The sequence below is a fragment of the Paenibacillus sp. JJ1722 genome, from assembly GCF_048282685.1.
GTDB classification, from domain to species: Bacteria; Bacillota; Bacilli; order Paenibacillales; family Paenibacillaceae; genus Paenibacillus; species Paenibacillus polymyxa_B.
The window spans coordinates 1,089,557-1,204,899 of record NZ_CP182500.1 but is presented as its reverse complement, the minus strand read 5'-3'; the positions used below and the strand labels follow the sequence as shown (position 1 = coordinate 1,204,899).

Annotated in this window: 91 protein-coding genes, 7 tRNA genes, 3 rRNA genes and 2 pseudogenes (2 of these 103 running past the window's edge); 15 read left to right on the top strand and 88 right to left on the bottom strand. The window is 47.6% G+C overall.

Annotated features, from left to right (window positions below; all coding sequences use genetic code 11):
* The 8 genes from nifN to ACM1ND_RS05440 all read right to left on the bottom strand — a co-directional run.
* Positions 1 to 695 carry the 5' portion of a nitrogenase iron-molybdenum cofactor biosynthesis protein NifN gene (gene nifN, locus ACM1ND_RS05475; RefSeq protein WP_053324762.1) on the bottom strand. 613 nt of this gene lie to the left of the window's left edge, so the window shows 695 of its 1,308 coding nt (coding positions 1-695); its start codon is at positions 693 to 695; its stop codon lies off the left edge, out of view.
* The gene (gene nifE / locus ACM1ND_RS05470) at positions 685 to 2,046 is read right to left on the bottom strand and encodes a nitrogenase iron-molybdenum cofactor biosynthesis protein NifE (RefSeq protein ID WP_028543222.1); all 1,362 of its coding nucleotides are present in this window, start codon (positions 2,044 to 2,046) and stop codon (positions 685 to 687) included. The genes nifN and nifE overlap by 11 nt, the downstream gene beginning before the upstream one ends.
* Positions 2,047 to 2,117: 71 nt before the next feature.
* Positions 2,118 to 3,647 (bottom strand): nitrogenase molybdenum-iron protein subunit beta, encoded by a 1,530-nt coding sequence (nifK, locus tag ACM1ND_RS05465; protein WP_028543223.1) that lies wholly within the window; start codon positions 3,645 to 3,647, stop codon positions 2,118 to 2,120.
* Positions 3,644 to 5,092 carry a nitrogenase molybdenum-iron protein alpha chain gene (gene nifD, locus ACM1ND_RS05460; protein WP_025720286.1) on the bottom strand — a complete coding sequence of 483 codons (1,449 nt, stop codon included), beginning with the start codon at positions 5,090 to 5,092 and terminating at the stop codon, positions 3,644 to 3,646. The genes nifK and nifD overlap by 4 nt, the downstream gene beginning before the upstream one ends.
* An 88-nt stretch (positions 5,093 to 5,180) precedes the next feature.
* Positions 5,181 to 6,047, bottom strand: a complete 867-nt coding sequence (nifH, locus tag ACM1ND_RS05455; RefSeq protein ID WP_053324760.1) for a nitrogenase iron protein — start codon at positions 6,045 to 6,047, stop codon at positions 5,181 to 5,183.
* 6 nt (positions 6,048 to 6,053) lie between these two features.
* Positions 6,054 to 7,553, bottom strand: a complete 1,500-nt coding sequence (gene nifB, locus ACM1ND_RS05450; RefSeq protein ID WP_418027204.1) for a nitrogenase cofactor biosynthesis protein NifB — start codon at positions 7,551 to 7,553, stop codon at positions 6,054 to 6,056.
* Positions 7,554 to 7,824: 271 nt separating this feature from the next.
* Positions 7,825 to 11,082 carry a GH32 C-terminal domain-containing protein gene (locus tag ACM1ND_RS05445; RefSeq protein ID WP_418027202.1) on the bottom strand — a complete coding sequence of 1,086 codons (3,258 nt, stop codon included), beginning with the start codon at positions 11,080 to 11,082 and terminating at the stop codon, positions 7,825 to 7,827.
* A gap of 87 nt (positions 11,083 to 11,169) precedes the next feature.
* Entirely contained in the window at positions 11,170 to 11,421 is a 252-nt protein-coding gene (locus tag ACM1ND_RS05440; RefSeq protein WP_028543225.1) for a GH32 C-terminal domain-containing protein, read from the bottom strand.
* A 448-nt stretch (positions 11,422 to 11,869) separates the two neighbouring features.
* Here ACM1ND_RS05440 and ACM1ND_RS05435 point away from each other — a divergent pair, with 448 nt between their 5' ends.
* Positions 11,870 to 12,910, top strand: coding sequence for a substrate-binding domain-containing protein (locus ACM1ND_RS05435; protein WP_418027200.1), 1,041 nt, complete (start codon positions 11,870 to 11,872; stop codon positions 12,908 to 12,910).
* A gap of 347 nt (positions 12,911 to 13,257) precedes the next feature.
* Here the strand turns inward: ACM1ND_RS05435 and ACM1ND_RS05430 are convergent, their stop codons facing one another.
* The 25 genes from ACM1ND_RS05430 to ACM1ND_RS05310 form a co-directional block, all read right to left on the bottom strand.
* Positions 13,258 to 15,741, bottom strand: a complete 2,484-nt coding sequence (locus ACM1ND_RS05430) for a rhamnogalacturonan lyase (RefSeq protein ID WP_418027198.1) — start codon at positions 15,739 to 15,741, stop codon at positions 13,258 to 13,260.
* Positions 15,742 to 15,977: 236 nt separating this feature from the next.
* Positions 15,978 to 17,396, bottom strand: coding sequence for a YfcC family protein (locus ACM1ND_RS05425; RefSeq protein WP_023987264.1), 1,419 nt, complete (start codon positions 17,394 to 17,396; stop codon positions 15,978 to 15,980).
* Positions 17,393 to 18,613, bottom strand: a complete 1,221-nt coding sequence (locus ACM1ND_RS05420; protein ID WP_418027196.1) for a M20 family metallopeptidase — start codon at positions 18,611 to 18,613, stop codon at positions 17,393 to 17,395. The genes ACM1ND_RS05425 and ACM1ND_RS05420 overlap by 4 nt, the downstream gene beginning before the upstream one ends.
* A gap of 195 nt (positions 18,614 to 18,808) precedes the next feature.
* Positions 18,809 to 19,696, bottom strand: a complete 888-nt coding sequence (locus ACM1ND_RS05415) for a LysR family transcriptional regulator (protein WP_418027194.1) — start codon at positions 19,694 to 19,696, stop codon at positions 18,809 to 18,811.
* Positions 19,697 to 19,889: 193 nt separating this feature from the next.
* On the bottom strand, positions 19,890 to 23,183 hold the full coding sequence (locus tag ACM1ND_RS05410) for a DUF5704 domain-containing protein (RefSeq protein ID WP_418027192.1): 3,294 nt from the start codon (positions 23,181 to 23,183) through the stop codon (positions 19,890 to 19,892).
* Positions 23,184 to 23,186: 3 nt separating this feature from the next.
* Positions 23,187 to 24,131 (bottom strand): copper amine oxidase N-terminal domain-containing protein, encoded by a 945-nt coding sequence (locus ACM1ND_RS05405; RefSeq protein WP_076264460.1) that lies wholly within the window; start codon positions 24,129 to 24,131, stop codon positions 23,187 to 23,189.
* A gap of 438 nt (positions 24,132 to 24,569) precedes the next feature.
* Complete coding sequence (locus ACM1ND_RS05400; RefSeq protein WP_418028003.1) at positions 24,570 to 26,870, bottom strand: beta-L-arabinofuranosidase domain-containing protein; 2,301 nt, start codon at positions 26,868 to 26,870, stop codon at positions 24,570 to 24,572.
* Positions 26,871 to 26,956: 86 nt separating this feature from the next.
* Positions 26,957 to 28,180, bottom strand: coding sequence for an NAD(P)/FAD-dependent oxidoreductase (locus ACM1ND_RS05395; RefSeq protein WP_418027190.1), 1,224 nt, complete (start codon positions 28,178 to 28,180; stop codon positions 26,957 to 26,959).
* Positions 28,177 to 28,512, bottom strand: coding sequence for a (2Fe-2S)-binding protein (locus ACM1ND_RS05390; RefSeq protein ID WP_023987257.1), 336 nt, complete (start codon positions 28,510 to 28,512; stop codon positions 28,177 to 28,179). Before ACM1ND_RS05390 ends, ACM1ND_RS05395 begins: the two co-directional genes overlap by 4 nt.
* Positions 28,509 to 28,823: a (2Fe-2S)-binding protein gene (locus tag ACM1ND_RS05385; RefSeq protein ID WP_068938458.1), complete on the bottom strand. Its 315-nt coding sequence runs from the start codon at positions 28,821 to 28,823 to the stop codon at positions 28,509 to 28,511. Before ACM1ND_RS05385 ends, ACM1ND_RS05390 begins: the two co-directional genes overlap by 4 nt.
* Positions 28,816 to 30,252: an aldehyde dehydrogenase family protein gene (locus tag ACM1ND_RS05380; protein ID WP_418027188.1), complete on the bottom strand. Its 1,437-nt coding sequence runs from the start codon at positions 30,250 to 30,252 to the stop codon at positions 28,816 to 28,818. Before ACM1ND_RS05380 ends, ACM1ND_RS05385 begins: the two co-directional genes overlap by 8 nt.
* Positions 30,253 to 30,267: 15 nt before the next feature.
* Entirely contained in the window at positions 30,268 to 31,155 is an 888-nt protein-coding gene (locus ACM1ND_RS05375) for a dihydrodipicolinate synthase family protein (RefSeq protein WP_418027186.1), read from the bottom strand.
* Between the two features lie 64 nt (positions 31,156 to 31,219).
* On the bottom strand, positions 31,220 to 32,221 hold the full coding sequence (locus ACM1ND_RS05370; RefSeq protein ID WP_418027184.1) for a proline racemase family protein: 1,002 nt from the start codon (positions 32,219 to 32,221) through the stop codon (positions 31,220 to 31,222).
* Positions 32,218 to 33,426, bottom strand: coding sequence for an NAD(P)/FAD-dependent oxidoreductase (locus ACM1ND_RS05365; RefSeq protein WP_418027182.1), 1,209 nt, complete (start codon positions 33,424 to 33,426; stop codon positions 32,218 to 32,220). Before ACM1ND_RS05365 ends, ACM1ND_RS05370 begins: the two co-directional genes overlap by 4 nt.
* A gap of 46 nt (positions 33,427 to 33,472) precedes the next feature.
* Positions 33,473 to 34,996: an Ig domain-containing protein gene (locus ACM1ND_RS05360; RefSeq protein WP_068938456.1), complete on the bottom strand. Its 1,524-nt coding sequence runs from the start codon at positions 34,994 to 34,996 to the stop codon at positions 33,473 to 33,475.
* 69 nt (positions 34,997 to 35,065) lie between these two features.
* Positions 35,066 to 36,175 (bottom strand): M24 family metallopeptidase, encoded by a 1,110-nt coding sequence (locus ACM1ND_RS05355; RefSeq protein WP_418027180.1) that lies wholly within the window; start codon positions 36,173 to 36,175, stop codon positions 35,066 to 35,068.
* Between the two features lie 166 nt (positions 36,176 to 36,341).
* On the bottom strand, positions 36,342 to 37,268 hold the full coding sequence (locus ACM1ND_RS05350; RefSeq protein WP_023987249.1) for a carbohydrate ABC transporter permease: 927 nt from the start codon (positions 37,266 to 37,268) through the stop codon (positions 36,342 to 36,344).
* Positions 37,265 to 38,170 carry a carbohydrate ABC transporter permease gene (locus tag ACM1ND_RS05345; RefSeq protein WP_023987248.1) on the bottom strand — a complete coding sequence of 302 codons (906 nt, stop codon included), beginning with the start codon at positions 38,168 to 38,170 and terminating at the stop codon, positions 37,265 to 37,267. Before ACM1ND_RS05345 ends, ACM1ND_RS05350 begins: the two co-directional genes overlap by 4 nt.
* 33 nt (positions 38,171 to 38,203) lie before the next feature.
* Positions 38,204 to 39,559: an ABC transporter substrate-binding protein gene (locus tag ACM1ND_RS05340; RefSeq protein WP_250267563.1), complete on the bottom strand. Its 1,356-nt coding sequence runs from the start codon at positions 39,557 to 39,559 to the stop codon at positions 38,204 to 38,206.
* A gap of 123 nt (positions 39,560 to 39,682) precedes the next feature.
* A complete protein-coding gene (locus tag ACM1ND_RS05335; protein ID WP_418027177.1) occupies positions 39,683 to 41,275 on the bottom strand; it encodes a response regulator in 1,593 nt (530 codons plus the stop codon).
* 16 nt (positions 41,276 to 41,291) lie between these two features.
* Complete coding sequence (locus ACM1ND_RS05330; protein ID WP_076157694.1) at positions 41,292 to 43,118, bottom strand: cache domain-containing sensor histidine kinase; 1,827 nt, start codon at positions 43,116 to 43,118, stop codon at positions 41,292 to 41,294.
* Positions 43,119 to 43,131: 13 nt separating this feature from the next.
* Positions 43,132 to 44,430, bottom strand: a complete 1,299-nt coding sequence (locus ACM1ND_RS05325; protein ID WP_069079686.1) for an alpha-glucosidase/alpha-galactosidase — start codon at positions 44,428 to 44,430, stop codon at positions 43,132 to 43,134.
* 136 nt (positions 44,431 to 44,566) lie between these two features.
* Complete coding sequence (locus ACM1ND_RS05320) at positions 44,567 to 48,592, bottom strand: DUF5695 domain-containing protein (protein WP_418027175.1); 4,026 nt, start codon at positions 48,590 to 48,592, stop codon at positions 44,567 to 44,569.
* Positions 48,593 to 49,257: 665 nt separating this feature from the next.
* Complete coding sequence (locus ACM1ND_RS05315; RefSeq protein WP_341058545.1) at positions 49,258 to 49,989, bottom strand: SDR family oxidoreductase; 732 nt, start codon at positions 49,987 to 49,989, stop codon at positions 49,258 to 49,260.
* 55 nt (positions 49,990 to 50,044) lie between these two features.
* Positions 50,045 to 51,178 carry an NADH-dependent flavin oxidoreductase gene (locus ACM1ND_RS05310; RefSeq protein ID WP_418027173.1) on the bottom strand — a complete coding sequence of 378 codons (1,134 nt, stop codon included), beginning with the start codon at positions 51,176 to 51,178 and terminating at the stop codon, positions 50,045 to 50,047.
* A gap of 176 nt (positions 51,179 to 51,354) precedes the next feature.
* Between ACM1ND_RS05310 and ACM1ND_RS05305 the strand changes: the two genes are divergently transcribed.
* Both ACM1ND_RS05305 and ACM1ND_RS05300 read left to right on the top strand, forming a co-directional pair.
* Positions 51,355 to 51,837: a MerR family transcriptional regulator gene (locus ACM1ND_RS05305; RefSeq protein WP_023987240.1), complete on the top strand. Its 483-nt coding sequence runs from the start codon at positions 51,355 to 51,357 to the stop codon at positions 51,835 to 51,837.
* 346 nt (positions 51,838 to 52,183) lie between these two features.
* On the top strand, positions 52,184 to 53,035 hold the full coding sequence (locus ACM1ND_RS05300) for an aldo/keto reductase (protein WP_023987239.1): 852 nt from the start codon (positions 52,184 to 52,186) through the stop codon (positions 53,033 to 53,035).
* A 363-nt stretch (positions 53,036 to 53,398) separates the two neighbouring features.
* Here the strand turns inward: ACM1ND_RS05300 and ACM1ND_RS05295 are convergent, their stop codons facing one another.
* Both ACM1ND_RS05295 and ACM1ND_RS05290 read right to left on the bottom strand, forming a co-directional pair.
* On the bottom strand, positions 53,399 to 54,688 hold the full coding sequence (locus tag ACM1ND_RS05295) for a collagen-like protein (protein ID WP_418027171.1): 1,290 nt from the start codon (positions 54,686 to 54,688) through the stop codon (positions 53,399 to 53,401).
* Between the two features lie 333 nt (positions 54,689 to 55,021).
* Positions 55,022 to 55,699, bottom strand: coding sequence for a TetR/AcrR family transcriptional regulator (locus tag ACM1ND_RS05290; protein WP_418027169.1), 678 nt, complete (start codon positions 55,697 to 55,699; stop codon positions 55,022 to 55,024).
* Positions 55,700 to 55,845: 146 nt separating this feature from the next.
* Here ACM1ND_RS05290 and ACM1ND_RS05285 point away from each other — a divergent pair, with 146 nt between their 5' ends.
* Entirely contained in the window at positions 55,846 to 56,598 is a 753-nt protein-coding gene (locus ACM1ND_RS05285; RefSeq protein WP_418027167.1) for an SDR family oxidoreductase, read from the top strand.
* Between the two features lie 784 nt (positions 56,599 to 57,382).
* Here the strand turns inward: ACM1ND_RS05285 and ACM1ND_RS05280 are convergent.
* From ACM1ND_RS05280 to ACM1ND_RS05215, 14 genes and pseudogenes are all read right to left on the bottom strand, one after another.
* A pseudogene (locus ACM1ND_RS05280) lies at positions 57,383 to 57,845 on the bottom strand (phage tail protein).
* 898 nt (positions 57,846 to 58,743) lie between these two features.
* A tRNA-Gly gene (locus ACM1ND_RS05275) sits at positions 58,744 to 58,813 on the bottom strand.
* Between the two features lie 10 nt (positions 58,814 to 58,823).
* Positions 58,824 to 58,897: transfer RNA gene (locus ACM1ND_RS05270), tRNA-Pro, on the bottom strand.
* Between the two features lie 7 nt (positions 58,898 to 58,904).
* Positions 58,905 to 58,984: transfer RNA gene (locus ACM1ND_RS05265), tRNA-Leu, on the bottom strand.
* A gap of 12 nt (positions 58,985 to 58,996) precedes the next feature.
* Positions 58,997 to 59,073, bottom strand: a tRNA-Arg gene (locus ACM1ND_RS05260).
* A gap of 7 nt (positions 59,074 to 59,080) precedes the next feature.
* Positions 59,081 to 59,155: transfer RNA gene (locus ACM1ND_RS05255), tRNA-Gly, on the bottom strand.
* A gap of 10 nt (positions 59,156 to 59,165) precedes the next feature.
* A tRNA-Leu gene (locus ACM1ND_RS05250) sits at positions 59,166 to 59,246 on the bottom strand.
* Between the two features lie 11 nt (positions 59,247 to 59,257).
* A tRNA-Lys gene (locus ACM1ND_RS05245) sits at positions 59,258 to 59,331 on the bottom strand.
* A 70-nt stretch (positions 59,332 to 59,401) separates the two neighbouring features.
* A 5S ribosomal RNA gene (gene rrf, locus ACM1ND_RS05240) occupies positions 59,402 to 59,518 on the bottom strand.
* Between the two features lie 152 nt (positions 59,519 to 59,670).
* A 23S ribosomal RNA gene (locus tag ACM1ND_RS05235) occupies positions 59,671 to 62,596 on the bottom strand.
* Positions 62,597 to 62,999: 403 nt separating this feature from the next.
* Positions 63,000 to 64,555 (bottom strand): 16S ribosomal RNA (locus ACM1ND_RS05230).
* Together the 16S, 23S and 5S rRNA genes with 7 tRNA genes alongside form the textbook arrangement of a ribosomal RNA operon.
* Positions 64,556 to 65,189: 634 nt before the next feature.
* Positions 65,190 to 66,026, bottom strand: a complete 837-nt coding sequence (gene panB, locus ACM1ND_RS05225; RefSeq protein ID WP_023987235.1) for a 3-methyl-2-oxobutanoate hydroxymethyltransferase — start codon at positions 66,024 to 66,026, stop codon at positions 65,190 to 65,192.
* Between the two features lie 30 nt (positions 66,027 to 66,056).
* Entirely contained in the window at positions 66,057 to 67,274 is a 1,218-nt protein-coding gene (locus ACM1ND_RS05220; RefSeq protein ID WP_254349106.1) for an MFS transporter, read from the bottom strand.
* A 75-nt stretch (positions 67,275 to 67,349) separates the two neighbouring features.
* The gene (locus tag ACM1ND_RS05215; RefSeq protein WP_339201515.1) at positions 67,350 to 68,135 is read right to left on the bottom strand and encodes a PhzF family phenazine biosynthesis protein; all 786 of its coding nucleotides are present in this window, start codon (positions 68,133 to 68,135) and stop codon (positions 67,350 to 67,352) included.
* Positions 68,136 to 68,260: 125 nt separating this feature from the next.
* Here ACM1ND_RS05215 and ACM1ND_RS05210 point away from each other — a divergent pair, with 125 nt between their 5' ends.
* Complete coding sequence (locus ACM1ND_RS05210) at positions 68,261 to 69,742, top strand: PLP-dependent aminotransferase family protein (RefSeq protein ID WP_339201514.1); 1,482 nt, start codon at positions 68,261 to 68,263, stop codon at positions 69,740 to 69,742.
* A gap of 93 nt (positions 69,743 to 69,835) precedes the next feature.
* On the opposite strand, the gene ACM1ND_RS05205 is transcribed toward ACM1ND_RS05210, so the two are convergent.
* Together ACM1ND_RS05205 and ACM1ND_RS05200 are read right to left on the bottom strand one after the other, a co-directional pair.
* Entirely contained in the window at positions 69,836 to 70,414 is a 579-nt protein-coding gene (locus ACM1ND_RS05205; RefSeq protein ID WP_023987231.1) for a sugar O-acetyltransferase, read from the bottom strand.
* Between the two features lie 1,387 nt (positions 70,415 to 71,801).
* Positions 71,802 to 72,488 (bottom strand): TetR/AcrR family transcriptional regulator, encoded by a 687-nt coding sequence (locus ACM1ND_RS05200; RefSeq protein WP_023987230.1) that lies wholly within the window; start codon positions 72,486 to 72,488, stop codon positions 71,802 to 71,804.
* Between the two features lie 137 nt (positions 72,489 to 72,625).
* On the opposite strand from ACM1ND_RS05200, the gene ACM1ND_RS05195 reads away from it, so the two are divergent.
* Positions 72,626 to 73,978 carry an MATE family efflux transporter gene (locus tag ACM1ND_RS05195; protein WP_023987228.1) on the top strand — a complete coding sequence of 451 codons (1,353 nt, stop codon included), beginning with the start codon at positions 72,626 to 72,628 and terminating at the stop codon, positions 73,976 to 73,978.
* A 344-nt stretch (positions 73,979 to 74,322) separates the two neighbouring features.
* Here ACM1ND_RS05195 and ACM1ND_RS05190 read toward each other — a convergent pair whose 3' ends face one another.
* From ACM1ND_RS05190 to ACM1ND_RS05165, 6 genes are all read right to left on the bottom strand, one after another.
* On the bottom strand, positions 74,323 to 74,841 hold the full coding sequence (locus tag ACM1ND_RS05190) for a TetR/AcrR family transcriptional regulator (protein ID WP_418027164.1): 519 nt from the start codon (positions 74,839 to 74,841) through the stop codon (positions 74,323 to 74,325).
* Entirely contained in the window at positions 74,838 to 75,299 is a 462-nt protein-coding gene (locus tag ACM1ND_RS05185) for an L-serine ammonia-lyase, iron-sulfur-dependent, subunit beta (RefSeq protein ID WP_231118758.1), read from the bottom strand. Before ACM1ND_RS05185 ends, ACM1ND_RS05190 begins: the two co-directional genes overlap by 4 nt.
* Before the next feature lie 287 nt (positions 75,300 to 75,586).
* A complete protein-coding gene (locus tag ACM1ND_RS05180) occupies positions 75,587 to 75,982 on the bottom strand; it encodes a serine dehydratase beta chain (protein WP_023987224.1) in 396 nt (131 codons plus the stop codon).
* Between the two features lie 91 nt (positions 75,983 to 76,073).
* A complete protein-coding gene (locus ACM1ND_RS05175) occupies positions 76,074 to 76,838 on the bottom strand; it encodes an enoyl-CoA hydratase/isomerase family protein (protein ID WP_226887840.1) in 765 nt (254 codons plus the stop codon).
* A 61-nt stretch (positions 76,839 to 76,899) separates the two neighbouring features.
* On the bottom strand, positions 76,900 to 77,739 hold the full coding sequence (locus ACM1ND_RS05170) for an enoyl-CoA hydratase/isomerase family protein (RefSeq protein ID WP_023987222.1): 840 nt from the start codon (positions 77,737 to 77,739) through the stop codon (positions 76,900 to 76,902).
* A 28-nt stretch (positions 77,740 to 77,767) separates the two neighbouring features.
* On the bottom strand, positions 77,768 to 78,994 hold the full coding sequence (locus tag ACM1ND_RS05165; protein ID WP_034095150.1) for a M20 metallopeptidase family protein: 1,227 nt from the start codon (positions 78,992 to 78,994) through the stop codon (positions 77,768 to 77,770).
* A gap of 226 nt (positions 78,995 to 79,220) precedes the next feature.
* On the opposite strand from ACM1ND_RS05165, the gene ACM1ND_RS05160 reads away from it, so the two are divergent.
* Positions 79,221 to 80,534, top strand: a complete 1,314-nt coding sequence (locus ACM1ND_RS05160) for a transcriptional regulator (protein ID WP_338533287.1) — start codon at positions 79,221 to 79,223, stop codon at positions 80,532 to 80,534.
* 217 nt (positions 80,535 to 80,751) lie between these two features.
* Here ACM1ND_RS05160 and ACM1ND_RS05155 read toward each other — a convergent pair whose 3' ends face one another.
* A complete protein-coding gene (locus ACM1ND_RS05155) occupies positions 80,752 to 81,390 on the bottom strand; it encodes a glycoside hydrolase family 11 protein (RefSeq protein ID WP_023987219.1) in 639 nt (212 codons plus the stop codon).
* A 471-nt stretch (positions 81,391 to 81,861) separates the two neighbouring features.
* Here ACM1ND_RS05155 and ACM1ND_RS05150 point away from each other — a divergent pair.
* Positions 81,862 to 81,963, top strand: a pseudogene (locus ACM1ND_RS05150) (GNAT family N-acetyltransferase); the annotation flags it as partial.
* A 64-nt stretch (positions 81,964 to 82,027) separates the two neighbouring features.
* Here the strand turns inward: ACM1ND_RS05150 and ACM1ND_RS05145 are convergent.
* Together ACM1ND_RS05145 and ACM1ND_RS05140 are read right to left on the bottom strand one after the other, a co-directional pair.
* Positions 82,028 to 82,240, bottom strand: a complete 213-nt coding sequence (locus ACM1ND_RS05145; protein WP_023987218.1) for a helix-turn-helix domain-containing protein — start codon at positions 82,238 to 82,240, stop codon at positions 82,028 to 82,030.
* 230 nt (positions 82,241 to 82,470) lie between these two features.
* Entirely contained in the window at positions 82,471 to 82,716 is a 246-nt protein-coding gene (locus ACM1ND_RS05140) for a helix-turn-helix domain-containing protein (protein WP_023987217.1), read from the bottom strand.
* A 297-nt stretch (positions 82,717 to 83,013) separates the two neighbouring features.
* Here ACM1ND_RS05140 and ACM1ND_RS05135 point away from each other — a divergent pair, with 297 nt between their 5' ends.
* Entirely contained in the window at positions 83,014 to 83,301 is a 288-nt protein-coding gene (locus tag ACM1ND_RS05135) for a DUF6809 family protein (RefSeq protein WP_023987216.1), read from the top strand.
* 138 nt (positions 83,302 to 83,439) lie between these two features.
* Here the strand turns inward: ACM1ND_RS05135 and ACM1ND_RS05130 are convergent, their stop codons facing one another.
* The 5 genes from ACM1ND_RS05130 to ACM1ND_RS05110 form a co-directional block, all read right to left on the bottom strand.
* Positions 83,440 to 84,048: a TetR/AcrR family transcriptional regulator gene (locus tag ACM1ND_RS05130; RefSeq protein WP_023987215.1), complete on the bottom strand. Its 609-nt coding sequence runs from the start codon at positions 84,046 to 84,048 to the stop codon at positions 83,440 to 83,442.
* A 6-nt stretch (positions 84,049 to 84,054) separates the two neighbouring features.
* Positions 84,055 to 84,660, bottom strand: coding sequence for a VC0807 family protein (locus ACM1ND_RS05125; protein WP_053324732.1), 606 nt, complete (start codon positions 84,658 to 84,660; stop codon positions 84,055 to 84,057).
* Positions 84,661 to 85,078: 418 nt separating this feature from the next.
* On the bottom strand, positions 85,079 to 85,831 hold the full coding sequence (locus ACM1ND_RS05120) for an amino acid ABC transporter ATP-binding protein (protein WP_076161254.1): 753 nt from the start codon (positions 85,829 to 85,831) through the stop codon (positions 85,079 to 85,081).
* Positions 85,832 to 85,846: 15 nt separating this feature from the next.
* Positions 85,847 to 86,506: an amino acid ABC transporter permease gene (locus ACM1ND_RS05115; protein ID WP_013308988.1), complete on the bottom strand. Its 660-nt coding sequence runs from the start codon at positions 86,504 to 86,506 to the stop codon at positions 85,847 to 85,849.
* Between the two features lie 40 nt (positions 86,507 to 86,546).
* Positions 86,547 to 87,314, bottom strand: a complete 768-nt coding sequence (locus tag ACM1ND_RS05110; protein WP_068938752.1) for an amino acid ABC transporter substrate-binding protein — start codon at positions 87,312 to 87,314, stop codon at positions 86,547 to 86,549.
* A 318-nt stretch (positions 87,315 to 87,632) separates the two neighbouring features.
* On the opposite strand from ACM1ND_RS05110, the gene ACM1ND_RS05105 reads away from it, so the two are divergent.
* The 4 genes from ACM1ND_RS05105 (at position 87,633) to ACM1ND_RS05090 (ending at position 91,731) form a co-directional block, all read left to right on the top strand.
* Positions 87,633 to 88,559 (top strand): ABC transporter permease, encoded by a 927-nt coding sequence (locus ACM1ND_RS05105; RefSeq protein ID WP_068938753.1) that lies wholly within the window; start codon positions 87,633 to 87,635, stop codon positions 88,557 to 88,559.
* A gap of 1 nt (position 88,560) precedes the next feature.
* Complete coding sequence (locus ACM1ND_RS05100) at positions 88,561 to 89,511, top strand: ABC transporter permease (RefSeq protein ID WP_053324730.1); 951 nt, start codon at positions 88,561 to 88,563, stop codon at positions 89,509 to 89,511.
* Positions 89,512 to 89,707: 196 nt separating this feature from the next.
* A complete protein-coding gene (locus tag ACM1ND_RS05095; protein WP_418027159.1) occupies positions 89,708 to 91,351 on the top strand; it encodes a peptide ABC transporter substrate-binding protein in 1,644 nt (547 codons plus the stop codon).
* Positions 91,351 to 91,731 carry a DUF3899 domain-containing protein gene (locus ACM1ND_RS05090; RefSeq protein ID WP_071559137.1) on the top strand — a complete coding sequence of 127 codons (381 nt, stop codon included), beginning with the start codon at positions 91,351 to 91,353 and terminating at the stop codon, positions 91,729 to 91,731. The genes ACM1ND_RS05095 and ACM1ND_RS05090 overlap by 1 nt, the downstream gene beginning before the upstream one ends.
* Positions 91,732 to 92,042: 311 nt before the next feature.
* On the opposite strand, the gene ACM1ND_RS05085 is transcribed toward ACM1ND_RS05090, so the two are convergent.
* The 16 genes from ACM1ND_RS05085 to ACM1ND_RS05010 all read right to left on the bottom strand — a co-directional run bounded on the left by ACM1ND_RS05085 (position 92,043) and on the right by ACM1ND_RS05010 (position 107,353).
* Positions 92,043 to 92,720: a vWA domain-containing protein gene (locus ACM1ND_RS05085; RefSeq protein WP_071559138.1), complete on the bottom strand. Its 678-nt coding sequence runs from the start codon at positions 92,718 to 92,720 to the stop codon at positions 92,043 to 92,045.
* A gap of 43 nt (positions 92,721 to 92,763) precedes the next feature.
* Positions 92,764 to 93,309: a hypothetical protein gene (locus ACM1ND_RS05080; protein WP_023987205.1), complete on the bottom strand. Its 546-nt coding sequence runs from the start codon at positions 93,307 to 93,309 to the stop codon at positions 92,764 to 92,766.
* 335 nt (positions 93,310 to 93,644) lie between these two features.
* Entirely contained in the window at positions 93,645 to 94,745 is a 1,101-nt protein-coding gene (locus ACM1ND_RS05075; protein ID WP_023987203.1) for a toxic anion resistance protein, read from the bottom strand.
* Between the two features lie 98 nt (positions 94,746 to 94,843).
* Entirely contained in the window at positions 94,844 to 95,524 is a 681-nt protein-coding gene (locus ACM1ND_RS05070) for a hypothetical protein (RefSeq protein ID WP_028542074.1), read from the bottom strand.
* A 58-nt stretch (positions 95,525 to 95,582) separates the two neighbouring features.
* Positions 95,583 to 96,614 carry an ATP-grasp domain-containing protein gene (locus ACM1ND_RS05065; RefSeq protein WP_023987201.1) on the bottom strand — a complete coding sequence of 344 codons (1,032 nt, stop codon included), beginning with the start codon at positions 96,612 to 96,614 and terminating at the stop codon, positions 95,583 to 95,585.
* Between the two features lie 17 nt (positions 96,615 to 96,631).
* Positions 96,632 to 97,468, bottom strand: coding sequence for an HAD family hydrolase (locus ACM1ND_RS05060; RefSeq protein WP_053324725.1), 837 nt, complete (start codon positions 97,466 to 97,468; stop codon positions 96,632 to 96,634).
* Positions 97,465 to 98,616 (bottom strand): cysteine protease StiP family protein, encoded by a 1,152-nt coding sequence (locus ACM1ND_RS05055; protein ID WP_023987199.1) that lies wholly within the window; start codon positions 98,614 to 98,616, stop codon positions 97,465 to 97,467. Before ACM1ND_RS05055 ends, ACM1ND_RS05060 begins: the two co-directional genes overlap by 4 nt.
* A complete protein-coding gene (locus tag ACM1ND_RS05050; protein WP_418028000.1) occupies positions 98,613 to 99,959 on the bottom strand; it encodes a phosphoribosyltransferase family protein in 1,347 nt (448 codons plus the stop codon). Before ACM1ND_RS05050 ends, ACM1ND_RS05055 begins: the two co-directional genes overlap by 4 nt.
* 52 nt (positions 99,960 to 100,011) lie before the next feature.
* A complete protein-coding gene (locus ACM1ND_RS05045; RefSeq protein ID WP_418027156.1) occupies positions 100,012 to 101,199 on the bottom strand; it encodes an HpcH/HpaI aldolase/citrate lyase family protein in 1,188 nt (395 codons plus the stop codon).
* A gap of 167 nt (positions 101,200 to 101,366) precedes the next feature.
* Positions 101,367 to 102,101 carry a TerC family protein gene (locus ACM1ND_RS05040; protein ID WP_023987196.1) on the bottom strand — a complete coding sequence of 245 codons (735 nt, stop codon included), beginning with the start codon at positions 102,099 to 102,101 and terminating at the stop codon, positions 101,367 to 101,369.
* Between the two features lie 26 nt (positions 102,102 to 102,127).
* The gene (locus ACM1ND_RS05035; protein ID WP_341057995.1) at positions 102,128 to 103,396 is read right to left on the bottom strand and encodes a TerD family protein; all 1,269 of its coding nucleotides are present in this window, start codon (positions 103,394 to 103,396) and stop codon (positions 102,128 to 102,130) included.
* A 102-nt stretch (positions 103,397 to 103,498) separates the two neighbouring features.
* On the bottom strand, positions 103,499 to 104,080 hold the full coding sequence (locus tag ACM1ND_RS05030) for a TerD family protein (RefSeq protein ID WP_023987194.1): 582 nt from the start codon (positions 104,078 to 104,080) through the stop codon (positions 103,499 to 103,501).
* A gap of 31 nt (positions 104,081 to 104,111) precedes the next feature.
* Complete coding sequence (locus ACM1ND_RS05025; RefSeq protein WP_023987193.1) at positions 104,112 to 104,687, bottom strand: TerD family protein; 576 nt, start codon at positions 104,685 to 104,687, stop codon at positions 104,112 to 104,114.
* 47 nt (positions 104,688 to 104,734) lie between these two features.
* Entirely contained in the window at positions 104,735 to 105,328 is a 594-nt protein-coding gene (locus tag ACM1ND_RS05020; protein WP_013308969.1) for a TerD family protein, read from the bottom strand.
* A 28-nt stretch (positions 105,329 to 105,356) separates the two neighbouring features.
* Positions 105,357 to 105,803 (bottom strand): tellurite resistance TerB family protein, encoded by a 447-nt coding sequence (locus ACM1ND_RS05015; RefSeq protein ID WP_013369616.1) that lies wholly within the window; start codon positions 105,801 to 105,803, stop codon positions 105,357 to 105,359.
* Positions 105,804 to 106,321: 518 nt separating this feature from the next.
* Positions 106,322 to 107,353, bottom strand: coding sequence for a WXG100 family type VII secretion target (locus tag ACM1ND_RS05010; protein WP_053324723.1), 1,032 nt, complete (start codon positions 107,351 to 107,353; stop codon positions 106,322 to 106,324).
* A gap of 198 nt (positions 107,354 to 107,551) precedes the next feature.
* Between ACM1ND_RS05010 and ACM1ND_RS05005 the strand changes: the two genes are divergently transcribed.
* Both ACM1ND_RS05005 and ACM1ND_RS05000 read left to right on the top strand, forming a co-directional pair.
* Positions 107,552 to 108,334: a Cof-type HAD-IIB family hydrolase gene (locus ACM1ND_RS05005; protein WP_023987190.1), complete on the top strand. Its 783-nt coding sequence runs from the start codon at positions 107,552 to 107,554 to the stop codon at positions 108,332 to 108,334.
* Positions 108,335 to 108,423: 89 nt separating this feature from the next.
* Positions 108,424 to 109,212, top strand: coding sequence for a formate/nitrite transporter family protein (locus tag ACM1ND_RS05000; RefSeq protein WP_013308962.1), 789 nt, complete (start codon positions 108,424 to 108,426; stop codon positions 109,210 to 109,212).
* A 77-nt stretch (positions 109,213 to 109,289) separates the two neighbouring features.
* Here ACM1ND_RS05000 and ACM1ND_RS04995 read toward each other — a convergent pair whose 3' ends face one another.
* The 7 genes from ACM1ND_RS04995 to ACM1ND_RS04965 form a co-directional block, all read right to left on the bottom strand.
* Positions 109,290 to 109,535, bottom strand: coding sequence for an HPr family phosphocarrier protein (locus ACM1ND_RS04995; RefSeq protein ID WP_023987189.1), 246 nt, complete (start codon positions 109,533 to 109,535; stop codon positions 109,290 to 109,292).
* Between the two features lie 90 nt (positions 109,536 to 109,625).
* Positions 109,626 to 110,495 (bottom strand): DL-endopeptidase inhibitor IseA family protein, encoded by an 870-nt coding sequence (locus ACM1ND_RS04990; protein ID WP_069081273.1) that lies wholly within the window; start codon positions 110,493 to 110,495, stop codon positions 109,626 to 109,628.
* Between the two features lie 111 nt (positions 110,496 to 110,606).
* Positions 110,607 to 110,840: a hypothetical protein gene (locus tag ACM1ND_RS04985; RefSeq protein WP_023987187.1), complete on the bottom strand. Its 234-nt coding sequence runs from the start codon at positions 110,838 to 110,840 to the stop codon at positions 110,607 to 110,609.
* Positions 110,841 to 111,015: 175 nt separating this feature from the next.
* A complete protein-coding gene (locus ACM1ND_RS04980) occupies positions 111,016 to 112,881 on the bottom strand; it encodes a rhamnogalacturonan lyase (protein ID WP_023987186.1) in 1,866 nt (621 codons plus the stop codon).
* 157 nt (positions 112,882 to 113,038) lie between these two features.
* Positions 113,039 to 113,596 carry an SLOG family protein gene (locus ACM1ND_RS04975; protein ID WP_023987185.1) on the bottom strand — a complete coding sequence of 186 codons (558 nt, stop codon included), beginning with the start codon at positions 113,594 to 113,596 and terminating at the stop codon, positions 113,039 to 113,041.
* 412 nt (positions 113,597 to 114,008) lie between these two features.
* Complete coding sequence (locus tag ACM1ND_RS04970; RefSeq protein WP_418027151.1) at positions 114,009 to 114,350, bottom strand: iron-sulfur cluster biosynthesis family protein; 342 nt, start codon at positions 114,348 to 114,350, stop codon at positions 114,009 to 114,011.
* 218 nt (positions 114,351 to 114,568) lie between these two features.
* Positions 114,569 to 115,343, bottom strand: the final stretch of a protein-coding gene (locus tag ACM1ND_RS04965) for an IucA/IucC family protein (RefSeq protein ID WP_418027149.1). The gene runs 1,148 nt beyond the window's last position; only the last 775 of its 1,923 coding nucleotides appear in the window; its start codon lies off the right edge, out of view; its stop codon occupies positions 114,569 to 114,571.

Sequence of the window (115,343 nt, the reverse complement as noted above, 5' to 3'; positions counted from 1 at the left end):
TGGCAGGCTGAATCCAGCGGAGTCCCCCCTCTCGTCAAAGGGGAAAAACCTGTCAGCAGGTGACCGGACAAGGAAGTGGAGATATCGGGAAGTGTGATAACCTCCAGGCCGAAGGAAGCGATAATATCCTTGATTTCCATGACATCTCCGGCAGTCAGATAAGAAGCCGGCAGCAGATTGACCTGCGTCCGGCGCTGTTTTTTGGGGGACTTGCCTCCGGCTAACCCGAGTACGGCATCCATTAGCGACTCTACTGTACTGCTGTAGCCCGTCTCCAGAGAGCCGTGAAAATCAGGCAGCGATACAGAAAACAGCAGACTTTCCTTCAAGGCCCGTTCTCGCTTGAACGCTTTTACCCTGGACTGAAAATCAACACCTGCCACCTCAGTGAGGGCCGTGCTGATAACGCCGATGACATCTGGATGATGCTTAGACCAGATATGATCCAGCGCCTCCTCCAGATTCCGGTCTGCATCAAATATAACGTCCATCTCTTGCAGCGCAGAGGTCTGAACGGCAATCGGCTCTCGAAAATGGCGAGTCAGCAGCGCCTTGGAGAAGGCCGAGCAGCCCTGAGCGCCGTGCAGCAAAGGCATTGAGCGATACATCCCTTGCAGAGCCAACACGCCGCCCAGAGGCTGTCCTACCTTGAGCGGGTTGACACTGACAGGCTTCGTGGCGGATTTAATCGGCAAATTCCGTCTCCTCCTCCCATGGAGCCAATTTGGCGGTCAGCTCCCATACCGGATGCTGCAGCGTATGCACAAGCTGTTTCGCTAGAGACAACAGCCCGTCATAGCCCGCATAGGCTTTGTGCCGTTCTTGATTGATGTCCACAAAAGGAATCTGTTCCTTAAGCGCCATATACATGTTCCGGCCCCCGGCAATGACCATGTCTGCCTTGCGGCTCCGTACGGTCTTGAGAATCTGCCGGGCGCCGCCTTCCGGGATGTATTCCGCATCATCTCCGATACGGTCAGCAATCCGGGATACATCCTCGGCAGTACTCTTGTTCGTGCCTACACCAACTACCTTAATGCCCAGCTCTTGCAAAGCCGTAATGACAGACCAGCTCTTTACCCCTCCGGTATAGAGCACTGCCCGCTTTCCTTTCAGTTGCTTGCGGTAGGGTTCCAGCTCCAGCGATAGCCTCATTTCCTCCCGTGCGGCCAGCTTATCCACCCGTCGCTCTACATCACGATCTCCAGTCAGGTAAGCCATCTGCCGCAAGGAATAACTCGTCTCCTTTGCTCCATAAAATGAACCTTCAAAATAAGGAATGCCGTATTTACGCTCCATTTGGACTGCCAGGCCCAGCAAAGCCCGGCTGCATACGACCATATTGGCCTTGGCACGATGCGCCCATCCCACCTCACGGAACCGACCGTCCCCGGTAATTCGGGACAGGATACTCATTCCCGCCTGCTGCATCAGCCGCTCGATATGCCACATCTCGCCCGCAATATTGTATTCCCCAATGAGATTGATATCATGGGAGGTTGTCTGTTCCGGCTCGGTGCTGCCGATAATATGCTGGAACAGCACGTCTCCGGCCAGCCGGGTCCCGAGATTCTTGCTGCCCACAAATCCCGGACTGTTCACCGGAATGATCGGCGTCCCCATCCGCTCCGATTCAGCCTTGCAGACCCCCTCGATATCTTCACCGGTGAGGGCTGTGACACATGTTGTATAGACAAACACAGCGGGAGGAGCAAAGCGGCTGACAATGTAGCGAATCGATTCATGCAGCTTCTGTTCACTACCAAAAATGATGTCCTGTTCTCCAAGATCAGTAGTGAAGCCATACGCCGACAGCTCTGGGCCGCTGGACAGGCTGCCTCTGCTCTCCCAGCTATTGCCGAGACAGGCAATCGGCCCGTGCACCAGATGAGCCGCATCTGCAATGGGGATCAGTGTAATCTGGGCCCCGTCAAAGGAGCAGCCACCCGAAGCCTCCCCCGGCACAGGCCGGGGACAGGGCGTGCTTTTGGGAATTTTGTTGCCGCAGGATACCTCCAGCCTTCCGTTAGACACAGCCGGCTCCATCCGCACACCCCCCTTATTTCAGATAGAATCCATTGAAATAGCTGCCAACTTCCATCTACGCGGTACAGCAATTAGCGCACCAGATCAAAGCTATGATCCGGAGCCTGCTCTTCCATGACATCCAGTACGGTATTCACGAATTGGGTAAGCAGATTCAGCGCACCCTGGTAGCCGATAATCGGATAACGATGCAGATGATGCCTGTCGAAGATCGGAAAGCCCACACGGAGCAAAGGAATTTTCGCCTCTTTGGCCGCGAACTTCAGGTGGGAGCTGCCAATAGCCAGGTCCACCGGGTCCTGGAACAGCAGCGAACGCATATGCCACAAATCCTGACCGGAATGAACTGTGGCTTCTGCACCGTAAGGGCTGGACTTCAGCAGAAGCTCTGCTTCCTTCTCAAATTTCCGGTCCCCATTGGAGCAAACAATATGCACCGGCTCCATGCCCAACTCCAGACAAAAGCCAATCAGGCCGATGAGCATATCCGGGTCTCCCGCCATAGCCACTCGTTTGCCGTGCAGATAAGCATGCGAATCCATCATGGCATCCACAATTCGGGCGCGCTCCTGCTTCAATGCCTCGGGAATTTCCTTTCCGGACAGACGGCTGATCTCTTCAAGCAAGCAATCAGTAGCGCGGATGCCCAGCGGCGTGGAGATGGAAGACACCTGCTGCCCCCAGGTTCGCTTCATATAGCCTAATGTTTTACGAAGAGAGTACTGCTGGATCGCCAACGTGCCGGCAGCATCTGCGGCCTCGGGCACATCCTTAAGCGGCGTTCCCCCGTAATAGTAGCTGTACTCTCCAGTGGCCCCTGAATCAAAATTACTGCTGTGGTCACCCAGAATGGTATACGTAGCGCCGAACATCCCCAGTATGCGCCGCATTTCCGCAAAATTGCCCGTATACCCGTCAAACCCGAGCAGTACATTCAGCTTCAATTCATGACCAGGCTGCGGCGTCCGGCCTGACTTGTTATACAGCGTCTCCAGTACAGAGCGCAGCATGGCGTCATAGCCTGTAATATGTGAACCGGAGAAGCTGGGGGTATTGGCAAAAGGAACCGGCATATCCTCGGGAAGGGCTCCCTCCTGACGGGCATTAGCCAAGAAGGCAGACAGATCATCTCCGATCACCTCTGCCATACAGGTCGTGCATACCGCAATCATCTCCGGCTGATACAAGGCAATACAGTTCTCTATACCGTCAATGAGGTTGCGCATGCCGCCGAATACGGCGGCATCCTCGGTCATCGAGGTGGAGACGGCAGGAACAGGCTCTTTGAAGTGGCGGGCAAGATGGCTACGGAAATAAGCCGTACAGCCCTGTGAGCCATGAATGAACGGGAGCGTTTTTTCAAAGCCCAGCGCAGCCATAACTGCTCCCAGCGGCTGACAAGCCTTGGCCGGGTTCACGACTACAGCTGTACGAGCGAAATTCTTATCCTTGTATTCCTTGGTCTTGGTGTACTCTAGGGTGGCGGTAACCTCCTCTGGCGAGCAAGGGGCCTCGAAGGCCCGTTTCTCCTCACGCTGGCGCACATATTTATCCTGCCGAAACAGCTGATTGTGATCGACAATGTTCAGACGCTCGTTCATACCGGCACCTCCGCAGTCTGCCGGGACGGCAGCAGGCTCCATACTGGACTGTTTATGGTCATATCCATATCACGTGCAAAAATCTTGAAGCCGTCAAAACCATGATAAGGCCCGCTGTAATCCCAGGAGTGCATTTGACGGAAGGGAATGCCCATTTTGTGATACACATATTTCTCCTTGACTCCGGCACCCATTAAGTCAATATTCAGCCGCTGGGCCAATTCCTCCAGCTCATAGGCAGTTGGATCATCGTACAGAATGGTGCCTTCCTTTACATCGGGAAATGTCTTTTCGTAATCATCCTTGTGGGCAAATTCATAGCCTGTAGCCACAATTTCCATCCCCAGGTCCTCATAGGCACCGATGGTATGCCTTGCCCGCAGTCCGCCAATCAGAAGCATCACCTTTTTGCCTTCCAGACGTGGGCGGTATTTACGGATGACCGCCTCCATCTGCGGCATATATTGGGCAATGACCTGCTCACATTTTTCCTGAATCGTCTCGTCAAAGCGGGCAGCAATCGCTCTTAGGCTCTCCATCGTCTTGGTCGGGCCGAAGAAGTTATATTCCATCCAGGGAATTCCGTATTCCTGCTCCATCGTTGTGCACATATAATTCATGGAACGATGACAATGGATTAGATTGAGCTTGGATTTATGCGCAATCCCCAGCTCATTGATCGTACCGTCACCCGACCACTGCGCTATAACCCGCAGTCCCATTTCCTCCAGCAAAATGCGCGAAGCCCAGGCATCACCGCCGATATTGTAGTCCCCGATAATGGAGACATCATAAGGCCCGGACTCCTTTAGCTCGCGGCGCCCCATCAGAAAATCGCGGATAGCATCATTGGCAATGTGATGGCCCAGAGACTGACTCACCCCGCGAAAGCCCTCACAGCGTACAGGAATGACCGGAATGCCCAGCTCCTCTGTCATCTTCTTAGCCACGGCCCCGATATCATCACCAATCAGTCCGACCGGACATTCAGATTGCACGGAGATGCCCTTAGCCAGCGGGAACATCTCCTTAATTTCCCTGCAGATCACCTCCAGCTTCTTATCTCCGCCGAACACGATATCCTTTTCCTGAAAATTGCTTGTAATCTGCATGGCGGTAAAATTATCGATTCCCAATACCCCATTCGCATAATTGCGTCGGGTACCCCAACTGTATTGCCCGCAGCCGATGGGACCATGGCTAATGTGCACCATGTCTTTAATCGGGCCCCATACCACACCCTTGGAGCCTGCATAAGCACAGCCCCTTGCTGTCATGACGCCGGGCCGTGATTTCATGTTGGACTTAATGGAACAGGTTCCGCAGTTCACAAGCTCCTCATCCGCGATCTCAAAATGCTTGGTCCGGTCCTTCTTGGCCTTCTTGGGATATACCTCCAGTATCTCCTCTACGATCTGCTTTCCCTTATCCACAATACTGCTCATTTGGCCTATTCCTCCCTCCTGCGAGCTACGCGTTCAGCTCCCTCCATCATCACACGTTGGTTCCGTCATTAAGCCTTCTAGCTGGAGCCTACTGCCCGGACGCCTCAGCTTTGTTAATTGCGGTTTCTTCATCCTCAATAATGCCGAATTCCATCAACAGATCCTCCAGATCTTCCATGGAAATGGGAGTGGGAACCGTTAGCATATCGTTATTCAAAATCTTACCTGCCAGCTCTTCATACTCCGCAGCCTGCTTATGTTCCGGGTTATATTGGGTAACGGTCATACGGCGCAGCTCAGCGTGCTGTACAACATTGTCACGCGGCAAAAAGTGGATCATCTGCGTGTTCAGTCTTCTCGCAAGCTCTGTAATCAATTCCGCTTCCAGGTCCGTATTCCGGCTGTTGCAGATTAAGCCGCCCAAACGTACCCCGCCGCTGTTGGCATACTTCAATATCCCGCGCGCAATATTGTTGGCAGCGTACATAGCCATCATCTCGCCTGAGCATACGATGTAGATTTCCTGCGCCTTCTTCTCCCGGATCGGCATGGCGAAGCCCCCGCACACAACGTCCCCAAGTACATCGTAGGATACGAAATCCAGCCCTTCGTAGGCGCCCTCTTCCTCCAGAAAATTAATGGCTGTGATGATGCCGCGTCCTGCACAGCCGACACCGGGCTCTGGCCCGCCGCATTCCACGTTCAGAATGTCACCGAAGCCCCTCTGGACAACATCCTCCAGCTCCAAATCCTCTACCGTGCCCCTTTCAGCAGCCAGATGTAGCACTGTCTGTTGGGCCTTCGTATTCAGAATAAGACGGGTGGAGTCTGCCTTGGGATCACAGCCTACGATCATAATTTTTTGTTTGAATTTGGTCGCGAGCTGAGCCAGTGTATTCTGCGAGGTTGTCGATTTGCCGATACCGCCCTTACCGTAAAACGCAATTTGTCTCATATTTTCTCAGCCTCCAAAATGTTTAATGGGTAAATCCGAACGATTGCCCTTAACTCCCTTATTGCGCTTACTTCCTTTATTGCTCTGCACAGGATACATATAACGCAGAAATTTCACATATTCCAGAACCGATTCCTCAATATCCTCGCCGCATACAATAGGCAGCACGCCAGCTTCCTGCAATGCTTCTTTGGGGGCTTCGCCTATGCCGGACGACAGCAGCAATGCACAGTCATGCACCATGGAAAGGATCTCCTTCATCGTCTCGACCTTGTCCCCATTGCAATCGGCTTTCCCGTGGCAGTAGGATTGCACCTTACGAATGCCTATGAAATTTACGATGGTCCCGTCGCTTTCATAGATCATAAATTCCTTGGCACGGCCGAAATGCTGATTCACCTTCCCTCCGCCACGACTGGCCACTGCGATTAGGACTGGCTTTGAGGTGAAGCTCGCTTCAGGCTTATCTCCCGATAACGGGCAGCTACAGCCAGCCCCGGTTGACGGTTGTTTGTGGTGTGATTGTCCCTCCTTGCGTTCCATTCTCACTCTCACCTTCTCATCCAGTTCTTTCTGAAATTGTGCCCTTGCCCCTTCATCCATGGGAGGAGCAGCCGCTATGTTCTCCCATGTAAAATCCTGATTGCGATCCTCGCCCAGCAGTCCAATCGCATCCGCCCTGCATTGACGGCAATGGCGCATAATGACAGCCCCCGCTTCAGCACATTGCTCCTGCAGCTGCCGGACCAGACGGGGACGGGGAGCCCGCATCCCTTCCTGCTCATACCGGCTACCAGGTGCGATGATGAGCGGCATAATGTTGTGCAGCACTGCGCCGTGCTCCTTGACTACCCTGGCTACCTCCGGCAGATGGGCATCATTGACTTCGGGAATCAGCACCGAGTTCACCTTGCACAATACGCCTCTCGAAGCCAGCATCTTCAAGCCTGCCAGCTGGCGGTCAATCAACAGCCGCGCGGCCTCCTCTCCTGCATAGCGTTTTCCTTCATCGTAGACCCATCCATAAATGCGGCTCCCCACCACTGGATCTACAGCATTGATCGTGATCGTGACATGCGAAATACCCAGCTCTACAATCCTGTCAATATGCCTGATCAAGGTAAGGCCATTTGTGCTGAGACAGAATATGACATCCTTAACTGTCTTACGGACCCGGCGGAAGGTATCGAAGGTTGCCTCCGCATTGGCCAGCGGATCTCCAGGTCCCGCAATGCCGACAACGGACAGCTGCATCAGCTGTGCCGCTACGCCATAGGTCTTGCTCGCCGCCTGCTCCGGCGTGAGCAGTTCACTAACAACGCCGGGACGGCTTTCATTGACGCAATCGAATTTGCGGTTGCAATAATGGCATTGAATATTGCATGCCGGGGCTACTGGAAGATGAATGCGCGCAAAATAGCGATGTGCCTCTTCGTTATAACAGGGATGTCGTCTGAGGGTTTCCAATGCTAAGGGGGTTTCCGAGAGATCAGCTAAAGAGTCCATTCATTCCCTCCTCTCCACGTTATATTCCCTTACACAAATCTCTGTTATTGTCTGGAATATAATTACATCTTAGAGACAGGGACAAATCCAGTCAATTCGCTTCTCCATGAAATCTCTGACATTTATCCTCATTTCACATATGTGTCAAATTTTACGTTAGGTAATATGTCATACCATTTACATGTGTGCGGTTACATTATATATTCTCAATAACATCAAGACGTAAAAAAAGAGAGTCCGTTAAGACGGCTCTCCTTTTGAAATAAGAAATTCAAATTGGCTCGATCCTTACATGTTGGTAAAACGCCTGCCCTCCAAATACATTCACACCCACATGCCCCTCGGCGAACGTACTATCTTCCAGGTCGATGACCTGCTCACCGTCTACGTCAATGCGAATGCGCAGGCCCTCTGCCACGATTTTAATATGATGAAACATTTCCGGCAGAACGAATCTTGGAACCTTGGCAAGCACCTGCTGCTCCTCAAATTGACCCTCTTTTTTAAAAAATAGGCGAATCGATTTCAGATTGGGGTCCAAATTCAGATAATAGCCACTCGATCCGTCAGCATTGGCGCGGAAAATCATGGATCCAGCACTTCCATTTCCATGCAGCTTCATATCAGCCTCATACGTAAAATCTTCCGCCTGCTCAGCAGCCATATAATTCGCATCGCTGATATAGCTTCCTCGTATCCCATCCGTTGTCACGATCCACCGCGATGCGGAAACATCCGGCTTCCAACCTGTAAGGTTGGTATGAAACACCCCACCGTGCACCTTAACCAAGGTACTACCGCGGACCTTATCCTCCGAATCGGAAGCCGTAACAACAGCTTCTCCCGGGGCAACTGCCTCCATTAACGCACTCCCGTCCTCGGACGCATTGATCTTTACAATCTCAGGATTGCTAGAAACCCAAATCAGCGAGATTTCTTTTTCTCCAGACTCATCCTCCACACTCGCGTACAGACGCTTCGTCTGCTCCCTCGCAAGCTCCACATAAGTGTGATCCATGATCACACTGGCAGACGAAGCATCTGGTAGCCTCCAGCTGTTCCGCAAGGCATAAACATGGAGGGAAACAACCTTCACCTCACCACCCTGGGTGTAAAAGCCCATCCCTCTTCGCGCCGAATCGGGCAAAATAATCTCCGAAAATACGACCTCTCCATCATTCCCAAACACCTCAACCGAGGATTCGTCCACAAATATACGCATTTGGATTCGATTTCCGATAGGTGCAAGTGATGCTTTATGAAGCGTTGAAAATAGAGTAGAGAAATCTGTAAGCCCTGAATCAGCACGGTTTACAAACATTTGTTGTATGTCTGTTGTATAGCCGACCGCCGTTCTTTGCTCACCGCCATCCCGCACGTAAAACCCGAATGCTGAAGCAGCCCCAACAGAAGGCAGTTCGAACACCGCTTCAATCTCATAGGCACCTGCATCCAAACCTTCCAGTATATTCGGATAAGATTCCGTGACACTTTGATTTTCTATCGCAAATAAACGGGAACGCAGCGAAGTCAGCTCGGATATCGGATGCTGTATCAAACGGATGCCTTCACGAGTTGTTTTTAGCGATAACTCTCTCGGGATGCTAAACTGTCCCTTCCAGGGAGAAGTCGGAAAGCTGAACGGATAGTCCCAATTCGTCATCCATGCCAGCATGATACGCCGCCCGTCGGGTACATCGGAGAAGGACATTGAGGCGTAGAATTCCTTGCCCCAATCGGTTTTCAACACCTTCCCCGGTGAATGATCGTTTTGAAATTTGCCATCAGACGTCAGTTCACCGATAAAATATTCCGTATCCGAGCCTTGAGTGTTTGTGCTGGCTCCAGTGCTAACCATCAGCACCCATTTAGAAGTATTACCATCGTCTACCGGAAGCTGAAATAGATCCGGGCATTCCCATACTCCACCACGTATATAATCACCATAACCAAAGTTATCCGTCCAGTGCCAATCTATTAGGTTGGTGGAGGTAAAAAAACGAATATGATCGCCTCCCGACACTACCATAATCCAGCGCTGATAGGCTTCATCCCACACTACTTTAGGATCACGGAAATCCCAATTGCCAGGATCGTTTTCACTTTGACCCGGGTTCTCTATTACAATTGGACGGTCTTTCGGGTATTGCCATGTACGTCCCCGGTCCGTGCTGTAAGCAAGGCCGATTCTCTGGTTTCCCTTGGGCTGATCGGGATTGAAGGAAGTGTAATAGGCAATCAGCCCTGCTCCTCCGTAGTCACCGAACAAGCTGGAAGTATTGGTTAGATCGGCTACAGCCGAGCCTGACCAGATATGACCAAGATCATTCCACTTCAATGCAAACGGAAGCCTTTTCCAATCCAGCAAATTCTGGCTGACCGCATGCGCCCATTGTCCACCATCCTGATGGAACAGGTGATACTCCCCCTCGAAATAAACCAATCCGTTCGGATCGCTCGCCGAGCCTCTGGCAGGAGAATAATGATACTGCGGGCGATATTTTTCTGTATAGTAATTCGAGACAGAGGTAAGGTAGATATCCTGAAAATAAGCAGTTCCCCCGGTCACTTTCAAGCCTGTAAAGACGTTGGTATTGCTGCTATCCATGATATCAATTGCCGCAGGAGTATATCCATCTATAAATATCTGAATCCGCTCTCCATGAGCGATGATTTCCAAGTGGTGTTTGCTGCTGAACCCACCCTGATATGTCTGCGCCGACTTTGTAATCAACGTTCCGTCCGCCTTCTTCAGTTGTACGCGAACCTGATTGCCTTCGCCTTGCACAGAAGCAACATATCCATTTTCCCCATCCTGACTCCCTCTGAAAAATAGTCCTGCTTCCATTCCCGGTTCAGAAGGATTCAGCGTCACACCGCCTTCCAGCACCAGGTCTGTAGCTGCGGAGCCATATATTTTCAACGCATCTACTGCACTTGTTCCCTCAGCCCTTTGCCCCTTCAGGTCAGGTTGCCATTTTCCACAGATCAGGAGCGGTCCGCTTAGATTCGTATCCATATCACTGACTTGAATGTTCTGAAATAACGCTGATCCATTCCAGACATTCAGCCCCAAATATCCTGATGTATAAGTCGTATCGACCACATCTATAATCGGCTTATATCCCTCATCCCAGAACACTTTAAGATGGGAGCCCTCTACGCTCACCTTAAGATGATAAATAGCTCCTTTTTTTAAATTGACCTGACGTTCCTCTTTCAGTCTTCCAATATCCCCGGCAGCATCCCGCAACCGCAACAATCCGGCAGCCGGCACGATTTGGAGCATATAGGAAGACCACCCGTCCTCACTGGAACGGAATACTAGCGTAGCATCCGCCTGTGTGTCTGTGACCATCACATCCGCCTCAAAAGTAAAATCCTGAGACGTTGTTCCGGACATAGCCATCACATTTTCCTGCGGCTCCGACCTCAGCAAAAGTCCCTGGATGTTATCTTCTTTGTGCCCCTGTCCCTTAATCTGCCAATTGGTCAGGTTCGTTCGCGTGTTAGTAAACTCCACCTTCATCCCCCTACCTTCTAGTACGGATCAACACCGCGCATCCACTACAAAATAATTGGAAAATCCGCTGTTTAGATCTTCATGGAGAACGTCTCATTTCAACGGCGAACGATCCACATAGATATGAATGTCCAATCGGTTTTCTACTGTTTCCAGTGAGGCTGCGTGTCTTCCCGCAAAGTCTTCATGGAAATCCGAACAGCCTGACCGTGTCCGGTCTACATATACTTCCTGCGTATCAGAAGCATAACCGACGAGCATCTCCTGTTTTTCTGATACTCGCAATTCCCCCAATCTGTAATAAATCGCCTGTACAACAAATTTGAAAAGGCTTACATTTTTCATCTTCAATTTACCAAATCGAAATGTCATTCGTCAATGTTTTTTGTAAAAAAATAATTGACATTTGACTAAATATAGCATTAATAAATTATGCTTCTGTAAGAAGAAATGATAACAGTCATAGTATATAATCCAACTTTAAAAGTTAACCATAAACAATGACCGCTTTACTTATACAGCATGGATCTGTCCTCTCTGTTTCCCATGCGCACTTTTTTGTCCAGCTTATATAAGATTGGATTTAAATTTATTTGTCGATCCGATGGAGATAAATATAAGTTATCAAATAAACTTTCCAAATGTAAATATTATTTGTTCATTTGTAACGCAAACATTGCTATTTTATGCGAACTATTATACATTTAAGATACATTTAAGGTCTAAACGGAGAGCTGTAAGAGGCAACTGTACCTCTCAGGCAATCCATTATTAGTGAAGGTGGAACCTGTCTATGAAGAAAGAAAAAGTCACCATTCAAGATATTGCTGACGCTTTGGGAATCTCTCGAAATACCGCGTCCAAAGCGATTAACGGTAATGATAGCATCCCGGTTGATACTCGGAACAAGGTCATTAAAAAAGCGATAGAACTTAAATATAAGCAATTTGCCTATGTGGAAACGGAGAGCATCATCCCGAAAAATCAAGGTAACATTGCCCTGGTCACATGCAATCTGCCGAACAGCTCACATTTTGGCTCCTTACTCATCAGTGGTTTGGAGAAAAGAATAAGCGCAGAAGGGTATAATCTGTCGATTCATATTGTGCGGGAAAATGAAATCCATGCAGGAACGCTTCCTAATAATTTTGAAGCCTCCAAGGTGGATGGAATTATTTGTATTGAAATGTTTGATCCACAATATAGTGAGCTTATTACGGATTTGGGACTGCCCACGATCTTTATTGATTGTTCTGTGGACATTTCTTATCCTGATTTGAAAGCGGATTTATTGCTGATGGAAAATGAACATAGCGTTTATTCTGTCACCAAAAGCCTGATTCATCGTGGATTTACGCGGATCGGGTTTGCTGGGGATTATAAGCATTGCAAAAGCTTCAACGAGCGGTGGTTTGGATATAACAGAGCTTTAATCGAAGCAGGTCTAAATGTGGATTTATCTTGCTGTATTGTCGATCAGGACCGGAATTTTTTCTCCGAGTCGGATTGGATGGATAAACAATTGGAAGGTATGAACGTGCTACCGTCTGCGTTCGTGTGCGCCAATGATTTTATTGCCGTCAGTGTCATGAAAGCGCTCAAAAATAAAAACTTGAAAATTCCTGACGATATTGCCGTGTTTGGGTTTGATAACGCTCCTGAATCCCGGATTGTGGAACCTCATTTATCCACCGTGCATATCTACAACAACGAAATGGGCATTACGGCGGCTGAGATGCTATTGGCGCGGGTCAAAAATCCTTCTAGACCTTATCAGATCACGCATATCAGAACAGAGCCGATATTTAGAGAATCCACTCCGACATTGCAATAGATGGTGAGAGTAAAAGAGATGTTCTGAAGACGCTCCGCGAACGGAACGTTGCTCCAATCGCTGTTGTATCCGGATTTTATTTAATGGCTTAGTGGTAAAAATCCGGATACAAAGGCGACCGCTGACGCTTTTTCTCAATCGTTCCGTCCTCTCCGCTGCTTTCAGCGTTTCCCTCACTATTAAGGCTTTTCTAACCATCAATACAGACCCTGAATAGAGCTACCTCTACTGTGAAAGCTCTAAGAAAGCAAAGAGGCAAACCCCTAAATCATCCAGAGGCTTGCCTTTTTCTAAATCCATTAACTAATTTATACGCCGAAATAGAATCTTAGTCTTCAACTATTGGTTTATAAATCCTTTGCTGGAACTACTGGCTCTCCCTCTATTTCCTTCGCATCTATTTCCGCCCCATCGATTTTCGTTTCATCGACTTCTTTTTCATCTACCTCCGCTGTCTTTGCCTCATCCACCTCATCACTGCTCTCTTCCTCCATCAAGGCTTTTGGCGTGTAGAGCTTGGGAATCGGTACATTCGCCCAATCCATATCGGACGCAAAGTAAAAGCTCGTATAGGAAGGTTGGTTATACCCGGTATTTTGACGCGCCACATCCGTGCGATATTGCGGATCATGCATCAACGTGTACAATTTATGCGTCGTAGGCTCTGTGCTCAGATAGATACGGATTGCTGAACTATCCGCTGTGCGGACCAGCATTTCCTCCCGCCAGTCTCCGAAAATGTCGGCTACCAGCGATGGAGTTCCTTTCGTATAGTTGTTCGTTTTGGTTCCAGTGGCGGTCAACAATGTACCTCGTTTCCAATCCTCAATGGTTGGGATTACATCAATTGCACCGTTTACGATTTGTGTGGTCATATCAGCTGCCCATTTGATACTCATATTGGTACCTGGCATCTTCGTATCCAGCTGTTTACCCGCTGCGGTCCACAGGCCTATGGCCCACGTCTCCAGACCTCGCTGATCCGGATCTATGTCACCGACCATTCCCCGACCTGTATCCTTGCCGGAATATGCGCCGTAAATGATTTCACCCGTTTTGGCATCCCGCAAAGAATAGCCATATGGAGCGTAGGTGCCACCTTCATGTACCATAAAGATTTCTTTGCCGGGGCGATCCGGGTCAATATCGGTCACATGCAGCGCATCGCCATGTCCCAATCTGGCGGTTTGACCTGGAGTTGCGCTTTCAGGAGGCATGACATCAAATGAGCTGTACAACAGGCTGCCATCATGGTCAATCGTGGCGGAACCGTATACGATTTCGTCCTTGCCGTCACCGTCCACATCCACCACGCTCAAAGAATGCGCTCCCTGTGTGGTCAAGGTGCCAAATTTCGGGTCCGTTCCATCACGCCCGTGCGGACTATCGTTAAATGGATTGGTCATCGGTGTCCAGCCACTGTCCACCATCCAATGTTTTTGGAGATGGCGACCATCCCATGTGTAGGTGGCCAAAGTGGAACGCGTATAATAGCCGCGTGCGAATACGGCGTACGGCTTGCGTCCGTCCAAGTAAGCCACACCTGCCAGGAAGCGGTCTACACGATTGGCGGGTTCAATTCGGGCCATGGCGTAGTCTCCCCACATGAGGCCATCGTCATGACGCTCCGGCTCATAGCGGATGGTATCCAGCTCAGCTCCCGTTTTCCCTTTGAAAATCGTCAAATACTCCGGTCCATCGACGATGAAGCCCTCGAACTCTCTAAGCTTGTTTTTGTCGCTCCGTGAAGGTGCGTATACGTCCATAAAGTAGTCTGTCAGGCTTTCCGCATCCTTTCGGGATAACGGATAATTGTACTTCGGAGCGATACCAAAGCATTCCTCCAGCGTAGCAGGCCATTGTCCCTTGACCACTTCTTCATGCTTCGTCCAGTTCATAAACATGTTCACCACATGCTCATAATAATCCGAGCGACTCAAACGGTAATCGTCCTCATGTGTAATCCCTGCTTTGCGATCCTCACGTGGCAGAGTAATATATTTTTCTTTTTTCGGCTTGCCCTTCTTATCAAAAGAAATCGTTTTGGTCCCTGGAGCCGTTTTGAACATCAGCTCGGCTTTACCATCGCCGTCAAAATCGTACACCATCATCTGTGTATAATGCGCACCTGATCGAATATTCACGCCCAGGTCAATCCGATACAACAGCTTGCCTTCGGCCGTATACGCATCGACATACGTATTTCCGGTATACCCCTTCTGAGATACATCTTTGGAGTTCGACGGGTCCCATTTTACAAAAAATTCATATTGCCCATCTCCATCCACATCTCCCACACTCATATCATTGGCCGAATAAGTATAGGATTCACCTGCTGGTGTTACGCCATCGGCAGGCTTTTGGAGAGGAAGTTCATAGTAACCCTGCTGCCATGGCTTCACTTTGGCGCTACGATCCTTTTCCCGCCCATTAACGACTGAAGCTACTCTGTATACCGATTTCCCATTCCCTTCCTTATCCACATAGTTGGTACTGTCGGTCACTGTCGCGATCTTCTTACCGTCACGATATACGTTAAAGTCCGCTCCTGTCAGCCCCGTTGAACCGTAACCGTTCACTTCTTGAGCCAATAACCGCCAGCTTAAAAATACCCCCTCCTGCGTTACCGCAGCTACCAGTCCGCGATCCAGCTTTTCCAGCTGAATGCTGCCGCTACGGTTCTGTACAACTGCGATTGCTGATTCCGCCTGCAGCGTCGGTTCGGACAAGTCTTCCGCAGCCACTCCTCCAGTCGTCCCCGTCATCGCCAGCATCGCTGCCAACGCGGCGGTCAAGCTTCCCTTTCGCCATGCGCCTTTCCCTTGAGCCATCCAGGTCGTCCTCCTCGAATGTATTGTGATGACAAGCAAATACCTGAAATGATTGCGCTTACATAAATTAAATTCCCTATTATTATAGTTTTGCCGTTCCCCCAAACGCGTTTAAATATCCGAGGATTTCTCTACACAAAACCGTGTTGTTTACTCATTCCAAATAAAACAGCCCTCACCAAGCCTGTTAACGGCATACTGAGGACTCAATATATATCTAATTTTCCTTTTATATTTTAGTGATACCCAATAATTTGAGCTACAACCACGAATACTGCACCCAGTACGAACCAGGCGGCCAGTAACGGCCAAAAGAAGCGAACCCATTTCTGATATGGAATACCCGACACCGCCAAACTCCCCATTAAGGCAGAGGAAGTAGGCAAAATCATATTCGAAAATCCATCTCCCAACTGGAATGCAAGGACTGTGGTCTGCCGTGTAATACCCAACAGATCGGACAGCGGCACCATAATGGGCATCGTCGTCGCTGCCATCCCCGAACCGGAGGTAATAAATACATTCATGACATTTTGGAACACATACATACCCAGCACTTGCACGGATTCCGGCAGATGTCCCACCATGATCGCAAGGCTGTTAACGATTGAATCAATCACATTGCCGTGATCCAGCACGACGACGATGGAACGTGCAAAACCAATGATCAGGGCACCATAGGTGATATCTTTGGCCCCTTTGGCAAACTCTGTCGCAATGCGACTTGGCCCGTAGCCTGCACAAAAGCCGGAAATGACTCCCATCGAAAGAAACAGGGCAGCCAGTTCCTCCATCCACCAATCTTTTTTGGACACTCCCCAGATTAACATCGCGAAGCTTACTATAACGGTCAAAATGATCAGGATATGCTTAAGCTGTATGGAAGGCAGATTGGATAGATCCACCGGCTTGTCTTCAGCGCTCTTTTCCAATTCGTAAACGAGGCTGCTTTCCGGGCTTTTCTTCACTTTACTGGCATAACGCATAATATATAAGCTCGTAATAACGATCAGGATGACCAACAGGATGGCACGAAGCCACAGCCCTGAAAAAATAGGAATTTGCGCAATCGCCTGTGCCAATCCGACATTAAACGGGTTCAGCAGCCCGGCGGTAAACCCGCAGGAGGCTCCCAGCGAAATCATGGCTGTACCCGTCAACGCATCAAATTTCAACGCCCGGGCGATGGCAATACCAATCGGCACGAATACCATCACCTCAGTGGACATTCCCATGGTAAAACCACCTACGGAAAACAAGGTGATAAACACGGGAATGACCCATAACCCCTTGTTGGAAAAAGACCTCGCAACTCTTCCGGTCACCGCCTCAATTGTGCCCGAGGAAGTAATAATCTGAAAGACACCGCCAATGATTAGAATGAAAAAGACAACATCAGCCGAATCGACTAGACCGGATACGATGGATTTTGGGATGTCCCACAGCGTAACCGGATTCGGATCGACATGAGCGTACGAACCGGGAACGAGCAGCGTTTTGCCGGTCGTTTCATTTTTAACCCGTTCAAACTCTCCAGCGGGAACGACATAAGTCAATATTCCAGCCACTAAGGTCAGAAAAATAAGAATGACAAAGGTGTGCGGCATTTTCAGCCATTTCTTCGGACCGCTCGGTACGGTCGTGTTGCTGCTCATTCGGATGCTCCCCCGTTTCTCAACGCTTGCCATTGTTCAAATTCAGTCCGTACCTCTCTCAGAGCCACCGGATCGGTTACCAGATCATAAGCGGTCAGCGCCAGCGCTTTGGCGGCATAATTCATTTCAATCATGCCTTCCTCTGCTCCTGCAAGCCGGGCAAATTCCGGCGTGTGCGTGGACGCGTCACCCAATCGGATATAAGGATGAATCGCTGCAGTAATCTGGCTGACATTGCCGATATCCGACGAGCCGATCCCTCCCTGCGCAGGCGGCTCGTGAACCTCCAAACCCAGCTGCTCCAACTTGCTCTGGAACAAAGCCGCCAGCTTCTTGTTGGTATTGCGCTCCGCATAAATAAGCCCCTCGGAAATATCCACCGTCGCACCCATGCCTTCTGCCGCCGCACGAACAGCGCGGTACACCTTGTTCCTCACCTCAGCCAGACCGACGACGGTTTGCGCCCGTAAAATAAACACAGCCTCGCACAGCTCCGGCACGACATTGGGAGCATCCCCGCCTTTGGTAATAATGCCGTGGATACGTACGTCGCTGGTAACGAACTGGCGAACCGAATTAATCGCCACAAAGGCATTGATCATAGCATCCAGCGCGCTAATGCCTTTCTCCGGGGAGGATGCAGCATGAGCCTGCTTGCCATGAAACGTGAAGGTGGCGTCCACGCAGGCCAGTCCCCCGCGTAAAACCATCGTTTTATTCTGTGGATGCACCATCATCACGGCGTCCACGCCGTCGAACACACCATGCTCGCACATCATGATTTTGCCGCCGCCCTCCTCCTCGGCGGGTGTGCCCAATACCACAATACGTCCGGGTAGGTCCGGTATCGCTTCTTTTAGGGCTATGGCTGCTCCGACCGATGCGGTACAGATCAGATTGTGACCGCAGGCATGTCCGATCACCGGAAGTGCGTCATACTCTGCCAGCAAAGCAATTGTCGGTCCGCCGGGCTTCCCTTCCCATTCGGCGCGGAAGGAGGTTTCCAGTCCTGCAATCCCCTTTTCCACAGCAAAACCAGCTTGCTCCAGTGTACTCGTGAGCCATCCCTGAGCCTGATATTCATGAAAGCTCAATTCAGGATGGGTATGTATTGTTCGGGCAAGCCCCCGCAACTCATGATCCTTTGCATCTACAGCCTTCAAAATCTCTTCATGGGATGACGTTCTGCCATTATGTCCGTTCGTTGTTAAATCCATCAATGGAATACCGCCTTTCATTCGCAATAACGAATAATTATACAATCAATATTCAACATTGTATAAGCGAAGACCAGTGAAGTAAATTTAATATTTTTTGGCTTTATCCTTAAAATTATTTTATATATGACATGTTTGTCCTTGATATACGCTATTTTTCACCATTAATTACGTATATTCAATGTATTTACAGCCTCAAGACTGGAGCATCCATTCTACAAATCCTTCCACTGCCATAGGACGGCTGTATTTATTTTTATACAACATCCATGTTCTACGCAGGACAGGATCTCCATTTTTACGAATCAAATTAAATGCATACAGTTCATCCTTGGGAGAGATAAATATTTCGGGTACGATTGAATATCCCAGTCCGTGCCGAACCATTTCCTTGCAGGTTTCGTAGCTATCCACCTCCATAGAAACTCGTGGTGCACGGCCTATTCTCTCACTCCACCATGCCTGTACCGATTCGTTGAACGAGGAATACATATGACCGGAAAGTTGCGGCTTCCCCGGGTCCTTATAACGAATCATTGGAAGCTCCGGCAATTGCTCAAGCTCTACAGCTTCTTTGGAGATCACGCAGATATGCTCCTCATGAAGAAGATGCTTTCCCTCAGACCAAGGGTAATCATTGCGGATAACACCCAGATGAATTTCATCCCCGCGCAGCATCTCATAGATTTCCGCACTGAGTCCGCAGGTGACTGAAAATTGCACGTCAGGATAAATATCTTTAAAGCTTTTAAGAATCGGCGGTAGCCGATAATGTCCGTAATAGCTTGAAATCCCCAAGCGCAGCGTACCTTTTACTTCCCCTCTCAGGTGAATGACAGCTTCTTTTAATTCGGTCAGTTCCCTCAAATTCCGTTTGGCATACTCCACCAGTCGCTCCCCTTCCATGGTCAGCTTCGTTCCTCTGTTCCCGCGTACAATGAGAGGTACAGCGAACTCCTTTTCCAATTGGTTCAGACGGTAGGTCAAGGCAGGCTGTGTAATATATAGACGTTCGGCGGCACGTTTCATGCTCTGTTCTTCTGCAATGTAGCACAACATTAAACAATCCTTTTCATCCACCATGATCACTCCTTTAATTCAATCATTCCTTTGTTTAGCCGTTCCTTTGTTCTCCGTAAAAAAAGCCCAGATATATCGGTCTATTATAACGTATGAAAAACTTAGGCATAAAAAAACGGACAGTGGATTGTTCCATTGTCCGTTTTCGTATTTTTCGCGCTAGTTATGGATTAGGATTCGTCTTGATTACTGCAAGCTAGTGAGGGACAAATGAACTGAAATCGTCCCGACTGGACTGATCCGCATGATAAAATACTACATCCCCGTCCTGTAAATGAAAGATATGCCCGTACGGGTCTTTTATCTCTCGGCGGTAACCCTCCAGTTGCCACTGGTTCAATAGCGGACCATTTATATACTGTAAATGCGGATGCTCGGTGTCCCCCTGACGCAGTGACTCCACATTAAAGCGGACGACGATAAAGCCCGTTTTCTTGAATATATCTGTATGCTCGTTTAGCTCCTGACGGCGACTGACCTCGCGCAAATCCGTGCCTTTGGTGACTGCGTACACATCAGCAGGCAGGCTATATTCACCATACCAGCGCTGAATCGACGCATTAGCGCGATCGACGTTGACCCCATCTGGCAGGTCTGTCTTCGGACCAATCAAGGTACGCACAGCCGCAGGCAGTACCAGCCAGTCGTAACGTCCAATCCAGGTCTTGCTGCGTGCAATACGGTGGGCATACAGGGAAACATAACGTTCCAGTGTCAACTGGCTTTGCTGTGCTTCACTCAGCTCATGCTTGTATTGGTAGGCTGACGTGTCCTGCATTTCCTCCATCGGCACATTGCGTAGCCGTTCATTCAAAATAACATATCGCTTTTCACGGTCCTCCGCCGATCCCAAACGGATAAATTTTCGACTGCCGGAATGTGTATACAGATCCACCTCTTCCCGCTGTCGCCCATCTTTGCTCACCCAATAGAACGATGGCGTGATGCGAATACCGTCCTTGGCGCTAAACATATTGCCTTTGGTTTTGAGGTCAAACTTGAAATGATAGCCTGTCTTGACCGCCACATTTGCATAACCTTCATATGGGTGACTGCCGGGACGAACGGGCAAGGTGAACGGCTCCGGGTTCCCTCTAGGCAACCCGTCAATATTGCCAAGCCCCGTCCAATAGGACAGGCCACTATGCGTCGGGCTTCCTTTTCGCTGTCGAAATACCCGCTCCCAATGGTAATCAGCAATATCCGTGATATGAAAATCGTACATCCGTCCGATGACCTCAATATTCACCACATCATTGGCAACATGATGGGCGATATCCGTGTTGGCATGGCGCTGTTCGGTGAACCCGTCCGGTGCATTTTCGGCAATGGTACGGAACTCAACTGTATAGTTGCCTTCATCCACCCATACGGGCAAATAAAAGTCTGTGTCGAGCTGCTGCACCGGAATGTCGATCCAGGTACCCCGCGGATAAAATTGTGTCTTCCCTTTGTCGTAGACATCGAACGGAAATCGCACCTGCTTGGTTCGTACATATTTGGCATACTCCCGATCACCATAGCCAGGAATATTTAAATGTGGGCCTGCTGTCGAGATCGTTACCCGGAAAGGGCGCTCCAAGATAAGCGCGGATCGTCCTTTCGTAGGTTGGGTTTTCTGGTTATGAGCAGCATCGTCCGACACTTTAGACAGATTCACTACGGGAGTGTGGACAGTCACCGTATTAATTCCCTGTATCGGAAACGTTTTATCCGCACCTCCATTGATATTTCCTTTGAGAATAGCGTAAGTGATGTCACCGCTGCTGGGCGTATTGGACTTATTTATCTTATACTTATCAATCACATGATCCGGACTGTACAGCACATCCGGCCCAATTGCTCCGGAAGAGGGTATAACGCCTGGCCTAGGGCCATTCACCTTAACGCGCTCCGGATTCATAATGATCTTGTTTTCAAAGGTTAGAGTGTCGTTTTCCACTTCGATTTCCTTAACAGCCCCCTCTGCCTTGGATTTCAGTGCACTACGGTCATCAGGTACACTCGGCTTGCTGCTGCCACCGTTTTTGCTACGGCTACCGCCATCCACTGTCCCGGGTGCAGGGGGCGGATAAAAATTGCCCTGAGTCGCTGCAATATAGGAAGGGGGTGTATAGGATTGCGGACGCAAAGTGATTGTTTCATTAGGTAACGCATAATTTCGGAGCGTAGCCTCCTTAATGCCGTACACCTCCAAATTATCTATCGTCCAATATGAGTATGGACGGACGATTTGGTAAGTATAGGTTCGCTTCACGGTCTCACTCCGTCGAGATTTTTTCTTAGGCCGCCAGGTCAATCGATATTCCCGTTTTACGTTCACCGTATATGTACACTGGCCTGTCATGTTCACAAACTTATGTTGAAAAAGGTATCTCTTCGCTTGCACATGACCGTATAGGCTTTCAGATGTAGGAATACCTTTGGATACGTCAAATCGTTCCCGACCACGCTGGTCCGCTTTGATAACGGCAGATACTGTCGGGTCCAGTTCGGCAGTTTCCAAGCGCAGACCTGGAACGGGGCGGGAGCAGACAACACCTTTTGTTGGCTGTTCATTATCTTGGCAATCTGAGGGTGCTCCCTCTTGACTTTCTCCAGGCTTAGGACAGCCCTGAGCTTCTTTGTAATACAAATAAGCGGTAAACTGCTCAAAAGAACCGTCATAGGTAAATCCGGGTACAATTCCCGGCAAAATATCTCCGCTTGGCGGTTTACTGGTCGTGCTTTTCTTATAACCCACATACTCATATTTCGGTTTGGTTGGCGGGGTAAAATCATACAGTTGATCAGCTTTTAATTCATCTTCTATTGGTGTAAATACGTTGTTAAGCGATTTCCCATCAGTGGTAAAATGCTTGACGATTAGACTGCTCTCCAGTTCGATCTTGAACAGGATGGGCTGGTAGATACGCCAGGCTTCAACTTCTTTGGCACAGTTCGGGCAGCTCTCTTCCTTAATATCTTTGGCTATGACTTCCGCATTAAGCATCATGTTTACTGTAATCGGAATAATGGTGGAGTCCGTTCCAACCCCCTGTATTTGGTAGGAACGAATATCGTCCTTCACTGTGCCTTTACTTATGTAACGTACGTATTCTTCATAGCTATCAGAACGAGATTTCTCAAAATATTTGATATAGTCAGGGTTTAGTTTGTTGTTCTCATCATTAGGTTTATAAAGTGATGCTTCAACACTTTTTATTTTTCTACCCGGGAAACTAAATTTGTAAGTAAAAGTAGCCTCACCATGCATCCCTTTTCCAGGCTGTTTACCACCGTTTGTGACCCACGTCCCTGCGATATTCTTCCACATATCGAAATACATCATACCGACAAAGTAACGATTATTCTTGTCTGCATAGTAGGACAGCGGAGTAATTTCTGTATCGGCTGCCGCCTTATCGATAGGGAAAGAAAAAGGCGGGAGCTGCAACAAAAGCAGTACCCCCACCAGCAATACGGCCAGAATGCGTTCAGTTTTCCCCATTTCTTAATTACCTTTCCACGGGTTAACCATTATTGGGATGTAGTCTCTCGATGCAAGATCAAAACCAATGTACTCAATGTCTTGCAGCTTAAAAGTTTTATAATCCTTGTTGCCATAAAGGTTAGCGTCAGCATACGAATATATTTTGTAATAGAGCATCTTTGTACCGTCTCCATTGTCTTGCGTCAATTCATCTAGTGCAGGGCGAAGGCGCACATCCTTGTTTTTAGTCAAGTAAAAAAGGCTGCCTGCCGTAGATTTTGTTTTGGCCCGCACTTTCAGGTATGGAACTCCCTTTGGACTCGTATAAGGCTCGACTGAATAAATATCGCGCAACAACTTAATAGGCAAGTCGGACAGTTTAAAGATCACCACTTTGTCATACGGCTGACCAACAACATTGTTTAGAAGACCAGGCATTGTGCCGAACGCCTTTTTATACGGCTCGATACTTACCGCCTGATGCCCTGTATCCTCCAGCGCAGCAATTTCCTTCTTCCCAATCCAGACCCAGCGGCTAACTTTATCCCACTCCACCGTTTGCCCCAGGCCTTCACTTACCAACCGCAGCGGCACAAAAGTACGGTTTTGCTTCAAAATAATCTTCGTTTCATACGTTTTGGTCTGCCCATCCACGGTAGCGGTGTTTTGACCCACTGTCATGTTAACAGCATGGGCGTCGTTCTTAATCGACACAGCCAATTGACCGCCTGTTTTCTCCCAGCCTACCTTAGCCCCTAGCGCTTCGGATACAAAACGAATCGGAACCATCACATAATCGTTACTATCCTGAAAAGGTTTAGCATCTGGAAACTGTATTTTTTTCGCGTTTAACAAGACTTCAATCGGTTTGGTGCTGCTTGCTGCCTCCGTCGTTGGAATCGTACTTGTCGCCCCCCATAGCAACGTGACTGCGGTCAAACTCAACATCCATTTTTTCATACTCATCTCTCTATCCCCTTTGTCAGCTTAAACTTTAAACTATGTATATCATCTCTAATCTCATAAACTTATCGCATCCCCACTTTCGGAAAATACTGGATACAACTTATATATTATAGGGTTTCCCTATTACAAAATCTATAAGAAAAACTTCTAATACAAAGCATTCCAAACAAATAGACTCTATTGAGCAAGCCCTCCCCCTAAATCATAGAACTGACTCTTTAAAAAAGTTTATATTTCCGCAAAATATCAACAAAAAAGGGCTGCCTCTCTCCTATGAAGGAAGAAACAGCCCGTGTGCTTCACGCGCGACAAAACTATGAATGTATCAGCTCATACCACCATATGGATTATTCCAGCATCATCCAATATTTCTTACATCATAAATCATACCGGACTAAAAATCAAACGTTACTTTTCTCTCACGAAACATTTCAAAGATCATTCATGTATACCTGAACTTCCAGCTTGATAGCGTTGCTCATATACGTCCTTGTTAACCATCCTCAGCCCAAACAATCTGCGGATACGCTGTCCCGGCTTGGCCTTGAAGGTCACTGTCGCTTGATCCTTCCCCTCCAGATATGCAGCCGGAATAGCAGCATTAACGTTGTAAAACTTATCGGCCTCATCAAAGCCTTCACTAAAATGCTCAAGCGGATGACCGTTAATCAAAATATCAAAACCGCAGTTAGGCATTTCCAGCGTAGCTGTGTAGGTAATGACCAACAGCATCGGAGCAGACGGATCTGTATTCAGATCAAAAGAAAACCAGCCGTCAATTCCCGCATTCCGGTAAGGTCGGTTATTCACATATCCGGTGCGAGTCGAAGCATCTCCCTGGAAGTTATGATCTCGCTCCGGCTGCATTTCTCCGGGTTGGGCAAAATCAATCGTGCACTGCTCCAGAATCGCCAGCTTTTCGCGTGCCGCTGTATATTCCTGTTCCGCCTCCTGCCACGCTTCCTTGGTAAAAATGTCCCAGTATACGGAATACGTACGGTCATGCATTTTATACAGAGGAGATAATTCCACATCCCGGGGATGCCCTGCATTCAAGGTACGAAACGTATTGGTCTTGCCCTCCACGGGCTGAATCCAGGCATCCAGCTTTTCCGTTTGGGGGATGAATACTGGTGTGTACAGGAAATTCTTGGCTTTAGGATCTTCTAAGGGTCCAAGGTCGCCTGCCAGCACCAGCGGTCCATACATGACAGCTGCCCGATCCGGGTTATCCGGCATCTGCTCCAGTCTCAGCGACATCGGAATCGTCACCTCTACAACATCACCGTCAATCCACGTTCTGGCGATGGAGACAAAGCTGCCCGGTTCCGATACAACCGATTGCTCCTTGCCATTTACACGAATGGTAATTCCTTTTTCAGCCCAATATGGATAACGGATGAGTAGCATAAATGAGGCAGGTTGATCGCATTGAATCTCCAGCGTCGTATGATCCGTATCTGGATAGGAAGTATTTTGATTTAACGTAACACCTGTGTCCTTCCATTCCAGCGTGGAGGCAATGAACTGATTGACATATAGCTTATCGTGATCGTGAAAATAAATGCCGCTGCCGTAGCTCGCATGGTTTTCCATCCCTGTGCCGACACAGCACGTAAAATCATCAAATTTGCTTTCAAAATGCTTGTGCCCGCCCATGGCCAGCGACAGAAAATACGTTACGCCCCCGTGAACCGGGTCCTGCGAAGCCAAAATATGATTGAATAGACCTCGCTCATAAAAGTCCGCTTCCTTGGCGGAAGCATTCCATTGAAACAGATGATTGGTCAGCTTAAGCATGTTATAGGTATTGCACGTCTCCGTCGTATGAGGCCCGATGCGATCATTCAAGCCATCTGGCGCGCCAAAATATTCTCCAAAGCTATTCCCGCCAATGACATACGAATGATGATCCACCACCCGCTCCCAAAAAAACTCCACCGTTGCCCGGCGTTTCGTATCATTGGTCAGCTCATATTCCTTGGCAAGCCCGATCAGCTTCGGAATCTGTGTATTGGCGTGAATGCCCTGCAAACAGTCTTCCTGCGAGCTAAGCGGGTCCAGCACCAGCTTGTGCCAGAAGCATTCAGCCAGCCACAAGTAGCGCTCTTCCCCGGTATCCGCATACAAATCGGCCAATACCTCATTCATGCCTCCATATTCGCAAAACATCATCTGCTGGAGCTGCTCATCGCTCATCGGCTTCATAATTCCTTCGAGCCAGTCCGCCAGCTTGCGCTCTACAACTAATGCCTTATCACAGCCTGTCAAATGGTGCGCATCCCGCAGGCCAGCGAATAACTTGTGCAGTGTATACAAGGGTGCCCAGGCACCGTTCAGGTCAAAGCCCTTCGAGCGAATATTTCCAGCAGACACCTCTTCAAAAAGTTCCTTCCCCCCTGGAATACCGGATACATATCCGTCACCATGCGCCGCCTGACAAACGGCTAGTTCATCCGTAATGTAATGTGCAATTTCTTTAAAACGCTCATCGCCCGTTGAAGCATACATCATGGAGCAAGCGGACAAGTAATGTCCCAGTGTATGACCGGAAATAGTCATCGCTTCCCAGCCTTCATACTGAGGTGCTTTGGGCGTAAGTCCGGCATATTCCCGAAAACGCGCCAGCAGGCGGTCTGGTTGAAGCTCCAACAGATAAGATCGGTTCAGCTCCATCGCCTGTTTGAAGGGACCTTCAGCCAATACCACCTCATTCAGTGCGAACGGCCTTGCTTTCATATGGGCTTTTGCTTTAAGAGTCACTTTCCGTTCCTCCTTTAAGGCGAATTTGGGATAAAAAAATGCATATCAAACACAATGAGCCGTTACGCGCCGCTGCCAGAGGTTTGCCCCCACTGCTGGTACAGCTGCGTTCTCGCCTCTGTAATGCCGGGATGAAACTGAATCAGCGCATGCTTGCGTGCAAAATGGACCTCACAGATCGCCTCCTGCACCCGCTGTTCCCCGCCTGCTCCGCCGAGTCCAGCGGCATGGAGCATGGAAGCGGCGGCTAATCGACCTTGGGCCATCGCGACCAGCCCGCTTTCGATGCCGGTAATATTGCCGGCAACGTACAGCCCTTTGAGCGAGGTTTCCATTCGCTCACCATGCAGTGGAACATGCCCGCCTAGCTCAGGGCTGTACACGAACTTGCATCCGGCTACCGCCGCCAGCTCGGCGAGCGGGTACAAGCCGCCGCTCAGCGCCACGAAGTCGGCGGGTTCGACGCGCTCGCTGCCGGGAATAGGCGAGCCGTCCGGTTTAACGTGGACCAGGGTCACGGATTCGACCCGGTCCTGCCCGTTGACGGACAGCACTGCTGTCCGCAACCGGATCGGGATATCCCACAGACGGAAGCCTCTGTGGGGATAGCAGCACGCGATGAGTTTCTCCATCCGCATCGCAGCTGCGAGCCTGCCGCCTGCACGCATCCAGGCGGCAGGGGCCAGCCCCGACAGCTGAAGCAGCAGCTTCGCGGAGGCTGTCGGATCTGCCGCCGCACCAGCCAGCGGATTAGCGCACGGCAGTGTAATCGCCGCCACCTTCACTCCGGCGACGGACAACTCGCGGGCAATCGCCATCGACAATACGTTCATGCCCACTATGATGCCTCGCTCTCCTGGCTTAACGTAATGAACGTTGGTCATCACCTGCGCGGCCCCGATGGACATCACGCCCGGCAGCGTCCAGCCATCCAGCGGAACGGGAATTTCAGCAGCTCCAGTCGCCAGCAATACGTAATCCGCAGTGAACAATCCACAGGAAGTGGAAATTTCCCACGTCGTTGTATATTCCATACCATGTACGGAAACGCCGCAGCGAATGTCCACCCCAAGTTCCCTGCAACGGGTAATCAGCTCATCCGAAACGTGTTTTCCAACCCACCAGCCTTGACTGCCTTCCTCATGATATTGCCCGGGCATGCGTCCACCCGGCTCTGTAAACTCATCCAGTACCGTGACTGGCAATCCTTGCTCAGCAGCCGATACCGCTGCGGACAATCCGGCGGGACCCGCCCCAATGACGATGAGATGCGCCATTTTATTCATGTCACAATTCTCCCTGTGATTTCATTCGAAAGCTGCCGTCCGGTTTCCACCACCATACCTTCCTCCAGCTTGGTCAGGCAGGAACGGACGGTACCGAACGGATGAACCGTCAGGCGGCATTCGTTACAATGCCCAATGGCGCAGTATACACCTCTGGCCGTACCGGATTCCTCATGCCTTCTCAGCAAACGGACACCGCTGGCCAGCAGTGCTGCTGCCAATGGCTCTCCAGCCAATCCCTGCATAGGACGACCGTCAAAAATAAAAGATACCTGCCGCCGTTCCGGCTTTGGTCCCAAAATAGGGTGATTTACAATACGCATGCGGCTCATAAGGAACCTCCCTCTGCCAGCTGCCCGAACGTTACGGGACGTACGGGAGGCCTCTGTGACAACAGCTCCGCCTCCCGGCGGGCAGCAGGAACCTGATTGTAAAACCATGACTCCACCAATTGTCGGCATACCCTGCCCTGACATGCCCCCATCGTCACCCGCGTAGCCATTTTAAGCTGGCGCACGGTGTCCACGCCCATGCGGCAGGCCTGCTCCATCTGTGCGATACTCACTTCTTCACAGCGACATACGAGCAAATGACCTGATGCGCTCTCAACCGTCTCACTTCGTCCCGTCGCCCGCTTACTCATAGCTGATCGCGCAGGTTTTAATCGCTGAATAAAAATCCAGCGCCGCCTGGCCCTGTTCCCGGGTATGTGAACTGGATTGCTTCAGACCGCCGAACGGAGCCTGGTATTCGACACCAGCCGTCTCCTGATTAACCCGGACCATACCGGCGTTCGCCTCATCCAGAAACCGGTGAGCCAACCGCAAATCGCGGGTGAATAGAGAGGCACTTAATCCATAAATAGAATCATTGCACAGTCGAATCGCATCCTCGAAGTCGTCCGCCTGCATTACCCCCATCACAGGTCCAAAAATCTCCTCCTGAATCAATGGATGGGACGAATCAAGTCCAGTCGCCACCATCGGACGCACATAATATCCGTTATCCGTCCCGGCGGCGGCTCCACCTTCGACTAAAATATCGGCTTCCCGGCGGGCGAGTGATACATAGGACATGACCTTCTCATACTGACCTGCCGATGCCACAGGTCCAAGATACGCATTGGGGTCAAGCGCCGGAGCGATCTGTATTTTTTCCACCGCTTGGCGTAAGGCTTCCGTGAATGTCTCATAGACAGACTGTTCCACAATCACCCGACTGGTGGCCGTGCATTTTTGCCCGGCTGAACGGAAAGCTCCGCTAACAATCATCGCTACTGCTTGCGCCACATCCGCGTCCTTCAGCACCACAGCGGCATTTTTACCGCCCATCTCGGTCTGGTACTTGATATTACGGCGTGCGCACCGTCCCGCAATGCCCAAACCTGTAGCAGTAGAACCCGTGAAGCTGACCGCATCCAGTACCGGATGCTCCAGTAAGGCATCGCCAATACGGTTACCTTGCCCAATGACTAAGTTCAGCACGCCGGGCGGAAGCTGCACCGCCTCGAATAGCTCGGCGACCCGCACTGCAGTTAATGAAGCATGTTCGGCAGGCTTCCAGATGACCGTGTTTCCGCACAAGAGTGCAGGGGCGATTTTCCATAGCGGAATAGCTACCGGAAAATTCCACGGCGTAATGACTGCCGTTACACCCAGCGGAATGCGCTTCGTGTATTGGAGCACTCCCGGCTCATTCGAAGGAATGACTGTACCGATGGATCGTACGCCCTCTGCCGCGTAGTATCGGAGCAGATGGACACCTCGCATGACCTCTCCGCGCATCTCGGTAATCGGCTTGCCCATCTCACGGCTAGCCAGCTCAGCCAATTCAGGTAATGCTGCCTCTAGTAACCCGGCTGCTTTGAACAGATAAGCTCCCCGTGCTGCGGGACTTAACGCGGCCCAACCCGCCTGAGCCAGCCGTGCCGCATCCCCGGCCTGTGTAATATCGCCCGTTTCTGAAAAATGGACGACTCCGACCTCCTCCTTCAAGGACGAAGGATTGTGAACCACCATTTCCTCGCCTGAAGGGTTCAGCCACTCACCGCCGATCCAATTTCGGCTCTCCATCGTCTTCACCTCCATTCAGGATGAAACTTCGCTTGGACGAACCGCCACCTTAAATGCTTCCCGAATGCGGTCATAATCCGCCTGCGGCAGCGCAAGTCTGGGCGGACGTGTCGGACCGACCGGAAATCCAGCCAGCTCCATCATATATTTGATGGACTGTACCAATTGCGGGCTGGCATCATAATGGAAAAGCGGCAGCAGCCTGCGATACAATGCGGACGCTTCCGCCATGTTTCCCGCCTGCGCAAGACGGAACAACTCTACCCCTTCCTTGGGCAGCGCATTAGGTACCCCCGAAATCCAGCCTGTCGCGCCGAATAATGCCCCCTCCATCGCCAGATTATCTACTCCGACCATGACCTCCAGCTCTGTCTGATCCAAAATAGCGTGAATACGCCGTACATCACCCGAAAATTCCTTGACTGCTACGATATTTTCAATTCGCGACAAGTCCGCAAGAATATCTGGAGTCAAGTCAACCTTGTAATCATGGGGGTTGTTATACGCAATGATCGGCAAGCCCACCTCTGACAATGCTTCATAATGGGCCGTTACTTCGTGAGGCAGTGGATTGTAATTAATGGGCGGCAGTGCCATGACACCCGCTGCCCCGGCATCCTTCGCATGCTGAATCCAATGCACCGCCTGTTTGGTGGACGGAGCCGCCGAGCCGACAACAACCGGGACACGCCCTGCCGCAGCGTCAATTACGGTGTGCACAACCTGCGACCGTTCCTCCGGGGACAAAGCCGCATATTCTCCCAGCGATCCCGTAGGAACCAGTCCGCTAATGCCGCTTGCAATCAGATGCTCGCACAGCTCGGTCAGACGCTTATGGTCTACCTCCAGCTCTGCCGTGAACGGTGTAACCAAGGCCACATATACACCTTCAAAACGTGCCATATGCTTACCAACCCTTTCCCATCTTTATTTTCATACTTCAGCATTCGGGAATGATGCAAAATGCTCACATCAGCAAAAAACCTTCTTTAAGCGGGTCCTCGGGGTCCAACACAAATTGATGATGTCCCGTCACCCAAGCCGAGCCTGTAATTTGTGGAATGACTGCCGGATATGGACCTATCTGCGTCTCGCCCACGATTTCAGCCCGAAACATGGAACCTGTGATGCTTTCATGCACAAACGGCTCATTTAAGCCCAGTTTTCCCTTGGCGTGCAGCACCGCTACCTTGGCCGAGGTTCCTGTGCCACAAGGAGAACGATCGATACCTCCCGGTGGGATGACGACGACATTGCGGCAATCGGCCTGTGGAGCCACAGGCTCCCCGTAAAATTCAATATGCGTCAATCCTTGAATAACCGGATTTTCAGGATGTACTACCTCAACAACAGCATTCACTGCCTCCCGAATCTGCACTGCTGTTCGTACAATTCTTGCCCCATTGCTCTGCTCCAGTGCAAGACCGATGGAAGCCGCCTCTACAATGCCGTAAAAGTTGCCTCCATACGCAATATCCAGCGTGACTTGACCGATATCCTCTACCTGGACCTCAACCTCACGGCGGTACACAAAAGAAGGGATGTTTGTGAACGTTACTTGTCGCACCTTGCCCGCATCCACCTCCAGCCGCACTTGAACCGGGCCTGCCGGAGTGTCCAGTAATATCGATTTTTTATCCGCAGCAATCAGCCCGCCTTCCATCAGCGCCGTACATACTCCAATCGTATCGTGACCGCACATCGGTAAATAGCCGCCAGTCTCTATAAAGACCACACCGATATCTGCATCTGGATGACAAGGTTCTGTTAAAATGCAGCCCGACATCACCTCATGCCCTCGCGGCTCGAACATCAGCAAACGGCGAAAATCATCATGATGTGCTACCATATAAGTCATTTTTTCCAGCATCGTACGACCTACCAGCTTAGGCGCACCGTGAATGACCGTCCGCGTCGGATTGCCTCCCGTATGGGTATCAATGGTAGTAATTCTGCACGGTACACTCATCCGGTTACCTCCCCGTGAACCTCGTGGCTGGTAAAAGCCTCCCCAAATCGGTCATATCGCAGCGGTTCCACCGGAATACAAGTGGATTCACCCCGTACCATTTCAGTCACCAGCTTACCCGTCACCGCCGCAAGACTAATGCCGTCCCCCTCATGACCAGAAGCGATATACAGCCCCGGTACTTCGTCCACTGCCGATACAATTGGCAAATGATCAGGTGTCCATGGACGCAAGCCGGTATACGCCCGCATCAGCGGTATATTGGCTAAAGCAGGGAAAAAGCGAATGGCTCTGCGGGCGATTAAGCGAATCACTTGCTGATCGACACCTGTGTCCATACCGACAAACTGACGGCTGCTGCCGATCAGAATATTTTGGGATGCGGTTGGCTCGAACACCAGCGCTACACCGTATTTTTCATAAAGCTCATCCACACTCCGCTGACCGCCAAACTTGCTCATCAGATAGCCAAACTCCATTACCTTGCGGTTCCCAATGGAAGGCATTCGGGCAGACACCAGTATATGCCCTTTGCGCGGCATGATCGGAAGGTCCAAGCCGAGTGAATGACCGATGCTGCGTGTCCACACACCTGTCGCCAATACCACTGCACCTGCATGGATAACGCCATTGGGCGTCTCTACCCCGCGGACGTTCCCCCTTTCGTCCTGAAGGATGGACTGTATCGGCATGCGCGGTAATAACTTGGCCCCCATCCGACGCGCGGCCTCGGCCAGTGCATACGTCATCAACACCGGATTTACAGTGGAATCTGTCGCACACTCCAGCCCGCCCGGCAAATCTTTCGCTAAATGCGGCCATTCCTCTCGCAAATCCTGCTGATCCAGCATGCGAAATGGAAGTCCTTCCTGCTCTTGACGGGTTACCCATTGCTCAGCCGCTTGCATCTCCTGATCGTTTTCACAGACCAGAATACTGCCAGGCGCACGATACTCGAACTCATCCTCCAGTTCCCTAGCCAGCTCTGCCACCAGCTCCTGCGATACCAACGACATTCGACTGTCAAACCCGGGCTCTTTATCGATTGCCAATATATTTCCATCACAACGGGACGAAGTGCCTCCTGCAATCTCCCCTCGCTCAGCCAGCACGACCTTCATACCGGACTTAGCCGCATAATAAGCGATGGCTGTACCGATGATTCCGCCGCCTACAATGACCAGATCCGCGGCATCATGTTTCATTCGCTTCCCTCCCTTCGACCGTTTTAATCTGTTTGTGAGGTATTATTTACAGCTTGAGCGTAAAGCTTTGTTTCACAGGCTTGCTCAGCTCATCATAATCCCGTAACTGTACGGTGAACGTATACGTCTTGTTGCCTGCTCCGCTGCCTGCTGTTCCGCTAATCGTTCCTGTAAAGCGGTCCAGTGTGAACCCTGCGGGCAGTTGACCGCCTGTCACCGTCCAATCGTAAAACGGAACGCCTCCCTTGGCCTCCAGCTTGGCCGTGTACGTTTTACCTTTGACGGGTGCAGGCAATTCCTTCGTCATGATTTCTGGCGCGAGGAAAGGAGTCAGGTCCTTACGCAGCGGCCAGCCTGCTTTTTCTGCTACCAGCAGCGAAAGCTTCGTGTTCATCCAACGCCGGGTCGGAAACAGATGGCGCCAGCCTCCATTTTGACCGCTCAATCGGTCGACTTCTGCAAGCTCTCCGGAGAGATGATAGCTGTCGTCCAGCGCGGCTGGTCTGTGCTGATAAGCCATAATATCCGGGTCATTGCCCGCCGCTTCCTTCAGCGCTTTGACACCCGGGAATGTGTCGCTGAATACAATCGCATGACCGAATTCATGCATGATCAGCCCATGCACATCCGTCACTTTGGACAGATCGGATTGATACCATTCTTCATCGTCCACGGATGTAAATGGAATCGCATCATCATAGAAATCCAGAATCAAACTATAGGAACGGTTCAGGTTCCCCGGGACGGTCACACCGTTACGTGTATGATAATTGCCGTTCGTGGCTGGAAAGCCCGTAGAATAGGGTCCGTTCAGCCCTCTCATAAACACCCACATGCCTTTGTAGGGCTTATCATTTGTCACCTGTATTTCATTTTGCCAGTCGTCTCCTGGCAGATGGTTTACCTCAGCGTTGGCAGGAACCTCATCGAAAGGAGCCAGATCAAAGAAATAGAACCAGTCCTTTACCGCCAGCTCTGCGGCTTTTTTGGTAGCCGCATCATTGAAATAAGGCTTGATCGTATCGAAGCGGTAATCAAAATGGAGAGGGACTGTGGGCTCTTCATTATCGTCCTGATCCAACACGCGAATCGGAATGGACTGAGTAGTCGTGTGACCATCATTTCCGGCAACGGACATAGACAGCGTATAGTTCTCTATTTCACCGTTTCCTCCAATCCGGTCAGGATGGATGGCTAACCGAAAATCTTTTTCCTCCTGTGCATTGGCAAAAGTCAGCGTTTTGCTTGCACCTTGCGCCGACAAAGTACTTGGCAGATCCATCATCAGCCGGGACGTGCCCTGCGCATTTAACGTAACCGTTAACGGAAAAGCGGCATCCGCTGGCGGCTTCACTTTTAGCTTCACATACGGGTTCGCCAGATATCCTTGCCAATCAACCAGATCTATACCATAATCGTTCACCGTCCGACTAAAGATGTCGATGACTTTTACATCCGACTCTGCCTCGGCATAAGCCTGTTGACCCGGAATAGCTGGTGTCAAAGCCACAATGAGAGAAGCCGCCAGTGCAGTCAGCCATATTTTGGTGTGCCTTTTATGCGTGTTCATTTGATCCCCTCCATCTCATTTTTGAATGACTTGCAAACTATGGACAGTTACCTATAACGCCACTGCGTTTTATAATAAAAGCAGTTCCTTAGGCGAAGAGGTCAGTACCTTGACACCGTCATCTGTGATCAGCACATCGTCCTCAATGCGAACCCCGCCGAAGCCTGGGATATAAATTCCCGGTTCCACGGTAATGACGTGACCCGGTACGAGCACCGACTTGCTTTCGCGGGACAGCCGTACCTGCTCGTGAATTTCCAGACCAAAACCGTGGCCCAGCCCGTGACCGAACTGCTCCCCATAGCCGTAAGAAGCAATCACATCCCGCCCCAGACTGTCTCCCTCCCGACCGCTTAAGCCGGGACGAAGTCCTGCAATCGTCTTCATATTTGCTTCCAGCACAATGGCATACAATTTCTCATGTCGTTCTGAAGGCTGGCCTACGAATACGGTACGCGTGATATCGGATAGATAACCACGCACATTTGCGCCAAAATCCATTGTGACAAACTCGTTCTGACCAATTTCCTTGTCACTGGCCAGTCCGTGCGGCAGCGCCGAACGCTCACCTGAAGCGACAATGAACGCAAAACCGCCTGATTCCGCGCCTCCGAGCCGAAGCTGATATTCCAGTTCCGCCGCAATCCGCCGCTCTGTAACTCCAGGCTGAATATAATTCAGCACCTCCGTGAAGGCGGCATCGGTAATACGAGCAGCTTCGCTAATGGTGTGAATCTCTTCTTCGTCTTTCACATCGCGCAGCCGTTCAATGACATCCTCCGTTTGCACGTACTCCAACGAGCCCAGCACGGCTTGAAGCTGTCCCGACTGTTGAAGTGAAACATGCCTGCTCTCCAAACCCAGTCTGTGGACACCCAATTTACTTGTGAGATCGGCCACGGTTTGGAAGATTTGCGCCTCATGCCGAATCACTGAATATTCCACTGCCTGATCTGTTGCCTGCATCATATAGCGGAAATCCGTCACTAAAAAAGCCTCTTCCTGCGTAACAAGTGCAATTCCAGCCGAGCCTGTAAATCCGGTCATATATCTTCGATTAGGCCCATGTGTAATAAGCAGTGCATCTATCCCTAGAGCCGGGAATTCCGAGCGTAACCGGGCCAGTCTGCCTGGAACACCCTGTAACGGTTTTGTCTTTTGACTCTCTTCCTCTTTCACTCGTACGCCTCCTTATTCCACATCTCTTTTCAGGGCATATGCCTTAGAACATACTCTCCACTTGCTTTTGAACACATGTATGCTCTTCTCGCTGCCGCTTTCCCGTAAGTCCTGCACCCAATTCTCCGTCTCTTTTTCAAGCATACCAGCGCGTCTCAGCTTCCTTTTAGCCTTTTATCCCTGTCAATGTGATGCCTTCGATAAAATAGCGCTGTCCGATAAAAAATATCAGGACGATGGGAGCCAAAATTGTGCTGGAAGCCGCCATCAGGTAAGGCCAGTTGGTATTGTTCAATCCCCGAAAAGTGGCTAGCCCCAGCGCTAGCGTAAAATGCTTTTCGTCACTTAAGTAAATAATCGGGCCCAAAAAATCATTCCACACATCAATAAATGTAAATATTCCGATCACGATCAATGCAGGCGAAGATAAAGGAATAATGACGCGCCATAGTACAGTCAGAGGCGTACCTCCGTCCATATAAGCCGCTTCGTCCAAATCGCGTGGAATCGTCAGCATGAATTGTCGCATCAAAAAGATGTTAAACGCCCCTCCACCGAACCATGCAGGAACAATCAGCGGCAGAAATGTATTCAGACCGCCCAGCTCACGCCACATCACGAAAGTGGGAATTAGCGTCACCGCGTAAGGCAGCATCATCGACCCGATCAGCAGAGAAAAGATCAGATTACGTCCAGGCCAGCGTAGGCGGGCAAAAGTAAACGCCGATACAATCGAGGTCAACATCACTCCTGCCAGCACACATACCTCAATGATGAACGTATTCATAAAATACCTGCCGAACGGTACTGAAGTCAGCGCTTCCGGGTAATTGCTCCATTGAAAAGGAGAGGGTATCCACTCTGGCGGGAACACGAAAATTTGGGATGTCCCCATCAGAGAGCTACGAATGAGCCATACAAATGGCAACAGCATTAAAACACTACCTATCATTAAAACGATATACAGTACAACACGGCTGATTGGGAATGGTTTGGAACGGGTGGCGGTAGCAGGACTTCGGGAGCGTTCAGGCTGTGGAAGCGGATGTTGTGGTGTTTCTGAAGGATTGACAGAAGAAGTGACCTGATTCATGAACGTTCCCCTCCTTCATAGTGGACCCACTTTTTGGATGTGGAGAAAATCAGAACCGTTAGGACCAAGATGACGAAAAATAAGATCCAGGCCAGCGCTGAGGCGTAGCCGATTTTAGTCTCCGTAAAGGCCGTACGCCACAAGTAGAACACATAGAACAGGGTTGAATTGTTAGGTCCCCCGTTGGTCATAACATACGCCTGATTGAATGCCTGAAAGGTGCTGATTAAAGACATGACCAGATTGAAGAAAATAGTTGGTGTCATCGAAGGAATGGTAATGTGAAAAAATTTGTGCCACCTATTGCCGCCGTCTACCTCAGCTGCTTCATACAGATGGGTGGGAACCGACTGAAGTCCCGCCAAAAAGATAATGACCGTGTTCCCGATTCCCCAGGTGCTCATCATGATCAGCGAGGGTATTGCAGTGCTCTCGTCATAAATCCATTTGCTCCCCGGCAGTCCAACGCTCTCCAGCAGCGAATTTAACAGACCAAAATCCGGGTTGAACATCCACAGCCACAGCATCGTGTTGGCAATACTCGGTACAATGGTAGGTAAATAATAAATCGTACGGAACACCGACAAACCCTTCACCTTTTGATTTAATAACAGCGCAATGATAAAAGCTGCCGCCAAGCCTAGAGGTACGCTACCCAGTGCATAATATGTGGTCACGAACATGGATTGGGAAAAGGTAGCATCCTCGGTCAAAATGGTTCGGTAATTGTCCAATCCGATAAAGGTCATCTGTCCGCCAATCGTCCAATCGGTTAAGCTGAATACGAACGAGGCCGCAATCGGTCCAATTGTAAATATCATTAATCCGAGGATGGCAGGAAGCGCGAATAGCAGACCCCAGTTTCGCTCCATGCGCATCATTCCTGATTTTGGTCGCTTCATGGGCTGTTCTCCTTTCGCAGCTGTCCCGCCGCATTATTCATCCGGGTATACTCCTTGAAGCAATGGCTGAATGATAGGTTCCAGTTCATCCAGCGCCTGCTGCGGCGTCTTCTTGTTCGTCCAAATCAGATCCAGCCCTGGGGTCAGCTTGGAACCGATATCAGGCCAGTTGCGAAGGGTCGAAGTTGACGGCTTGATCGCATAATCTCTGGCATACTCAATGCCAGCCTTTTGAAATTCCGGTGGATGTGCGGCATTATTTGTCCATGACTGGATGGCCTGCTCATCGGTATAATATTTTTCCTCGATAGGCATCCAAAGACCAGACTTGAACAGATCCACCTTTTCGGGATTGTTATGGTACAAATAAAATTCGAGCGCTTCCTTCGGGTGCTTGGTGCTCTGGAAAATGACCGTGGCTCCCGCAACAATCATCGTTTTGGGTTCTTTTAGCTTCGGCAGAACGCCGATACTCCATTGCAGCTGCTTGTTGTTCGAAAAATCGAGCAAGGACCATGTCCCGTCTACCACCATTGCGACCTTTCTTGTCTGAAGCCGAATCGTATTGGACGGCATGTCCTGCTGCTGGATCAAATCAGGAGAAACATGCTCCTTGAAAACCAGATCCTGCAACTTCTGAAAAACCTCCACCGACTCAGGACTGTTCAGGGTGTACTTCTTGCCCGTTTTGTCAGTCAAACCTCCACCGTTGCTCGCTAAAAGGGGCCCCCAGGAGCTGCGGTCATTGCCGAAGGCAAAGCCGTATTGCACAATATTTTTCGGATCAAATCCACTGTCTCCCGGATGCTTGCCGTTCTGATCCTTGGTCAGCTTTTTGGCAATTTCCAGAAATTCATCCCATGTCCACGCTTTTTGAGGATCAGCCGGAGGGACGGGTACCCCTGCTTCTGTAAACAACTCCTTGTTGTAAAATAACTGCATCACTTCCAATGCGGTGTAATTTCCGATAGACTTGCCAGGTTCGCTGTAGAGATAGGAGGATTTGAGCTTGTTTTTTAATTCGGGATATTCGTCATAATAAGAGGATAAATCCAGGAGTCTGCCTTCACTTGCCCATTTCATCGTGAGGGAATCGCCCAAGTAGGCGATATCAGGAAGCTGATTGGCAGCCATTAACGTGTTAATTTTCGTCGTGTAGTCACCAGGGACATGCTCGCCCTTCACCCGGATGTTCGGGTGGGATGCATTAAAGCTTTGAATCATTTTTTCCATCGCCTGCTTCTCGTCATTGCTTCCCCAGTACATGAACTTGAGTTCGACCGCATTGGGATTAGCCGGTTCGCCAGCGTTACCACTGCAAGCCGTCAGCCCTGTCAACATCGCCGTCATCACGAGAGCCATCCATGTCCGTAACCTTCGTTTCAGCAAATCAACCGGCCCCTTCCTGAACTGGTTTCTCCTTACAAGCCTATTATGCGCCGAGAGCCCAGAGCCGACCACCCAACGACTCCAGACTCTCTTTGTTTTGGTATGATTTTTTTAACAGCGCGTTTACAAAAATGTTTTACGAAACTCCGTCGGGGTCAGTCCGGTATGCTTTTTAAAGGCAATGCTAAAATAGTTGGTATCTGTGAATCCCACAACCTCCGCTACCTCCGCCACCTTGCGATTCGCGTCCAGTAGCAGTTCTCGGGCTCGCTCAAAGCGAACACGCGTCTGGTAGTCGGCGAAGCTTTCACCTGTAACTTGCTTGAAACGGGCACTCAAATATTTGGGGCTCATATTCATGTACTCTGCAAGACGGTTCAGCCCGCCATCCTCCTGAAGGTGCTCCCGAATCCATTCCTTGGCCCGTTGGAATTTGCGTGGAATCCCCTTCTCACGTGATTCTCGGACATGACGACCCACCCGGACAAAATAACGCGATACATAATCAATCATCTCGGGCCCATGCCGTAATCGGGACAGCTCCAACAACGGGTCCTGCTCCTGTATGGACGTTTGTCCTACAGATGCATCACTCTGAACGATCCGCATGACGAACAGCACGAGCTGAGTGACAATCATTTTCACCTGCTTGACGGGCAACCCTGCCAACTGTCCTGACCATTCCTGTAAAATCGCATGTACGGCAGCATCATTGCCTGCTCGAATTTCCGTAATCATTAGCAGTTCCTTCTCCAGTAATTGACTGCTGTTCGGCTCGGCCGCCTGAATACTCTCATAGGGGATGATCTGGCTATAGCCCACCCACCCCCGATGCTCCGCCGCTTGCACAGCTTCCTCATACGCTTCGGGAAGTTGCTCCATCCGTTGTACGGGACGGCTAATCCCGATGGACACGCCCTGGCTCAATCGTTCCTGCACGGCCTGCCGAATCTGCTGTGCCGTCCGTTCCGCCGCCCTGCAAGATGCCGTCGCCAGCAGCACAACACGCCGATCGCGGGAAACCGCCGCACCATGCGCCTTCGCCCCGGCTGCTGCCGCAGCCTCCCCAGCCAGTCCGGCGAATACATGGCTGCTTTTATGCATGGAACCGTGTGGCTTGCTAGTGGCGGTTGCCTCCTGCTGCGACGCCTCCTCCAGCTCGCAGCACAGTACGGTATAAGGTGGTCCACTCGTCTCGCCGAAAAATCCCAGCCCGTCCATCTCCCGAATGACCTCGGCTGCAGGACGCCGCTGCTGGAGCAAATCCAGCAGTAGATGCTCCCTGTACAATGGCTCCAATGAACGATGGCGGTGAATGGCTTCCTCCTCGCTTCTTCGCCATTGCGTAATGCGATCCTCAGCCCGGCTCAATGCCGCTTCGAAATCCTCGCTGGTCACCGGCTTGAGCAAATAATCGACCGCTTGAAGCGAAACTGCCTGACGAATATATGTCATAGATTCGTACCCTGTCAGGAATAATAACGGGGTCTGCTGATCCTTTTCCCGAATGGTTTTTGCTACGTCCAGTCCACTCATATCCGGTAAATTAATATCCAGTAAAATCATGTCCGGTCGCTGCTCCGTATACAAACGTAATGCCGTCGCGCCGTCCTCCGCCACATCACTGACTTCCACTGACAGGCCACTTTCCGCCACCATCAGCTTCAGTCCTTCCCGAATATGATATTCGTCGTCCACAATCAGCAGCCGGTACATGCCATCCTCCCCTTTCTTATTCGGTTCGAATGGGTGCCAGTAAGGTAACCGAGGTGTACTGACCCGGCTTGCTTGTCGCGGACAGTCCATATTGCGGACCATAATGCCGAAGACGTTCATGCACATTGCGCAGCCCAAAGCCAATAGCACTCCCCCGTTCTGCATCTAGCGACTTCCGGATATCGTTCAGACGCTCGACTCCAATACCGCCCCCATCATCACTGACCGTCAAACGCAACATATCTCCTTCCCTTGTACCAGATAACATGATATAGCCACGGTCGGTGCGCCCTTTTAAGCCGTGATAAATAGCATTTTCGACGAGCGGCTGGAGGATTAGTTTGGGTACATAAAATCCGCAAATATCCTCCTCGACCTCGCAAATCCACTCGAACGAATTCCTAAACCTGAACTGCTGCACCTTCACATAGGCGCTTACATGCTCGACTTCCTGTCCCAAACTGATTTGCTCTCGGCCATAACTTAGCGAAATGCGAAAGCATTTTCCGAAGGCACCGATTACCTCTGCCATATCCCGTTGCCCATTCGCCAAGGCCATTCCCTTCAACGATTCTAGCGTGTTGTACAAAAAATGCGGATTAATCTGCGCCTGAAGCGCGCGGAACTCAGCCTGTTTACGCGACAGCAACGCTTCGTAGACCTGACCGTACAGTTCATGATTTTTTTGCATCATATGAAGAAAACGCTCCCCGATCTGCCCTACCTCGTCCTTAGGATTAAAAACAACGGAAGTAGGAGCTTCGAAAGCTTGGGCTGAGCCTGTAGCGCTCACACTCCCATCGACCGCCATTAATCGGCTCAATTGAAGCAGGGGGCGTCGAATCGTGTCACTCAGCCGATAAGACAGCATCCAGCCCAGCATCAGTGCAATCAAAAAAGTCCAGATGGTCCAGGCACCAATTTTCCGCGCATCCTCGAACAGCACAGACTGATCGACTTTTTGCAGCAGCGTCCATTGTCCTTCATTTAACGGGCCGTAAGAGATCATCGTCTGGCGGCCGTTCCATGTTCTCCAGTCCTTCGTAAGCACAGGCCTATCCACAGCCGATTTGGCAATCTGCCGCAATAGCGCTTGATCCGCAACACCCTGCTCCGGCAATCGGTATACAAGCTCGCCCTCCTGATCCAGCACCCACATCTGGGTATTGCCATCTGTTTCATGAAAAGCAAGCCCCCGAAACAGACTGGCCTTGTCGATTTCCAGCAGCAAAAATCCGAGTGGTGCATAATCTCCAGTCGTTTTTCGGAGCAGTTTCCCCACATAGATGCGATCCTCCGCCATTCCGCGTCCTGATTCAAACGGCGAATGAGCCATCCACATCATGGGCCGCTCGGCGAGTAGGCGGCGATAGTACACACGTGCTTCCTCTAATGTAGGAAGACCGCCAAAACGGACCGAAACATTCCCCTGATAGAGAGAATGCTTGAGCCCGCCATTGGCGGCATATATGAGAGAGGACGTGATATACGGCTTGGTCTGGGTTTGCGTACGGACAACCATACTGAGTGTTTCATCGTTCCGTAAATATTCATAATCATCTTCCGGCTTGGTCTCCAGTGTGGACTGCACATCAGGACTGCTGAGAATGGCATTGGTTAGATCATTCAAATCGGAGAGCGTCGCATTGACGTAATTTTCACTCATTTGCCGGGACTGCATAGCCAGCGCTTCCGATTTCTCACCTAGGGAATGGGCCGCGATCCGGTAAAAGGTAAAGGTCAGTACCACCATCGGAATGACGGTGAGTACCAGCGTCAGTACAATGAATTTCCCACGGATTGTAGGAATCCCGGCGAACTTTTGACGACCACGGCCTCCCATTCATCTGCCTCCCTTACACATAGGCTGGGAGCCATGTCCCGTGGGCTGCAATTAGGTCATCACACAGAGAAACGATATCATCCATGGACAACTCTGCGGACGTGTGCGGGTCCAACATAGCAGCATGATAAATGTGCTCCTTTTTCCCGGTGATTGCAGCTTCAATCGTTAACAGCTGGGTATTAATATTCGTCCGGTTCAGCGCAGCGCATTGGGGTGGCAAATCCCCGACAAAGGTTGGCGTAACCCCGTTACGATTCACCAGACAAGGTACCTCCACACAGGCTTCCTTCGGCAGATTGGTAATTAAGCCTGTGTTCATCACATTGCCGCCAATGGCAAAAGGCTGATTCGTTTCGATCGCCTCAAATATATAAGAGGCATACTCGTTTGACCGTTCATGACGCAGATCCTGATTACCCAAAAGCTCTTCACGCATCGTTTCCCATCGTGCAATCTGGCTCACACAGCGACGCGGGTATTCATCCAAAGGAATATTGAAGCGCTCGATCAGCTCAGGGTATGCCCGTTTGATAAAATACGGATGATACTCCGCATTATGCTCGGACGATTCCGTAATGTAATAGCCGAATTTTAGCATCATTTCAAAGCGCACCATATCATGATGCTTTTCCTGTTGCTTAGCGGCGGCTCGTTTTTTAATCTCAGGATACAAATCCACACCGTCCTTGCTCACTTCGAGCAGCCACGCCATATGATTAATGCCTGCGATTTTTGCCTTTACACCTTCCTGCTCCAGCCCGAGGCTTTTAAACAGTTCCGGTATACACGCCTGCACGCTATGACACAGCCCTACCGTACGGACACCGCCATAAACGTTCATCACATTCGTCAGCACAGCCATCGGATTTGTGTAGTTGAGAAACCATGCATCCGGGCACACCTCGCGCACATCTGCCGCAAAATCGAGCATCACCGGAATCGTACGTAAATTGCGGAAAATACCGCCAATACCAACCGTATCGGCAATCGTTTGGCGCAGGCCGTATTTTTTAGGAATTTCAAAATCCGTAATTGTACACGGATCATAGCCGCCTACCTGGATGGCATTTACCACATAGGTCGCCCCACGTAGTGCTTCCTTGCGATCAGTGTAGGAGCGAATCACACAGGTACTCCCTGTTGTTTTTTTCAAATTGGATAAAATATTTTCTGAATCTTTTAGCCTTACAGGGTCAATATCGAACAACGCCAGTTCAAAGCCCTGCAAAGCAGGCGTCAACATACAATCGCCAAGCACATTTTTAGCAAATACCGTACTGCCTGCACCCAGAAATGTAATCTTGCTCATACTTTTTCCCCCATTCACCTTTTTGTTCGCGGTTTTGCACCTCAAATGCAAGGATACCCACCGCCACTCTCCCCTTTATTAGGAGGAAAGTGACGATGGGAAAGGTTAGTCATGACTATGCGTTGTTGCCTCCCATTCAGGATACCCCCGCTGATTTAGCGGAGCTAATAGGCCGAAGCGGTAAGGCAGATGTTACCGAGGGTGTCGTAGTTGACGAGGTTACTGAATTCTCCGGACTAACCGGTGTTACCGATGAATCCGCAGCCCCAGCCTCAATCACAGTTACCTTCGCAATTGCCTTTAACTCTGTCCCTTCTACTTTACCCTTCAACTCAAACGAACCTGGAGCAGCATATTGTGCAGGGTCTATATCCTCCCATTCCACAGCCACCCATTTGGTGGAGCCTTCTCCATACGTAGCTTCCACGACGCTTGGCAGTTCGGGTTTTTCACCTGCACGAGTCGTCACGTTTACTTCTTTTAAAGCCGTGATTTTCTCGGCTCCCGTTAGGTTTTGTGCTGTACCAGAGGCCAGTCCTGCCACCTCGGTTGCATTCAAAGCACGGCTGTAGATACGGAATTCATCCACCAGACCATTGAAGTACGGATCAGGGTACTGAGATTTGCCGATGAAATTATTTTTGGTCTGACCCAGACTGGTAGGATTCAAGGTCAGATTGGTATTGCGTCCCACTTCTTTTCCATCCACGTATAAAATACCTGTGGAACCCGAAAGCGTGACCGCAACATGCTTCCATACGCCTGTCGGCAGTACAGGGCCTTCAATCGTCTGCTCCTGTCCCTGCCCGTTGCCTTGGTTGGTAATGGCAAACAGCATGGTGTTTCCTGCTTTAGGCGTCAGGAACATATATTCATTCGTCCCGGAGCCGAAATCAAAAATCCGCACATAATCGCTCAGGCTGTTCGCTTTGACCCAGCCGGATACAGTCAATTGCTGTGTCCGACTGACAATACCCGCCGGAAGCTGCACATAGCTGTCCTTGCCGTTCAGGCTGACAGCATTGCCTGTTTTACCCGCAGCCCATGCAGCCGTTCCCTTCACGGCAGCATCATTGCCACTGTCCGATGAATCCGCAACTACAGAACCGCTTGTTTCATCAAACTTGTAAACTGCAAGCTGTTCAAGTAACGGAGCCGCCGCTTCAGCTACCACCGTTACTTTAGCCTCAGCTGACAACTGAGAATCGCTGGCTGTCAGCTTGAACACATACGTTCCTGGCTCGGAAACGTCCACCTTCGTGCGCAGCGATGTTTTGTTACTGAATGTGACCTTCGCGTCCTGTGGTCCTTCGACCAGACTCCACTCGCTCGTCACCTTACCTTGTGGAAGTCCATCATCCGTAGCCGTGCCTTTCAGAATGATCTGATCCGGCAGCTTTACCTTCGAATCTTTGCCAGCATCCACGATAGGTGCTTTGTTCGGATCAGGTGTGGTCGGTGTCAGCTCTATCGTATAGGAGGATGCTGTGCCAATCTCCAATTTAAGTTTGTTGGTGGTCGCATACGCATTAAACTTTCCTTGCGATTGACCGCCCACTTTAACCAGATACGTTCCTTTCTTCAAACCGTCAAATGTAACGTACGTGGAATGGGCTTGGCCCGGCGTTTGATTTTTCAGTTGGAACCATACATAATCCTTGGATGTTGCCAACTTGGCTTCTGTATATTGGTCCTTTTCCAGCTCGATATACAGCTTTTCCGTGATCAGATTGACCCGCTTGAACAGGCCGTCCAGTGGCTTGATCGTATACACGTTGCCGCTTTTGCTCACCTCTGCACCGTAGCCCGTCAATCCAAAAATAGGATCAATCGCGATATCAGCACTTAATGTTTTGAGCGCACCGAACAATCCGAGATCAGCCTCACCGCTCATGCCGCGCCAGCCGTTAAAGAGCGGAACATTTTTACCGCCGCCAGTGCCGTTCGTGCCGTTATTGCCTTTTTCCGCTTGATACGTCCATGCGACCGCCCCGATGTTTTCAGGGTCGGAGCTGATTTGCCCGGAGTTAATCGCTCCAACATTGGCAATTTTAGCTGCATAGGACAACCGCTGTTGTTCCTCACGGTGATTGTCCTCATGATGGCGAATCCAGTCATCCATCGCATATCCGGCAAGCGAAGTCGTGTACTGGAAGTTAAACCAGTTCTCCCCGGTAATCGTCACCGGGTCGGTGTAGTAGTACCATACGGGCATATGACCGCGTGCCGCACGGGTTTTGGCATTAATTTTACTCATCATTTCCAGGGCTTTACTTTGCTCGCCCTCTGTATCTATATTCTGCTTGGCTAACGTATATACAGCCTCTTCCCCTGTATTGTCATAGCTATATTCAGAACCGTAAGGATACTTTGTATTTTTAAAATTGTTATATTTACGATCCATTTTTTCCTTGAGATCATTCGCTTCATCATCATAGCCTTCATCATGAAGTGCCTGAATAATATCCGGTGTGGTCAGTTCGCCCATCAAACCTGTTTCCCAGTTGTACGCGACTGGCCCTTCATACAATGCTTTGAAAATGTTATACGCCCGCAGCAAATAGGTTTCCTTTGGATGCTTGTAAGTGACAAGATCCGGGTATTCCTTGGCAATCTTGTACATGCTGAAATACGTGTTGTATACGTGCGGATACGCATACCCTCGATAGGTCGGTGTATCGTTAGGCTCTGGCATCAAGAAATCATGAATTAAATAATCCTCATGATGTCCGTTCATCAGATTTGTCCAAATCGCCGTCTCCAAATAATCGTCTACTGCCCGCACCTCTTTGGCGACTGGAGACAGTGTGTTTTTCTCAGCCAGGAACTGTCCGTGGGTCAGACCCCAATCGTCTCCCCAACCCCAATAGCCGTTAAAAATGTTGCGTTTGGATTTGGTATGCATCATCCAATCATCAAATACCTTGTCGCGCAGATCACCCGGTACATTCCATTGGGTTTTGTCGACCATAAATGTAGCATGCCGTTGCAACGCCTGATCAATCGGCTCGATGGCATAGAACTGTAACACCGTTTTGTTGCCGTTGCCGTATTCTACCGTTATGAAGTTCGGACCCAGCTTAGTAAATTTCAGTTCATAAATGTAATGTCCTCCGGCCTTGCTATCTGTCTGCGGAATAACGGTTCCGTCTGGATAGGTTACTTTGCTGATCGCCTGCTTGGAGCGCAGGTCCACCTTCGCCTTTTGATTCGTAGGCACGATCATGCCGGGTACGACTGTTGTATCCACCAAGTTTTCTTGGTACAACGTATCTTTTACATCATGCTCGTCCTTCACCGCCAGAAACTTGAAGCCATAGTTTTTGCTTTGACCAGGATTCAGGATCAGGCTTGTATTGGGCAAGTACCCCCGATTCGTGGACTTGATGACATTGGAATGAATATAAAATACATTGAGGCCTTCCAGCCATTTACCTTCGTTGGCTGGATTCCAGGCCCATTTGCTGCCCGGATGCTCCTCATCCCGCCAGTGATCCTGATATTCAAAACCCGCACCTGTTGTGGGATCAGGAATCAGCAGCAGGGAAGAACCAATGCCGCTGGGACGCCCAGCTGTAATATAGGAGCTGTTATTGCCGACAAAGGAATGCGTCACCACTCTAGTTTCGTAGATCGCATCACCGTTGGTCCACTGCTCATTAAAAGGCAGAGGCAAACCGAAATCGCCAATCTCCAATTTTTTTCCACTTGTATTCTGCACCTGTATATTCCACAGCACCGAACCATTCGACTCTGCCGAATACGTTTCAATGACTTTAAAATTGCGTATGCCTTCTGCGTTAGTAGAATTCTCGTACGTGACAGTGACACGGTTACCACTGGTTGTGATCTTACGTGCGTCTGCCGACTTGTTCGTCCATGCCTTCGTCCAGCTGCCTCCATCCAAGCGGTACGTGAACATCAGCTCCCCTAGCCACTGATGATCTGCGGTGTTCTGCTCAGGTGTAACCGTTGCGTTCATCACGTACTCTGTCGGGAAAGCATCTCCCTTGATACGTATTGATGAAATTTCACCGTGCTCACCTGTCTGAATCGTCAGCTTGTCATTGGATAGTTCATGGGCCTCTGCCGTATGCGTCCCAAACAACACAGACGCTGTGGTTAAAAACAAAAATGCCGCCAATATTCCCTTAAATTTCATCAACACGGCCTCCTTTTGGATCTCGGGGTCCTGATTTGCTTGCCAATCACCTGAAGTCTCTTCATTTCGCCGCAACCTCCTTGGAAATGTAAGCGTTACAACTCTATTGTACAAATCCTTGTCTATTGGTAAAATCAACATTTTCAACCGATTTATATAGGATTTCAACCTAATAGAGGGATACTGTTAGATCGGCAATCAACCAAGCTACGACAGATTTATCTAAATTATGATTACAGATGATGGAGAGAAAGAAATTTAGATAGAGAGCAAGGAGGCATTTTTAGATACATCGGGGTGTGATCAGATTATACAAACGGACACTATAAAATCGAGAATTTATTTTGAGCTGCTGTAGTGGGGAATCGATACGTTGGGTTTTCCAGATGCGAGGGTATTTATTAAGATAGATTCGCTCCTAAGGTAGAATTTGGAGTCTGCGTATGTAAAGAATTTTGGGGATAGGGTATGGGGAAAAATCTGCTGAAAGCATCTATCGACTGGGCTGATTCCAATGGTATGCTTTGTATTGGGCAACCCCCATTTTATAGAGCTAACAAATCATATCTATCCCATAGCAAGAGGCATGTAAACCGTACAAATATAAATACTGCCCCAAAATCTATTTTTAGGGCAGTATCAACAAATCACATGATTTTTCTATTTTATAGTTCTTGAATTGTTGGACGAATAATCATCTCATTAATTGCTACATCGGCTGGCTGCTCAATTGCAAATGCTATGGCACGAGCAATGTTAGAAGGCTCGATAGCAATTTTCATATCCTCATTAATTGCTGTTTTTAACTCTGAGTTTGAAATTGCTGCTGTTAATTCTGTATCAATCGATCCTGGCGAGACAATAGTCGTTCGAATATTGTTGATACACTCTTCTCTACGAAGGCCTTCTGTAATGGCACGCACAGCAAACTTTGTACCACTATAAACTGAACTAGCAGGGAATACTAAGTGCCCTGCTATAGAGGAAACGTTAATGATATGCCCTTCTCTTCTTTCTCTCATGGTTGGAAGAACGGCAGCAATACCATAAAGTACACCCTTTATGTTAACATCCACCATCAAATCCCATTCTTTGATTTTCTTTTCATGAACAGGGGATAACGGCATGACTCCTGCATTATTGACCATTACGTCTATTTTTCCAAACTCTTTAAGCGCATAATCCGCTAACTCTTCCATCTGCTCATGTGAGGAAACATCCGTCACTTTATAAACAGCTTGCCCGCCATTATTTTGAATTGCTTCTTGCAGCTTTTGCAAACGAGCTTCACGACGAGCGGCCAGTACCAGCTTCGCACCTTTAGAGGCAAGTTCTTTTGCAGTCGCTTCTCCAATTCCACTTGAGGCACCTGTAATAATGACAACCTTATCTTGAATATTTTACATATAATTCACATCCTTTCTTGATGAAAACGTGATAACAATAAAAATGTTATTCTTCGATATGAAACCATGGACCTGAAGCTTGGATGACACCCCAAAGTTTTTCCGGAAGCTCAAGCTTACCAACTTTTGAAGCCTTTATCGCTGTTTGGATTTCAGACTCTTGTCCACTTTGAACCTTTTCTACCCAGTCTGGATTCATGATTAACGTATGACCAATAGCCGCTAAGGACAGCCCCTTATCTAAAGCCGTTACAACGTCATCCGGAGTGTCCATAGCACCAGCTGCCATTACAGACAATCTGCCATTTACATGTTCTATAATTAATTCAAGATATGTTTTTTCATCCTGACTATCGAACGGCTTTAACGAGAGCGCATTTACGAGTGAAGCATGCACATAATCGACACCTTCTTCAATCAGGTGATCAATTAATGTATAGGTATCTTTCATTCGCAGACCACCTTCAATTGGTTCATCAGGAGAAAGCCTGTAACCCAATATAAACGGTTTTGTTGCAAATTTTCGAATCACATTTTTCATTTCTTGAACAACCGCCAACGGAAAACGCAAGCGATTTTCTAAAGAACCTCCCCATTGATCCTCACGTCTGTTGAAGAATGGAGAAAAGAAGTTTTGCAGCAAAAATCCATGTGCACCATGAATTTCAACACCATCAAATCCTGCTTCAATGGCTCGTCTTGTTGTTTCTCCAAATACACGAATTACTTCCATGATCTCATCATGTGAAAGTGCTCTCGGTAAAACGGAAGGAGCAAATGCCGTAGCTTCAGTCTGTACAGCACTGGAACTTACCACATCTCCATTTGGAGTTAAGGTCGGAAGTGCTTTGTTGCCTGCGTGGAAAACTTGAAGTACCGCAGGAGCTCCTCCACTTTTCGCCGCATCGGCTAATTTTCGTAAACTTGGAATAAAGGTATCGTCATAGCCTGCAAATTCATGCGTAAAACCTATACCGTTTGGTTGGACATGCGTACAGCCTGTTATAACCAAACCTACACCGTTCACTCTTTTTTTATAATAATTTACTTCTTCATCTGAAATCGTGTAATCGTCATTACTGGCCCAAGTTGTCATAGGCGCCATAATGACTCGATTTCTAAGGTCGATTCCATTTTTGAGTGTAAAGGATTCAAATAGTTTGTTATATTTTGCGTTCATTTTCTAACCTCTTTCTAGTTATTCATTTATAAACTGTAGTAATTGTTGTCTTAAGTTAAAGCATTTATTCGCATTCCCAGAGGAGATTACCAGTTGATGAGCGCTCACAACATTGGTAAAATGACATCATAAAGTATTCGAGTAACTCGAAGTCAATAGCAGGGAGGTTCGAAATTTTGAATCAGACATTACATGAACCAAAATATACGGTAAAAGATGTATCTGAAATAACTGGCCTTACAAAACATACGATCCGTTACTATGATGACCAACAATTAATACCTTTCGTTTCGAGAGACGGCAGAAACAATCGCTTATTCTCTGAACATGATCTGGATTGGTTGCGAATGGTGCATTGCTTTCGTATTTCAGGATTGCCGATTTCAGAAGTCAAACATTACATTGCTATGTGTTTGCAAGGTGATGAGACGATTCCTGAAAGGGCTGAGCTTGTTGTAAAACAAGAAAAAGAACTAGAAGCGAAGATCCATGAGTACAACCTTCAATTAATGCACATAAAAGAGAAGAAGGCTTACTACGAAAGTGTTTTGGCTGGTCAATTAGACGATACCTGGAATCCAGTTAACAATAACCCAGAATGTGGAGAAAAGTACGATATACCGGAACATATCAAATCAGCGTCAAAAGTTCATGCTTGATCTTAGAAGATAGTCTACGGCTTCGAGTACACTCGAAGTCAATTTTTTTGTGTATTTAATTTTGACGGATATTGCACCAATCTGCCTGTTACTTCAATGAAAGAGGGAGCATTCGCCGCGGCAGTGTGCTCCCTGTTCTAAATTTAACTATCGTTTTCCGTTAGTTGAACCCCGAATTAAATTAAGTTGTAGGTGGTAGTGAGAGGATTAGGCAAACATTTGGCACGAACGGGATAACGATCGCTTTGTCATCTGGTGCATAATAAGGATGTGAAGTGGGTGTCTGTTATGAATATGGATTGTAGTTGATTTACACATAATAATTAAAAATACTGGAGGATTTTATATGCAAAAAGTAACTTTGAACAATGGTGTTGAGATGCCTATACTCGGTTTTGGTGTTTATCAGATCCAAGATGCAAATGAATGTGAACAAAGTGTTTATGACGCTATTATGGCAGGCTATCGGTTGATAGATACCGCTGCCTCTTATTTAAATGAAGAAGCAGTTGGCAGAGCGATTAATCGAAGTGGCGTGACAAGAGAGGAGTTATTTATCACTACGAAACTTTGGGTTCAGGATACTGGTTATGAGCGTACAAAAAAGGCATTTGAAAAATCACTGGAAAGATTGCAGTTGGATTATTTGGATTTGTATTTAATTCACCAGCCATATGGAGATGTATTTGGTTCTTGGCGCGCTATGGAGGAATTGTATCGTGAAGGAAAGGTCCGTGCAATCGGCGTTAGTAACTTCCATGAGGATCGCCTGATCGATTTGATTATTCATAATGAAGTAGTTCCTGCCGTAAACCAGGTTGAAACGCACCCATTCAATCAGCAAATTGAAAATGCAAAATTCATGAAAGAGAATAACGTTCAGATCGAATCCTGGGCGCCTTTTGCTGAAGGGAAAAATAACTTGTTCCAGCATGAGATATTGGCAGCCATAGCTGAAAAGTATAATAAATCCGTTGCTCAGGTGGTTTTACGCTGGTTGACACAAAGAGAAGTTGTTGTGATTCCAAAGTCTGTTCGTAAAGAAAGAATTATCGAAAACTTCGATATCTTTGACTTTGAGTTAAGCCAAGAGGATATGGAGTCGATTACTACGTTAGATACGAAACAGAGCCTGTTCTTTTCACATCGCGATCCTGACATGGTGAAATGGATCGGTAGCCGTAAACTCGATATCTAACCCTCTTTCAAAAGATCACCCGTAGGTTTTGATTACGCCAAAAGAACCAACAATTTAACAATAACCGTTAGAAGTATGGAGTAGATGCCCTAAGGAAATCTACTCCTCTTTTTTCGTTTACGGTATCAATGTATTTATTGAACTATCGTGTACGCTTAGTTTAATACATTTATCAAAGAAGGGACGTCCCCCATCACAGATGTCTGGAGAAACGCCCCTGTCGGCGGTGATCGCTACAAAGCAATACATTTATGTCGTAGGAGCACAATGTCCCCTTACCAAATTATTGCACCGCAGAAATATTGAGGGCGGCCTCTATTTGATATTGGCATTATTATCGAAAAATACTGCATTTCTTTCCCTCTATGCAACCTGCGTAATAACAAGGTGCGCGGAAACTGGTCTTGTTCCTCCAGCTAATGGAGTGATCGTGAGTGCCGCGGCATTGCCAGCAGGATTTCGCACTGTGAGTACTGAATTAATGACCGTTGTTTGTACAAGAGCCATTCCTACTATTTGAGAAGTACCTGTTGCACGCCCGACCACCGTATAAGCCAGGTCAGCGCCGTTGAGTGTTAAAATGAGTTGACCCGGTTCGTTTACACCTACCTGAAACAAAACCTGATAAGTGCCAATTGTAGCCAAGTTAAAAGAACTCGCATTTATACGGGTAATTGCAGTCCCACTGATTGGACCATCTTGCGGAAAACTCACGTCCGTGTCGGGAGCAACAGTTGCTGCATTATCAGGAGGCATCAAGGCAAAGAAATCTGCAAAGCCTAATACTCCACCTGCTGGTCCTGCTGCTCCTGTTGCTCCTGCTGCTCCTGTTGCTCCTGTTGCTCCTGCTGGACCTGTTAGCCCTGCTGCTCCTGCTGGTCCCGCTGGCCCTGCTGGTCCTGCTGGTCCTGCTGCTCCTGCTGGTCCCGCTGGCCCTGCTGGTCCTGCTGGTCCTGCCAATCCAGCTGCGCCAATTGCTCCTGCAATCCCTGCAAGTCCCTGTGGGCCAAGTGCTCCTGCAAGTCCTTCGGGGCCAAGTGCACCTATCGCTCCTGCAATCCCTGCCAGTCCTTGGGGACCAAGTGCTCCTGCAAGTCCTTGAGGGCCAAGCGCCCCAAGTGCTCCTGCAATCCCTGCAAGTCCTTGAGGACCAAGTGCTCCTGCAAGTCCTTCGGGGCCAAGTGCGCCTATCGCTCCTGCAATCCCTGCCAATCCTTGGGGGCCAAGTGCTCCTGCAAGTCCTTCGGGGCCAAGTGCGCCAATTGCTCCTGCAATCCCTGCAAGTCCTTGGGGGCCAAGTGCTCCTGCAAGTCCTTCGGGACCAAGTGCGCCTATCGCTCCTGCAAGCCCTGCCAATCCTTGGGGGCCAAGTGCTCCTGCAAGTCCTTGAGGTCCAGCTTCTGCAATTGCTCCCGCAAGTCCTTGAAGTAATTGCTGACCTTTAGGTGGGGGACACGGTACCCGCACTATTTTTTTAATAACTAGAAGACGTCGTTTCTTTTTTTTCCCTTTTGGATGGCAAACAATTGCGGTTTTCTTTTTGCACGATTTTTTTTTATCCAGACAACTCAACCGTTTCTTTTTTCTTTTCTTTTGGATGGCAAACAATTGTAGTTTTCTTTTTGCACGTTTTTTTTTATCCAGACAACTCAACAACGACACCTCCCTATAAATATGGTTCAGTGTACGTGAGTTGTTTATTTTAGGCATGGACGAATAGCCGGTTATTCGCTAGACTAAAAACCATTTTTAGAATATTGGGTGTTTAGTAGGGTGATGTTATACCACAAACCACAACACTATTTCAGTATGATTACATAATTTAAATCATCCTTCATTGCGTCAACCAAAGTCACATTTGGGTCTTTTTTTGTACCTCACAGTGGCAGTGTGCTCCCTGTTCTAAATTCAAATATCGTTTCCCGTTAGTTGAATCATTTCTGTGATTGATCCACCTTGTAGATTCTTCTGGTAAGCGCCTGGTCATCATCTGTCCATGATATTTGGAGCTGTTTGCGGGTTTTTGAGTGCAGGCAGTAGAATGCCATCGATTAGCACTGTGAAGAAAGGCTTGTCGAACGGTTTGCGCTGGATGAGTCCGCGAAAGGAAGCCATTGAAGTAATGACCTGACAAGCCATCTCAATGTCCGCGTGAGAGGGAATTTCACCGCGGACGACGGCTCGGTTCATAAGCTCGCGGTTCACAACAACCCATGGCTCGAAAATCCCGGCTGTTCCTGCTTCGGCAAATTCCGGATGCTGCAAAAAGGAGCCTAGGCCCGCTAGGACTCGAAATTTTCGTTCTTCTTCCGCGATCGATTGCGGCTTCAAAAGCACGAGGAGATCTTCGCGCAAGGTTCCTGTATCAGGCAAGCTTTCGAGCTCAAGATGATTTCGATTCATCCAGGCCAAGGCGTCTCGGACTAACTCCGCCTTGGAAGACCAGCGGCGGTAAACCGTCGCCTTCCCAGCCTTTGCTCGAGCCGCGACCATGTCCATTGTCATACCATCGAAACTCGTATCGGCGAGGATGTCGATTGTCGCCTCAAGGATTTTATCATCCCGCGTGTGATCTCGCTTGCGGCCCAATTTTTGTGCAGGCTTTTCTGCCACAACCTCAGATAATTCGGCCCTCTCAGACATTTCCTTTTTTATTTTACTCATAAACTTAGCTCCTTTTAAAATATATATTAAGAAACTGCTTAGTTCCGGAACTTTACAGTTTCGTTTTTGTGTGATTTAATATCATTATCCCACATCCAACCGGAAATATATAGGTGGTATCCCATACCAAAAAGGAGATTACGACCATGCAGGACAAACCCGTAGCCTTGATCACCGGCGCCAATAAAGGAATAGGTTTACAAATTGCCAAGGATCTAGCGGAAAACGGCTTCACCGTGCTCGTCGGATCACGCAGCCTCGAGAAAGGAGAAACTGCCTCCAAAAGCATCGGTTCGGATGCGCACGCTCTACAGCTCGACGTTACCGATCAGGACTCCATTGTTGCTGCAGCAGAGCGTATTCGGAACGAATTTGGTCGTCTCGATGTCCTTGTGAACAATGCGGCCATATCACACGCAGGTAAACTGGGCGATCCGTTTCCGAGCAGTGGCGCGACGAGCGGCCTTTTGACCGCTGCTTCGCTCGAAGACATTCGTTCGGTTTATGAAACTAATGTTTTTGGTGTCATTGCTGTCACCCAGGCCATGTTGTTACTTTTACGTGAGGCTCCGGCAGCACGCATCGTCAACATGGGCAGCACCGGCGGCTCCCTTAGCTGGAACTCCATTCCGGAAAACTCACATCGTGCAATGTTTGGGGCCTATTCGGCGTCAAAATCGGCTGTTCATGCGGTGACACTTGCCTTTGCCTTTGCGCTTGAATCGACAAACATCAAGGTCAATGCGGCATGTCCAGGCTTTACATCGACTGCGCTCAATAATTTTGCTGGCACTCGTAGTATTGAACAAGGGGCGCGTGAAGCGGTCCGGCTTGCGATGATTGGTGCGGACGGTCCAACAGGAACGTTCTCAGATGAGGATGGACCCATCGCGTGGTAATATACCGCCTTGCGTTAGAAAAGGCGCCCGCAGGTTCACGACTAAATGGGGTCGCAGATGAAGGAGTGCCATTTCGCGACATCGCAAGTGTTATCGGTAAACACCTGAACGTGCCTGTAGTCAGCATTTCCCGTGAAGAAGCAGACACCCACTTCGGCTTCCTCAGTACACTTGCAGCGCTCGATATCCCAAGATCAAGCGTTGCAACTCAGGAACTTCTGGGATGGCGGCCTGTGCAGCCTGCACTAATCCACGACCTCGAACAGTCTCACTACTTCAACAACTGATTGGAGGCGAGACCGAGAATCGATCATGGGCCGCTTAATAAAGCACTTGAGAAAAGCGAAGCAAGACATAGACTAGCAACAACATGTATGAAATAGAAGTTTGGATATTAAAACACGAGATCAACACGAATGTATACCACACTGAGTGTTGTTATCTTCATTCGCATCGAACTATTCTGGCTAATCGTATTGTTAGGTCACTTCCCCCAAGAAAATTTTTCGTCTTTACTTATGGTATGGTTCACCACGTTGGCTGAAGGGCAAGTTCTCGAAAAATAGCCTCCTTATCAGAGACTACCCGCGATCTTCCTATATGATAATCATATGATAAGCGGTATCTTTCCCTATTATTTCTAGCATTTTCTCAATCAAAATTGCTTTTCATCATTCCTTCAAAGAAAGGGCCATCCTTTTGCGGGATAGCCCTTTCTTTGATTTCACATTTTTTTGCAAAGAGAATAAGGGGATGGATTCCTCCGTTTGCGCTTTTGCTTACTTTAATATTGTCCTTTAATTACAAAAGAAGCCCCGGATTGTTCCAGCTAGTTTAGACTCCTGCCTAGCAAACTTAAACTTCTCTTCTAACTCTTTTGGTACCTCCATCCCCTCAGAAAGCTTAAAACCAACGGCCCGCTTTTTAGAGTCATCCACCGTATACATGACATTGATTGCAAGACCATCCTCATAAAAAACGTAGGTGAATTGGATATTTTCCACTTGAAAACGCGACGTTTCTAAAGGTTTAGCCGCAAACGCATTATCACGTTCTTCTATCAAAATTCGGTTCACATAATCAAGGCTCTCCTGGCTTTCGCTAGCGGGTACAACCGTAAATTCATACTTGTATTTATTCATAAAATAACGGGCTTCATTAGCACGTAAACCCGCAAGCGCTTCTGCTACAGGTGAAGACTCTAAACCAACCGTAGACACATCTTTAAAATCAACCAGATACGACAATTTCTATTCCTCCTCTTCTCTCTTTACGCCCTAACAGCAGGAGTCCACATTTCACCAAAATCGATTCAAGAGAAGATTTGAATGGCGAATTTGTTAGTTAGTTTGTTAAATAGTGTTCACATAGACTGGTATTCACCAACACCGCTTTAAATATTCGACCAGCGAGACAATACGATGCTGCCTATAGTTCCTTGAGGTCGGGAAATTAAGGACTCAGAGTATGTCCTACCAAAAAAATCTCGGCCTGTGCCCTGTACTTCCATTAAGGAGGTTCAGATTCACAAGCCAAGACATTTTCATTCATGATGGTGGCCATTAGGCCATGTTTGTTTGGGAAAGCCCCTCTGCATGGAAGGGGAATACCCGCATACGTAAACCAAATGAGTACGAAGCCTATGTGCTCGGCACCACCCGAGCGACTTCTTCGTTACCCGGATCGGATATCTTCAACTGTTGAAGTAGTGACCCTGTTCGAGGTCCGGGATCAGAGCGGGGTGTACTGGCTGCTTCTCAGACGAAGATGACTCGGTCAGCGCTTCGCTCAAAGCCCATTGACCGATAGTTAAGCAGATTGAAGGTCTGGATCTGGAGCGGTTGCTTCTCTCGCCGATAACAAAGTTAGGTTGCGGGGTGCAGGAGGTGGGGCAATTTCTGATGAGATTTTCTGTCTGCATGCTGATATTTCCTTCAAGAACTGAACTGCGAACTGAAACTTAAGTATATGGAGGAGATCAGAAAATAAGAATTCTGGAAGTTGCCTATGTATGTTAATAACGCAAAGGAACGGAGGAGATTGCCTTGGAGTTTCTACTGGTTGTCATGTGGATAGGAATAGTTTAAAAGTAAAAAAGAAGAGATGGCATAAAAATAAGCCATCTCTTCTTTTTCATCTATATAAAGCGGGTTATGGGAATCGAACCCACGCTACCAGCTTGGAAGGCTGGAGTTCTACATTGAACTACACCCGCCATTAATTTATCGGGACGACACGATTTGAATACACGACCCCCTGGTCCCAAACCAGGTGCTCTACCAAGCTGAGCTACATCCCGAAATAGATGCCGGTGAGAGGACTCGAACCTCCACGGTTTCCCTCACGATTTTGAGTCGCGCGCGTCTGCCAATTCCGCCACACCGGCTTATGAAGTTAATGGCGTCCCCTGAGAGATTCGAACTCCCGACCTTTTGATTCGTAGTCAAACGCTCTATCCAGCTGAGCTAAGGGGACTAATAAGTGGAGCGGACGACGGGAATCGAACCCGCGACCCTCGCCTTGGCAAGGCGATGCTCTACCGCTGAGCCACGTCCGCAAAAACAAGATGCGCGTGGAGGGACTTGAACCCCCACGTCAATGACGCTAGATCCTAAGTCTAGTGCGTCTGCCAATTCCGCCACACGCGCATGAATACAATGGGAGCCATGAAGGACTCGAACCTTCGACACCCTGATTAAAAGTCAGGTGCTCTACCGACTGAGCTATAGCCCCATCTAAAAATTTAATTTTGTATGTATAATCAATAGCCTGATAGGCGAAAAAAAATCCCCATTATGGGGTTGCTTGGCGGCGTCCTACTCTCCCAGGACCCTGCGGTCCAAGTACCATCGGCGCTGGAGGGCTTAACGGTCGTGTTCGGGATGGGTACGTGTGGAACCCCTCCGCTATCGCCACCAAACATGAATTTACATCGTAAATTCTACTGTACGGTTATTCGGTTCATCACTTATCGTGTGAATGAATAGCCATGCGCTTGTCGTATGTCACTTGTACATACCTTCAAGGTTACACCCTGAAAACTGGATCCGAAACTCATTTGCGTTTTATTCTTAGGATAAGCCCTCGACCGATTAGTATTGGTCAGCTCCATGCATTACTGCACTTCCACCCCCAACCTATCTACCTCGTCGTCTTCAAGGGGTCTTACTAATTGGGAAATCTCATCTTGAGGGGGGCTTCACGCTTAGATGCTTTCAGCGCTTATCCCTTCCGTACATAGCTACCCAGCGGTGCTCCTGGCGGAACAACTGGTACACCAGCGGTACGTCCATCCCGGTCCTCTCGTACTAAGGACAGCTCCTCTCAAATTTCCTACGCCCACGACAGATAGGGACCGAACTGTCTCACGACGTTCTGAACCCAGCTCGCGTACCGCTTTAATGGGCGAACAGCCCAACCCTTGGGACCTACTTCAGCCCCAGGATGCGATGAGCCGACATCGAGGTGCCAAACCTCCCCGTCGATGTGGACTCTTGGGGGAGATAAGCCTGTTATCCCCAGGGTAGCTTTTATCCGTTGAGCGATGGCCCTTCCATGCGGTACCACCGGATCACTAAGCCCGACTTTCGTCCCTGCTCGACTTGTAGGTCTCGCAGTCAAGCTCCCTTCTGCCTTTGCACTCTTCGAATGATTTCCAACCATTCTGAGGGAACCTTGGGGCGCCTCCGTTACTCTTTAGGAGGCGACCGCCCCAGTCAAACTGCCCACCTGACACTGTCCTCGCACCGGATCACGGTACCAAGTTAGAACCTAGATACGATCAGGGTGGTATCCCAAGGATGCCTCCCTTCAAGCTGGCGCTCAAAGTTCTACGGCTCCCACCTATCCTGTACAGATCGTACCCAAATTCAATATCAAGCTGCAGTAAAGCTCCATGGGGTCTTTCCGTCTTGTCGCGGGTAACCTGCATCTTCACAGGTATTAAAATTTCACCGGATCTCTCGTTGAGACAGCGCCCAAGTCGTTACGCCATTCGTGCGGGTCAGAATTTACCTGACAAGGAATTTCGCTACCTTAGGACCGTTATAGTTACGGCCGCCGTTTACTGGGGCTTCGGTTCATAGCTTCGCCCGAAGGCTTACCACTCCCCTTAACCTTCCAGCACCGGGCAGGCGTCAGCCCGTATACTTCGCCTTGCGGCTTCGCACAGACCTGTGTTTTTGCTAAACAGTCGCTTGGGCCTTTTCACTGCGGCCCCCTCGGGCTATTCACCCTACCGAGGCACCCCTTCTCCCGAAGTTACGGGGTCATTTTGCCGAGTTCCTTAACGAGAGTTCTTCCGCGCGCCTTAGAATTCTCTTCTCGCCTACCTGTGTCGGTTTGCGGTACGGGCACCTTCTCCTGGCTAGAGGCTTTTCTTGGCAGTCTGAGATCATGACCTTCGCTACTATAATTTTCGCTCCCCATCACAGCCCAGCCTTAACGATGTGCGGATTTGCCTACACACCAGCCTCACTGCTTAGACGGACATCCATCAGTCCGCGTCACTACCCTACTGCGTCACCCCATTGCTCATAACGGATTACGGTGGTACAGGAATTTCGACCTGTTGTCCTTCGACTACGCCTATCGGCCTCGCCTTAGGTCCCGACTTACCCTGAGCGGACGAACCTTCCTCAGGAACCCTTAGGCTTTCGGCGGATCTGATTCTCACAGATCTTTTCGTTACTCATACCGGCATTCTCACTTGAATGCAGTCCAGCGCTCCTTACGGTACACCTTCAACCCGCATTCAACGCTCCCCTACCCCTGATGCAAGCATCAAGCCATAGCTTCGGTGGTGTGTTTAGCCCCGTTACATTTTCGGCGCAGAGTCACTCGACCAGTGAGCTATTACGCACTCTTTCAATGGTGGCTGCTTCTAAGCCAACATCCTGGTTGTCTGTGCAACTCCACATCCTTTCCCACTTAACACACACTTGGGGACCTTAGCTGATGGTCTGGGCTGTTTCCCTTTCGACAATGGATCTTAGCACTCACTGTCTGACTCCCGGAACTAAATCTATGGCATTCGGAGTTTGACTGAGCTTGGTAACCCTTGCGGGCCCCGCACCCAATCAGTGCTCTACCTCCACGATTCTTTTTTCCGAGGCTAGCCCTAAAGCTATTTCGGGGAGAACCAGCTATCTCCGGGTTCGATTGGAATTTCTCCGCTACCCCCACCTCATCCCCGCATTTTTCAACATGCGTGGGTTCGGGCCTCCAGTGCGTGTTACCGCACCTTCACCCTGGACAGGGGTAGATCACCCGGTTTCGGGTCTACGTCCACGTACTCATTCGCCCTATTCAGACTCGCTTTCGCTGCGGCTTCAGCTCTTCACCTTAACCTTGCACGGGAACGTAACTCGCCGGTTCATTCTACAAAAGGCACGCCATCACCCATAGATCGGGCTCTGACTTCTTGTAAGCACACGGTTTCAGGATCTATTTCACTCCCCTTCCGGGGTGCTTTTCACCTTTCCCTCACGGTACTGCTTCACTATCGGTCGCCAGGGAGTATTTAGCCTTGGCAGATGGTCCTGCCGGATTCATACGGGGTTTCACGTGCCCCGCACTACTCGGGATCCGTCTCGGAGAGAACAAGTTTTGAACTACAGGGCTTTTACCTTCTCTGGCGGGCCTTTCCAGACCTCTTCATCTAACCGGTTCCTTTGTAACTCCATGTGAGACGTCCCACAACCCCAAGGAGCAAGCTCCTTGGTTTGGGCTAATCCGCGTTCGCTCGCCGCTACTGACGGAATCACTATTGTTTTCTCTTCCTCAGGGTACTTAGATGTTTCAGTTCCCCTGGTCTGCCTCTATTCTGCCTATGTATTCAGCAGAAAGTGACTGTCGATGAAGACAGCCGGGTTTCCCCATTCGGACATCCCCGGATCAAAGCTTGCTTACAGCTCCCCGAGGCCTTATCGTTGTTCGCCACGTCCTTCGTCGGCTCCTGGCGCCTAGGCATCCTCCGTGTGCTCTTTGTAGCTTAACCTAGACTTTTCTTTCAAAGAAAGAAAATGTCGATGTTCAATAAAGAATGATTTTTGCCAAAGGCAAAAGATCTTTCCTTACCTGCTACCTTTATTTCACTTGTTTACACAAGATCAGCTTAAAGGAATATTCTAAAACGCAATTTCGTTTCGGTATCCAGTTTTCAAGGTGCAATTCGCTTCATTGAAGCGAAACCCGATGAATATTTCGGTTCCACACGGATGTGTGAATGAAACATTCGTCGAAGCTTGAGAGTTTGAGCTCTCAAAACTGAGCAACGAGTGAGTAAGTTAAGGATATTCATTTCATTCACACGAACGTGATGAACCGAATTGAATATCCGTTCGCAGGTACATGTACCTGCTGATTTGAATGTTTCCGTTGCAGGAAACGATTCTCCATAGAAAGGAGGTGATCCAGCCGCACCTTCCGATACGGCTACCTTGTTACGACTTCACCCCAATCATCTACCCCACCTTCGGCGGCTGGCTCCCTTGCGGGTTACCCCACCGACTTCGGGTGTTGTAAACTCTCGTGGTGTGACGGGCGGTGTGTACAAGACCCGGGAACGTATTCACCGCGGCATGCTGATCCGCGATTACTAGCAATTCCGACTTCATGTAGGCGAGTTGCAGCCTACAATCCGAACTGAGACCGGCTTTTCTAGGATTGGCTCCACCTCGCGATTTCGCTTCCCGTTGTACCGGCCATTGTAGTACGTGTGTAGCCCAGGTCATAAGGGGCATGATGATTTGACGTCATCCCCACCTTCCTCCGGTTTGTCACCGGCAGTCTGCTTAGAGTGCCCAGCTTGACCTGCTGGCAACTAAGCATAAGGGTTGCGCTCGTTGCGGGACTTAACCCAACATCTCACGACACGAGCTGACGACAACCATGCACCACCTGTCTCCTCTGTCCCGAAGGAAAGGTCTATCTCTAGACCGGTCAGAGGGATGTCAAGACCTGGTAAGGTTCTTCGCGTTGCTTCGAATTAAACCACATACTCCACTGCTTGTGCGGGTCCCCGTCAATTCCTTTGAGTTTCAGTCTTGCGACCGTACTCCCCAGGCGGAATGCTTAATGTGTTAACTTCGGCACCAAGGGTATCGAAACCCCTAACACCTAGCATTCATCGTTTACGGCGTGGACTACCAGGGTATCTAATCCTGTTTGCTCCCCACGCTTTCGCGCCTCAGCGTCAGTTACAGCCCAGAGAGTCGCCTTCGCCACTGGTGTTCCTCCACATATCTACGCATTTCACCGCTACACGTGGAATTCCACTCTCCTCTTCTGCACTCAAGCTCCCCAGTTTCCAGTGCGACCCGAAGTTGAGCCTCGGGATTAAACACCAGACTTAAAGAGCCGCCTGCGCGCGCTTTACGCCCAATAATTCCGGACAACGCTTGCCCCCTACGTATTACCGCGGCTGCTGGCACGTAGTTAGCCGGGGCTTTCTTCTCAGGTACCGTCACTCTTGTAGCAGTTACTCTACAAGACGTTCTTCCCTGGCAACAGAGCTTTACGATCCGAAAACCTTCATCACTCACGCGGCGTTGCTCCGTCAGGCTTTCGCCCATTGCGGAAGATTCCCTACTGCTGCCTCCCGTAGGAGTCTGGGCCGTGTCTCAGTCCCAGTGTGGCCGATCACCCTCTCAGGTCGGCTACGCATCGTCGCCTTGGTAGGCCTTTACCCCACCAACTAGCTAATGCGCCGCAGGCCCATCCACAAGTGACAGATTGCTCCGTCTTTCCTCCTTCTCCCATGCAGGAAAAGGATGTATCGGGTATTAGCTACCGTTTCCGGTAGTTATCCCTGTCTTGTGGGCAGGTTGCCTACGTGTTACTCACCCGTCCGCCGCTAGGCTGTTTAGAAGCAAGCTTCTAAACAACCCCGCTCGACTTGCATGTATTAGGCACGCCGCCAGCGTTCGTCCTGAGCCAGGATCAAACTCTCCATTAAAGACCAACCGAAGCCGGTTTATAGAAAGAGCGATAAGCTCATTTTGAAACTGACGAGATAAAAATATCTCTTGTTTGATTTTGCGAACAAAATCGTTTTACTCACTCGTTGTTCAGTTTTCAAAGATCAATCATTTCCGGACATATCAACACCCGGAATATTAATATATCATACTTTGGCGATTCATACTACTGGTAAATAATACCTCACAGGTGATCCTTTGAATTTTTGAAGTCCATCTAAATATTACATCACAGCCTATCTTACGGCCGGATAAATAATATATCATTTAGATTTGCTGATTACTACATGAAAATTACACCAATTAATAACCAAGTTATCAAAATCAGTTCTATTACTTTACTGCTCATACTTTCGAATTTGCTATTCTTCATTTCTACTATATGATGCCTCCCCCTTTCAGTTCCAAAAGGGGGGATTAATATTGAAACGTTCCAATAATAATTTACAAACATTTTGGAACGTGAAATAAACTAATTTAGAACCGTTCCTAAAAGTATACTTTTTAGAACAGGTGAAACTAACAACAGCAGTGCCTGTTTGGCACTGCTGTTCCTTAACTTCTCATTTTTCAATTTCAAAACCGGTTACCCTTCACAAATCACTGCTTGTTTTATTCCTTGCCTCCATAAACTCTTTTTAATTCCTCTTCCTTCATGTTGAACGAATGGATTTCTTCAGGAAATTGTTTGGTTCGCACATCTGCTGCATAGGCCTGAATGGATTCTGATATAGAAGCATCTAGTTTTTGATAAGACTTCACAAACTTGGCCACACGTTCAACACCGTAGCCTAAAATATCATGGTAAACGAGAACTTGAGCATCCACATTCAAGCCAGCTCCGATCCCGATTACAGGTATAGTCAAGGACTTGGCAACCTTTTCAGCCAGCTGCTTCGGCACGCATTCCAACAATAAAGCAAAGGCACCGGCAGCTTCGCACTTTCTCGCATCTTCCAGAAGACGTTGAGCAGATCGGGCATCTTTCCCCTGCACTTTATAGCCACCTAAGACACCGACAGACTGCGGCGTCAGGCCCAAATGGGCACAGACAGGAATTCCGGCTCTCGTCAATGCAGCAATATGTTCGATAACCTCACCGGCTCCTTCAAGTTTTACAGCATGGGCACCGGCTTCTTGGACCAATTGGCCGGCATGGATTAAGGTGTCCTTCACCGTAAGGTGATAACTTAGAAAGGGCATGTCCGCCATAATAAATGTGTTCTTTGCCCCTCGTTTAACTGCTTTAGTATGATGAATCATATCTTCAAGCGTAACCGGGACGGTGGAATCGTAACCCAGTACCACCATCTCGAGAGAATCGCCAACCAAAATGATATCTACGCTACCCTGTTCTGCGTGCTTAGCAGAAGGATAATCATAGGCAGTCAGCACAACGATTTTTTCTTCGCGCTGCTTCATGTTTATAAAATCCACGGTTTGCTTCATGAATATTCTCCTGAAAATGAAGTATTGAAGTTAGGAAGCAAGTTCTTTCTTGGGTAATAGATAAGTCATTATAACGGCCAAAACCAGAAGAAAAATAGCCGCGTAAAATGCGCTGGAATAGCTGTTATGATGAGAATATAGTAACCCTGGAATATACGACCCTAAAGCTGAACCTACCTGATGCCCCAAAAATAACCATCCAATAATAAATCCTACCCGATGTTTGTTGAAATGCTTGGTAACCAGCAGTTGAGTAGGCGCTACTGTTGCAAAATCGACTAATCCAAATACTGCCGCGAATATAAGCAGCAATACCGGTTCGTGACTGACCAGTAAAAGAATTAAAGACAGACTGCGAACACTATAAAAGAAAATCAGCATTCGACGACTGCTCCAGCGATCGGCCAAATATCCTGACAGTATGATGCCGGCAATGTTAAAAGCGGCTAAGATACTGACCGCACTCCCGGTGACTTGAGTTGAGAACCCATGGTCATGTGCGAAAGGAATCAAGTGGGTATCCATTAATCCCGTAGTTGTAAAACCGCAGATGACGAATGGCATAATAATGAACCAAAACTTATAATCGGCAAAAACACTCCATAGGGAAGAATTTTTGTTTTCAGCTACGGTATCGCCTTGTTCATTGACGCCGCCATACGGCGAAAGATTTTTATCAGCAGGTTGATTTCGTAATAAAAAAACAACCACCGGCACGACTAAAAGCAATAAAAACAATCCCAGTACGACAACCGTCCCTCGCCAGCCCATAACTTGAATGAGCAAAAGAGAGCCCGGAACCATGATCATTTGCCCGACTCCGAAACCCGCTTCCACGATCCCCAAAGCAAAACCGCGCTTAGCTGTAAACCATTTCGTCACGATTGCTGCAGCTGCTACATTGGAAGCTCCCCCTACGCCTAAGGAAACAAAGAAACCATACAATAAAAATAACTGCCATGATTGCTGAGTCATAGCAGTCAATATGACGCTTACTCCAACTAAAGCCGTGCTCCCTATCACAATCATTCTCGCGCCGTATCGATCGATTAGTCGTCCCACAACAGGTTGAGAAAGGCCATACACGATAAAACTGACGGTCGAAATCAAAGAAGTCATACTTCGGTCCAGGGAAAATTCGTTCTCCCATGGAATAATAAATGCGCCAAAAGCCAATCGCACGCCTTGGACAGCAAACAGCGCAAAGAACGTGGCAAATAGTACAATCCATCCATAATGCAATTTCATTTCAGGATACTCCTCTACTCAATACATACGAATAAAAAAAGGTCTGAACTGCTATTTTAGTCCGTTCAGGTTTTTTTATAGGTGATCGAGATGCAGTTCAGATGTAGCATAGAGAACTGCTGTACCGCCCATCACGACTCTGTCGCCTTCCAGACGACAATACAAAGTGCCTCCTCTAGGGGACGCCTGCCGAGCCACCAATTCGTTCTTCCCTAATCGTCCTGCCCAGAATGGAATCAAATTACAATGAGCCGAACCGCATACCGGATCTTCGTTGACATTAAGTTTTGGGAAAAAGCTTCGCGAGACAAAGTCGAACTGACTGCCTTGAGATGTCACATTGACCCCTAGCCCATCCGGCAGCTGTTTAAGCTTCGAAAAATCCGGGGTTAACTGACGAACTTGATCCTCGTTTTCTAATAGAAACATCAGATCACGACCTAAATAGGTTTCTATAGGAGTGACTCCGAGCGCATCGACCATATCCTGAGTCAAAGCAAAAGATTCCGGAAGCCGATTCGGGAAATCCAATTCAAACAGATTTTGTTTTTTCAAAACAGTCAGGATCCCGCTTAACGTATGAAAAACAAACCTGTTGCTGTTTGGCTCATAAAACTGGGCGAGAATAAAAGCAGTAGACAAAGTCCCATGTCCACATAGCTCAATCTCTGCTGCCGGTGTGAACCATCTTAACCGATAATCTTCACCTTCTTTAACAGCGAATGCCGTTTCAGAAAGATTATTTTCGGTTGCGATGCTTTGCATCGTTGCTTCCGGAAGCCATTCTTCCAAAATACATACGCCCGCAGGGTTCCCTTCGAATACCTTTTCCGCAAAAGCATCTACTACATAGTATCTCATCCTTCTCCTCCTTTTTTCGCTAATAACACTTAAAGTGTTATGTTATGATGAAACAATGTAGACATTATAAAGGACTTATATGTATAACAATCAACTAGATGATATAACACTTGAGGTGGTTTCGTATGCACATCTATATTCAGCGAAACAATGGGATTTCAATTACTCGGCAAATTGTGCTGGCCGTGATTGATCAAATTTTATCCGGTTTCCTGCAGGAAGGTGAAAAATTGCCTTCTGTTCGAGTACTCTCCAAGCAGCTTAATGTCAGTTTATTAACAGTAGTCAAAGCATATCGCGAATTAGAGCAGCAAAATTTTCTTTATTCCGTACAAGGCAGCGGGACATTTGTCCGTAAAAAAAACAATGATATTGAGACTGCCTGCATCGAAGAACCATTAACTCAGGACTGGCAATTGTCGGTTCCGGATTATTTACCGCGCTCCCAACTCGCTCAATTTCATCATGTGCCGCAAAAAATTCACTTGGCTTCTTCCATGGTCGATCCCGAATTGCTTCCTAACCAACATTTGAAAACGGCGTTTGAACACTTGATTCAAGAAGATGGAACCTTTTTATCGCGATACGGTCATACTCAGGGCGATCAACAACTTAGGCTCGCTATGCAGCAATATTTAAGCGGTCTAGGCGTTTACACGCAAATTGAAAATTTGTTGGTCACGAACGGTTCGCAGCAAGGAATTGACTTAATTGCTCGAACATTCGTAGGTCCTGGGGACGTTGTGATTCTTGAAGCTCCGACATATCCCGGAGCTATCGATATTTTCCGAAATCGAGGCGTTACGATTCTAACCGTTCCTCTCGACCAAGAAGGAATGCGTTTGGATATTTTGCAGCAATTATTTGATAAACATCATCCTAAACTTATTTATACGATTCCGAATTTTCATAATCCGACCGGTGTCTTAATGAGCCATAAGCGAAGAAGGAAACTTCTGGAAATGGCGCAAAATACACAAACACTTATTATCGAAGACGATCCTTGGGGCGAAATCTATTATGATCAGCACCCCCCTGCTCCAATTAAAAGCATGGATGAATATGGACATGTTATTTATTTAAAAGGATTGAGTAAAATATTGGCACCCGGCTGTAGGATCGGCGTTTTATCGGCTTCAGGTTCTATTTTCAAGCGAGTGTTAGCTGCAAAAGCTAACGCGGATTTAGGTACTCCATTGGTGACTCAAAAAATACTGCTTCCTTTTCTCGAGCCTTCGATTGTAGAAAGTCATATGCAAAACTTAAGAACGACACTGAAAATAAGACGCGATTTAGCGCTTGAAATTCTGTCAGAGCGCTGCCCGAAAGAAGTGTCTTGGATGGTGCCACAAGGAGGACTTAATCTGTGGCTTAGCTTTCCGGAATGGGTACAATCGCATCTTGTTCTAGCAGAAGCCAATAAAAAGGGAATTTCCTTTTTGCCGGGATCCTCCTGCTTCTCTGTTGAACATGAGAATCATCATATCCGATTAAGTTTTTCGTTCGTCAGTCAGGAATTGCTTCGTGAAGGCATAACGACGTTATGCGAAATTTTAGCGGGCATCATTTTAAGTAGAAAAAACTCGCATTCCTCTCCTTATTTTTAAATATCCTTGGGCCGCCTCGAAAAGAAAACACAAAGAAGACTGCCTGAAGCTTACTTCAGCAGTCTTCTTTTATGATCCCACCTATCGGTTTTGTCATGCATCCATAAATCCGGTTTTATCGGCTTCGGTAATAGCTCGAATCACTCGGCAGGGATTACCGGCAGCTATAACATTAGCCGGGATGTTTTTAGTTACGACACTCCCGGAACCAATGATCGAATTGCTACCGATTGAGACTCCAGGATTAATATGAACACCGGCGCCGATCCATACATCGTCTCCTATGGTTACTGGTTTCGCATAACAACCACCATTTCTGCGTTCAACGGCATCTGTTGCATGATTCGCGCAATAGATTCCAACTCGAGGCCCGAACAAAACATCATTACCAATCATAACTTCCGCGCAATCCAAAATCACGCAATCATAATTTGCGAAAAAGTGATTGCCAATCGTAATGTTGAACCCAAATTCACAGCGAAAATCATTCGCAAAATGGACGTCTTCTCCGCATTTCTCTAGCAGCTTGTCTAAGATTTCTTTTCTTTCCTGCTTATCATCGCTGTTATTGTACAGCTTGGTTAATTTAGACGCTTTGTGTCTTGCAGCACTACACGCCTCCGAATAATCGTTGTACATTTCTCCGCTTCTCAATTGCTCTTTTAAAGTCACTCAAGCACTCCCTTTCGTCTGACTTTATACCTAACATTCTTTTTATTATCTAATATTATATGACTTATAATAACTTATATAAAAATAAGGATCAAGTTGCCAAATCTACCACACAACTCGATTCGAGTTAACAATTTAATGTATAATTGGTAAAAACAAGTTAAAGTCAATGCAGCATGGAACAACTTCATCGGTCTCTAACATTACCGGTTTAAGCGTGGCGACTTGCGGAAACGTCATCAAATCTCTTGTACAAACCGGAGAAATCATTGAAGTAGAAATGGTTGAATCTCACGGTGGCCGGCCAGACGTTATAAGTACAATGCCAACCATTCGTATGTTATCTGCTTATATGTGAAAACAGAAGGAGGCCTCCATTCTCTTACGTACAGGATCGTCAACCTTCTGGGCGAGAGTAACGCAAAATTATGATGAAGATCAAACATGCGCGATCGTGACCTTTCCTAAAGATAATTTCCCTGGTTCGGGTTTCATTGTCGACGGATATCTTTTAAAAGGAAACACGGAATAATGCAACCCCAGTTGGTACTTTTATATAGCCTAATGGCGGCAGAGAATGTGAATTTTCATAATATATCCGCGTTGACGACCCGATTGTGTTAGTAAGCCAATAAAGCTTCGGCAATTATGTGCCTTCCAGCATGACGGATCGTTATGATGCGTTTGTTCATCTCGACCGGACCATCTCCCTTCAGCCACTGCCTATCCTTCATCCGGTTGCAACGGATGCTTTATTTTCAGAGTAACAGCTCGCAAGAACCGTCTGTGGGATACAAGGTAGCTGGGTATAGTTTACCGTCAGGCTCCGGATTATAATTATATGACTGGCTCCAATATAAAACAGCGGCAGGCTCGGACTTTATTTTTATCAGTCTGAGCCTGCCGCTGTTTTATTGAACTAACGTGTCCCTTTAATTCAATAAACACTTCCTGATTTTTGGTGAAAAGCGTTAATCTTCTTTTGATGGGCGGTACGTCAATTCAACTGCTCCGAATGTAAGGTCTTGGTATAGACATGCTTAAGAGACATCGTGTTGATGTTATCTGTAAACAAACGCTTTTCACTCATCCGCCGCTTCCAAGCACCAAGATGTTTCTTCCGGGTTGCTCTTAAGGTTCAAAACTTCTTATCACCTCATTATAATACTTTGATTCAAGAGATACCCAATCTATTCACGGATGGTTCTCACCTGTGACAAAACTGTCGGATGCTAGTTGCTAGTTCTTCCGCATGAGTAAGGACAAGCATATGATCAGCTCCTTTGATTTCGGCAAACCTACAGGCAGAAGATTATAAATTCACTAACAATTTAGGGTAAACATAACCTAATTGAAACCGCCCATCCAATAACCGGATGGGCGGTTTTTACATACTACTTTCCTGCTCCTTTATCACCTGCTCAATCCCCAACAGAATCAGCTTCAAGCCGAACTCAAACGCCCCGTCGGTTCCCATCAGATTGAACAGCCCGTTCGTGAACATCCTCCGAAACAGTCCCACATCCGTCTCGCTCATGGAGTCCAGAAGGCGAATCATCTCCTCACCCGGATGCGCTTTCTGGTCCTTAAAGATAGCGGAGACATTACGCTCATGCTGATAATCGTCTAGAACGAAATAGAAGACATAGTTCACAAGCGTAGTAACCACTTGCATTTTCTGCTCTTGCTCAAGCGGCGTCGATTCCACGCAGAGCAGCATACGGTTGGTGAACCGGATGATGTCCGGTTCGTGGGGCAGCGTCATCATCATGAGCTGCGTGGAGCAGGGATATCGGCTGAGCACGCTCCGTACCGTTACCGCAAGCCCCGTCAGCTGCTCCTTCCATTCCCCCTCGGAGTGGAACTCTTCCAGAATCATTTTCGATACCTGGTTGGCCAGACGCTGGTAGAGATGCTGTTTGCTCTTGAAGTACCAGTACAGAGAGGGAGCCTGAATCCCTAACCTGTCGGCCAATCGTCTCATGCTTAATTTCTCGATGCCCTCCTCTCCAAGAAGCTCCCACGAGGTTTCCAAAATCTTATCCTCCGAAATCTGAGGTTGCTGCTTTTTCATGTCATCCGCCCTTTTATCTAACAGTGTAAGTTTATGCTTTACAGGTTCATTGGTTCATGATACCATCTAACACTGTAAGGTACAACCTAACAGTGTTAGACTGAAAGGCAAAATAAATAAAGAAAGTAGTGATCCGCATGGATGCAGAAAACCTCCATTACTTTGAAAAAGCACCGATCGCAAAAGCCGTAGCTCATTTCGCTATACCAATGATGCTAGGCACGTCAATGAGCGTCATTTATTCCATCTTGAATGCCTATTTTCTTGGTACACTTCACAATACTGCTATGTTAACCGCACTTGCACTAACCCTGCCGTTATTCGCAATCATTATGGCGCTAGGCAATTTGATTGGCATGGGTAGCGGTACATTCATCTCCCGTTTGCTAGGTGAGAAAAAATATGATGAGGTAAAGCATGTGTCTTCATTCGCCTTTTACAGCAGTTTAGTTCTCGGTCTTATCGTGATGGCCGTAGGTCTCCCGTTGATCAATCCAATCGTTCATGGCCTGGGAGCAACGTCTGGCTCCTTCGGATTCACGAAGGACTATGTCACGATTATGCTTATTGGCTCACCATTCGTCGTATTATTCTTCACACTGGAGAATATCGTGCGTTCGGAGGGTGCAGCAATCACGTCGATGATCGGTATGATTCTCAGTGTTGTTATAAATATTATTCTCGACGCGTTAGTCATCTTCGTGCTCCATTGGGATGTGATCGGCGTTGCGTCTGCTACGGTCATTTCTAACTTGGTTGCGAGTGCATTCTACGCCTTCCATATGGGATATAAGAGCCAATTCTTAACCGTCTCCGTAAAATGGTTCAAGGCTACCAAGGACATTCTGAGCAATGTATTCAAAATCGGAGTTCCCGTCTTTATTATGAGTATCTTTTTGGGTGCAATGTCGCTCATCTTTAACCATTTTCTTGTCGAATACGGGGATCAGGCCGTAGCGGCTTACGGAATTTCATCACGTTTATTGCAATTTCCTGAGTTTATTCTGATGGGCTTATGCGAGGGAGTCGTGCCGTTGATTGCCTTCTCTTTCACAGCGAATAAATTACGCATGAAGAATACCATTGGATTTACGATCAAAGTGATTGTGGCGTTAGCAGTCGTATTCGGCATTATCGTCTATTTGATTTCCGACCACTTAATTGGTTTATTTACAAATGACTCGCAATTAATTGGAATGGGCAGCTACATTCTACATGTGACGTTCCTATCCTTGTTCATTACAGGAATGACCACATTGTTTACCGGGATCTTCCAAGCATCAGCGCAAGGAACTGCCGCGTTTATTATGTCAATTATTCAAGGGATTACTCTGATTCCTGTGTTGTTTATCGCCAATCAAATGAACGGCTTCCACGGGGTGGTCTGGTCGCTTGTCATTGCGGATGCGGTCGCATTCCTTGTTGGTGCCATCATGTTGTATGTTTTGCGGACCAAATTGCAGCCAGAATTGGATAAGTTAGTACAGTAGAAAACATATAACACCCAAGAAGGCAGGATAAGGACACTCCCCGATCCTGCCTTTTTTAGGTACGTGGACGGGGAATAAGGGCAATTGTCATTTAAAAAAGGAAAATGCCCCCTACCTGCACGATCTTGCTTATTCAGCGCCCCCATCGCCACACTCATCGGAAAGTTCTTACCTCTGAAGATCATCGTTCCCAGCGCAAACTTCGAAACGAGCAAACCCGTGCCTCCTAATCCCTTATATTTCACTTTTCAAACCCTGTTCTAAATTCAAATATTGTTTCCCGTTAGTTGAATCATTTCTGTGATTGATCCACCTTGTAGATTCTTCTGGTAAGCGCCTCGTCATCATCTGTCCATGATATTTGGAGCTGTTTGCGGGTTTTTGAGTGCAGGCAGTAGAATGCCATCGATTAGCGCTATGAAGAAAGGCTTGTCGAACGGTTTGCGCTGGATGAGTCCGCGAAAGGAAGCCATTGAAGTAATGACCTGGCAAGCCATCTCAATGTCCGCGTGAGCGGGAATTTCACCGCGGACGACGGCTCGGTTCATAAGCTCGCGGTTCACAACAACCCATGGCTCGAAAATCCCGGCTGTTCCTGCTTCGGCAAATTCCGGATGCTGCAAAAAGGAGCCTAGACCCGCTAAGACTCGAAATTTTCGTTCTTCTTCCGCGATCGATTGCGGCTTCAAAAGCACGAGGAGATCTTCGCGCAAGGTTCCTGTATCAGGCAAGCTTTCGAGCTCAAGATGATTTCGATTCATCCAGGCCAAGGCGTTTCGGACTAACTCCGCCTTGGAAGACCAGCGGCGGTAAACCGTCGCCTTCCCAGCCTTTGCTCGAGCCGCGACCATGTCCATTGTCATACCATCGAAACTCGTATCGGCGAGGATGTCGATTGTCGCCTCAAGGATTTTATCATCCCGCGTGTGATCTCGCTTGCGGCCCAATGTTTGCACAGGCTTTTCAGCCACACGGCGTTCCGCTCGATGCAAGGGATCTGAACAAGTCCGTTAATAGGATCACAGGTCAACCTCAAATGGTGCTCCAACGCAACCTCCGCTGCATACTCAATCTGGTCGATACCCATATCAGACAGATCTGCCAGTGCAGCCGATGCCATAGAGCAAGCAGTGCCAACCTCCCCCTGGCAGCCGCATTTAGCACCGCTGATGGAGGCGTTCTGCTTGACCAGATTGCCAATGAGCCCGCCTACTGCCAGAGCCCGGGGGATCTGTTCGTCCGAGACATGCTTCTTTTGCTGCATATAAAGGAGCGCGGCCGGCATGACACCACTGGCCCCACAGGTCGGGGCCGTTACGATTGCACCGGCGGCGGCATTTTGTTCGCTGACCGCGAAAGCATATGCGCTGACAATCCTGTTTTCCCGCGTCTCCGGGCTCTCATCAATATGCCGCTGATTATAAAGAAATTGCGCCTTGCGTTCTCATGGAGACCGCCTTCCAGAATACCTGTGACTGAAAGCCCCTCGTTGACCGAATGCTTCATCGCTTCCCAAATCCCATAGAAAAAATCCCATATCTGTTTGCCTTCACACTGCTCGACGTAATCGCTTAGGCGGATATTGTTATCTTTACAAATTTTACTAATTTATACAAAACTATTCTCCCTATAGACATCGGGCGCCAGCATCTCCTCCCGTCCCTCAATAACGATGTCCCCGCCGCCGATACTTACAGCACGCATGGATGTTGTTTGCCGCCCGTCTTTGTAAGCAAAAAAATCAATGGTATTGGGATGGGGCAGAATAAAATCTGCGTGTGGAACAAATTCAATCTCCGTTGGAAATGGTGACAGTGCTTTAATAATGGCCTTGTCCGTCATATGGCCTTTGCCTGTTTTTGCAAGGGAACCATAAATCAATGCCTTGAATCGTTCGGCATCCTCATTTTCTGATTTGAAGATTCTGGCGGCTTTCTCCGGCCCCATTGTATGGGGGCTGAATGGTCCACTGCCAACCTTATAGAGTTCTGTCAAAGATTTCATAGCACCCTTACATCCTTTCTCAGTTTTCAGTTTTCTTTGGCATAAGATCTTCCTACTGCTTGACCAATATAAACGTTCGGCATCGTTTAAACTATCGCTCGTTCCTCTGAAAACGTTCCTTGATTTTCATCAGCCTCTCAAGAACACCCTCTTCATCAATGGCCATGTCATACAATTGGTGAGTAAGCTGGAGACCTTGATCGTTGGCAAGGGCTTTTTTCCATGTGTGCGACACAATCGAATGAGTAAGATGTCTTACAAAGCGAGGTGCCTGCATGATCATCTCTGCCAGTTCCCACGCACGTGGAAGAAGCTTTTCACGAGGCAGTACCTCACTAACCAGACCGAGGTCTAATGCCGCTTGTGCATTAATATTCATACCCGTGTATGCGCAAAATGCCGCTTTCTTGATTCCCAGTATATTTTGAAGTGCTAAGACGATTCCATCTCCAGGCGGTACACCGCCTAGGTAATGAGCATCGAAAAACTCTGTGCCTTCAGCACAAATGGTAATATCACAAAGCGTTCCCATTTGCCAGTGTGAGCCTGTACCATTGATCACCCCAATTGTGGGGATGTCGATGCAATAGATCATATTTTCAATCATTCTCAACGATTCATGATATAATTCCAGTTTCCGGTTATTCGGCCAATCCATGAATTTTGTTGTCCAGACTTCAGGATTGCCTATTTGCCACAAATCTCCTGTCCCTGTAAGGATCATCACCTCATTTTCAGGGTCACGGCCAACATCTGACCATACATTGCCATATGCAGTTTGGGTCGCCCAGTCAAATTGAAGAGGTCCCCCGCGAGTGTGCATACGCACTTCGAGTATGCCGTCACGGCGAGTCATGAAGAACAAGTCCTTGTACTTCTCCGAATATTTTTCGAATCTTGTAGGTCCCGCCATATCTCTATTGAACTTCGTTGCCCATTAGACGTCCTTGCATCTTCATCAGTCTCTCAAGAGCACCTTCTTCATCAATAGCCATATCGAACATTTGGTGAGCAAGCTGGAACCCTTGATCACTGACCAAGGCTTGTTTCCATGGACGGGATATAATTGAATGTGAGAGATGTCTCGTTGAACGTGGTGCCTGCATGATCATCTCCGCAAGTTCCCAAGCACGTGGAAGGAGCTTTTCGCGGGGGAGGACTTCACTAACTATGCCTAGGTCCAATGCGGTTTGACCATTGATATTCTTGCCAGTGTAAGCGTAATATGCTGCTTTCTTGAAACCTATCATGTTCTGCAGCGTGAGTAACATTCCATCTCCGGGAGGTGTGCCTCCCAGAAAATGAGGATCAAAAAAGTCCGCGTCTTCTGTACAAATAGTAATATCACAGAGAGTTGCGAGTTCACAATGCGTTCCCGGCCCATTGATCGCCCCTATTGTGGGGATGTCAATGCAGAATATCAAATTTTCAAGCAGTCTCAGCGATTCATGATACTGTTCGAGCTTCTTTTGCTTCGGCCAGTCCATAAATTTTGTATTCCAGACATCAGGGTTCCCTATTACCCATTTATCCCCTGTTCCAGAAATGATCATTACCTCGTTTTCAGGGTCACGGCCAATATCTGACCATGCATGGGACCATGCAGTATGGGCTTCCCAAGAATGTTGATACGGCCCTCCGTCGGTGTGCAACCGCACTTCAATTATTCCGTCACGACGGGTCATTAATAGAAAGTCTTTGTACTTCACCGAGTACTCTTCAAATTTTGTTGGTCCAATCATACGTCGCTCAGTCATTTCAATTCCTCCTAGTTTTGTTTAGATATTATCTATTACTTTCAAGCCAATCTCTGGCGAAAGCAGCGTATGCCGCAGCCCCTTTATAAAGTACCTCATCCGAGAACATCGTCTTTGGATGGTGCATAGGGTAACCATAACCTTCTTCGGTATTGCCTGCGTTAATAAACACTGAGGTACTTGGCACCGCTTGTGATACAAATGCGAAGTCTTCTGATCCCATTAATTTACCACCGGGTATCAATTGTGTTATACCGATAAAGGAACTGGCGCCAAAAGTGTTGGCAATAGTAGTTCTCATTTGATGGTTCAGCCCGCTTTCCGTTTTCACCTCAGGACAGCCCCTGGTATAAATCACATCCACCTTTGCATGAAAAGTTACTCCAATACCTGCAGAAATTTCGTGGATACGGGTTTCCATTTCATCCCGCAATGCGGCGTTAAATGTGCGTACGCTGCCTTTCATTCTGGCAGTATCGGGAATCACGTTGTTTGTACTTCCACCTTCCATCACTCCAATTGTAAGAACTGCACTCTCCATTGGCGAAATTTCACGGCTTACGATCCCCTGCAGCGCCAGATGAAGATGAGCAGCTACATTTAATGGGTCTACTGCGGCACTAGGCATCGCTCCATGTGCGCCCCTTCCGCGGATGATTACTTCGAACCAATCAGAAGAAGCTGAAATCGCTTCTCCGGCCTCAGGCACTACAAATTGCCCGGCAGGAATTGGCATTCCAGTCAACACGTGAAGCATCATGGCTGCATCCACTTTAGGATTTTCGAGAATCCCATTCTCAAGCATCATCTTTGCCCCGTGCAGAGTCTCTTCACCCGGCTGAAACATAAGCTTAACCGTCCCGCGAAGCTGCTCTTCGTTTGCCTTCAGGATCTCCGCAGCTCCCAACAGCATGGAAGTATGCAAGTCATGACCGCATGCATGCATGTTTCCATTCAACGACGCAAAAGAAATATCCGTTTCTTCTTGAATGGGCAGCCCATCCATATCCGCACGAATAAGAATCACCTTCCCGGCATGTTGTCCGCCGATCGTAACCGTTAGACCTGATTCTCCTACGGGAGTGGGCTTAAGACTCATCGACTCCAACACCTCTTTTACGTAGGCAGTTGTCCTGGGCAAACTTAAATCAAGTTCCGGAATCGCATGCAGATGATGCCTGTACATGACCAATTTTTCCTGCAGCTGATGGGCCATACTCAAAAAGTCTCCAGCTTCTTCAATCACAATGAACATCTCCCAAAACACAAATTGAATGAACGTAAGAACAGAGTAAACATCCCCCCCTTCTTATTTTAAGACTTTTTAAGAACAATTTTATCGTACTTTTAAATTTATTAAATGTAAAGAGAAAATAAGACATTTTAAGAACGCTTTTTTTTGGAGGCTACCGGAACATTGAAATATCACATTTATTGTGATATAACTCTTTTGATTGAACTGTTTATGAAAGGAATCTACCATGAAAATCAAGCTGGGTATTATCACGCCTGAGACCCATATGGACTATTTCCGCGCCATTGAAGAAGAAATGCGGTCGGTATGTCAGTTCCGTTTTCTTACGATCAACAACTTCCGGGAAACAAAAGACATATATCTTAAAAACTTAGGTTCGGTAGATGGATTTGTTATCAGTGGCAGGATGCTTTACGAGTCAATTGATAAGGAATGCTTGGATGAAAAAGTACCTATTCACATTTTGCAGGATAATGAAAACCTTCTATATAGGGAACTTTTCCGGCTACTGGTTACATATCCTGAGCTTGATATATCTAGGATCTATGTGGATTATGCGTATATTATCGATTCTTTCAGTGAATTCCAACAATACCTGACTCATGAGGGAAAGCCCATTAACAACGACGATCTGCTCGAACGGGTGGAAACAATGCTCGAAAACCATATCACTCTGTGGGAAGATAAGAAAATAGACCTGTCCATCACGGCGTTCGGCCACTTTGTTCCAGAACTCAAAAAGCACGGAGTCAGATATATCTTAATCCGGCCCACTTTGGAAAACGTTAAAGAGACCATAAGAGAGATCATCAACGAGATTACCATCCTCAAGCTTAAGAGTCAGAGGGCAGTTGTCGCATGCTTATCGACCAAAACGGCGGAACCGCCATCTGAAGAGCAGCTTCATGAGCTAAAGGTCCTTGTCGGCAGATTTCTGCGCAGCGTGAATCTGGCAGACACGGCCCAAATTTCGGAAGGCTTTGTCAGACTATACACCACCTATGGAAATTTCATAAAAATCACCTCTAACGCGCATAACTGCACCCTGCTGGAGTATCTGGAAGAGCGCATAAGCGACAAGGTGAAGATCGGGTGGGGCTCAGGGCATGAATATTTTCAAGCTAACATTAACGCCACCAAAGCTCACAGACAGGCGGAAGCCTTTACGGGCAGCTGCAGCTTTTTTATAAACGAGGATCAGAAGGTTATCGGCCCAATGCGGAGCATGAATGTCATACAGTTCTCTGAACAGGGGGACCCGGAAATCATCGCGTTAGCCAAAACTATCGGAATAAACAACATTAACTTGCAAAAAATCATGTCCTACGCAGAAATCATGAGAACAAATAAATTATCCTCTGAGGATGTTGCTCAATGCCTGTCCATGACCGTCAGAGGTGCAAACCGTATCCTTAACAAAATTGAAGAAAGTAAATACGTACAAACGGTATTTGAAAAACGAGACAACAGTAAAGGGCGACCAAAAAAATACTACGAACTGTTGTTTCTCGACAAAGAAGGGCGCAAATTAAGCAGATGACACGCATTGTTACGTTTGCCATTTCGACTTTAAATTAATGGCAAAAAAGGCACATTTTCAAAACTGAAAACGTGCCTTTTTTGCGCTTAATTTACCAAGTCAAATCACTTATGATCGATTCATTTAAACCCTATCTATCAGACAGCTCTCAAAACCCGCTTATCCCGTGAGACAGTCCCAACCGCGCCTGTTCGTTGAACAGCTTGTGGTTGAGTGATTACCACACCGTTACGTCAGAACTCCCACTACTTTGATACCCCTCTGTTGCTAACACCTGGTAAGACCAGCTATTCCCCAGATTCATTCCTTTGCTCGCCCATGCTTTCACGTGGTTGCTGAAAGTGATCGTGGAGTTACCCCCGGTCGGTCTCTTCGACTGTCGAACACTCCAGTACTGAATAAACGTCGTTTTTTCGCCTTCAATGGAAGGGGCGTCGTATCGCATTGTTGTGTAGATGTCATATGTGCCCCCATCACTGGTCACCGTACCTTTATACGTTCCGGTAGGTCGATAAGTCCCCCAGCTATCAACGACATAATATTCGATGAGTGAGTTTTTCGTCCACCCGTAGAGAGCCAAGTATCCATTACCGGACGGCGCCCAGACACCGGCATTGTAGTTAATCGTTCTGTTTGGTGATCCAGTAGTCCAGCCTTTCCCGACAACAAAATTCCCGGTATCCTTCCATGTTACGCTGTAATTACCGCCTGATCCATTAACAGCATTGACCGTCCCACCGCCATCGGTCCAATTTTGCCAATAGTCTGTCGCTGCACTTGAGGTTGTTGCAAACAACCCAAAACTCATGGAAGCTGCAAGAACTACCGTCATCATTTTCTTACTAAAATTAAACATAATCTACCTCCTAAAATTTTTGTGTTTGTCCCATACACCTGCTTGTTAGTTGATTCTGTTTGTAACACATCTCTTATCTGTGCATATCCCGTTTTTTTACTTTTACCTCCCTTATGTGTAAATTATAGAATGATAGCGTTTGCATATAAACCTAGCAAATTAAAGCTTTAACTCTATTATGTTTAGCTCTCTTTGAATTTTATAGAAGCCGTTGAAGGGTAATCGAGTTTCGTAACGTTGGAAGAAGGTCTTCGCTGCTTTTAATTATTCGAGCAATATGCGAATCTATTTTTATGTCGGATTTTTTAGATATTCATCTAATCGGAAACAATATAAGTTCTTGTCCCAAGCTGAAGACAAGAACTTATATCGTTAAAACCAAAAAGCTGCCAATGGCAACTGGGGTCAGTCCCGTCGGTTTCCCATATGGAGTTTTTCCAATGTCAATTTTAAGGAGTGCAATTCAGTATAAAAAAACTGGGGTTTGAGAGCGAAGGCATATTAAAAAAGGACAAAATTCTGTCCGATGGTAATTACCTCAACACAGTTATGATGGGACGACTTAATGAATAATTCCAGCAAAAAACCTCCTGTGAATCATCACGGGAGCTTTTTTTGCTGTGCATGTTATGCCTTTTTACCTGTAACGTTTAGGATTATCTGTCTGATCAAGAATAAAGTCGATACTCACCTTGTGGAAATCTGCCAATTTGATTAAGACCACACTTGGGACGTCCAGATTCCCATTTTCATATCGGGAATAGGTTGTTTGTGAGATACCTAAAAAGTCGGCCATGCTCTGTTGTGTTAAGTCTTTGTCCTCACGTAAATTGCGAATTCTCTTATACACTGCTCATCACCCAAGCAAAGTTTACTCCATGCGAAAACTGCATATTGATTTTTATGCGTTTTTCGCATAAAATTTATTTATCTTCAACTTTACCTTGAAATCTTGAGTTGTCCCTTCATATGCAAAAGCTCTTAATGGGGACAGACGGATTCTCCTAAATTCGTTTTATTAAAGTGTATATTTCCCAACGAAGCATATAACAGAATATTGAAATATAGCTCCTGCGGTCATCATAGAGCTTTATTTTGCATGCTATTCTTTTTACCGGTACAACGTTCAGGATCATCTGTCTGACCAAGAATAAAGTCGATACTTACCTTGTGGAAATCTGCCAATTTGATTAAGACGACACTGGGAACGTCCAAGGTCCCATTTTCATATCGAGAGTAGGTCGTTTGTGAGATATGTAATAATTCAGCCATGGTCTGTTGTGTTAAGTCTTTGTCCTCACGTAAATCGCGAATTCTCTTATACATTGCTCATCACCCAAGCAAAGTTTACTCCATGCGAAAACTGCATATTGATTTTTATGCGTTTTTCGCATAAATTTATTTAAAGAGTATAACAAGTGGAATAAGAACGGAGTGGGCGGAATGGTGCTGTACAAGCGATAGCGTTCGCCTTTGTGGCCGGATTTCAACCTTCTTAGCTTGATTAAGAAATCCGGGCACAACAGCGATGGGAAGCACCATCCGACCGCGTAGTGGCGCCGTATGTACATCTTTAGCTCAACTTATATAAATAATCAGTATTCATAAGGAGGCATGATGAAAATGATTTTGGAGGATATGTATTATGGGAATTGGCGTCCCAGTGAACAGATAAATTCAACCGACCCTGAATCTCAAAAAGTGAATCAAAAAATTAGTGATCTCATGGAGATGTTGAAAAGCAAATTACCAGCAGTCGAGTTTGAGTCAATTGAAGTCATGTTTGATTTATTAAGCGAGTCAACTTCCCTGCACTCCGCAGCAGCATTCATTCACGGGTACCGGGCGGGGGCATTAACGATGATTGAAGTATTTAGCGAGGACAAAGAAATTGTTGATCGTAATAGATAGATGATGGAGGAGTTATGGTGGTGAACCCGCTACGCATGCAAATTACCCGTTCCGATCGCTGTTATCCCTAGATTTTTCCTCAATAAATATAAATTTAAAGGTAATATCCGGGGATAACAAAACGAATGGAGGGGCTCACTAGCCTCTGCCTGCGCCCCCCAGCGCATTCATCAAGAACTCGTAAATTTCCAGTTCGTTGATTTTATCGCCATCGGTCACTATGTTATGCTGAACTTGCAGTCCGTTCTTGAACACGGTGAACATCCGAGCTGTCCTGTCCGCATCGATTGAAATAGGGATAGCTCCATTCTGCTGTCCGACTTCGATCCACGTTTTGGCAGTGAGGATAGATGCTTCATGATAACGTTTCAGAATTCCTGCCACGGCGGGCTTATCCTGTTGGCTGAGTAGATAGATAAAAATCAGGCTGGTAGCGCTGTCCCCACTGCCGATGTTACGAAGCCGTTCAGTTAAGGTGTTAAGCGGGGACTTGATTCCTTCTGGTCCTGCGGGAGTCCGGGCGACAGATTCAAAAAAACGCTGATTGGTTTTCTCCATTCCCGCCTCCAGAATCATACCGAACAATTCATCTTTGCTTTTGACATAATGGTAAATGGCTCCTTTAGTCAGTCCGCTGCGATCCGCAATATCCTGTAGTGTCGTCGCCCGACAGCCTTTCTCCATAATCATCTCTTCGGCAATCTCAAGCAGCTTTTTTAGACTGTCGTTCATCGCTTTGTCTTGCATAATCTTTTACCTCCCGGTTGTCTGTCTTTTTATTCGTTTAATGAAACCAATATTCCACCAGATCGTCAAACCAATAATCACGTAAGTGAAGAACGAGGATACGGCCAGAAAGGTCGGTATGGACAACGAGTATACCAGCACTACTTTGATGAAGGCTTCCAGCAGCAGGCTGAGTCCCCACACCGCCGTTATCAGGCGGAAATTAAAGCGATAGCGGGGAAGTTTCTCCCATTTATCGTTCATCTGAGGATTATGGCCTGTGAATCTTTCCGCAAAATAATAAATTAATGGTCGACCAAAGAGCAGCGAACCTAGAAACACCACCCCCATAATACCGGTCACATAAGACTCCCGTAGCAAAATAAAGCGTTCATCACCGCCCAAGAGAACGGCCACGACGCCAAGAATCAGACCAAGAAAAATAAAGCCAGAGAACACATCTGCTTTACGGGTCCGTATAAGGCTGTAGATCGAGTCGCATAGTGGTACAAGAGCAGCGATAGACAGAGCCACCACACTGCTCGTATACGGAATTAGCAGGCGATAAGTCAAATAAGGCAATACAAGATTGATGATTAACGTAAAGATGATTTCGTTGCGAGATTTATTCATGATCGACTCATCCTCTCATCATTTAAAACCTACCTTCGGTAGGTATCTTTTATTTTACATACCTTCGGTAGGTATGTAAAGATTAAAAAATAATAATACCTAACGTCATGACTTTTTACATAAGAATCATTAAGGTTTTTTACTCCTTGTTAAACCAGCTTTTTGAGAGCTTACATTCTATATTTCCTCATGTTGCTACACGTTTCGCATACCCTACAACTACAAAAAAAAGGAGATGGCGCTTGCCATCTCCCTTGCTTTTATTCTTCTCCCACACTTCCTGCTTAAAAACTTGTTGCGGCAAAGGTGGTCGGTGAGCGGAGCGGGCAGAATTGTTCTGAAGAAGCATGTGCGTTCGAAAGAACAATCTGCACGCGCAGCGCCTCCCCGACACACACTCTAACAAGCAACTATTTTTTTAAGCCTCCACCCGATTCAAAAATACCTTCGTCCGCTCCAGCTGCGGATTTCCAAAAATCTGCTCTGGTGTACCGGATTCCGCGATTTCTCCATTATCCATAAAAATGACACGATCCGCCACATCTCTCGCAAAATTCATCTCGTGGGTCACGATGACCATCGTCATATGTTCCTCAGCCAGCTTTTTGATAACTCGCAGCACCTCACCCGTCAGCTCGGGATCAAGGGCCGAGGTCGGCTCGTCGAACAGTAAAATATCAGGGTTCATCATCATTGCCCGGGCAATCGCCACACGCTGCTTCTGTCCCCCCGACAGTCGGGATGGATACGCATCTGCTTTATCTGCCAATCCGACTTTAGCCAGCAACTCAGCGCTTTGGCGACGCAGTTCAGCCTTGCTCACCTTTTTCACCAGCTTCGGAGCCAGCTCCAGATTATCCTGCACCGTCAAGTGAGGGAACAAATTAAAATGCTGGAACACCATGCCCATACCGGTGGTAATGCCCTTAATATCACCTGCCGGAGCGTACTGACCGTTTTCCACCAGTGCTTTATCATGAATGCGGATCGTTCCGCCCGTCACATCTTCCAGGTGTACCAAACTACGGAGCATGGTACTTTTTCCTGAACCTGAAGGACCGATGACGGCTACAACCTCGCCCGCTCTAACGTTAAAGCTCACTCTTTTCAGAACGTCGAGCTTGCCGAACGATTTTTTCAAATCGGTAACTTCTATTGCATTAGTATTCATATCCCGACATTCCTTTTACTCGAATTTAAAACGTTTTTCCAGCGCCCTGAAGAATAGCGTCAGCACCAAAGCTAACAACAAATAAATAACCGCCGCTACAACATAAGGTACAATCGAGAAATCACGGTTTACAGCCGTATTGGCAAAATGCAGTAGTTCCGGTACCGCTACTGCATACAGTAGTGCCGTATCTTTTACCAGTGTTGTCGCCTCATTGGTTACCGCAGGCAAAGCAATCCGTACCATTTGCGGCACAATGACTCTAATCAGCGTCTGCGACTTGCTCAAGCCCAGCACTTGCGAAGCCTCGTATTGCCCTTTATCAATCGACAACATCCCACCTCTAAAAATTTCTGCAAAATAAGCCGCATAATTCAGTACAAATGCCAGTACCGCAGCCGTTGTCCGGTCCATTACCAGATACTCCCCAATGACAGGCAGCATCGGCAGACCAAAACAAAAGAACAATAATTGCAGCAATAGCGGCGTGCCGCGTATAACATAAATGTACGTATGCATCAGCCAGGCGATTGGCTTAATCCGGCTTTTGGCCAGTAACGTAACGATAAAACCCAATGGAATAGACAAGATGAGCGTGATGAAAAATAAAATAACCGTCATCTGTGCCCCTTCAAGCATAGGCTTCATAATTCGTAAAATATATTCCATACTCATAACCTTCGACTCCTAAACCCTTAGTTCAATACACTACGTATTAATTTAATACTTTATCTTCACCAAACCACTTTTTCGAAATTTCAGCAGCTTTTCCGTTCTTGTGCAACTCATCCAATGCGGATTGCAGCTGCGTCAACAGCTCTTCATTCCCTTTTTTCACACCGATGCCGTATTCCTCAGGGGCCAATGATTCATCAAGCAGCTTATATGTCCCTTGTTCCTTCGACATATAGTATTTGGCGACGACCTCATCAATGACAACCGCATCCAGACGTCCGGTTTTCAAGTCCGTTAAAGCGAGAACATTATCCGGGTACTCGGACACAGGCTTCAACTTGCTTTTGATCGGATTCGCATCCAATGCATCGGCTGCTGAAGACAGCGTCTGGAGTCCGACCGTTTTGCCCGCCAGATCAGCCAGCTTGGAAAGACTGGAAGTAGCCGGAATGACAATCACCTGACTGTTTTTCAGATATGGCTTCGTAAACAGCACTTTTTCCTTACGCTCATCCGTAATGGTGTATCCATTCCAAATGAGATCAATACGTCCGCTGTTCAGCTCGGATTCTTTGGCAGACCAGTCAATCGGCTGAAATTCCACCTGTTTACCCATTTGTTCCCCGGCCGCTTTCGCATAATCAATATCAAAGCCGGTCAGCTTGTTATTTTCATCTCTAAAGCCCATCGGGGCGAATTTATCATCAATTCCAATAATCAATTTACTGTCATCCTTACCGCCGGAACATCCGGCCAACACGATCATCATCAATCCAATTAACATCGTAAACATGGCTGCTTTTCTCATCTTATTCCCCTCCAACAATGATGACCCCCGTATCCAAGAACAGGCGGCAAACGCTTTAGTTCGTTAACACGTTATCAGAGTATCATCATAACACACCGCAGGATACTCGTCGAGAGGAATAAGCGGAATCTTAGCTTTATATAAATGGAAAACCTGTGACGAAAATTTGACCGATGTTCTATAATGTAAAACCTTACCTTGACATGTCACCTAAACCGTCTTATTATTTCCTAGTATTCTTATATACTTTTATTTATTTTAAAATTCCAGCAGCAATAGTATGTAAATCAGCTTGATAGACAGGAGAAATAAAGCCCCATGTACATTTTAAAGCGTCTTTTTACGATGTTCATAACGTTGTGGATTATCGTCACTTTAACGTTTATCATCATGCACATCATTCCGGGTGATCCATTCTCGAACGATTCCAAAACCATCCCGGAAGCGGTATTGCAAAACATGCGTGCCAGGTACAATCTGGACAAGCCGCTCGCTGTGCAGTATGTGCTGTATCTAAAAAATCTGCTAGTGCTGGATATGGGCCCGTCTATTCAATCGAAAACGACGGACGTCAATATTCTTATCGCCCGAGGTTTTCCACCTTCTGCATTGCTGGGTATTCAATCCATCGTGGTCGCGATTATTGCCGGTATTTCGCTCGGAACGCTGGCTGCTCTACACCATAATCGACCACTGGATTATATCTCGATGTTTATCGCCATTGTTGGTATTTCCGTACCCAGCTTCATATTGGCACCGCTGTTAATCAAGTATGTTGCCGTCCAATGGCACCTGCTTCCGGTCGCCTCATGGGGAACCTGGCAGCATACAGTGCTTCCTTCGCTGGCTCTCGCTGTTTCACCGCTTGCCGTTATCGCCCGCTTTATGCGGACGAGTATGCTGGAAGTTATGCATGAGGAGTACATACGCACTGCCAAAGCAAAAGGGTTGTCCTCTTGGGCAGTAGTCATTCGTCACGGATTACGCAACGCGTTGATTCCGGTGCTGTCCTTTATCGGACCGTTATTCGCTTCCGTTATTACAGGTACCTTTGTCGTTGAAAAAATATTCGCCATTCCCGGCATCGGTAAATACTTCGTAGACAGTATCTTTAACCGGGATTATCCAGTGATTATGGGGACGACCATTTTCTACAGTGCCATTCTGGTCGTTACTTTATTTTTAATTGATATATCCTATCGCCTTGTCGATCCGCGAATCAAATTAGACAGCAAAGGAGATTAACATGAAAGCAGCACCTACTGTCGAAAAGGACAGCCTGTTCAGTCTTGTAGACCGCAGCCAGATCCCCACCCCCACGTTGACCAGACCTAAAGAATCACCCTGGCGGGATCGGCTACGCAGACTTTTTAACAACAAGCTTGCTCTGTTGGGGCTTTCCCTACTTATCATTATTATTGTGCTGGCGATTGTTGGACCCTCCATGGTTCCTTATGCACCCAGTGATCAATCCCTTTTGAAGACGAATCTTTCTCCTTCGGGAGAGCACTGGTTTGGCACGGATGATCTGGGGAGGGACGTATGGGCACGGACATGGGCCGGAGCTAGAATTTCACTCATGATCGGCTTTGCCGCTGCTGCCATTGATTTGGTGCTTGGCATTCTCGTCGGCTGTGTTGCTGGCTATTGTGCTGGGCACGGTAAAACGGGCGACCGGATCGACAGCATTCTCATGCGTATTATTGAAATTTTGTATAGTATTCCTTATCTGCTGGTCATCATTCTGCTGCTCGTCATTATGAAGCCAGGCCTGCTCACGATGATTATTGCATTATCTATTACTGGCTGGGTCGGTATGGCCCGTGTAGTGCGTGGGCAAATCTTACAGCTGAAGCAGCAGGAATATGTGTTAGCAGCCCGTAGCTTGGGGACATCTCATTCGCGTATTATCTTCAGACATTTGCTACCGAACGCAGCGGCAATCATTATTGTAAATTTGACGTTCACTATTCCGTCGGCTATTTTTGCCGAATCGTTCCTGAGCTTTCTCGGTCTGGGGATTCAGTCTCCTTCGGCCAGCTGGGGGACGATGGCTAACGATTCACTTGGCGTTATTTTAAGCGGTCAATGGTGGCGCCTATTTTTCCCCGGACTGATGATATCGCTCACCATGCTGGCGTTCAATACACTTGGAGATGGACTTCAGGATGCACTTGACCCGCGCTCACAACATTAACAACAGAGAGATCCAAATTGGACAAGGAGGGGTGTCACCATGATCCGCAGCTTCTCGCCTAACCGCAGGAAAAACGGCAGTTCCTTTATCGAAGTGCGCACACGCGGCATACCTGCGGGAAAGGAGGATGAATAAATCCCGGTACGGTGTACCTTATTTTTGGCATAACTAATCACAGTAATGGAGGAAAACCACGATGAAAAAAATGCATTGGATGACGATCATCTTACTTTTGGCCGTAACGGCTTTGGCTGGATGCTCTGGTACTACGGACAAAACAGCAAGCAACGCCCCGTCCGCTGCGCCTCAAGCAGATATCCCGCAAGAAATTACTGCCAATCTGGCAGGTGGGGAGCCTTATACGCTAGACCCTGCTTTCGCATCAGATACAACGTCCTACTTTGTGATTGATAACTTGTATGAAGGGCTGTATACATACGATAAGGCCGGTAAAATCGTAGAAGGCGCTGCCAGCAAAGTAGATGTATCTCCTGACGGCAAAACCTACACCTTTACTATCCGTGATGGTGCAAAATGGTCGAATGGTGACCCACTGACAGCTAAGGATTTTGAATACTCTTGGAAACGGGTACTGAATCCGAAAACAGCTGCCTACGATCCTTCTGCCCTCTACTACATCAAAGGTGCCGAAGCGTACAACACAGGCAAAGGTAAAATTGAAGACGTGGGTGTTACAGCCAAAGATGATAAAACTCTTGTAGTTGAGCTGAAATCACCGCTGAGCTTCTTCCCAACGATCGCAGTGGGTCATGCCTATCTGCCAGTAAACCAATCGGTTGTTGAGAAAAATGACAAATGGGCAGCTGAAGCGGGCACAATTGTCGGCAACGGTGCGTATGTAGCCAAGGAATGGAAACATAACGAGCAAATTACGCTGGCTAAAAACGATCAATTCTGGAACAAAGATGCCATTACGATGGCAACGATTAATTTTAAAATGGTTCAAGACTCCACAACTTATTATCAAATGTATAAAACGGGCGATCTGGATCTGATTTTGAGCCTTCCCGTGGATACACTGGATCAGGAAAAGAGCAACAAGGAATTCCTGTCGCATCCATCTTTCAGTGTGTACACCTATTCTTTTAACGTAAAACAAAAGCCGTTTGACAATAAAAAAATCAGACAGGCCATCGCCTACGCGATTGACCGCGAAGCACTGGCTACCAGCGTAACCAAAGGTGGCGAAACTCCGGCTTACGGCTATGTTCCATACGGAACAACAACGCCATCCGGCAAAGACTTCCGTGATGAAGCACCGAAAAAATACTATGAGTTTGACGCTGCAAAAGCGAAACAATCGCTGGCCGAAGGTCTGAAAGAAGAAGGTTTGACCAAGCTGCCACCGATCACCTTCAAATACAACACTTCGGACAAGCATAAAAAAGTAGCTGAAGCGATTCAGGAAATGCTGAAAACAAACCTGGGTGTTGAAGTGACGCTGGAGAATCAGGAATGGAAAACGTACATTGATACCTTTAAACAGAAGAACTTCCAGATCGCCCGTATGGGCTGGGAAGGAAACTTCCTGGATCCACTCGGCGTATTGGGGCATTATACTTCCAAAAATTCGAACAACTTTACCAACTGGAGCAACCCGGAGTATGACAAACTGATCGAATCCTCAACCTTTGAGCTTGATCCGGCAAAACGCTTTGAACAGCTCCATCAGGCAGAAGACGTATTGATGGAAGATCTGCCGATTATTCCGATCCAGTTCTCTGCGGACACGGCATTAATCAGTCCTAAGATTCAAGGTATCGTATTCGATGCTCGTTCGAACCCAGACCTGCGCTTTGCGAAACGGGTCGAAAAATAATGATTTTACGTTTCGGGATCTCTGCCCTGATTGTCGGTACTTTAGGAATTCTGTACGCCACACCCCATCTCTTGTATGGTCGTGAAAACATGGCTACTGCAAATCTGCTATTCCTGTTGGGGTTGCTGGGCTTGGTGATCGGTGCAATCTTCCACGTTCTGCAAAGCGGTTTTCTAACCCTCTTCCTGCGGGGATTTGCCGACATCAGACAGTTGTTCATTCGTCAATCCAAGGCATTACGAGAGGAAAATGAGCGTTTGCGTTCCGATGAATCTCTGTCAGCCTGGAAAACATCCATGTTCCGCCATCTCAAGGTATACACTTCGGGGTGCGGGACAGGGCTTATACTTTGCTCGATGATATTAATGGGGATGAGTTAGGTTAAAACGATTAGAAGCCTTTGGTTGGTTGGTGGGCGCTGCGCGTGCAGATTGTTCTTCCGATCGCTGTTATCCCCGGATTTCTATTGAATAGAACCTGTAAGGGTAAAATCCGGGGATAAAGGCGAACGCTTCGCTTCTTCAGAACAATTCTGCCCGCTCCGCTGGCAAACCGCCGTAGAGCTTCTACACGTTTTAGAGGTGTGTAAAGAAAAAAGAGAGTTTCGCAAAGCTTTTGCTAGCGTAACTCTCTCTTTTTGTATTTTTTATATGAAGCTTTATAGGATCGCATATTACAATACTTAGTAGCCTTAATAAATATGCTTTTCCTTGGCTTCTTGCAGCCATAACGGGAACTCGTTAAGCAATAGTTCGTACAATTCATTGTCTTCCATAGATTCGATATCTTGAATTTGAAAGAAGTTAGCGTTATCTACCACACGGCCTTCTATGTTGTCCAGCTTCTTTAATACGCCAAAATCGGACTCACCCACACCGATAAATTGCCAGAAAATCGGCTCTCCTGACGAATCAATGACTGCGTTATCGATATTATCTCCTTTTCCACGCTTCACACCGCCATCATTAATAAAAATAACAAAGGCCGGATCAGAAGAGGGTTCTTCCTTGGTGTATTTGGCGATGACATCGCGCATCACAGGCGGCTCATCATTGCGACCGAACTTGGGCAAATAATCATTGGACAGAATATGTCTTTCAACATAGTTGTCAACGTCATTTTCGGTAACGGACGGCAAACGTGAAAAACGGTGATCATACACCCATACGTCCAGTACACCATCATCATCCAAAGAACTCGCTACTGCAACAATTCGTTCCAACACCTTTTGAACGGTACCATTTTTGTACAAACTTCTCATAGATCCTGAAATATCGAGCACCAATCCAACTCTCGCAGTCACATTTGTTAGATTCTTTTTAGTCAGTACCAGTTGCGCATTCTTTTTAAGTAAAGAAATACCGCTCATGTTCCCCACGCTCCTCTATGATGTTTGCGTTTGTACGCCTACTCTACCATCTGCGTCGTTCGTCGCCTCTCAGGGGAAAGTCGCTCAATTCTCCGAGTTGGTCATGTGCAGCCTTATAAATGCGAAGAATAGCTTGTACCTTGTTAAAATCATTGTCTTCCGGACCGAATCCTTCCATATACATTTTTTGAATGATGTTTTGGAAGAAATCCATACGCTCGCGGACAGAATCCTGCTCGATTTGCAGTACCTCTTCAAAGCTGTGTGTCTCAGCAAAATCAGACAGCTCATCAAACTCCTGTTCCTGATATCGCTCTCCCCGAGTTTCGGGATTGAGATCAATAGAGGTACGCAGGGTTGACAATAAAATATTTTCGCGCGCCAGCATGACATGAAAATCTTTGTTCTTAAACAGATCCGTAACGATCAGACGGCACATTTCCTTGTTCTGCAGCAGAATCCCGTCAAAAGGATGCAGCGTCCACACACCGTAGTTAAAAAATAAATTAAAATTGAAGTTGCTGCTTCCATACTGATATACAATGTTGATTTTCGATTCGTCGATGATTTCAAATGAAAATTCCAGCATGCATTCTCCTTTGGGATTCCAATATTTAACTCTATCCTATCAGAAAATGCATGATTTTCAATAAAAAATTTTATTTCACAGAATCATTTAACTCCACAATTGAATCTGCTTTTTCGCTGCTGACAGCCACGAGTAAATAGACAATCACACACCCTAAAATAAAGGACATCATACGCTCGCTCTCTCCTTTTGTCATTCGCTTTTTAAGAGTTTATGCACGAGAATGCTATGTATGTTCATCATGTCCTTTATTAGCTACTGCCAAACCAAAAAAGACGCCTTTCGGAGTCATCCGGCGTCTTTTAATAGATTGGGGCTATTATTCTACATTGTCATCAGTTCAAAAACGAGCTTAAACCCTCAGAAGAATTGCTATCCTTCAGTGTTTTGGATGGTTCTTTCCCTTCGATCCCCAAGCGTTGGCTAAGGTTGGCATTGATTGCTGTCATTTTACTTGTGTAATCATGGCAGCTTTCAATAATTTGGCGATTCGATTTTTCAGACAGATCCAAAGCAGATACCAAATCACCAATCGCCTGATTCACAGCCTCCAGTGACATAGAAGGCTTGCTAAGCAGATCTGTCGTTCTCTCGGTCGTCGTTTTGAGAAGCTTTGCATTTTCCTTGAATTGATCTTCAATCGTACGGTTGGTCGCATCGACGGCTGAAATGATTTTATCCTGATCCGCCAGCGCCATCGCGATCATAGCCGATACAGTGATCAGATTCGATGTTTTATCAATCGCATTATTTACAGAATCAATCAGTTTATCATTGTTATCATTAATAATATCTGTTGCTGCAATCGCCTGATTGTATAACAAAATCATTTCTGTCATCGACTGTGTACGAGTAACCACCTTGCGCAATCCCCGCTCCAGATGTGGCTTACGGTTTTCGTTTTCCGGCTTGGCAATCTCGGTCTCAAACAGTTCTTTCAAGCGATTACCAAAGGCAATCTTCGTCTGTAAATTGTAGATTTCTTCAATGGAAGCCTTCTTCAACTGTCTCATGCTGACGATGTTTTCTTCCAGATTATCCTTACCATCTCTCAAGGCAGTAATGATTTTCTCGATGTTCGTCTTCACCGACTGATACTTGTAAATGTAGTTCTTTAACGGGCTTTTACGCAGAAGCTTGCCAAAAAAGCTCACATTTTTGCTCTGCTGGAGCGTTTCGCATTCATCACGCAGCTTTAAGATCATATTGGATACCTCAGCCCGATCACCGGACATGAGGTCGTTTACCGGACGATCCAGCATTTTAAGGGTTTGCCCCGCACGTTCCTGCGTTTTAACCCCCAGCTTACCGATATCATCCATTAAGGTATCCAGGCTCATGACATCGCTTTGTGATACCTTCTGAATCAGCTGTGAAGCCTCCTCAGTCACCTTTTGTTCATCTTCTTTTTTCAATTCAGCCCATGGGGTCGCCATACGCTACCTCCTATTCTGAAAACAACTGTTACCCAAGTCTAATCGTTGTTATTCAGAGCAGCTATACTGCTACTTTTTTTATTTTCCCAAAAAATCGCCTACAATTCGGAACTGCTATATCGCTGGTGAATAAGCTCCGCTTTGCTCTGTAATTCCAACAGATCCTTATGCTCCACCGTAGATACAATTACCGATATTTTGCTGTCCACATCCCGTAATCCGTTTAATAACGTCCTCCGGTTAGTCCGCTTCGCATCGCCGCTGAGCCGAAGAAACGGATTAATCAGTCCGTTCAAATCCTTCAAAATCAATCTCCGAACCGTATGATTCACTTCGCTGTTGTTCAGTTCATGCAAAAGTGGAATGACCCGCTGCAAACGTGCAAATAGAGCCAGCGCCTTCTCGACAATCTCGTTATCAAGCGCATCCTTCTGTCCCTCGGAGATCACCATATCCTCCAGTACCTCCAAATACTCCATCACCTGAGCAAATTCACTGCTCACCTGAACTGATTGACGTACTTGTCCTGTCATAGACTCCGGTCGAACGGCAGCTTCCTTTTCATGCTGATGTGTCTCAGCGACCTGCTCCTGCACCACCGGAATCACGGAACCGGTCAGATTGGGGCGAGGATGGCGAATAGCCATGATGGCGCTGTATCCTCCCAAACCAATGATCGGAATCGCCAAACACACAAACAGTGGCAACCAAAAACTTAGTAAAAGCGCAATCAGGTAGCTAACCACAGCAATCGTGGCACCCCACATTTTTGACGTCATAGCTTGTACCTCCTGACGTAAACCCTTACCATATTGTAGAAAACAATATTTGTGTGTGTCAATGTACGGATTTACGTATGGTGATTGGCTGCTCGATATGACTGGCTAAAATGTCGTATTGCGGATGAAGTGAACCGATCTCATGACCCAAAGCCGATTTCACCGCTAGATAAGGAAAATTGATACCAGACAAACATGATACATGAAGTCCTCCGGACATCCGCGGATTGATCTCTAGCAGCTTGGCATGCTCGCCGTTATATTTTACCTGAATGTTATAATTGTACGGAATGTGATACGCCTCAGCGACCTTCTGTGCCACCTCCAACAGCTGGGGATGCTGCTCCAGCAGCCGTAATCGTCCTCCTGCCTTCCTACGCGGAACTGCCGCTAGCAGCTTTCCGTTCCGGTCAGCCAGGCAGTCAATACTGTATTCGTATCCCTCCAGCAGCTCCATCACCATCAGATTGGGAAATGATTCTGTGGATGACAATACGCGGTGTGCTTCCTCGAACGAAATATGATTCAGCGCATGGCCGAACAGTTCCTCCAGCGGATTACGTTCATTGTCGATGATACGAAAGCCCATTCCGCCTTCTGCATTACATGGCTTGAAGCATACCTTATGCCCACGTGCTATTAACGACTCATATGCCTGTTTAAACTGCTCGGCATTGCTGGCAATGGCATAATCGGGAATCGTGACAATTTCCTTTTGACGAATGGATTCATAAAACAAATCCTTTTCCATCAGTTGCTCCAGCAGTTCGGTATCTTGGCATACCATCACTTTTGTCCCAATATCATCGAACAAATAAAGATGCTTGCTAATATCGAGCATATTCCACCGTGGGATAAAGACATCAATTCCGTGCCGCTTGCAAAAATCAGCGCAAAATTGTGCGTACTCCACACCACTGGTGCGAGGCTCTACTTCAGCCACATCACTGGCCTGTAGCGCCATGTGCTGCGGATCTGAGTGCGTCGCATAGATCTCGAACGGAATACCGTCCTCATTGTTACGAATAGCATTCATATAATGATACGCCACTGAAAACCAGCGGTTAAAATACACCTTAACCTTCTTCACAGAGCCACGTCCCCTATCTATTCTGAAAATGAAGTTTGAGCTGCGAATACACTCCGGTGTATTGCATGAACATACGCCATGATTTCGTCCGCTGCATACACCCCCGACACTTCTGTAAAACGGTAATTGACCTCCAGCTTATCTCGCAGCTGTTCCCGATACAATTCACCATGACGGGGAGCAATCGCATAATCGGCATAGTCCAGCAGACAACGGTCCAGCAAAGAGTCACCGGACGCAACCACAGCCCCTCCATTCGTGAGATTACGGATATGCTCCACGGCTGCCTGTTTATTCACAGCCGCAGGCACCAGATATATCTTACGACCTTGAATGGATACCTCCCAGCCCATTTCACGCATGATTCGTGCCTTCTCCAGCACCTGTTCCAGCGGCATACGATCCCGTTCAATCATGAAAGCATAAAATAACTCGTCGCAAAAGCGTTCGTTTACGACCCAGTCTTCATGCAGCACCTGTCCGAACACCTGACGTGCTTCTTCCGCATGAGCACCATCACGGCGTACTTGTTCATGAATACGCCGATTCCACTCTCGATCCACCTCGCCTCCGACGATGATGTTTCCACCATTACTCGTCACGGCATATGCGGGAACCAACTCCGTCTGAAACACAGTGATTCGTCTATACTGTTCTATCGTCCGAGTCGTCACGGGCATAAACATCACATCTTCAGGCAGTGTCCTTAGCAATTGCAGGGCTTGTTCAGAAATAAAAGCCGACGTTGCCCCGTCTATCTGTTCCGCAGGCAACAGACCAGGGGACTCCAGCGGTACGCCAAGCGAACGTTTGGAGTAAATCAGTGTCTGATCTAAGTCACTTGCGTAGATCATTCTTGTCCCCCCTTGAGCGGCTTGATAATTCCGCAGCAGGAATAAGTCAATCCTTCAAATACCTCTACAGGCACTCCACGATCCTTTGCCAGCAGCATAATATGCTGAAGATTCGGATTATCTTCGCGGTCAATCAGAATTTTCCACGGCACTCTGCGCAGCAGTACACGAGTCGTCTCCCCCACTCCGGGCTTGACCAGATTGATATCCCGAATACCAAATGCCTGCTGAATCGCCTCAATATCCCGTAAGCCCTGCCATGTCACCGCAGGCGGATTCAATGTCATTTGTTCAGCATATGCAACGGCCGTTTCAGCCACGTCTTGAAAGTACCCGGATACCGTATCCACAAACGTATTGGACTGATCCACTGACCGCCAGGATTCATAAAATTTGGCCCCATGGAAATCGTCAGGGCCTATGAGATCGTCGCGTAATACCGTCCGACTCATCAAACCTGATACAGTCGAATTCAGACAAGCACTTGGAATCAAATAATCTTCTCGTGTACCAAAGGTTTCTGAACATCTGCCCGGATCGGCCAGCACCGCCAGATCATCATTTAGACGCAACCCGTAATCCGCGTTCATCTCACGACAGGCCTCAATCAATACCTGGCGAATCGCCCCTTTCCCCGTCCAGCCATCGACAAACTGAAGTTCAATCTCCAGTCCATGCTGTTGTAAAATGTATAAAATCGCATTCCGGTCAATGCCTTTGCCACGAATAATAGAAATGCTGTAATGCGGCAAGGATACGCCATACTTCCAGTCAATATAACGCTTGATCAGGATACCAATGGGCGTCCCTGCTCTGGCAAGAGAAACAATCGCCGTGTTCAGGCCTCTTTTTCTCACAATCATCTCAGCCACAGAAGCTGCCGCTAATGCAACCTTTTTGGCAGATTGGGCAAGCGTTTCGTGAAACAGTGCAATATACTCTGCTGTGGGCTCGTATTCCACTGGCAGCATTTCTGAATAATGGACTCCCGACTGAATCGCCTCTTCACGATCCTCCGTCCCTTTTTCCAACGTAACCCGGCTCAAATCCTTCAATAAAAAAGTGACATCCGAGGCAGGATAACTGCCCAGCGGTTCGGGCGGATGAATGTTCTTCTGCTGTATTTGCTCCATGAGTGCTTGCTTCATATCCGCGCTCCTTTACTCTCCTGACTAGTTAAACCGTTAAAATAAACGACATGCACTTTATCGCAGCCCAGACAGGTCAAAGCCTCCAGCATGGGGTTCATCCGCTCTGGGTCCGACTCCCTTTCCATCAAAATGAATATTTCGTCATACTGACCGGGGTCTACATTATAAATAAAATTGCGTATCGTACTGTCTTCAGGTGATGGATATGTCACACCACAGGCGACTCCATACCCTTCTTCGCGATGGGGATACACCGGGCTGCGTGTCGTCGATTGAAAATACACATTCAGACCTAACTCTGCTGCAATCCGCATTGGAATGTACATGAATTCGCCTGTGCCCATAACCAGCGTGCGTTGCCCAGAACGAAGTTGGTTCAGTCGTTCAGCTGTACGCGTGATTTCTGCATCCAACGCTGAATTGTCAGCGGATTGTAGACCAAAACGGCCTGTATATTTTAGATAAGGAGCTGTATTGGCGTACCCGTCCGTTGACATGGAGCTGTGTACTACCCGCTCAAAACCGGAAGTATCCTTTTCAAAACGGTGGTCAATTATTCCAGAAGCGTCTTTATTAACCTCTGCCATGCTAGTGGCTGCATGTTCTGGGTGCCCAACCTGTGCAGCATATTCTGCGTGATCCAGTATGGGTACTCCCTGTACCTCAATCTTTCCTTTGAGCAAGCTTAAAGGCGTAATCGTAATGCCTAGCTCTGCCTCCAGATCAGTGAAAGCCTGCTCATCGCTGTCTGTCCGCCAATCCAATAATGAAGCAATCACATACTGCTTACGCGGAAAATGCTCCTGAATATCCCGTATGATATTAAGCGTTGTTTTTCCCGTCGTAATTTCATCATCTACCAGCACAATCGGGCCATCTCCCGCAAAAGCATCTTCATCCAGTGCATAGCAACGATGGTCAACAGCGTGCGAATGCTCTTCTTCAAACCGAATAATAGGCCGAAGGCCCGGAATATCCTCGCGCGTCGTATGAATATACGAGGCTCCGTCGTCAAACAACCGATACATGCTGTGTCCCAGTGCTGTAGCCGTCTCGGCAAAACCAACAAACTTGATCGGCTCCGTAAAAGCAAAAGCTAAACGTTCATCCATCAGCTTTCGGTAGGCCTCTTTCGCATAGTCCGGGTCAAGAAGTCCTCTCACGGCCTCTCCAATCAGTTCATCCATTTGTTGTCCTGCCTGTGGGACAAGCTCCTTATATAGTAGAATCGCCAGCGCCGCACCACTGAGCAGAGAAGTGTATGGGTTTACCGGAATATGCTTACCCAGCACCTTGCTGACAAACAAAAACGAACGCTTTTTATTGACCCGTGCCGCCATCGCAAACAGCTTGTCCACAGGAAGGCGGAATGGATTATGCGTCTCCGTAATTTTAACGCTGAACTGCTCCAGGATTGGCAGCAGATGTGTTTTCGTGGTTGGGTAAGAGACTGACAAAATGTTGTTGTTCATGTAACACCCCGTATACTTTTGATCTATTGATAATTCGATGAGCCCAATTCAAATGCGGCTTAATTTCATTCATTTTGTTGGCATAGGTACTTTTGAATACACCCAGACTGCCGTCGTTACGCTCAACAATTTCAAGTGCATCCATATACTCTTCATGTGTCACCGCATACATGGCCTGTACCGGTTTAATATGGGAGGGATGAATAATTGTTTTGCCGATAATCCCATTCTCTTTGTCCATCATGACTTCTCGAATCAGTCCGTCTACGGCATCTGAGATGAAGTCCATCCGCAAGTGTCTTCCCGGCTTTCCAAGTGCATCTTCGAAAGGAGACACTCTTAATTGAGGTTTAAAGACACGTTCTCGGTGAAAGAAATATTCCCATACAGGACCGGAAATGACATAATTTGAGCCCACGCGTCCAAACAAGTTAATAATATCTGCGATGCAATCCCGAATGACGGCAATTTCATAAATCGTAATATCCGGGCTGCGTCTCAAGCCATATAGACTGGAGAAATCGGTTGCCCCAATTCGTACATTCAGCACATATTCCTGGTACTCGTCTAAAATTTCTTTAATCGACAGCAGCTCTTTCCAGCGAGTTTCCCGATATATGATTTTGGAGCTTTCAAGAATCGGTAATCCGTACAGCACAGGCATGTCGCTTGCGTTTCCTGCCCCTGTATGCATATTTCGATTAAATTCAGCAATGAGTGAAAAATACGCCCGTCCATTATCAGAAGAGAACTTAGGTAAGACAAAGCCCGTGAGTAGCGACAAAGATTCACCCAAACCGTTCAGTAGTCGTTCCAACTGCTCTACAGAGCGCACACGCACAAATAACAAAGGTAATTGCTGTTCACTCATCATCCCCGTCCGTACATAGGATAGTAGTTGAAGCAGCTGCTGTGCCAGTGATTGTTCTGCCTGTCCGACCTGGTGATCCCCTATAGCATCCTCCAAATCTAAAATGACCGTAGTTAGTCCTTCATGTTTTCCATTTTTGATCTCTTCCGCTACCTCCGAGCGGGTAGCAGGCATGTACAAAGCAGCTCCTATTGCATAAGCCAATATACTTTTGGGAGAACGGTTATGAAACTCCAACGGTGGAGTATAAAAGATCGCTTCTACTTCCTCAGAGGTTAAATCATTAAAATATTTCAGGGCCCTTCCCCTCCTCTTGCTCTTTCTTGCCTGACTGAAGCCCTGTGCTTCGGGTATAAAAGAAATCCCCCCTTAGTTTCAGGAGGGATTTCGCTATACTTTGTACATTAAGCCTCTTTGTCGGCCTTTTTCTTTCTTTTCGCCGAGCTGATAACCATTGTGCCTACAAAGACAGCAATCAAAATGCCGAAGAATAAAACCTGCGACATATGAAAGCCAAAAGCAGCAGCCAGCATTTTACCCCCGATAATGGCGATCATAATAAAGGCTGTCTGTTCCAGTTCCGGAAATTTATCAATGAGCTTGAGGAACACTTGAGCAACACCACGCATCATCAGAACGCCGAGAATACCACCCAGGAACAGAACCCATACTTTCTCGCTCACACCGAAAGCGGCAATGACGCTGTCAATACTGAAGGCAATATCCATCAGTTCGACCATTAATACGGTTTTCCAAAAAGAAGTAGGTTTGTTTTTCACTTCTCCATCACCTTCGGACTTGAATAAGCCCTTATAAGCGATATAGAGCAGATAAGCCGCACCCAGTACCTTAATCAGTGTGAACTTAATCAGGAATGTACCCAAGCCGATAGCCAGGAACCTGAATATATACGCACCCAAAATCCCGTAAAATAAGGCTCTCTTCTGTTGTTCCTTGGGTAAGTGTTTAACCATAACTGCGAGAACCAAGGCGTTATCCGCCGATAAAAGTCCTTCCAGCAAAATGAGAGTTCCTATAATCCCCCAACTCACTGGATCAGTAAGCGTAGCTACAACATCACTCCATGAAAAGAAATGGCCATAGTTTTCGCTGATATTTTTAAACAAATCATTCAACATGAAAAGAGTGCCTCCGATAATTCAATTTATTTGCTACCCTGCGACCAGCGCATGCCCCAGTTATAGGCCCGATCCAACTCACGATGACCGCCATAGAACTGCACGAGTCTTTCAATGCTGAACGTTTCATCGTTTACATTTTGAATCATGGCAATCGCACACATCCCTTTGCGATTGTCATGTTCATTCATGTGAACGATAATGTCCGGCCCATCCTTCTGGTACAGCGTGACTACCCCGTCCGCTTGTGACCAGTTCGTGACTCCTTCATAGATGAAGGTAAACACCAAAATTCGCTTAATTTCGGAAATTTTAGCACCATTAATGCGAAGATTTTCCCCTGTTTTCACAGAGCCTGTACGGTCGTCGCCATCCAGAGCAATGTACGGGAAGCGATTTAGAGAACCGAAAACTTCCCCGAGCGCCTGCACAACGCCTTTATCTCCGTTCTTCATCTCATACAAGCAGCCCAGATCCAGATCGACACCCTTGGAGCCGCGATTGAAAAAGCCCTTGCTTTGCTGCACCTGATTCCAGTTCAGATTGATCAGGATTTCACCCAATCCGCCTGAGCCTTTTTTCAGGTTGATGGTGTCGCCCTTCTTCTTCAGCTCAATTTTCCGCAGATTCAGATTCACCGGTGTTGCAGATGGCTCTGGCTTCGGAGCAGGTGGTACTGGTGGCGGCGTTGGTGCTGGCCGAGGCGCTGGAGACGGAGGTGTAGGCACTGGCGTGGGAGGAGCCGGACTGTTTTCCACTTCAATCCCAAAATTAACGCACAACGCATCCAATCCACCGGAAAAACCTGCGCCAATCGCGTTGAATTTCCATTCCCCGTTATGACGATACAGTTCCCCAATGACAATCGCCGTTTCCACTGTAAATCCACTGTCCAAATTAAACCGCAAAACCTCTCCGCTAACCGGATGAGCAAAACGAATGAACCCACCTTGAACCTGTCCAAAATTTTGCCGTTTCTGATCCGCATCATAAATCGTCAGCGTAAACGCAATCTTCTCGATGTTTGCAGGAATTCGCGTCAGATCAAGGGCAAATTGCTTTTTGTCACCGGACTGTTGTCCGTCTGAATAGGTGATAAAGGGCGTGGTCGGATTGTTATAAAAAATTAAGTCCTCATCGCCCGATACTTTTCCTCCAGGACCCAGCAAAAATGCCGAAGTATCCAGCTCCAGAGACGCTGGCGACTCCCAGCCAATCCCTACGTTGACATGGGTCAGGCCCGGATTTGCTTTCGTCAAATCCGCCTTCTGTCCCTTTACTACGATAACAGCCATGATTGTGTCACCTTTCTGTCCGTTTGTCATGTGTCAGCGTACGCTAATGTAATAGCTTAAAAAGAAAGGGTAGCGCCCTATGGACACCACCCCAAGTGGATATTATTGAGCGTCCAAGCCATAGTTTTTAGCAAGCGCACCCAATCCACCAGCAAAGCCACTACCGATAGCCTGGAATTTCCAGTCCGCATTCTGACGGTAAAATTCACAGAATACGACGGCCGTTTCGGTGGAGAAATCTTCTCCCAAATCGTAGCGCAGCACTTCACGATCCGTTGCCGCATCTACCACACGTACAAAAGCATTGGACACTTGACCAAAGTTTTGCGCGCGTGCCTCGTAATCATAAATGGTAACCGTAATCCCGATACGGTGGATGTTCGCAGGAATCTTCGAGAAATCAACGATGATTTGCTCGTCATCCCCATCGCCCTCACCTGTGCGGTTATCGCCCGTATGAGTAACCGATCCTGCTCCGCCTGTCGGGTTGTTGTAAAATACAAAATCATCCGCAGCTTTGGCTTTACCGTCTTCATAAAGTAGGAAAGCCGAAGCATCCAGGTCAAAGTCCGCGCCACCACTGTATTTATTCGTATCCCATCCAAGACCTACAACGACACGAGTCAAGCCGGGATTCGTTTTGGTCAGATCAATACGCTGTCCTTTGGAAAGGCTAATGGTCATTCCGCATACCTGCTTTCTTTGTATAGATTTTTTACGCCAAACCGTAATCGCGCGTCAATCCTGCAAGACCATCTTGGTAGCCGCTACCAATGGCATTGAACTTCCACTCACCGCTATGGCGATACAGTTCGCCTACAACAACGCCTGTTTCGATCGAGAAATCTTCTCCCAGATCAAAGCGGACCAATTCTTCATTGTTTGCTTCATTTACGATACGAGCGTAAGCACGGGACACTTGTCCAAAGTTTTGGCTGCGTTCTTGTGCTTCATAGATTGTAATCGTAAAAGCGATCTTTTCAACGTTAGCTGGCACGCTACCCAGATCAATTTTAATTTGCTCGTCATCTCCGTCGCCATCACCTGTGCGGTTATCCCCTGTATGAATGACAGAGCCGTTCTCATTTTGTGGGTTATTAAAAAAGACAAAGTTCTTATCGGATTCTACTTTACCTTCCGCATTAGCCAAAAACACGGATACGTCCAAGTCAAAATCTTTACCGCCATCGTATTTGTTTGTGTCCCAACCGAGACCAACTGTGATTTTAGACAAACCTGGATTTGTTTTCGTCAAATCGATTTTTTGACCTTTGGATAAGTTAATTGCCATGAGTAAGAACCCCTTTTCACATTAAGTTTTGTATGAGCAACCTAAAATTACATATAACGCTGAGCCAGCACATCAATATGTACGGCATGGGTTCCTTCACCGATTGCAGCAAACTTCCATTCGTTGTTATGACGATAGAGTTCTCCACAGACCAGTGCGGTCAGCCCTTCATAATTATCAGATAAATTAAACGTCACCAGTTCCTTGGAATTAGCACCATCCAGAATACGGATATACGCTTTCTCGATCATGCCGAAGTCCTGTTTCCGGTTTACGCAATCATATATATTCACAACAACAAGCACTTTGTCGACATTGGCAGGAATACGTGCCAGGTCAATCGCAATTTGTTCATCATCACCGTCGCCTTGTCCGGTCAAATTATCACCGGAATGCACGACAGAGCCACATGGACTTTTTTTATTGTGGAAACACACTACGTTATCTGACTGAGTCAGTTTTCCGTTGGCGTCCAGCAAAATGGCAGAAGCGTCACAATCAATATTGGGTTGCTTCTTGAAGCCAAAAAATCCTTTGGACTGTACAGGGTCCCATCCCAATCCTGCTATAACCTTGGTTAGTCCTGTGTTTCCCTTGGTCAAATCAATTTTCTGGCCCTTGACCAGATTAATTACAGCCACTGATTAACACACCTCCCTTCCGTAAAATTTACAGACTAAATTCAGACGGATTCAAACCAAGCGCGCCGCAAATCTCAGCCACAATTCGCTGCTCATTTGCATCAAAGTCACCATCAGCTGCGCCAATAGCGCTACATACGCCAACGACAAGTCGGCCTACTTCAGGCTTACCTTTCAATTTACCAATCGCCTTCAGTGCTTCCTGTTTGCCGATTTCAGGTGAAAATTCAAAGTTCGCTACATAGTGATTGAAACGGTTGATGACCTCACCCATATCAAACACTTTCAACTCTTCACTGATATTTATGTATCCGGCCATTTTTGTTTTCTCTTCCGGACTAATCGTACCGTCAGCAAATGCTACTAATGCACAGCCTGCAACAACAGCTTCCATAAAATCTTTATTCTTAAACTTCTTAACTTGGTCTCCAAGTCCTTTTTTAGTTGTATTCAACCAATTTTTAAATGTACTCATGTTTCCCTCCACAATTACGTATTTGGGTAAAGGTATCCTAGTTAATTTCTTCCTTTACTATAACCTGAATTACGATCTTTTTCTACAATAATATACAAAAATACGGTAAATCCGATCTATTTATTATTGGTATCCTCTCTATCTTTAGCCCTATTTTCTACATAAAATCCTCTCTTCCATCATCCATCATTTGGTACCCCAATTGCAAGTCTGTGAAATGGTAGAGTTGATAGAAAGGCACAGCCTTCCAATTTCAACAGAAGCACTGTGCCTTTTACCATAATCCACGGTTTATCCATCTATAAATTTAGTTCTACTAAATTTGCACTTCTCTTTGGATATGTATTCTATCTATTTAATATATCGGTTTTCCGAAAAAATTGGTAAACCAAAAAATCTACAGACTTCTCCAGCTAGCGAGTTTACAGTTTCCACCTGCCGCTCACCTGTTCCAGAAAAAAAGACTGTAGATTTTATAGATACTCCTATTCACGCTATTATCGTTCACAGCTCAAGACCTAGTTATAATCCTCCCAATAGCGATACTCCATTTCATTCTCACCTTTGGTGACGATGATCATATTTTCAATATGTCCGGTTTCTTTATTCGTTCGGTAGATCATGGTACGAGTTTCGCCCTCATCGGGTACAGAGAAGAGTACTTTGTCACTGAGCATGCCGCCACCAATGCCGACGACGTGTTCCCCCCACCCGGAGGCTGCGCCAGAACCGATGCCCGAACCTGCCCCACTAACTCCAGCCCCGCGCGACAAAATAAGACCTATTCCATATCCGGTGACGGTCTGGGCCGTTTTACCTAGAGCGTGCTCTCCGGCTGATTGGGTATGCTTTTGGACCCAGTAATCGTATTTATCCGTATTTTGCTCATAACTCACAACATTCCCTTTTTTATCGATAGATATATCCGTTTTGCTTCCGTCTTTACCTGTCAGTTCGGTGACGGCGACAAGGGAATCGGATGTGATCTTGGAGGTCTCTCCTGTATTGTAATCTGTACGGGGAACTGAGTCCTCATATTGCAGCCGCAGGACATTCATCTGGTCATGAATTTTCTGCATAACCTGCTTGTCGCCGATGGCCTCGGCGTTTTTCAGCAGTTCCTCATATTGATGATATTTATCCGCGTCTGCCTGATCCCATTTGTCTATGTTTTTGGGCTGTTTGGCAATTTCACCATCATGATCTCCAGCCTCTCCACTGCCTGCCAGCGCTGCGCTAGCGTTCATTGCCGCTGCTAGGGCTGTCCAGAAGCCACGTGTGCTTTCACCATCCGCATTTCTAAACTTCGAAGCGATGCTTTTCAGCTCAATTTCAATGGATTGAACCTTATTTAATACAGAAGAAAGTGTATATTTAGCCGTACGATAGTCATTATAAAAACGATTCCTCTCCATACCATCCCACTGGCTGTGAAGGCGGTTCATTGTGCTATCCAGGCCGTTTAACTGGTTATACAGTGTGCCGTGGGCATTGGCAAATTGGGAGGCCACGCTGTCCAGCTGCTCCGGTGTGACTTGGATTTTTGTCATGGTGATCACATCCCATCTATGAAAATAGGAGATAGAAATTATATTTTACAGTAATCCTTATTTCATATTGTAAGCTATAGAGGTCGGACATTCATGAGGATTTATACGTATTTGTGTATTCAGAAGCAGTTCCTTTGATATAATGAATCCATATGAGTTTATTTCGACAATACATTATTGAAAGTCAGGTGTAGGGACATGTCAGACAAAAAAATTATCTTTTTCGATATCGACGGTACATTACTGGACGATGACAAGAAAATGCCGTTAACGGCAGAAAAGGCCGTCTTTGCTTTGAAAGAGCTGGGACATGAGGTGGCCATCGCAACAGGCCGTGCGCCTTTTATGTTCAAAGATATCCGCGAGCAGTTGGAAATTGACTCCTACGTCAGCTTTAATGGGCAATATGTCGTGCTTCGCGGGGAAGTGGTCGCTACCAATCCGTTGAACAGAGAAGCCTTGCAAGCGATGACCGATCTGGCCCTCACACATAATCATGCTCTCGTATATATGGATCATATGGACATGAAGGCCAATATTCCTAACGATGAGCTTGTGGAGAGATCAGTCCAAACGCTTAAGGCCAAGATTTCAGTTGGATACGACCCGCTCTATTTCCAGGGAAGAGATATTTATCAGACGCTGTTGATGTGTACAGCAGAAGAAGAGCCTTTCTATGAAGCGGTATTCAAGGCGTTTGACTTTGTGCGCTGGCATCCGAGTTCTGTGGACGTTGTTCCTCATGCTGGCTCCAAAGCGAAGGGCATTCGCGAAATTACATCCAGACTGGGCATTGCCGATGAAAATCAATACGCCTTTGGCGATGGCTTAAATGATGTCGAGATGCTGACAGCTATACATAACAGCGTCGCGATGGGCAACGGCTGTGATGAAGCCAAAGCCGCAGCTAAAATGGTCACAAAACGCGCAGATGAAGACGGTATTTTGTACGGACTGCAAAAGCTTGGCTTGTTAAGCTAATAGGATTGCTGATAGACTGGGCATGTTTCGGGAAAAATAAAGTCTGTTTAAAGACTTACATATGAGAAAATAGGAGGTTGTCCTTAAATATGGAGACGGAAGGCTTACGCAATGTCGAACAGCTAGCCATGAAGAAGTACAAAATTTATAAGCAGAGCCTACTCCGGTATTTGGCACGTTCCATGCTGGCGAGTATGTTCATCGGGTTCGGCGTTATTGTAGCCTTCAAGACGGGCAACTTTTTTTACATGGAGCATTCTCCATTCACTTATCCCATGGCGGCACTCACGTTCGGAGCGGCCATCATTCTGATCGCTTACGGCGGCGGGGATTTGTTTACAGGTAACACCTTCTATTACACGTATGCTGCGCTCCGTAAAAAGCTGCGCTGGGGGCAGGTGCTTCGATTATGGGCTGCCAGCTATGGTGGTAATTTGCTGGGTGCAGGGGTATTTGCACTCCTTATTTACTTGACCGGGCTGTTTGACTCCTCCAGCGTGAACAGCTTTCTACTGAACGTGGTTGAGCATAAAATGGAAGCGCCTGCAATGCAGCTATTCTTCCGAGCTATTTTGTGTAATTGGCTGGTCTGTCTTGCCTTTTTTGTTCCAATGTTTATGAAGGAAAATGGCGCAAAGATGTTTGCCATGATGCTGTTTGTATTCTGCTTTTTCATTTCGGGATATGAGCATAGCGTGGCTAATATGTGTACTTTCGCCATTGCGCTCGTGCTGGATCATCCGGGTACGGTTTCTGTCGCTGGCGTGATCCATAATCTCGTTCCGGTTACGCTCGGAAATCTGGTTGGTGGCGTGTTGCTTATGGGGGTTATGTACTATTCGGTGAATCTCCCGTTTTTGGACGAGGAAGAACACTAAAAAAAAGAAGCCGTGGGACTTTGGTTCCACGGCTTCTTTGCGTTATTTTAGTAATAGAGCAGGTGCTTTCTTGCCTTTTATCCTTCTTGAGCAGGAAAATGGATAAACTCCTCCAACTCCTTGAACAGCTTCTTGGGATTAACATTGTCAGGTACAACCAGAGTTAGCGGCTCATCCAGCTTCAGCACATACATGCCTAAAATGGATTTGGCATCTGCCATGCCGCTTTTGCCATGAATCCAGATGTCATAGGTATAATTCGAAACGATTTGATTGATTTTTTCAATATCCTTCACGTCTTTTACCTTGATGGGTGTCATCATTGCACAGCACTCCCCTGTATTGAATTGGGGCTTACGAAACAAGCCTTAACATCACTTTACCCCATATGAAGCCTGTTGCAAAATCTTAATTTAGAAAATGACATGCGGCGCGGAGCTGATTTTCCAGTAGCTGCCGACCTTTTCAAAATTCACGGTGATTTTCGCATTCGGCTGCTTGGTTTCTGCCGGATAAGGCACGGTTAGCAGGTAGCTGCGCTTCACCGGAGTCATGGTTACCATTTTCGCCGTAGCCCGGCTGAACTCTAGCAAATTGCCACCATCTGCGTTCAACTGAGCTAATCTGCCGTTAACTTCAACGAAAAATTTACCGACAAATTGCTCACTGGCCTGCTTTGTGTAAGCCTGCGTCAGATAGCTGATCAATTTGGTCTTCGTGCCGATGTCCTCGGACAGATAGCGGTAGCTTTTACCGTTCAACTGGAACGACTCACCTACCGGGCTGCCACCACTAATCGCATACTGATAACGAGACTGCGCCTCCAGCACTAGCGGAACCGCACTCTCGTGGTTCAGCTTGTCCAGCTGCGTCGGTTTCACGCTGGTAGCCGCGGCTGCTGGCGCCGAAGTGGACGGCTGTTGCGGCTTAGACGGCTTCACAGTCGACGGTACGGACGGAGCAGCCGCTGGTGCTACCGATGTAGATGGACGCTGTGCTGGTGCAGACGGAGCTACTGGTGTAGCGGCTTTGGCAGAACCTGCGGCTGCAGCCGGGGTCGAGGCGGCTGGAACCGACGGCGCTTGCGCCGGGGCTGGCATCGTAGCCGACGCAGATGCTGCGGGTGCTGGCACCTGGGCTGGGACGGATGCGGCCGGACTGGCAACGCTCGGTTGCGTCCCTTCCGCTGGAGCGGTCACGGCGGGCGCGGCAGCGGCGGCCTGTGCCACGCTCATAAGTGTGGCCGCAATGCACAGCGCGGATAGCTTCGTATTTATTTTCATACTCATATACACCTCCATAATCATATGTCTGCATAAACTGCACACGTTTCTATTATAAGAATTTCGCTTCTCGATTGGGTTGCTAAATTGTTTCTATTTGCCTTTTTTTGTTCATTCTGCACGAAGTTTGTCCGTATTTGCCGGGGACGGCTGTTCTGATTGTTTCAACTGCTTTGCCTCCATCTCTTCCAAGGATAGTGACAGTTGCTTAACAGATCGGTCCAGCTCCTCCAATCTGCGACTCAAAGTGACGAGGATGTATTTTAACAGAATCAGACTCAATGCAGCAGGGAATCCGACATTAGTTACGAGCTCGATCATGCCTTCTGTCGTTAAAGAACTCACAGATTCCGCCTCCTTTTTCATACATATGTTCCATCAATAAGAACTAATGTTCCCATTTTTATGGAAATCATACGTTATCTTTTGGGCTCTCATGACAAAAAGAGCTCCAATTAGCTAGGAGCCCTCTCTGTTTTTGTTCATTCTACCTGCTTTCAGACCACTTTCGAACGACATATCAAGGAGTATATATATTCGGCTGCTGGGGCTTGGACATCCCTTCTCCGAGATAAAACCCGGTGTGCGGCGGCTGATTATAAGCTACGTTCTGCCAGGCAACACTCAGGCGATACACTGGATCATGCATAAGCGTATAGAATCGATGTTCTGACTCGTATGGTGTTGTGTAGATCCGCAGCGCCGAATTATCACTTTTGCGCCAAATGACTTCCTCACGCCAGTCACCGAAGAGATCGGCCTGCAAGGACGGTGTTCCTTTGGTTCCGTTATTGGAACTCGTTCCTGTTGCCGTAAGCAAGTTGGAAGTAGTCGAGTTCGTATAGTTCCACTTGTCTATCTTTCCAGCGCTTGATGAGGTATGATCCAGCAGTTCACGGAGGAGATCCCCATCCCACCAGATGCCAAAATTAATGGAAGACGGTAGCGTGTTGGTGATGAGCTGCCCCTTGGCTGAACGCAAACCAATACCCGGTGCCCACTGCTCGTTCCCTTTGGTCCGCGGGTCAATGTCTGCCGACATGCCTCTTCCGGTATCCTTGCCTGTATTTACGCCCCATAAAATATTTCCATTACGCGGGTCGTACATGGCAGCTCCGTAGGTGGCATTTTTGTCCTCGTTCACCTTGAACACTTCATAACCTGAACGGTCGGGGTCCAGATCGCCAACATGAAGTGCATCTCCATGTCCCATCCCCGTGTTAGCCAGCTTCGCTCCGTTATCGTCTACAACCAGCGAGCCATACACGATCTCATCCTTATCATCTCCATCCACATCCGCCACGCTCAAACTGTGGTTCCCCTGTCCAGCCGTCCCGGCATTGGTGGAGCTGTTGCTGTCAAAGGTCCAGCGTCGGCTCAGGTTACCGTTCCGCCAATCATATGCGACCAGAACGGTGCGGGTGTAATAACCACGTGCCATCACAATGCTGGGTCTCACACCATCCAGATAAGCAACCCCGGCGAGAAAACGATCCACACGGTTACCATAATTATCTCCCCAGCTCGATACCGTTCCGCGCGGTGGCACGTAGTCAATCGTACTAAGAGCCTTGCCTGTATCACCTGAGAACACAGTTAGAAACTCAGGACCTTTCAAAATATATCCGCTCGTGTTTCGATAATCAGCCGAAGCGTCCCCAATCTTTACACCTGCACCATCCACTGTGCCGTCTGCTGTTTTACATACGATCTCTGCTTTACCATCTCCATCAAAATCGTAGACGAGAAATTGCGTGTAGTGAGCTCCAGCCCGTATGTTCCGTCCCAGGTCGATCCGCCATTTGCGTGTTCCATCCAGCTCGTAGCCATCCAAAAATACATTTCCCGTATAACCGGATTGCGAATTATCCTTGGCATTGGAAGGGTCCCATTTTAACACAATCTCATACTCGCCATCCCCATCCAGATCCCCTACGCTGGCATCATTGGCATGGTATGTGTAGTTCACATTATCCGGAGTTGTGCCTCCCGCGGGCTGCTGGATCGGAACATCCAGGTAGTTGTTGTTCCATACCTTCACCGCAGGAGAAGCGCCCTGCTCTGCTCCATTGACCACGGCACGAACGGTATACGAAGATGAGGTCGTACCTGCCTTGTCCAAAAAGTTGGTTCTCGATGTAATCGGCGCATCGTTCACCTTGCTTGTCCCTCTGTACAAATTAAAGCCGACCGAATCCGCTTCCGTGCCCAGCAAGCGCCAGCTCACCAGTACACCCTCAGGCACCTTAACAGCGACAGCTCCCCGGCTTAGCTTTTCCATTTGCCTCGTAGAAGCAGCAGAGACCTGGCTATCCATCGGGGTGACCACTCCACTCAACATTACACCGAGACAGAGCAACGCAGTATACCGAAACCTTTTGTTCATCTGAATCATTAGCTCCTTTCATGGTTTGTATTTTCAATAGATTTATTTTATGTGACTGATAAGTTATTGTTATTTAAATTTTATGATAGCGCTTACATGAATGTAAAGGGACGAATACGTCCTTTTTGTTCAAAAATCCGGGCTAATGCTTTAAAAATCAGAGGTCCATGAATAATCGTTCTTCATCCGCAATGCTCTGGATATCCTCCGAGCTGATGCTGATATATTGATAGCCCTCTGCCTGTTGTTTTTTCAATGCAAGTTCCTTCATAAAACGTGGGCTGCCCTCTCCCGCATCCTCATCGTAAACAAGCAATAAACCGTCTGTTTTGCGGAAAAGGAGTTCATCCCGTGCCTTAAGTTGCCATATTCCCTGATAAGGCTGGCGGCTGACTACTCCCACATAGTCAACTTCGGCACAAATCTGCTGAAAATATTCCTTTTTATCCTCTTTCCATTTTTCTTCCATATTTTGATAAGCCATCATAATAGAGCATTTGAGGTGGGGATATTGCTGTTTTAGTGCAGTAACGACCTCACAGGCCCACAAGTCCACCCCGTATTGGCCGGGGGTAATCACCCATTCCAACCCTTCTTCGACCAGGGGAATAAGCCTGCCTGCAATCGCCTTTTTAATATATGGAATGCCTTCGTGCTTCTGACTGAAAATATTCAGCTCATGGGCACGATAGCCCGAAACAAGCAAGTTTTTCATCTTCTCAACGTCCTTCTCCGATTATCATAAAGGTTATTGTACCACTTCAGAGCAGACCACTAAACACTTCGTTTTTTGGAGGAACGAATTGAATATAACGCAAAAGACGAACCTCTTCCAATTGGGCTGGATCAGGTTCGTCTTTTGGAGTTTGGTATTCATTCATGCTTTTTGGGTGCCTAATGAATTCTTATTATCTATTCTGAGCATAATCCTCACTTGGTATTTTCATTAAAACGACATACAGGCTAGACGTAGTATCTGCGCCGTTGCGATAAGCAAAATGCTCGTCCCCAGTGATATGAATGATATCCCCTTTGACTACCGCCGCTTCCTTACGAATAATACGTTTGTTGAATTTGTTCTCCTGATATTATTGAAATTGGGTAAGATTATTTTTTTCCATTCCCTATCACTCCTCAGACGATTTTATGCGGACATCTTTAATTCTAATGTTGCTACTAAATAAACCGGCATCACTACTTAGCTTGAATGACGGGTAACTAGGGTCTGCCTCAAGCCGCATTCTGCTATCGAACTGCTGCTCCTGCTGCTGATCTACCCAAAAAGAATAAGGCTCAGACTGAACTACTTTATCAGTTGTATTCGGTGTAGTGACAACCAAGATGACAAGTACGCCATTGCATCCACAATCCTCGGTGTCATAAAACAACTTGAACATTCCCGGTCGTCCTGAAAGAGCCCATTCTAGTCTTTCAACGGACAAGGAATCCAATTCTAAATGTATGCTCATGAGATGAATTCTCTCCTTTGTAAATGAGATGTTTGGAACCGTCAGCTCCATAAAGACTAAATTTTAACTATGTGTTCATTATAGTCATGTTTTCGAATGTGTCTATGTGACTGCACTCACTGCTATCAATGAACTCTTACATAAAAAGGCAACCCGATTACACCGGGTCACCTCCGTCATCTCTCATCTTATCTAAACCAACATTCTAGTCACAACTTCTATCCTTTGTAAAAAGGATTATGACCTGTGCCTTTGCCCGATGGCATCGCCCCAGGCACCCCGTCCGCTTCAAGCAGCGGACGGACAATGAGCTTCACCGGCCATTCCCTGCTCTCGAATACCGTTTGGAACAGCTCGGCCCGGTCAGCTTCAGGAAGCGGCACCACCCGTAGCGCTTCCTTCCACGCCTGCTCGGTGATATCCCATAATTTCGCTTCCGGGATAGGATACACTTCGCTTAGCGCTTCCATAATCGCAGCTAGGTTCACCTGCGTGCCCAGCGACTGCACGTAGAAGATCAGCTTGCGGATCGTCTCATTATACAAGCTGTTCGAGTATCCCGGCCGGATATGATAACCTGGGTCCGCAATGCCGTGTTTGTCCAGATACGGCTGATGCAAACGAACGGAGTCGTGGTCACGGAATAACAGACCGTTCACCTGTCCGTCCTGCAGTACCACGCAGCAGTTCTGACCGTGAATTTCGGGTACAACGCCTATCTTGAACAGCCGCATCACCACATCATAGAATAACGCCGTCAGATCGGTGTAGAATCCCATGACCTCTTCACTGGTTAACTCTCTGCCCAGCAGGTCGGATAACATATGGCGACCTTCCAGCGTCACCCCAAGCGCAGCCATGGGAATGACCTGCATACCTTCTTCCAGCAACTTTGGCGGATAAATGCGAATCTGGGCGGCCAGATGGCGAGGATGATCATCGAACAATCCCATGGATTCCGGCATGTATCCCCACCAGTTCCGTTCCTCGCAG

What these genes read in the sequence shown, in the direction of transcription:
- nifE (WP_028543222.1), bottom strand. Translation starts at nt 2,046, where the DNA reads ATGGAGCCGGCTGTGTCTAACGGAAGGCTGGAGGTATCCTGCGGCAAC.
- nifK (WP_028543223.1), bottom strand. Translation starts at nt 3,647, where the DNA reads ATGAACGAGCGTCTGAACATTGTCGATCACAATCAGCTGTTTCGGCAG.
- nifD (WP_025720286.1), bottom strand. Translation starts at nt 5,092, where the DNA reads ATGAGCAGTATTGTGGATAAGGGAAAGCAGATCGTAGAGGAGATACTG.
- nifH (WP_053324760.1), bottom strand. Translation starts at nt 6,047, where the DNA reads ATGAGACAAATTGCGTTTTACGGTAAGGGCGGTATCGGCAAATCGACA.
- nifB (WP_418027204.1), bottom strand. Translation starts at nt 7,553, where the DNA reads ATGGACTCTTTAGCTGATCTCTCGGAAACCCCCTTAGCATTGGAAACC.
- ACM1ND_RS05445 (WP_418027202.1), bottom strand. Translation starts at nt 11,082, where the DNA reads ATGAAGGTGGAGTTTACTAACACGCGAACGAACCTGACCAATTGGCAG.
- ACM1ND_RS05440 (WP_028543225.1), bottom strand. Translation starts at nt 11,421, where the DNA reads ATGAAAAATGTAAGCCTTTTCAAATTTGTTGTACAGGCGATTTATTAC.
- ACM1ND_RS05435 (WP_418027200.1), top strand. Translation starts at nt 11,870, where the DNA reads ATGAAGAAAGAAAAAGTCACCATTCAAGATATTGCTGACGCTTTGGGA.
- ACM1ND_RS05430 (WP_418027198.1), bottom strand. Translation starts at nt 15,741, where the DNA reads ATGGCTCAAGGGAAAGGCGCATGGCGAAAGGGAAGCTTGACCGCCGCG.
- ACM1ND_RS05425 (WP_023987264.1), bottom strand. Translation starts at nt 17,396, where the DNA reads ATGAGCAGCAACACGACCGTACCGAGCGGTCCGAAGAAATGGCTGAAA.
- ACM1ND_RS05420 (WP_418027196.1), bottom strand. Translation starts at nt 18,613, where the DNA reads ATGGATTTAACAACGAACGGACATAATGGCAGAACGTCATCCCATGAA.
- ACM1ND_RS05415 (WP_418027194.1), bottom strand. Translation starts at nt 19,696, where the DNA reads ATGGTGGATGAAAAGGATTGTTTAATGTTGTGCTACATTGCAGAAGAA.
- ACM1ND_RS05410 (WP_418027192.1), bottom strand. Translation starts at nt 23,183, where the DNA reads ATGGGGAAAACTGAACGCATTCTGGCCGTATTGCTGGTGGGGGTACTG.
- ACM1ND_RS05405 (WP_076264460.1), bottom strand. Translation starts at nt 24,131, where the DNA reads ATGAGTATGAAAAAATGGATGTTGAGTTTGACCGCAGTCACGTTGCTA.
- ACM1ND_RS05400 (WP_418028003.1), bottom strand. Translation starts at nt 26,870, where the DNA reads ATGAAAGCAAGGCCGTTCGCACTGAATGAGGTGGTATTGGCTGAAGGT.
- ACM1ND_RS05395 (WP_418027190.1), bottom strand. Translation starts at nt 28,180, where the DNA reads ATGAATAAAATGGCGCATCTCATCGTCATTGGGGCGGGTCCCGCCGGA.
- ACM1ND_RS05390 (WP_023987257.1), bottom strand. Translation starts at nt 28,512, where the DNA reads ATGAGCCGCATGCGTATTGTAAATCACCCTATTTTGGGACCAAAGCCG.
- ACM1ND_RS05385 (WP_068938458.1), bottom strand. Translation starts at nt 28,823, where the DNA reads ATGAGTAAGCGGGCGACGGGACGAAGTGAGACGGTTGAGAGCGCATCA.
- ACM1ND_RS05380 (WP_418027188.1), bottom strand. Translation starts at nt 30,252, where the DNA reads ATGGAGAGCCGAAATTGGATCGGCGGTGAGTGGCTGAACCCTTCAGGC.
- ACM1ND_RS05375 (WP_418027186.1), bottom strand. Translation starts at nt 31,155, where the DNA reads ATGGCACGTTTTGAAGGTGTATATGTGGCCTTGGTTACACCGTTCACG.
- ACM1ND_RS05370 (WP_418027184.1), bottom strand. Translation starts at nt 32,221, where the DNA reads ATGAGTGTACCGTGCAGAATTACTACCATTGATACCCATACGGGAGGC.
- ACM1ND_RS05365 (WP_418027182.1), bottom strand. Translation starts at nt 33,426, where the DNA reads ATGAAACATGATGCCGCGGATCTGGTCATTGTAGGCGGCGGAATCATC.
- ACM1ND_RS05360 (WP_068938456.1), bottom strand. Translation starts at nt 34,996, where the DNA reads ATGAACACGCATAAAAGGCACACCAAAATATGGCTGACTGCACTGGCG.
- ACM1ND_RS05350 (WP_023987249.1), bottom strand. Translation starts at nt 37,268, where the DNA reads ATGAATCAGGTCACTTCTTCTGTCAATCCTTCAGAAACACCACAACAT.
- ACM1ND_RS05345 (WP_023987248.1), bottom strand. Translation starts at nt 38,170, where the DNA reads ATGAAGCGACCAAAATCAGGAATGATGCGCATGGAGCGAAACTGGGGT.
- ACM1ND_RS05335 (WP_418027177.1), bottom strand. Translation starts at nt 41,275, where the DNA reads ATGTACCGGCTGCTGATTGTGGACGACGAATATCATATTCGGGAAGGA.
- ACM1ND_RS05330 (WP_076157694.1), bottom strand. Translation starts at nt 43,118, where the DNA reads ATGGGAGGCCGTGGTCGTCAAAAGTTCGCCGGGATTCCTACAATCCGT.
- ACM1ND_RS05325 (WP_069079686.1), bottom strand. Translation starts at nt 44,430, where the DNA reads ATGAGCAAGATTACATTTCTGGGTGCAGGCAGTACGGTATTTGCTAAA.
- ACM1ND_RS05320 (WP_418027175.1), bottom strand. Translation starts at nt 48,592, where the DNA reads ATGAAATTTAAGGGAATATTGGCGGCATTTTTGTTTTTAACCACAGCG.
- ACM1ND_RS05310 (WP_418027173.1), bottom strand. Translation starts at nt 51,178, where the DNA reads ATGAACGCAAAATATAACAAACTATTTGAATCCTTTACACTCAAAAAT.
- ACM1ND_RS05300 (WP_023987239.1), top strand. Translation starts at nt 52,184, where the DNA reads ATGCAAAAAGTAACTTTGAACAATGGTGTTGAGATGCCTATACTCGGT.
- ACM1ND_RS05290 (WP_418027169.1), bottom strand. Translation starts at nt 55,699, where the DNA reads ATGAGTAAAATAAAAAAGGAAATGTCTGAGAGGGCCGAATTATCTGAG.
- ACM1ND_RS05285 (WP_418027167.1), top strand. Translation starts at nt 55,846, where the DNA reads ATGCAGGACAAACCCGTAGCCTTGATCACCGGCGCCAATAAAGGAATA.
- panB (WP_023987235.1), bottom strand. Translation starts at nt 66,026, where the DNA reads ATGAAGCAAACCGTGGATTTTATAAACATGAAGCAGCGCGAAGAAAAA.
- ACM1ND_RS05220 (WP_254349106.1), bottom strand. Translation starts at nt 67,274, where the DNA reads ATGAAATTGCATTATGGATGGATTGTACTATTTGCCACGTTCTTTGCG.
- ACM1ND_RS05215 (WP_339201515.1), bottom strand. Translation starts at nt 68,135, where the DNA reads ATGAGATACTATGTAGTAGATGCTTTTGCGGAAAAGGTATTCGAAGGG.
- ACM1ND_RS05210 (WP_339201514.1), top strand. Translation starts at nt 68,261, where the DNA reads ATGCACATCTATATTCAGCGAAACAATGGGATTTCAATTACTCGGCAA.
- ACM1ND_RS05200 (WP_023987230.1), bottom strand. Translation starts at nt 72,488, where the DNA reads ATGAAAAAGCAGCAACCTCAGATTTCGGAGGATAAGATTTTGGAAACC.
- ACM1ND_RS05195 (WP_023987228.1), top strand. Translation starts at nt 72,626, where the DNA reads ATGGATGCAGAAAACCTCCATTACTTTGAAAAAGCACCGATCGCAAAA.
- ACM1ND_RS05190 (WP_418027164.1), bottom strand. Translation starts at nt 74,841, where the DNA reads ATGACAATGGACATGGTCGCGGCTCGAGCAAAGGCTGGGAAGGCGACG.
- ACM1ND_RS05180 (WP_023987224.1), bottom strand. Translation starts at nt 75,982, where the DNA reads ATGAAATCTTTGACAGAACTCTATAAGGTTGGCAGTGGACCATTCAGC.
- ACM1ND_RS05175 (WP_226887840.1), bottom strand. Translation starts at nt 76,838, where the DNA reads ATGACTCGCCGTGACGGCATACTCGAAGTGCGTATGCACACTCGCGGG.
- ACM1ND_RS05170 (WP_023987222.1), bottom strand. Translation starts at nt 77,739, where the DNA reads ATGACTGAGCGACGTATGATTGGACCAACAAAATTTGAAGAGTACTCG.
- ACM1ND_RS05165 (WP_034095150.1), bottom strand. Translation starts at nt 78,994, where the DNA reads ATGTTCATTGTGATTGAAGAAGCTGGAGACTTTTTGAGTATGGCCCAT.
- ACM1ND_RS05160 (WP_338533287.1), top strand. Translation starts at nt 79,221, where the DNA reads ATGAAAATCAAGCTGGGTATTATCACGCCTGAGACCCATATGGACTAT.
- ACM1ND_RS05155 (WP_023987219.1), bottom strand. Translation starts at nt 81,390, where the DNA reads ATGTTTAATTTTAGTAAGAAAATGATGACGGTAGTTCTTGCAGCTTCC.
- ACM1ND_RS05140 (WP_023987217.1), bottom strand. Translation starts at nt 82,716, where the DNA reads ATGTATAAGAGAATTCGCGATTTACGTGAGGACAAAGACTTAACACAA.
- ACM1ND_RS05135 (WP_023987216.1), top strand. Translation starts at nt 83,014, where the DNA reads ATGATTTTGGAGGATATGTATTATGGGAATTGGCGTCCCAGTGAACAG.
- ACM1ND_RS05130 (WP_023987215.1), bottom strand. Translation starts at nt 84,048, where the DNA reads ATGCAAGACAAAGCGATGAACGACAGTCTAAAAAAGCTGCTTGAGATT.
- ACM1ND_RS05125 (WP_053324732.1), bottom strand. Translation starts at nt 84,660, where the DNA reads ATGAATAAATCTCGCAACGAAATCATCTTTACGTTAATCATCAATCTT.
- ACM1ND_RS05120 (WP_076161254.1), bottom strand. Translation starts at nt 85,831, where the DNA reads ATGAATACTAATGCAATAGAAGTTACCGATTTGAAAAAATCGTTCGGC.
- ACM1ND_RS05115 (WP_013308988.1), bottom strand. Translation starts at nt 86,506, where the DNA reads ATGAGTATGGAATATATTTTACGAATTATGAAGCCTATGCTTGAAGGG.
- ACM1ND_RS05110 (WP_068938752.1), bottom strand. Translation starts at nt 87,314, where the DNA reads ATGAGAAAAGCAGCCATGTTTACGATGTTAATTGGATTGATGATGATC.
- ACM1ND_RS05105 (WP_068938753.1), top strand. Translation starts at nt 87,633, where the DNA reads ATGTACATTTTAAAGCGTCTTTTTACGATGTTCATAACGTTGTGGATT.
- ACM1ND_RS05100 (WP_053324730.1), top strand. Translation starts at nt 88,561, where the DNA reads ATGAAAGCAGCACCTACTGTCGAAAAGGACAGCCTGTTCAGTCTTGTA.
- ACM1ND_RS05095 (WP_418027159.1), top strand. Translation starts at nt 89,708, where the DNA reads ATGAAAAAAATGCATTGGATGACGATCATCTTACTTTTGGCCGTAACG.
- ACM1ND_RS05090 (WP_071559137.1), top strand. Translation starts at nt 91,351, where the DNA reads ATGATTTTACGTTTCGGGATCTCTGCCCTGATTGTCGGTACTTTAGGA.
- ACM1ND_RS05085 (WP_071559138.1), bottom strand. Translation starts at nt 92,720, where the DNA reads ATGAGCGGTATTTCTTTACTTAAAAAGAATGCGCAACTGGTACTGACT.
- ACM1ND_RS05080 (WP_023987205.1), bottom strand. Translation starts at nt 93,309, where the DNA reads ATGCTGGAATTTTCATTTGAAATCATCGACGAATCGAAAATCAACATT.
- ACM1ND_RS05075 (WP_023987203.1), bottom strand. Translation starts at nt 94,745, where the DNA reads ATGGCGACCCCATGGGCTGAATTGAAAAAAGAAGATGAACAAAAGGTG.
- ACM1ND_RS05070 (WP_028542074.1), bottom strand. Translation starts at nt 95,524, where the DNA reads ATGACGTCAAAAATGTGGGGTGCCACGATTGCTGTGGTTAGCTACCTG.
- ACM1ND_RS05060 (WP_053324725.1), bottom strand. Translation starts at nt 97,468, where the DNA reads ATGATCTACGCAAGTGACTTAGATCAGACACTGATTTACTCCAAACGT.
- ACM1ND_RS05055 (WP_023987199.1), bottom strand. Translation starts at nt 98,616, where the DNA reads ATGAAGCAAGCACTCATGGAGCAAATACAGCAGAAGAACATTCATCCG.
- ACM1ND_RS05050 (WP_418028000.1), bottom strand. Translation starts at nt 99,959, where the DNA reads ATGGCGGCACGGGTCAATAAAAAGCGTTCGTTTTTGTTTGTCAGCAAG.
- ACM1ND_RS05040 (WP_023987196.1), bottom strand. Translation starts at nt 102,101, where the DNA reads ATGTTGAATGATTTGTTTAAAAATATCAGCGAAAACTATGGCCATTTC.
- ACM1ND_RS05035 (WP_341057995.1), bottom strand. Translation starts at nt 103,396, where the DNA reads ATGGCTGTTATCGTAGTAAAGGGACAGAAGGCGGATTTGACGAAAGCA.
- ACM1ND_RS05030 (WP_023987194.1), bottom strand. Translation starts at nt 104,080, where the DNA reads ATGACCATTAGCCTTTCCAAAGGACAGCGTATTGATCTGACCAAAACG.
- ACM1ND_RS05025 (WP_023987193.1), bottom strand. Translation starts at nt 104,687, where the DNA reads ATGGCAATTAACTTATCCAAAGGTCAAAAAATCGATTTGACGAAAACA.
- ACM1ND_RS05015 (WP_013369616.1), bottom strand. Translation starts at nt 105,803, where the DNA reads ATGAGTACATTTAAAAATTGGTTGAATACAACTAAAAAAGGACTTGGA.
- ACM1ND_RS05010 (WP_053324723.1), bottom strand. Translation starts at nt 107,353, where the DNA reads ATGACAAAAATCCAAGTCACACCGGAGCAGCTGGACAGCGTGGCCTCC.
- ACM1ND_RS05005 (WP_023987190.1), top strand. Translation starts at nt 107,552, where the DNA reads ATGTCAGACAAAAAAATTATCTTTTTCGATATCGACGGTACATTACTG.
- ACM1ND_RS05000 (WP_013308962.1), top strand. Translation starts at nt 108,424, where the DNA reads ATGGAGACGGAAGGCTTACGCAATGTCGAACAGCTAGCCATGAAGAAG.
- ACM1ND_RS04995 (WP_023987189.1), bottom strand. Translation starts at nt 109,535, where the DNA reads ATGATGACACCCATCAAGGTAAAAGACGTGAAGGATATTGAAAAAATC.
- ACM1ND_RS04990 (WP_069081273.1), bottom strand. Translation starts at nt 110,495, where the DNA reads ATGAAAATAAATACGAAGCTATCCGCGCTGTGCATTGCGGCCACACTT.
- ACM1ND_RS04980 (WP_023987186.1), bottom strand. Translation starts at nt 112,881, where the DNA reads ATGAACAAAAGGTTTCGGTATACTGCGTTGCTCTGTCTCGGTGTAATG.
- ACM1ND_RS04975 (WP_023987185.1), bottom strand. Translation starts at nt 113,596, where the DNA reads ATGAAAAACTTGCTTGTTTCGGGCTATCGTGCCCATGAGCTGAATATT.
- ACM1ND_RS04970 (WP_418027151.1), bottom strand. Translation starts at nt 114,350, where the DNA reads ATGAGCATACATTTAGAATTGGATTCCTTGTCCGTTGAAAGACTAGAA.